The sequence below is a fragment of the Microbacterium sp. MYb62 genome, assembly GCF_002979475.1.
In the GTDB taxonomy this organism is placed as follows: domain Bacteria; phylum Actinomycetota; class Actinomycetes; order Actinomycetales; family Microbacteriaceae; genus Microbacterium.
In genome coordinates this window covers 1-83,950 of the sequence record NZ_PCOY01000016.1, presented here as the reverse complement: position 1 = coordinate 83,950, position 83,950 = coordinate 1, and the positions used below count along the sequence as shown (strand labels likewise).

The following is an 83,950-nucleotide window of genomic DNA, read 5'->3' as shown; positions in this document are numbered from 1 at the left end:
GAACGGGGATAATGGGCGGGTGAGCACACCTTCAGAAGGCACGGCACAGAGCATCCCCGGCTGGCGGCACATCTACTCGGGCAAGGTCCGCGACCTGTACGCCTCGGAGGATCCGGTGGACACGCGCATCCTCGTCGTGGCCTCCGACCGCGTGAGCGCCTTCGACACCGTGCTCTCCCCCGGCGTCACCGACAAGGGCGCCCTGCTGACGCGACTGAGCCGCTGGTGGTTCGCGCAGCTCTCCGACTTCCCGAACCACATCGCCGAGGGCGAGCTGCCGGAGGAGGTGGCCGATCACGCCATGCTCGCGCAGTCGCTCGAGATGCTGCCGATCGAATGCGTCGTGCGCGGATACATCACGGGTTCCGGCTGGGCGGAGTACCAGGAGAGCGGCACCGTGTGCGGCATCCCGCTGCCCGGAGGTCTGCACAACGGCGACCGGCTGCCCGAGCCGCTGTTCACCCCGGCCTACAAGGCGCCGATGGGCGAACACGACGAGAACATCACGTTCGAGCGCACCGTCGAGCTGGTCGGCGCCGAGCGCGCGGCCGAACTGCGCGACACCTCCCTCGCCATCTACGCGCGCGCTGCGGCGATCGCGGAGCAGAAGGGCCTGATCCTCGCCGACACCAAGTTCGAGTTCGGGACGGATGCCGACGGCACCCTGCGCCTGGCCGACGAGGTGCTCACGAGCGACTCCTCGCGCTACTGGGACGCGGAGGCCTGGCGCACCGGCACCACGCCGAGCGAGCGGATGGCGAGCTTCGACAAGCAGATCGTGCGCGACTGGATGGCGGCGAACTGGGACAAGCAGGGCGAGCCGCCGGCGCTCCCCGACGATGTGGTCGCGCGCACCGCCGACCGTTACCGCGAGCTGATCGACCGCCTCGGCGCCTGACACCCCATCTCGCGCCGGTCAGGCCCCGTCCGGCCGGTCGCCGACGGGATCGGCCTACTCCACCCGGCGCACGTCGGTGTGGATGAAGTCGTCGCCCTTGAAGAGCAACGGCTCGTCGCGACTGACCGCGAGCGCATAGGAGAAGCAGTCGCCGTAGTTCAGGCGGGCGCGACTCCCGGAGCCGCGGCCGTAGCGCAGATACGCGTCGCTGGCCACTCGCGCTTGACCCCCGTCGACGGGGATCACCCCAGCATCCACCTGAATGAGGATCGCTTCGAAGATGTCGCACATCCTCGAACCGCCCCGACTCTGCAGGACGATCCTGCTCTCCGCCACCGTTGCTGCCGACACGGCAACCGGGTGATCTTTCAACAGTTCGCGAAACCGCGCTGCTTCCGGTTCGTCGAGCAGAATCGCCAAGAACACCGACGAATCGACGATCACCGCGGCAGCCCCATCTCGTCGTACATGTCGGCCAGGATCTCTTCGGTCGTGGGACCGTTCAGTGGAAGCCGATGAGCCTCCGCGATCAACTCATCGATGCGCGAACGCCGCCGCTCCTCGAGCGACGCCTTCTCGCTTTCCAGCTCGGCCAGCCTCCGCCGCACCGCATCTTCGACCGCACTCGTCTGGCTCTGCCCGGTGAGCGCCGCGAGCCGTCGCACCAGCTCGTGCGTCGTCTCGTTCTTGATGTTGAGGCTCATCTCTACCATTCTACCCTCACTTCCACCATGGTAGAAGCGCTCAGGGAAAACTCAGGAATCGGTAGTGTTGCTCCGGCACTCCTGCCATCCCCCGAACCTTGAGGAGCCCGCATGGCCCTGTGGAAGCTGCACGGAAACGGCCGCACGGTCGAGCCCGGCGCCGTCGTCCGTCCCGACGAGCGCCTGAACTGGCCCGCCACGATCGCGATCGGACTCCAGCACGTCGTCGCGATGTTCGGCGCGACCTTCCTCGTGCCGATCATCACCGGATTCCCGGTCGCCACCACGCTGCTCTTCAGCGGCGTGGGCACGATCCTGTTCCTGCTGGTCACGCGCAACAAGCTGCCCAGCTACCTCGGTTCGTCGTTCGCGTTCATCGCCCCGGTCACCGCCGCGACCGCCTCCGCGAACATGGGCACGGCGCTGGCCGGCATCGTCGCGGTCGGCGTACTGCTGGCGATCATCGGCGTCGTGGTGCACACGGTCGGAGTGAAGTGGGTCGACCGCTTCCTGCCGCCGGTCCTCGCCGGAACGATCGTCGCGCTCATCGGATTCAACCTCGCCGGCGCGGCCCACAACAACTACGCCGCGGCTCCTGTGACCGCGACGTTCACCCTCGCCATCACGATCCTCTTCGCTGTCGTGTTCCGCGGCTTCCTCGGGCGCATCTCGATCTTCCTCGGCGTCATCGCGGGGTACATCTTCGCGGCGTTCCGCGGTGAGCTCGACTTCGCCGCCGTCGAGAAGGCCGATTGGGTGGGCCTGCCGACCTTCACCCTCCCGAACTTCACAGAGCCCGGCACCCTCACGGCACTCGCGATGTTCCTCCCGGTCGTCCTCGTGCTGATCGCCGAGAACGTCGGTCACGTGCGCGGCGTCGCGACCATGACCGGTGACGCGAGCGTGAACGAGCAGACGGGGAAGGCGCTGATCGCGGACGGCGTCTCGACGACCCTGGCCGGCTTCTTCGGCGGTTCGGGCACCACGACGTACGGTGAGAACATCGGCGTGATGGCATCCACGCGCGTCTATTCGACCGCCGCCTACTGGGTGGCCGGCGCAGCGGCGATCCTGCTCAGCCTCTCCCCCAAGTTCGGCGAGGTCATCAACTCGGTGCCCGCCGGCGTGCTCGGTGGCGTGACGACGGCACTGTACGGCCTGATCGGCGTCATCGGCATCAAGATCTGGGTCGACAACCGCGTCGACTTCTCACGCCCGGTCAACCAGTACACGGCGGCCGTCGCGCTGATCATGGCGGTCGGCGGATTCATGATCAAGGACGAGGCCTCCGGCTTCGAACTCGGCGGCATCGTCATCGCCACGGTCGCGGCGATCCTGATCTACCACCTGGGCAACCTCATCGCCCGCCTGCGCAAGACCGGCGCCGACGACCCGAAGCCGCTCGAGGCGGTCGGCCCGCTCGGCGGCGACCCCGAGTAGGTCGCGCCGCGCACAGACGAAGATCCCGGATGCCTCTCGCGAGGCATCCGGGATCTCTGCGTTCTCGCACGGTCGAGCGTCAGTCGATGACCGCGAGCACCCCGTCCGCCGCGATCATCGCTGACAACTCTGCACGCTGCGACAGTGCGCCGGCGCGGTGGGCGTTCACCGTGGTCTCCATCTTCATCGCGTCGAGGACCGCAACCGGGTCGCCCTCCGCGACGTCGGCACCGTCGTCGACGAGCCAGCGCACGAGAGTGCCGGGCATCGGCGAACGCAGCTCGGTCGGATCGGCCGTGGGCGCTGCCGGCGCAGCATCCACCGGTCGACCGAATCCCGCCAGCAGCGCCGCAGGCAGGCCGAGCGTGACCCGCCGTCCGTCGATCTCGACGGGGAAGCGCTGCAGAGCGGCATCCGGGACCGCCGCAGGCCGTGACTGCGTCTCGAGCTTCGGGAGCAGGGCGCTCTCGATCCACTGCGTGTGCACGGCGAACGTCGCCGTGGCGAAGGCCGCGTCGTCGAGCGCGCGCACGTGGAACGGGATGACCGTCGCCGGGCCCTCGACGGCGAGCTCGCGCAGCGCCCGACGCGCGCGCACGAGGGCCGCGTCGCGGGACCCGGCATGCACGATCAGCTTGGCGATCATAGAGTCGAAGGCCGGCTGTACGACGTCGCCCTCTTCGATCCCGCTGTCCCAGCGCACGCCGGGGCCGCCGGGGATCCTCAGCCGCTCGACACGACCCGGACAGGGCAGGAAACCACGACCCGGGTCTTCGGCGTTGATCCGGAACTCGAAGGCGTGGCCCTGGGGCGCAGGGGTCTCCACGATCGACGGACCCTCCCCGAACGCGATGCGGAACTGCTCGCGCACCAGGTCGATCCCGGTGACCGCCTCGGTGACCGGGTGCTCCACCTGGAGGCGGGTGTTCACCTCGAGGAACGAGATGGTGCCGTCCGCCGCGAGCAGGAACTCCACCGTGCCGGCCCCGCGATACCGCACCTCGGCGCAGATCGACCGCGCTGCATCATGGAACCGCGACCGCTGTTCGGCGGACAGTCCCGGCGCCGGCGCCTCTTCGATGAGCTTCTGGTTGCGACGCTGCATCGAGCAGTCGCGATCGCCGACCACCACGACACCGCCGAGCCCGTCCCCGAGCACCTGCACCTCGATGTGCCGGGGGCTCTCGAGGAAGCGCTCCACGAAGCACTCGCCCCGACCGAAGGCCGCGATCGCCTCACGGGTGGCCGCGTCGAAGGCCTCGGCGACCTCGGCCAGCTCGCGCACGACCTTCAGGCCGCGCCCGCCTCCGCCGAACGCGGCCTTGATCGCGATCGGGAGTCCGTGCTGCTCGGCGAACGCCACCGCCTCCTCCGGGCCGGCGAGCGGCTCATCGGTACCTGCGGCCAGCGGCGCCCCCACCTGCTGGGCGATCCGGCGTGCGGTCATCTTGTCGCCGAGTGCGTCGATGCTCTCGGGCGTCGGACCGATCCAGATCAGCCCGGCATCCTCCACGGCCCGCGCGAACGCGGCGCTCTCCGACAGGAAGCCGTAGCCGGGGTGCACCGCGGTCGAGCCCGACTGCCGCGCGGCGGCGAGCAACGCATCGACGGACAGGTACGTGTCGGCCGCCGTGGTGCCACCAAGGCCCACGGCCTCGTCGGCCAGGCGCACGTGCAGGGCGTCGGCATCCTGATCGGCGTAGACCGCGACCGACGTGTATCCGGCTTCGGCGCAGGCGCGGATGACGCGCACCGCGATCTCCCCGCGATTCGCGATCAGGACCCTCTGCGTGGTCGGCACGGTCGACACGGTGGTCATGAGGACTCCTTGACGGTGAAACGAAGGCGCACGCCCGAAGCCAGTTGACCCGCGAGGTCGAGGCTGCGGTCGGTGAGTGCACCGATGATGGGGTATCCGCCGGTGAGCGGGTGGTCGGGCAGGAACAGGACCGGCTGTCCGTCGGGCGGCACCTGGATCGCCCCGGTGACGGCGCCCTCGCTCGGCAGTTCGCCTCCGAGCGCGCGCTCCAGAGGCACCTCACCCTGAAGCCGGATGCCGACACGATCGGAGCGCGGCGTGACGGTCCACTCCTGGCCGGTGAGCGTCGCGAGGGCCGCAGCCGTGAACCAGTCTTCACGTGGGCCGAGGGTGATCTCGAGCTCGACGAGCTCTCCGGGTGCGGGAAGCTCGCGCGGCAGAGCCCCGGGTTGAACCGGGGACAGCGCGTCATCGCCGATGCGGATGACGGCTCCGGCCGCCAGCGGCTCGGGCCCGAGTCCGGCCAGGGTATCCCCCGCACGGCTGCCCAGTGCCGGCGCCGCGTCGAGTCCGCCGCGGACGGCGACGACGTAGCGGAGCCCCCGGTCCGGATGGGCGAGGGTCAGCTCGTCGCCGTCGACCGTGGCGAACGGCTCGCCGTGCAGGAGGGAACGGACGTCGCCGCGCACCTCGGTCAGGGTGAGCGTACCGACGGCGCCCGTGACCGCGGCGACGCCGGCTCCGCGGAATCGCAGCACCGCACCTCCGACACTCTCGAGCACAGCGGCCGTCGACTCATTGCCGACGGCACGGTTCGCCTCGCGCATGGCCCGACGGTCTGCGGCCCCGGATGCCGAGACCCCCAATGCCGCATAGCCCGGGCGCCCGGCATCCTGCACCAGCAGCTGCAGCGAGGGGCGGACGACCTCGACGGCGGCATCCGTTCGTCCGGTTCCGAAACGCAGACGATCAGCGTCGGCTGCGGCGGGTCGCTCCGCGACGCGCCGGGCGTGCGCCGGAACGTCTCCGTTTCGGTCCAGCCCCGCAGCGTCCAGCCGAGCCGCCTCGCGCACCTGCTCGAACCGCACCGTCGTGCCCGGGGAGAGCAGTGCCGGAGGATTCCGGTCGATGTCCCACATCACGGCGTCGGTGCGCCCGATGAGCTGCCAGCCACCAGGACTCTCGCGCGGGTACACCCCGGTGAACTGTCCGGCGAGCGCGACCGATCCGGCGGGCACGCGCGTGCGCGGTGAGGAGCGGCGGGGCACGTCGAACAGGGGGTCGCTGCTCACCACGTAGCCGAATCCGGGGGCGAACCCTGAGAACGCGACCCGCCAGTCCGCAGCGAGGTGCCGGTTCACGAGCTCCTCCGCCGACACACCCAGCAGGGATGCCGCCTCGTCGAGGTCTTCGCCGTCGTACCGCACGGGCACCGTGACCTCGCCGGTGCCCGGCAGGTGCGCGGTGTCGATCTCGGTCGCCGCGAGCGAGGCCGCGAGTTCGGCCGCGGAGATCCGGAGCGGATCGAAGCGCACGAGCACGGTACGAGCGCCGGGGATGCGCTCGACGATGCCGGACCGCCCTTCCCAGGCGAGGTTCAGGCGCATCGCCTCATCGAGGTCTGCCGCCTCGACGAGAAGGGCGTGATCGGAGGCCGTGAGGATGCGCATCAGAGAAGGAGCTCCGTTTTCGTCATCGCGAGCCCGCGAACGGCGCGATCGTGATGCCGGCGTCCTGCAGCATCCGCTTGGTCTCTGCGGCCATCGCGACCGAGCCGGGGCTGTCCCCGTGCACGCAGATCGACTGGGCGACCACGGGAACGTCGGTGCCGTCGATCGCACGGATCACGCCGTCGGCGGCGAGGCGCACCATGCGCTCCGCGACCGCGGCCGGATCGTGCAGCACGGCCCCTGCCTCGGTGCGCGACACGAGCTGCCCGTCCGGCTGATACGCGCGATCCGCGAACGCCTCGGCCGCGACCTCGAGGCCTGCGCGCTCGGCGACATCGAGCACGACGCCGCCGGAGAGCCCCAGCAGTACCAGGCTCGGATCGATCGCGCGGATCGCCGCCACGACGTCTTTCGACTGCCGTACATCGCGCGCGATCGTGTTGTACAGCGCCCCGTGCGGCTTGACGTACGAGACCCGTCCGCCGACCGCGGCGGCGAGCCCGATGAGCGCCCCGAGCTGGTACTCGACGTGGGCCTGCAGGGTGGCCGAGTCGATGTCGACCTTGGTCCGCCCGAAGTTCTCGTAGTCGCGGTAGCCGGGGTGCGCGCCGATCACGACGCCGCCCTGCACCGCGGCGGCGAGCGTCTCGCGGATGCCCTCGGGGCTGCCGGCATGGAAGCCGCACGACACGTTCGCACTGGTGACGAGCCGCAGCATGCTCGCGTCGTCGCTGACGATGCGGCCCGGGACGTTCTCGCCGAGGTCCGAGTTCAGGTCGATCGACGTCATGCGATCACGCTCCGATTCCGAGGAAGGCGAAGATGGGACCGACCGAGACGATCCCCATGTACCAGGTGAGCAGCGTCACGAGCGTACCGGCGATGAGCAACCACATCGGGTACTTCTTCGAGCCGAGCAGATCACGGCGGAACCAGCCGATGTACATGAACACCGTGAGCCCGATGGGCAGGATCAGGCCGTTGAACCCACCGACGAAGACGAGGATCGCGGCCGGCGCCGTGCCGATCGACAGGTACACCGCCAGCGACACGACGATGAAGGCGACGGTCGCGAGCTGCAGCGGCCAACCGCCCTTGAGCTTCTTGGTGAAGGTGGAGAGGAAGGTCGCCGAGGTGTACGCCGCGCCGATGACCGAGCTGATCGCGGCGGCCCAGAAGATCGCGCCGAAGATGCGGAGACCGGCGTCGCCGAGCACCGCGCCGAACGCCTGGCCGGCCGGGTTCGCGCCCTGGCCGGAGAGGTCGAGCGTGACGCCCGAGGCCACGACGCCGAGGATCGCGAGGAACAGCACGTAGCGCATGATGCCGGTGACGAGGATGCCGTTGGTCGCGGCGCGCATCACGGGGCCGGCGTGTTCGGGGCCGACGTGTCCGGAGTCGAGGTAGCGGTGGGCACCGGAGTAGGTGATGTACCCGCCGACCGTTCCGCCGACGATCGTCGTGATGGTGGCGAAGTTCAGTTCGTCGGGGACGAACGTCTGGCGCAGCGCCTCGCCGATCGGCGGCTGGGCGATGACGGCCACGATCACGGTCATCACGATCATGGCGACACCGAGCACGACCAGCACGATGTCCATCACCGGTCCCGCCTTCTTCACGAGGAAGATGATGATCGCGAGCGCCGCGGTCACGATGCCGCCGAGCTTGGGGTCGATGCCGAGCAGCGCGTTCAGTCCGAGCCCACCACCGGCGATGTTGCCGATGTTGAATGCCAGCCCGCCGATCACGACGAGCACGGCGATCAGGTGGCCGGAGAACGGGATGGCGCTGTTCGCGAGTTCCCCCGCGCGCTTGCCGGAGGACGTGATCATGCGCCAGACGTTCAGCTGCACCGCGATGTCGACGAGGATCGAGACGAGGATCGCGAACGCGAACGCCGCCCCCATCGTCGCGGTGAACGTGGCGGTCTGGGTGATGAATCCGGGGCCGATGGCGCTGGTGGCCATGAGGAAGATCGCGCCGATGACGGCGCTGCGGCCTGCGCGCTTCTTGGCGGAAGAGAGGCGAGCCTCGTCTTCCGGGGAGAGGGAGGCGGTGGACTGCTCGGACATGCGGGGATTCCCATCGTCGTTGGTGGGTGTCGATAGACACTCAGTGTAGAACGGATCGTTCTCGATTGTTCAACAATCATGTTTCCGTCGTGCTACAGCGACGTTGCCTTCGTGTGATTCCAGCGGGCCCTCCGCAGACGATCCACGCGCCCCGCCGCCTACGATGAAGGCATGAACCACCAGGGCGTGCTCGCCGACGTGCTCCGTCAGCGCATCATCGACGGCGACTTCGCCCCGGGGTCGCGTCTGTCGGAGTCGGCCCTCGCCGAGCAGTTCGACGTGTCTCGCAACACGCTGCGTGAAGCCTTCCGGGTGCTCGCCGAACAGGGCCTCGTCGAGCACATCCCGCACCGCGGTGTCTCGGTGGCCTCGCCGACCATCGCGGACGTGATCGACATCTATCGCGCGCGCCGGGTGATCGAGTGCGCAGCTCTGCGGCAGTCCGAGCCCGAGCATCCCGCCGTGCAGCTCATGCGCGAGGCTCTCGCGGAAGCCGAGGATCAGCTGCCCCACGAGGACTGGCGACGGATCGGCAGCGCGAACATGGCCTTCCACGACGCGATCGTCGCCCTCGCCGACAGCGCCCGACTCGCCCGCACCTATCGCGACGTCGCCGCAGAGCTCCGCCTCGTCTTCCTCGAGATCGACCAGCCGAAGTCGCTGCACGAGCCGTTCGTCCGCCGGAATCGCGCCGTGCTCACAGCGCTCCTCGAACGTGGCCCCGAGGCGGCCGCCGACGAACTCGAGCGCTACCTCACCGCATCCGAGCGCAGCGTGCTGGGGGCTTTCGCCCGCATGGGGCGCTCCTGACCCCTGACGTCTCGCGAGGGGACACGGGCACCTTCTTCCAGACCAGCGTTCGGTATTTCTGACCTGAGTGCAGAAATCTATGAGCGCGCCGGGAGAAGCCTTGCCGTCTCCGAAGCGTCGTGCTTACCGTGAGCGGACTTCGGCAGGATCGGCGGCGCAGAGTTGCCCGCCCCTCACGCCGGAGGCCGCGTGCCGAGGGGGCGCGCGGAATCGTTCAGATCGAAAAGGACCATTACCTTGCGACTCACGAGAAAACTGGCGTTCGCCGCTACCGCGGCTGCTGCGCTCTGCCTCGGCACGGTCATCCCCGCTGCCGCGAACTCCGTGCCCGACGCCGACGACATCCCCACCTTCCAGGAGTTCGAGGCGTCAACCTACCGAGACTTCGACGGCGCCTATGTCGTCAACGGCGACGAGGTGATCTCCGACCAGGAAGAGCTCCGGTCGTTCTACGAACAGCTCCTCGGTGCCGACCCCGTGACCAACGGCCTCGTCGTCAACACGGTGAACAGCGTCGACGACAAGTGGTCGGACGCACTAGTGAGCACCCTCACCTACTGTGTCAGCACGGCGTTCGGCGCACGTCATGCCGACGTCGTGGATGCGATGGCGGGCGGTGCCGCCCTCTGGGAAGCCGCGTCGTCGAAGATCGACTTCATCTACGACAGCAGCGCCGACGCGAACTGCACGACGCGCAACGAAGCCGTCCTGTTCTCGGTCGAGCCGGTGCAGACCACGCAGTACATCGCCCGGGCATTCTTCCCGAGCACGGCGCCGCGCCTGCAGAACGTCCTCATCGACGACTCGATCTGGACCCCCGGTTCGTCCTGGACTCCGACGAACGTCATCGGCCATGAGCTCGGCCACGTCCTCGGCTTCCGCCACGAACACACCCGCCCCGAAGCCGGGACCTGCTTCGAGGACACCAACTGGCGTCCGCTGACGCCCTACGACTCCTCGTCGATCATGCACTATCCCCAGTGCAACGGATCCTCCGACGACCTGTCGATGACGAGCGTCGACACCGCCGGCGTCGTCGCACTCTACGGAAACTGACGCAGTCCAGCGCTTCGAATCAGCGGGGCCCGGTCGTTCTCGACCGGGCCCCGCTCCTGTCCGGCTCGTCAGGAGGACGTGCCGGACAGTTGTTCAGCCTGGCTCAGGGCGCTCGTCGCCCGCGGACGCGGCTCCCCGTCGCGGAGCGGGGCGGGGGGAGCGATGGGCCCCTCCGGTTCCGGGAGACCGTATCGGCGGAACATCCAGCGCCGCGCCTCCTCGAGCGGATAGGTGTCGCCGAAGACGGCGGACTTCACGAAGACGCCCTCGATCGTGCTGCGGAGCATGACCTCCTCGAGGGCGGGATCCTCCGCGCCTCGCGCACGGAACAGGTCGCGCACCGCATCCTCCGCCGCCGTCGCCCCCGCCTCGTGTCGCGCCTCCGACTCGGCGAAGAGTCGATGCGTGGCCGGCTGCTGCTGCATCGCCAGGACGGCCCGCTGGAGCGGTATCGCGTAGGCGGTCGCGGTGAGTGCTCCGTCGATCACGGCGGCGAGCATCTCGTCGGGAGTGCCCTCGACGCGAGCGAAGCCGAGCACGGTCTCGAACCACCGGTCGATGACGGCGGCCACGAGCTGGTCCTTGCCGCCGAAGTGGTAGTTCACGAGCCCCTGGGCGACGCCGGCCCGCTTCGTGATCTCGGCGATGCTCGCGCCCGCGACACCTCGTTCACTGAACGCCTCGATGGCCGCCTGCAGGATGTTCTCCCTGGCGCGTTCTCGGGCCAGCCGGTTCTGCTCGTCGGAGCGTGCCACGTGGCATCCACCTCCTGAGTCCCGCCGGCCTGTCTTTCCGAATCGTCCCCCCGCCGTATAGATTACTCACTGAATGGTTGTTCAATCTATGAACAACCACGGATTCACCCCTCCCCAGGAGCATCAATGCACTCTTTCGCGAGCGTCGATTTCAACAGCGTGACCTCGATCTTCGATTGGCTGATCGGCCAATGGTGGGCCTGGGCGATCGTCGGCGCGGTGGTGCTGTTCTTCCTCGTGATCTGGATCCTCCCCGCCGCGAAGGTCAAGGCCTCGCCCGATCACCCCGCCACCGGTGTCGAGGCCGACGAGATCGCTCTCGGATTCCTGCAGATCGTGAACCTGCCCTCCGGCTACTGGAACGACCCGACCGCCTCGATCCTCGGCGACCGCGAGAAGAAGGTGCTCGTCGACCAGTGGGGCGTGCACACCCGGGAGGAGTGGCTGGCGAACATCGACCGCCTGGTCACGGTGCGCCGCCGCCGCGAGATGTGGATGCTGTACCTCGCGGTCCGCTCGGACCTCGCCGACCGTCTCGGCCGCACCCCGAAGGCCAAGGAATGGCTGGCTGCGATCGTGCAGGAGGGCGGGGACAAGCGCGACGCGCGCACCTTCGTCACCTCGATCGAGTACTCCGAGGCGCAGGTGCGCAAGCGCGTCGGAAAGGACATCGTCACTCCCGACGTCTTCGTGCGGGCGCTCGACGGCTACGCGCTCGGCCAGGCCGTCGCGATGACGACCTGGGGCGTCGCGCTGGGACACGGCGACGTCGCGGAGGCGCGGGAGATCATCCACCGCATCAATGAGGAAGGGCGTCCGGCGTTCACGTCGTGGATCGACTTCGGTCTGAGCTACATCGTGGGTCGCGTCATGCACTGGTCGGACGGCAACGTCGACGAGAAGTCGTTCGAGAAGTTCGGCGACGGCTGGTCCGACTTCCAGGCTGCGACGACCGCGAAGCGCAACGGCCCCTGGGCGACGCTGTCGTGGAGCCTGTAGCCGTCGACCTGGAACCGCTGCGACGAAGCGCGGGGCTCGGCGACATCCTCACCTACGAGCGCGTCTGCAGGACCCCGCCGCATCGCCGCTTCCTGGTCGTCCTCGTGGTCGTGCTGCTGTTCGCTGCGACGATGCTGACCGGCCTGTGGTTCCTCGGACGCGGCGACATCCTGGCGGTCGCGCCGATCCTCGGGGTGTTCGTGATCGGATACACCGCACTCGCCGCCGCGGGCTTCGTCTGGTGGGCCGTCGGACTGAGCCGCCGGGTGAAGATCGCCGCGTTCGCCTGGCAGAACGGGTGGGCGTACGCCGACGCGCTCGAGCGCACCCGCCGCCCCGGCGCCGCGTTCACCCGGGTCGCGCACGGACGCGAGCGTGCGGTCGTCGCCTGCGACGACGAGCGGATGCCGTTCGAGCTCGGCACACATCATTCGGTGTCACACGGACAGGAACGCGCGACGATCCAGCGGCCGTTCGCCTTCATCGAGCTGCCGCTGCCGGCATCCGTTCCACACATCGTGCTCGCCAACCGCACGCGCAGCATCGTCCCCACGCTGGGCCTCGGCCGGGGCGCCGCCCGGCTGGATCTGGAAGGCGAGTTCGCGAAGACGTTCCGCCTCATCGTGCCGGAGGGCTATCAGCAGGACGCTCTCTACATCTTCACGCCCGACCTGATGGCCCGAGTTCTCGATCTCGGCTCCGGCGCCGAGATCGAACTCGTCTCGGATCGCCTCTACGTCTACCTGCCGTCCCGCACGCGCTTCGACCGCGCCGAGACGATGGCCGCCGCCGTCACCCTCGCCGAGGAGTTCCACCGTCGCTTCGCCGCACGCACCGAGCTGTACCGCGACGACCATGCCGGCGGCATCGCCGCCAGAGCGGGGGTGGCGGTCGGACTGCGCGGTCAGCGACTCGGTGGCCGCGGCATCTCGGTCTTCGCAGTCGCCGGCACGGCCGCGGTGCTGCTGCTGTCGGCAGGGCTTACCGCCTTCTCCCTGTTCGGCGGTGATCTGCTCGCATCTCTCTTCGGCTGACCTGTTCAGCCGTGCACGGCCCCGGTCCGAGGCCGTGCGACACAGACGCACGGGTGCGTGCCTGGCCCGGAGGGGGCGCCAGGGGCGCATCCGTGTTCCTCCTCAGGTCGACGGGACCGCTCCGGAAGGCGGGGATCAGGCGGAGGCCCGGACCACGAGCTCCGTCGGCAGGATCGTCGTCGTCGGCGGTTCCTCGCCCGCGAGACGCGACAGCAGCACCCGCGCCATGGCCTCACCCTGCGCGTACATCGGCTGGCGCATCGTCGTCAGTGGCGGATCGGTCGTGACGGCGACCGAGGAGTCGTCGAAGCCGACCACGGCGATGTCCTCGGGCACCCGCACCCCCGCCGCGCGCAGCGCCGTCAGTGCGCCCCGTGCCATCAGGTCGCTCGCGACGAAGATCGCGTCCGGGCGTCCGCCATCGAGGAGCCGTCTGGCGGCTTCGGCTCCGCTCGCCTCGGTGTAGTCGCCCTCCTCCTCCGCGGAGGGGGTGAGTCCGGCATCCGTCAGAGCGGCACGGAATCCCTGCACGCGGTCCTGCGAGGCGACCATCGTCAGCGGACCCGAGATCGTCGCGATGCGCGTGCGGCCGATGTCGATGAGCCGACGGGTGGCGTTCCTCGCTCCCGCGACGTTGTCGACGTCGACGACGTAGTCGCCTTCGCGCCGACGAACCGGACGCCCGCCGTAGACGACCGGCACCGCATCCGCGATCCGGTCGATGAACGCATCGCTCGTGTGGTGCGACACGATCAGCGCGCCGTCGACGCCGCCGTTGCGCACGAAGCTGGTCATCTTGTCGCCGGGATCATCGCTCGCGATGAGAAGGTTGAGCAGGTAGTCGGAACCCCCGAGCGCCCCGGTGATGCCGGCGACGATGGCCGCGAAGAACGGATCACCGAAGAAGCGCGTGGTGTCCTCCGGCACGATCAGCGCGATGGCGTGGGTCTGGCGTGACGCCAGCGACCGCGCGGCCCGGTTGGGCACGTAGTTCAGCTCGTCGATCGCGGCGCGCACGGCGGCCAAGGCCTCCGGACTCACGGCCGTCGACCCGTTCACGACCCGCGACACGGTCGACCGGGAGACACCCGCAGTGGATGCCACTTCTTCGATGGTCGCTCGGGGCGACATCAGCGTACGCACTCTTCCATCGCCCTATTCTCACCGGTCTGCGGGTGCTGTGCCGACGCTCTCGCTCCGAGTCGCGCAAATGGTCGCATCTCGGCCCCGGATACGACCATTCACGCGATTCGAGGGGCGGGCGGGGTCTCCTCGACGTCGACGAGCCACCCGACCCGTTGGCGGCGGCGCTCCTCGGCATCCGCGGGCCGGGTGGGCGGCCGGTGATGCTCGACGGCCGCGACCGGGATTCCTCCGACGGACGACAGTCGGGTCGAGCCGGGCACCCGTTCGATGCTGGACCCTTGCCGCGACAACCTCGCCCCCGCGGACACACCATCCGGAAGCTGCAGCCTGCCGGACGGCCGGGCCCGTGCGAACGGGTCCACGAAGTACTCGAACCTGCGCTCAACCACTTCCCGACTGACCTCGTGCACCGCGACGACTCTGCCGCGAACCCGATCCGCGTACTCCTCTTCGTGGTGCGACTCCAGCGCATCGACGGTGCCGGTCAACTCCACCCCCAGTTCGTCGACCAGGACCTCCGGATCACGCGACCGGATGCCGAAGTCGACCTCGTCGCCGATCTCGAAAGGGTCTCCGCAGCACGCCCATTCCCACGGCGTGAGCCACACACGCGTCATGCGGCCAGACTATCCCCGACGCCCGGATCAGAGCGCGCGGGTACCGATGATGCGGGCGTACTCCCGACCCGAGTCCTTGAGCGTGCGCACCTGGGTGTCGTAGTCGACACGCACGATGCCGAAGCGCTTGTCGTAACCCCACGCCCACTCGAAGTTGTCGAACAGCGACCAGTAGAAGTATCCGCGGACGTCGACACCCGCTTCTGCGGCATCGAGCACCGCGCCCAGGTGCAGCCGAAGGAACTCGGTGCGGTCGGCGTCGTGCACCCGCGTCTCGCCCTCTTCGACCACGACGACGTCGTCGTACGCGGCGCCGTTCTCGGTCATGTAGAGCACGGTGCCGGCTGGTTCGGCGTATTCGGTCCAGACCCGCTGCAGCACGCGGGTGAGTCCCTCGGGCTGCACCTCCCAGTTCTGCGCGGTACGCGGCAGACCGCGCTCGACCGGGTGGATGCCGTCACTCGACGGATACGGGCTGCGCCCCACGCGCTCGGTCTCGGGTTCCGCGGAGACGGGACCCTCGACCGGGGCCGTGCCCGACACGAAGTCGCCGTGGTAGTAGTTCACGCCCTGGGTGTCGATGTGCTGCGAGATGATCTCGAGGTCGTCGTCGTGGACCGCAGCCTCGAACTGCGCGACCGCGTCGGCGTCGACCGCCCGGATGTCGTCGACGATGTCGGCCGGGTAGCTGCCCCGGTAGATCGGATCGAGGAACCAGCGGTTGAACTGCCCGTCCACGCGACGAGCGGCATCGACGTCGGCAGGGTTCTGCGGGTCGGCGGGATCGGCGACCGTGTGGTTCAGGGTGATGCCGAGGTTGAGCGAGGCATCGCGTCCGCGGAGCTCCTGCACGGTCTTGCCGTGCGCGAGCAGCAGATGGTGCGAGGCGAGCAGCCCCTCCGCGATGCTGGTGTGCCCCGGCGCGTGCTCCCCCGCTGTATAAGAGAGGAACGACGAACACCACGGCTCGTTCAGCGTGGTCCACACGTTCACCCGGTCGCCGAGCGCATCGTGCATGGTGCCCGCGTACTCGAGGAAGCGGTCGACCGTGTCGCGGTTCGTCCAGCCACCGGCATCCTGCAGCGCCTGGGGCATGTCCCAGTGATACAGCGTCAGCCAGGGCAGGATGTCGGCGGCGAGCAGTTCGTCGACCAGGCGTTCGTAGAAGTCGACGCCCGCCGCGTTGACGGCTCCGCCGTCGGGGCGCACCCGCGACCAGGAGGTCGAGAACCGATACGTCTGCAGGCCGAGCTGCTTCATGAGAGCGACGTCCTGCGGATACCGGTGGTAGTGGTCGCAGGCGACATCGCCGTTCTCGGCACCGATCACGGCACCGGGTACGCGGGCGAAAGCATCCCAGATCGATGCTGTGCGCCCGTCCTCGAACGCCGCACCCTCGATCTGGTAGGCGGCGGTCGCGGCGCCGAAGAGGAAGTTCTCGGGGAAGGAGCGGGTCATAGGGGTCATCCTTTCACCGCGCCCGCCATGATGCCACTGACCAGCTGGCGACCCGCGATCACGAAGAGCACGAGCAGCGGGAGGGTCGCGAGCACCGCGCCGGCGAGCACGATCGAGTAGTCGATGTAGTACCCCGACTGCAGCTGGCTGAGCGCCGTCTGCAGGGTCGGGTTCTGCGGGGAGAGCACGATGAGCGGCCAGAGGTAGTCGGTCCAGGCCGTCATGAAGGTGAAGAGTCCGAGGATCGCCATGGCGGGTCGTGCTGCGGGGATCCCGACCGTGAGGAAGGTGCGGAACTGGTTCGCGCCGTCCATGCGGGCGGCCTCGATCAGCTCGTCCGGGATCACGTCGACCAGATACTGCCGCATGAAGAAGACGCCGAACGCGGTGACGAGCGTCGGCACGATGACGGCTCCGATGGAGCCCGTCCACCCGAGCTCGCGCATCAGCATGAACAGCGGGATGATGCCCAGCTGCGTCGGAATCGCCATGGTCGCGATCACGAAGATCATCAGACCCTCTCGGCCCTTGAACCGGAGCTTCGCGAACGCGTAGCCGGCGAGCGTCGAGAACGTGACGACCGAGACGGTGATGATGCCCGAGATGAGGAAGGAGTTGCCCAGCGCCAACCAGAACGGGATCGCGTCGAACACCTGGGCCGCGTTGGTGAAGAAGTTGCCGCCGGGGATCAGGGGCAGCGTCTCACCGCGGGTGGCGTTCGTACCGCTCGCGACCACGACCGACCACCACAGCGGATACACGCTGCCGATGATGAATGCGGCCAGCAGCCCGTACGTGAGGAAGCCGGGACGGCTGCCGATGCCGGCGGTGCCGGACGATGTGCTCCGGCGACGGCGGATCTTCTCGGGGACGCTCAGCGCCTGGGTGGCGGTCATCGCGCGCTCTCCTCGGTCGTGATGGCGAGCGTCGTGGCCGCGGCGGCTGTGGTGGCGGCGGTGTGGGCGCGGCGCCGGGCCGCGCGGTTCTTCGGAGCGTCTCCGGTGGAGATGCGCCGGGAGATCAGGAAGTTGATCACGCCGATGGCGACGATCAGCAGGAACAGCAGGATGGCGACCGCCGAGGCCTCGCCGAGGTTCCGCCGGAAGAAAGCGAGCTCCCACAGGAACAGCACGGTCGTCTGGAACTGCCGGTCGCTGCCGCCGATGCCGCCGGCCGTCGACACGTCGAACAGGCGCGGCTCGGCGAAGATCTGCAGTCCGCCGATGGTCGCCGTGATGATGACGAAGATCAGGGTAGGACGGATCGTCGGGATCGTGATCGAGAAGAAGCGACGAGCGGCACCGGCCCCGTCGAGGGCAGCCGACTCGTACAGGTCGCGCGGCACGGCCTGCATCGCGGCGAGGAGGATGAGGGCGTTGTATCCGGTCCAGCGGAAGTTCACCATGACCGCGATCGCGATATGCGACAGGGCGGTGTTGTGCTTCCACTCCTGGTCGGCGATGCCGATGAGGTTGAGCAGGTTGTTGGCGAGGCCGTCGGCCTCGTTGAAGATGCTCGAGAAGATGATGGCGACCGCGACCGGGGTGACCACGAACGGGATGAGCACGCTCATGCGCCAGAAGGTCGGAGCCCGCAGTCCGCGGTCGAGGAGGTACGCGATCACCAGGGCCACAGCCAGCTGCGGGATCGCGGAGAGCAGGAAGATGCTCAGGGTGTTGCCGATCGAGTTCCAGAACATCGTATCGCCGAGGATCTCGACGAAGTTGCCGAGCCCGACGAAATCGCCCTCGCCCTTGAGCAGATCCCACTCGTGCACGGCCACCCAGACGGTGTAGAGCAGCGGGAACAGGCCGACCAGCCCGAACAGCAGGAAGAACGGCGAGATGTAGAGGTACGGCGAGGCATTCTGGTCGAATCGCGAGACGCGATGGCGCCAGGAGCGCTTCGGCGGAGCATCCGACGCCGCGGATACGGCGCGCTGCTGCTCCGCGGGCGGGGCGGTGAGTGTCATGGTGTGTCCTTGTCCCGGGGTTCCGAGGAGTTCCGGTCGCAGTTCCTGTCGCCCGCCGTGGGGTGGAGGCGACAGGAACTGCGACCGGAAGGGGATGTCAGCCGACGAGATCGTTCAGCAGACCGATGGCCTGGTCCCAGGCGCCCTGCGTGTCGGTCTCGCCACGGTCGAGGCTGCTCAGAGCCGGGCCGAAGACGTTCTCCTGGATGACCGAGTCATCCGCACCCTTGAACTGGGCGACGACGCCCTTGGCGCGCTCGGCGAGGATCGCACCGGTCGGAGCGTCGTTGAAGAACGGATTCGGCGTCGCCTCCTCGGCGAGCGTCTCCTGCGCCGTGATCGTCGACGGGAAGTTGCCGGCCGCGGCGGACTGCTTCACCTGCTGCTCGGGCTGCGTCAGCCAGTCGGCGAGCTCGGCGGCCGCCTTCTTGTGCTGCGAGGTCTCCGGAACCGAGAGGAATGCCCCGCCCCAGTTGGCCGCACCCCCGGGGAACACGTCGGCGAAGTCCCATCCGGTGGAAGCGTCGCCGCCGCCTGCCTCGACCTGACCCTGCACGACGCCCAGCATCCAGCCCGGGCAGACGAAGGTGGCGAAGGTACCGTCGACGAACGACTTGCCGCCGTTCCAGTCCCACGCCGTCTGCGCGGCGGACTGACCGCCTTCGGTCGCGGCACCCAGCAGTTCGAAGCGCTCCTTGAGCTCGGCGTTGTCCTCGACGTTCAGCTCGCCGTCTGTCGTGTAGTAGCCCTCGTCGAGCTGGTTGACCATGGCGTTCCAGACGAAGCCGGAGTGGTCGTACCAGGCCTTGCCCGTCTTCGCGGTGTAGTCGGCACCCACCTGGAAGTAGTTCTCCCAGTCGCCGTTCAGCAGCTCGGCGACGGACTCGCGGTCGCTCGGGAGACCGGCAGCCTCGAATGCGGCCCCGTTGTAGCAGATACCGCTCGGGCCGATGTCGGTGCCATAGCCGATGACGCGGCCTTCGGCATCGGTCGCCTGACCGTACTTCCAGTCGACCCAGTCGGCCTTGCGGTCCTCGATGCCGTAGTCGCGCAGGTCGACGAAGGTGTCGGAGACATCCATGATCGCGCCGAGCCACCCTTCCTCGATCGCGACGACGTCGCTGAGGCCGGAGCCGGCGGCGATCTTGGTGAAGGCATCGGTGCGGGCGTTGCCGCCGGTGTCGATGTTGGTCGCCTCGATCTTGACGTTCGGATGCGCCTTCTCATACTCCTTGTAGAGATCTTCGTAGCCGAAGGTGCCGAAGGTGGTGACGGTCAGCGTGACCTCCTCGTCGGCGCTTCCTTCGGGGGCATCGCCGGTGCTGCCGGAGCAGCCGGCGAGGGCGAGAGCGGAGACGGATGCCAGGGCGGCAGTCACGAGGATCCGCTGGCGGGCACGTGTGTTCACAGTTCACTCCTTTGTGGTGGTCGTGCGGTGTGTGGTGCTTCGGGAAGTCGTGGGAGCGCTCCCACGCACTGAGCAGTCACTCTATGGGAGCGCTCCCACGAAGTCAACCCAACGGCGCGGGGTACCCTTGGGCAGTGCCCGAAGCCACGCTCTCCCCCGCCCTCGTCCGCGCCGAAGCCCTGATCCGCAACGTTCCGGACTACCCGCAGCCGGGCATCATCTTCCGCGACATCACGCCGCTCCTCGCCGACGCCGAGGCCCTCCGCGTGACGACCGAGGCGATCATCGAGCCCTTCGCCGGTCAGTTCGACGTGATCGCCGGCATCGAGGCGCGCGGCTTCATCCTCGCCAGCGCGGCCGCCATCGCCGCGGGCGTGGGCCTCATCCCGATCCGCAAGGCGGGCAAGCTGCCTCGCCCGGCGGCATCCGTCGACTACGCCCTCGAGTACGGCACTGCCACGATCGAGATGCACGACGACCTGCCCGCCGGATCCCGCGTACTGCTGATCGATGACGTGCTCGCCACCGGTGGCACGCTCGCCGCGGGGCGCGAGCTGGTCGAGCGGCTCGGCAGCCACGTCGTCGGCATCTCGGTGCTGTTCGAGATCGACGGCCTCGGCGGACGCGACGCCGTCGGCGACCTCCACACGGTGTTCCACTCCGCCTAGCCGCGCCGCGCCGCGCCGCGCCGAGGTCGCCGAGTGCACGGGATCTCGCCGAGTGCACGGCATCCGCGCGCCCGCAAGCCGTGCACTCGTCAGCAAGCCGTGCACTCGGCGGCGGGAAGCGCCGGGGGCAGTAGACTGGATGCGCCCGTCCGCCCGCGACTCTTGGAGCCGTCATGCCCACCATCGTCGTCGACGTCATGCCCAAGCCCGAACTGCTCGACCCGCAGGGGAAGGCCGTCTCCGGCGCCTTCGCCCGCCTCGGCGTCGAGGGCTTCACCGACGTCCGCATCGGCAAGCGCTTCGAGCTCTCCGTCGAGGGCGAGGTCACCGACGAGGTTCTCGCCGAGGCACGACGCATCGCCGACGAGGTGCTCTCCAACTCCGTGATCGAAGACGTCGTCGGCATCGAGGTCGCCGAGTGACCGTCCGCATCGGCATCATCACCTTCCCCGGCTCGCTCGACGACCGCGACGCGCAGCGCGCCGTCCGCATCGCCGGCGCCGAACCCGTCGCCCTGTGGCACGGCTCGCACGACCTCGACGGCGTCGACGCGCTCGTCCTCCCCGGCGGTTTCAGCTACGGCGACTACCTGCGCGCGGGCGCGATCGCCGCGCTCTCGCCGATCATGAGCGAGGTCAAGGATGCCGCCGCCAAGGGCATGCCCGTGCTCGGCATCTGCAACGGCTTCCAGATGCTCGTCGAGGCGCACCTGCTCCCCGGCGGCCTGATCCGCAACAACCACCAGCACTTCGTGCGTCGCGACCAGCGGCTCACGGTCGAGAACTCCGACACCGCCTGGACCAATGCGTTCCGCACCGGCCAGGAGATCGTCATCCCGCTGAAGAACGCCGACGGCGGCTACATCGCCGACGAGCAGACGCTCGACCGCATCGAGGGTGAGGGTCTCGTGGCCTTCCGTTATGCGGGCGTGAACCCGAACGGATCGCTTCGCGACATCGCGGGCCTCACCAACGAGGCGGGCAACGTCGTCGGCCTGATGCCGCACCCCGAGCACGCCACCGAAGCCGGCTTCGGCCCCGACACCGCCGCCGCGATGCGCAGCGGTGTCGACGGACTCGACTTCTTCACGAGCGCCATCGCCGCGGTCGCCCGCGTCGCCGCGTAACCGGCTACCGCGCGTCCCATCCGGCCGGGAGCGTCAGCGGCGCGTCGAACCCGGCAGGGGGCGACCACTCCCGCCAGTCGCCGACGACGCCCAGCCAGACGTCGATGTCGGCGATGACCGCTTCGCCCGTCGCCCGCGCCGCCGCCAGATCAGCCTCCGGCAGATGACCGGCATCCACCGCGGCCTGCGCCTCGTCCGCGTCCTTCCAGGTGTGCGAGCCGTCGGCGGCGATCGCGAGGTCGAGATGCTGGTCGACGCTGTCGAAGCAGCTCCCGCGGCGCATCCGCGGCCGCTCGAGGTTGACGTACCACCCGGCGAACCGTCCTTCATCCCAGAAATGCAGCACCTGATACGCCGCTCCGGCGGGCATCACCCGCAGCACGCCGGATCCCTGCCAGGTGCGCCGCGCCGTGATCATCGGATGCCGGAACCTCTCGTCGAGCGGCAGTTCTCGCGGATCCCGGCCGTTCTGCAGCGCCCAATAGGAGATCTCGGTCCCCGGCGAAAGCCAGGCGACGGTCCGAGCGGCGTCGTCCTCGACGGCGCGCAAGGGGATCGCCGCCTGCACCCGCCCGTCGGGATAGCGATATCGGAGGAGGATCTCCTCACCGGACCGGGCATACGTCATGCGGGGCTCCCTCAACGTCGATCCGGCAGAAGGAACGGGTTCTTCCCCATCGCTGCGAGCAGGTACCAGGCGGTCGCACCCGTGTGCAGGCTCGCGTAGTAGAGGTCGCCGAACCCGGAATCCAGGCCGTCGTTCGAGGTCGCGACAATCCCCTTGCCGTCGCCGTTCGGGGCGTCGCGCTGCGCCAGGCGGATGCTGCTCAGCAGCGTCTCCGCGTGATCGGCATCGCCGGGTCCGTCACGCAGCGTGAGAGCGAGTGCGAGATGTCCACTGCCCTCGAACCACGCCTTCGACACGTCGACCTCACTGATCGATGGTCCCGTGTAGGGACCATCGGTCGCGATCAGGTTCGCGAGCGTCCAGTCCAACGCCGCGCCGTAGCGCGGGTCGCCGGTGGCGAGCGAGCTCCACGTCTGCGCATCCAGGGGGATCGGACGGGTGTTGATCGTCGAGCCGTCGAGGCCCGTTCCGGTGTTCACGTGACCGTCTGCACTCTGCATCGCGGCGACGAAGTTCACGGCGACCGCTGCCCTGTCGGCCCATACCGGATCGTCGGTCAGCTGGGCCAGCTGGGTGAAGAACCCGGCCACGTCGCTGTTGTGCTCGGTGGACTTCCAGGTCAGCGACGTCCCGCCCTCGAGCTGGCCGCCGGTATAGCCGTACGGAGCCCGGTCCGTGTCGGCCGTGTTGTCCTGGATCCACTGCCCGACGCGCAACGCGCCGTCGAGGTAACGCGAGTCGCCGGTCGCATGCGCGAGCCGCGCGAGAGCCAGTCCGACCCAGGCCTGGTTTCCCGTGAAGGTCCCGGGCCCGGTGATCTCCACCCGCCCCTGACGGATGCCGTGGGGTTCGTAAGACGCGCGGGTGCGGCCGTCGCCGATCGGATCGTTCTCCTGCACGAAGAGGAGCGTGTCTCCGATCGCCCGCGCACGACGGAGATCGTCGGGAAGACCGCGGGCGGTGTACGCGATCACCACCAGGGCGTCGTCGTAGACGAACGAGGGCGTGAAGTCCCAGCTGGGTGTCGTGAAGAACCCGCCCTGGTAGCTGCGTGGCAGGCAGTGGCCGGCGCCGTCGCAGAACTCATCGACGCGCGCATCCAGGAACTCGTAGGCCAGCGCGACGGACTGCGCGGGGTCCCACGTGTCCACGCCGGGAGCAGAGTCGTCGCCCGACGCGCCATCACCCGATGCGGCAGGTGCTGCGCCGGCGAAGACGGCCGCCGCGACGAGCGCGGCGACGACCACCCACGGCGCCGAGCGGCGCGAAGAACCGGACATGCGGACCCCTCGTCGAAACCGCGCGCCGTCAAGGGCATGCGGGCGACCGGAAGGTCACGAGAAGAGCCTGTCAGTGGAGCCGACGCCGCAGAAGCGGCGAAGGTCTACGGTTGGGCGTCCGATCGGCGAGCGATGATCCGAGTGCCGATCATCCCCGGGAAACGGTGGACGACACGGGGGCGGAGACGACCTAGCCCAGCGCCGGCGGCCAGACGCCGATGATCAACGCCATGATCAGGACCGTGACCAGTTCATGCGCGATGTTCAGCGTGGTCAGCCTGGTCGAGCGCCCCTCGAACGCATCATGCGTGATGAAGCGCGCGGCAGTGAACCCGGCCCACAGCGTGACCGCGGTGACGATGGCGCCCCAGAAGTACGATCCGCCGTAGAAGTGCCAGGCGATCGAGGCGGCTCCGGCGAGCACCCAGGCCGTGATGAAGCTCACGATGACCGTGGTGATGATGGGCCACACCGCTGTCGCCGCCGGACGGTCCATGTCGACGTTCGCGAGCTTCGACCACCGCGTGCCGAACACCTTCGGGGCGTACCAGACCGAGCCGACGAGCATGCTCGACGCGGTGGCCAGCAGGACCGCCCAGTAGTTGATCTCGGGAACCATGAGAGCCTCCACTCATCGGATGCCTCACCCTACTCCCGGGGTGCGCCGCTGCACTGGCGGCACGGCCGCACATCACGTCCCGTGCGCCGAAGAACGCTCGCCGAACCGATTCGATGCCCGATCTGGCATGAGTGTAAGCGTTTGCAGTAGCCTGTTCGCATGGCACAGCTTGAGCAGATCGCAGCCCCCGGTTCCGAGTGGTGGCGCAGCGCCGTCATCTACCAGATCTACCCCCGTTCGTTCGCGGACGCCTCGGGTGACGGCATCGGCGACCTGCCGGGCATCACCAGCCGCCTCGACTCTCTCCAGGAGCTCGGCGTCGACGCGATCTGGCTGAGTCCGTTCATGACCAGCCCGCAGCGCGACGCCGGCTACGACGTGGCCGACTACCGCGACGTCGACCCGCTGTTCGGCACGCTCGGCGACTTCGACGACATGCTCGAGGCCGCCCACGCCCGCGACATCCGCGTCGTGGTCGACCTGGTCCCGAACCACTCCTCCGACCAGCACGTCTGGTTCCAGCAGGCGCTGAAGGCCGCCCCCGGAAGCCCCGAGCGGGCGCGCTACATCTTCCGCGACGGCCAGGGCGAGAACGGCGAGCTCCCGCCGAACAACTGGGAGTCCGTGTTCGGCGGCGGCATGTGGGAGCGGGTCGTCGAGGCCGACGGCACCCCCGGCCAGTGGTACCTGCACATCTTCGACGCGACCCAGCCCGACTTCGACTGGACCAACGAAGAGGTGCGCGAAGAGTTCCGCTCCATCCTGCGCTTCTGGTTGGACCGCGGTGTCGACGGCTTCCGTGTCGACGTGGCGCACGGCATGATCAAGGCCGACGGCCTCCCCGACTACACGCCCCCGAGCGACGCCGACTCCATGGGCGGGGGCGAGTCGAACGTGCCGTACTGGGGCCAGGACGGCGTGCACGACATCTATCGCGACTGGCACCAGGTGCTCGCCGAGTACGACGGCGAGCGCGCCCTGTGCGGCGAGGCCTGGATGCCGACGCTCACGCAGACCGCCCTCTGGGTGCGTCCGGATGAGATGCACCAGACCTTCAACTTCCCGTACCTGATGACCCCGTGGGACGCGAAGGCCCTGGGCGACGTCATCCGCGAGTCGCTCGACGAGTTCGGCGGCGTCGGCGCCCCGAGCACCTGGGTGCTGTCCAACCACGACGTCGTGCGCCACGCCTCGCGCCTCGCACTCACCGCCGACAACCCGCAGGGCGAGGGCATCGGCCCGAACACCCCGAGCAAGCCCGACACCGCGATCGGTCTGGCCCGCGCCCGCGCCGCGACCACGCTCATGCTGGCGCTGCCCGGTTCGTCGTACCTGTACCAGGGCGAGGAGCTCGGACTGCCCGAGGCCATGGAGATCCCGGACGAGTTCCGTCAGGACCCGACCTGGTTCCGTACGAACGGCGAGCGCTACGGACGCGACGGATGCCGCGTGCCGCTGCCCTGGGAGGCGGAGGCCCCGGCCTTCGGCTTCAACGACACCGGTCTCTCGTGGCTCCCGCAGCCGGCCGACTGGGCGACCTACGCCCGCGACGTGGAAGAGGTCGACCCCGGGTCGACGCTCGCACTCTACAAGCGCCTGCTCGCCGCGCGTCGTGAGCACGGCTTCGGCACCGGATCGCTGGTCTGGGAGGACGCCGGCCCGGATGCGGTGGCCTTCCGTCGCGGCGACGTGCACGTGGTCGCGAACCTCGGCACCGCACCGATCGAGCTGCCGACCGACGCGTTCGTGATGCTGCAGAGCCAGCCGTTCGAAGGCGCGTCGATCCCGGTCGACACCGCCGTCTGGTACACCACCGCAGCTCAGGCCTGATCCGGCCCGACTCACCCCTCGCTCCGGTCGCGATTCCTGTCACTCACAGCCTCATGAGCCGACAGGAATCGCGACCGGAACGACACCGACAGAGGAACACATGGCCAGCATCGATGAGGTCGCCCGGCTCGCCGGGGTCTCCACCGCGACCGTCTCGCGTGCGCTGAGCGGACGTGGCCATGTGTCCGAGTCGGCCAAGGAGAGGGTGCAGGCCGCGGCGCAGTCGCTCGGCTACGTCGTCTCCTCGCGCGCATCGAGCCTGGCCTCCGGTCGCACCCGAAACGTGGGGGTCGTCGTCCCCTTCCTCGACCGGTGGTTCTTCAGCACGGTGCTCTCCGGCGTCTCGGCCGCCCTCATGCGCGCGGGTTACGACATCACGCTCTACAACATCACCGCCGACAAGGACGTGCGCCGGCACGTGTTCGACACGTTCCTGCGCCGACAGCGCGTGGATGCCGTGATCGCGGTGTCGATCGAGCTCGACGAGGACGAGACGCAGTACCTGCTCGATCTCGGGCTCCCCGTGATCGCGATCGGCGGGCCGAATCCGAAGCTCGACACCCTGACCGTCGACGACGTCGCGCTGGCGCAGCTGGCCACCGAGCACCTGATCAGCCTCGGCCACACCGACATCGCGCACATCGGGGCCAACCCCGAGTTCGACATCGACTTCCACATCCCGACCAACCGCCGACTCGGTTTCGAGAAGGCGCTCGCGAAGGCCGGGATCCCCCTGAACCACGCCTTCCTGGAACCGGCCGACTTCACGGTGGAGGGCGGCTACCGGGCGGCCAAGCAGTTGCTGGGGCGGCCGGGCCCGCGCCCGACCGCGGTGTTCGCCGCATCCGACGAGATGGCGATCGGTGCGCTCCTCGCGGCCCGCGACCTCGGCTTCAGCGTGCCGGAGGAGCTGTCGATCGTCGGCATCGACGGGCACGAGCTCGGCGAGTTCTTCCGCCTGACCACGGTCGACCAGTTCCCGCTCGGACAGGGAGAGCGCGCCGCGGATGCCGTGTTGGCGAAGCTCACCACCCCCGACGCCGTCCACATCCCGTCTGCCCTGCCGTACGAGCTGAACGTGCGCGGCACGACCGCCCGCCTGCTCTAGCCGCGCTGCGGTGTGCCGTCACGCCACGTGCGGTACCCGCCGTCGAGGTTGCGCACGTCGAGGCCGTGCTGCCGCAGCAGGCGGGTCGCGATGTGGCCGCGGAGTCCGACCTGGCAGTGCACGATGAGAGATCCCTCCGGTAGATCGTCGAGCCGGTCGCGCAACTCGTCGAGCGGCAGGTTCACGGCGCCGGGGATCGCCCCGGCCGCGAACTCCGACGGTGAGCGCACATCGATGAGCGTCGCCCCGGCCTGGCGGACGTGGTCGAGCTCGTGCCATTGGATCGTCGGAGTCGTGCCGGTGCGGGTGTTCTCCGCGACGTAGCCGAGGATGTTCACGGCATCCTTCGCAGAACCGAACTGCGGCGCATAGGCGAGCTCGAGGTGCGCCAGTTCGGCCGCGGGCATCCCCGCCTGCATCGCGGTCGCCACCACGTCGATGCGCTTGTCGACGCCGTCGCGCCCGATGATCTGCACCCCGAGGATGCGGTCGGATGCCGGATCCGCGAGCATCTTCATCGACAGCGTCTCGGCGCCGGGGTAGTAACCGGCATGGGAGCCGGGGTGCACATGCACGACGTAGAAGTCTCGGCCTGCGGCACGGAGCTGCCTCTCGCTCCACCCCGCCTTCGCTGCCGCGATGCCGAACACCTGCACGATGCCCGTGCCCAGGGCCGGACGCGCGGACTCGTCGCGGCCGGCGATGAGGTCGGCCACCAGGCGTCCGTGACGATTCGCGAGTCCCGCCATCGTGATCAGGGCCGCGTCCCCGCCCACGAGATCGATCTTCTCGACGCCATCCCCGACGGCGAACACCTCAGGGGCACTCGTGCGGCAGTACTCGTCGACCTGGATTCCCCCGGTCGCGCCGATCCGGATTCCGGCGGCTTCGGCCAGAGCGGTCTCCGGCACGACCCCCGAGGCGTCGATGACGAGCTCGGCGGCGACGGATGTGCCGTCACTCAGCGTGACGATTCCGTGACCCGAATCGGCGACCTCGACCCCGAGGCGCACGTCGACGCCGTGCGCACGGACCTCGGCGGCGATCGGGGCGGCCATCTCCTCGTCGAGGGGCGCGAGCACCTGCGTCGCACGCTGTACGAGAGTCACCGAGGCTCCGCGCGCGACGAGGTTCTCGACCGCCTCGAGGCCCGTGTACCCACCGCCGACCACGACGACGGGCACCCCGGGGCGCACGAGTGCGATGTCGATCGCGTCCGCATCCTCGACCGTCCGCAGGCTGCGCGTCGGGACATCCGAGCCCGGCTCGTCCCGCCGTGGACGTGCGCCGGTGGCGAGGATCAGCCTGTCGTAGGGCCGCGTGAAGCGGTGCCCGCTGTCGAGGTCGACGACCTCGACCGTCTTGCCGGCCGTGTCGACGCGGACCACATCGTGGCGCACCCGGACATCGAGCCGGAAGCGGCTGCGCAGCGACGCGGGCGTCTGCAGCAGCAGCGAATCCCGCTCGGCGATCACGCCTCCGACGTAGTAGGGCAGACCGCAGTTGGCGTACGAGACCTCGGGTCCGCGTTCGAACACGACGATGTCCGCGGTCTCGTCCAGGCGGCGCAGGCGCGCGGCAGCGGACATCCCCCCGGCGACCCCGCCGACGATGACGACGCGGAGCGGTGCGACGGCGGTCATCGCTGGAACAGTCGTGAGAAGAAGCCGCCCTGTCCCTGCTCCTTCGGGTGCCCGGAGCACCACTCGGAGGCCGGCACCGTGACCCGCACGGCATCGACGTGCTGACCGCAGCCCGCCCAGGTCGTCTTACCGCAGGTCTTGCATCGGACTGCTCTGCACATTGTTCTCGACTCCTCACCGATACCCCCGTGGGTATGCGTGCACCCACTATACCCCCGGGGGTATAGTGGGAACCCCAGCCGACACTCAGGGAGCGACCATGTCAACCGCAGACGCCGAGACCCAGCGCAGGATCGCCAACCGCCTCAAGCGCGCCCAGGGACAACTCGGAGCCGTGATCGCGGCGGTCGAGAGCGGAGGCGACTGCCGAGCGGTCGTGACACAGCTCGCCGCCGTCACCTCCGCGCTCGACAAAGCGGGCTTCCAGATCATCGCCTCCGCCATGAAGGACTGCCTGGCCGACCCCGAGGCGGAGACGGAAGCGGCCACCGACACCGATGGGGTGTCGATGGCCGAACTGGAGAAGCTCTTCCTCTCCCTCGCGTGAACCGCGGTGTCACCGGTCAGCCGGCGACGATGAGCCCCGTCGTCGCGGTGCGGGCAGCCTCGAACCGGCGCTGCACGTCGGGCCAGTTCACGAGGTTCCAGAACGCCTTGACGTAGTCGGCGCGCACGTTCAGGTAGTCGAGGTAGTAGGCGTGCTCCCACACGTCGAGCTGCAGCAGCGGGGTGACTCCGAGCGGCGCGTTGCCCTGCTGGTCGAACAGCTGGAAGATCACGGGGCGGGCGCCCACGCTGTCCCAGGCGAGCACGGCCCAGCCCGACCCCTGCACACCGAGCGCGGTCGCGGTGAAGTGCGCGCGGAAAGCGTCGATCGAACCGAACGCGTCGACCAGTGCGGCCTCGAGCTCGCCCTCGGGAGCACCGCCGCCCTCGGGAGACAGGTTCTGCCAGAACACCGAGTGGTTGATGTGGCCGCCGAGGTTGAACGCGAGGTCCTTCTCGAGCTTGTTGACGTTGGCGAGGTCACCGGCGCTGCGTGCCGTCGCGAGCTGCTCGAGCGCGGCGTTCGCACCCGTGACGTAGGCCTGGTGGTGCTTGGAGTGGTGCAGCTCCATGATCTTGCCGGAGATGTGCGGCTCGAGGGCCGAATAGTCGTAGGGCAGCTCGGGGAGCGTGTAGAGAGTGGACATGACGTCTTCCTTTCAGTGGTGAGTGTCGTGCGGAAGTGCGTGGAAGCGGCGGTCGAGATAGACGAGGGGTCGACCGGGGAGACCCGGCAGCACCTCGATGACCTCGGCGATGACCACGGTCGACGAGCCGACCGCCACGGTCTGGATCGGGCGGCAACGCAGCGCGACCCTGGCCTCCGGAAGGTGCGGTTCGCCGGTCGGGAGCGTCGCCCAGCCCTGCTCGGGGGTGAAGCGCTCGGATCCGCTGACCGCGAAGCTCTGCGCGAGCGCGGAGTGCTCGTCGTCGATCAGGTGCACGACGAAGGTGTCCGCGCCGAGGATCGCCCCGGCCGAGCCGGTGGCACGGGTCACCGAGAATACGATCGCTGCGGGGTCGACCGCGACCGAGGCGACGCTCGACGCGGTCAGACCGACCGGACCCTCCGCAGTGCTCGCCGTGATGATCGCGACGCCGGCCGGATGCGTGCGGAATGCGGCCTTGAGCCCCTCGCCGATCGGGGTGGGCACGGGTGCTGCGGTCATCGGCCGGTCTCCATCATCTGCTCCTGCTTCGCATGTGTCAGCATCTCATCGCGCTCGACGATCTTCGTCCGCTCGCGACCGCGCTCCGCTCCGGCACCGCGCTCCGCGGCATCGATGCGCAGCCAGCCGTCGAGGTCGACGGCGTGCGCGAGGTGGGCGATCGGGTCGTCGTCGCGCGCTTCGCGCCCGACCGCGGCGAGATCGTCGACGAGGTGGCGCACGGTCTGCGCGGCATCCGATTTCGTCGAGCCGATGAGCCCCACCGGCCCGCGCTTGATCCACCCGGTCGCGTACAACCGCGGGATCGGCGCGCCTTCCGCATCGATGACGCGACCCTCGACGTGCGGCACGACTCCGAGATCGGCATCGAACGGCACCCCCGGAACCGGGGTCGAGCGGTAGCCCACCGCGCGGTAGACCGCCCCGACGTCGTAGCGCAGCAGCTCGCCGGTGCCCACCATGCGGCCCAGTTCGTCGGAGGCGGTGCGCTCCATCTCGATGCCGGTCACGTGGTCGGTGCCGAGCAGGCGGACGGGGCGCTGCCGCAGGTGCAGGTGGATGCGGCGCGAAGCGATGCGGCTCGCCGGATCGAGGGCGGCCCACTCGGTCATGGTGCGCACGATGATGCGGCGCTGCGAGAACTGCGCCACCATCCGCTCGGCATGCTCGTCGAGGGCGAGGTCATCCGGGTCGACGATCACGTCGACGTCGTCCTGCTCGGCGAGCTCACGCAGCTCCATGGCAGAGAAGCGCACGTCGGCCGGACCGCGCCGGGCGAACAGGTGCACGTCGCGCAGGGGGCTGGCTCCGAGCTGCTCGAGCACGGCATCGGGCGTGTCGGTGTGCGTCAGCGCCGAGGCGTGCTTGGCGAGGATCCTCGTGACGTCGAGGGCGACGTTGCCCGCACCCAACACGGCGACGGCTTCGGCGGCGAGCGGCCAGGTGCGCGCGACATCGGGATGCCCGTCGTACCAGGCGACGAAGTCGGCGGCCCCGAAGGAGCCGGGCAGATCGATGCCGGGGATGTCGAGCGCGACGTCGAGATCGGCACCCGTCGCCACGATCACGCCGTCGTACGCGGCACGCAGCTCGTCGATCTCGACGTCGACGCCGATCTCGACGTTGCACCGCAGGCGGATGCGCGGGTTCACGAGCACCTCATGCAGGGCGTCGGTGATCTTGCGGATGCGCGGATGGTCGGGCGCGACCCCGTAACGGACCAGACCGTATGGTGCGGGGAGCTTCTCGAACAGATCGATCGACGCTTCCGGGGCGAGACCGAGGAGGATGTCGGCGGCGTAGATGCCGGCGGGGCCCGCTCCGACGATGGCGATGCGCGGTGCGGCGATGGTCATGCGTGTTCCCCCTGGGGTGCGAGCGCGGCGATGATCGGGTGGTCGAAGGCGAGCATCCCCGTCTTCGCGGCGCCGCCAGGCGAGCCGAGCTCGTCGAAGAACTCGACGTTGGCCTTGTAATAGTCCTGCCACTCGTCGGGCAGGTCGTCCTCGTAGAAGATGGCCTCGACCGGGCACACCGGCTCGCAGGCGCCGCAGTCCACGCACTCGTCCGGGTGGATGTAGAGCGACCGTTCACCTTCGTAGATGCAGTCGACGGGACACTCGTCGATGCAGGCCTTGTCCTTGACATCGACGCACGGCAGAGCGATCACATAGGTCATCGCGGGGTCTTCGTTCGGGTCACGCTGTCCTCGTTCGGGTCGGTCGGCCCACGACGGGGCCACATGACAACCGTAAAACCTCAAGTACACTTGAGGTCAAATCGAGGGAAAGTCACAGGAAGGAAAGGCAGCAGGTTGAGCCCGCACGCTCCCGACGAGCCACTGACGGTCGGCGAGATGACCCGACGCACCGGTGTCGCCGCCTCCGCCCTGCACTTCTACGAGACCCTCGGCCTCATCGCCTCCACCCGCACGCCAGGGAATCAGCGTCGCTACGCCCGGCACATGCTGCGCCGCGTCTCGCTCATCACGGTCGCCAAGCGCCTCGGCATCCCGCTCTCCGACGTGCAGACCGCGTTCGCAGACGTGCCACTGACCGAGACTCCCAGTCACGCCGACTGGCAGAAGGCTTCACGACGCTGGAAGCGCGAGCTCGAGAAGCGGCGCGAGGGCATCGAACGCCTGGAGCGCGAACTCACCGGATGCATCGGCTGCGGCTGTCTCTCGATGAAGGCGTGCGGCCTGCTCAACCCCGACGACGCCCTCGCGACGCAGGGCGTCGGCCCGCAGCGCCTGCAGGACTGACCCCTCCCCCTCCCCCTCCCCCTCACACACCGCGAGACCAACGCTCGCCGCCGAGACCCCTCGCCGGAGGCGTCGGCAGGAAGGGGTCTCGGCGAGGAGCGTGGGTCTCGGCGAAGGGCGGTGCGCCGCGCAGGTCAGGCGACCTCGAAGTCGGCGGAGAGCAGGACCTCGTCGTGCGAGCTCGGGCCCACCAGCAGCTCGAACGTTCCGGCCTCGACGATGCGGTTGCCCGCAGCATCGACGATCGTGCAGTCGGCCACGGGCAGCTCCACCCGCACCCGCACGGACTCACCGGGAGCGACGTCGACCTGGCGGAAGGTCTTGAGCTCCTTGTCGGTCCAGCTCACGCTCGTCACGGAGTCGCGCACGTAGACCTGCACGGTCTCGCGCACGGGCCGCTCCCCCGTGTTCGACACCGTGACGTGACCGACGATCGTGTCGGACTCCCCCAGCGAGGTCTCCTCCAGCACGAGGTCGGAGTACTCCACGGTCGTGTACGACAGGCCCTCGCCGAACCCCCAGGCAGGCGCCTGCGTGAGGTCGGCGTAGCGGTCGCCGTGCTGTCCGCGGATCTGGTTGTAGTACGTGGGCTGCTGGCCCACGTGGCGGGCGAACGAGATCGGCAGGCGCCCGGACGGCTCGGCAGCCCCGGAGATGATGTCGGAAAGTGCGCGGCCACCCTGCATGCCGGGGTTCGCCGCCCAGATCACGGCGGCGGCCTTCGACGCGGAGGCGGGGAGCACGAGCGGCTTCGAGGCGAGCAGCACGATCACGACAGGCTTCCCGGTCGCGATGAGCGCATCGATCAGGGCGTTCTGCCCGCCGATGAGCTCGAGCGTCGCGGTGGAGCGCCCTTCGCCGACGAGCTCGATCCGATCGCCCACGACCGCTACGACGACGTCGGAGTCGGATGCCGCGGCGACCGCTTCCGCGATCAGCGCGGCATCCGGCTCGCAGGCCTTCACGACCGGCGGACGCGGCTGATTGTCAGGGAAGAACGGCCCCTGCGGGTCTTCTTCGAGCGTGAGGATGTCGGCGCCGCGGGCGTGGGTGACGCTCCAGCCATCGATCGCCTGCAACCCGTCGAGCACGGTGGTGATCATCTCGCGCGGCTGACCGTCGAGCCAGCCCGCCTGCCCCGAGCCGCCGGCCCAGTCGCCGAGCTGCGTCTGCGCGTCGTCGGCGAGCGGACCGGTGACCGCGATCTTCAGCGGCGCCGTCGCGTCGAGCGGCAGCACGCCGTCGTTCTCGAGCAGCACCAGCGAGCGACGGGCGACCTCGAGGTTCAGCTCGGCGTGCGCCGCGCTGCCCACCACGGCGTCGAGTTCCGTGCCAGGAAGGCGCGGGTTCTCGAACAGGCCCAGCTCGAACTTCAGGGTCAGGATGCGGGCGGCCGCCGCGTCGAACGCGTCTTCGGCGAGCATGCCCCGGGCGACGGCATCGAGCGCTCCCTCGAAGAAGGCCGGCGTGGTCATGATCATGTCGTTGCCCGCTCGCACCGCCGCCGCGGCCGCGTGCGTGATGTCGGGCTGGATCCGCTGCTCCCACACCATGCGTCCGACGTTGTCCCAGTCGGTGATGAGCGTGCCGGTGTAGCCCCACTCGCCGCGCAGCACGTCGCTGAGCAGCCAGTCGTTGGTCGTGATCGGCACCCCGTCGGTGGTCTGGTATCCGAGCATGAACGTGCGGCATCCCTCGCGGGCGACCCGCTCGAACGGCGGCAGGAACCAGGAGATGAGCTTGCGCCGTGAGATGTCGGCCTCGCTCGCATCGCGCCCGCCCTGGGTCTCGGAGTACCCGGCGAAGTGCTTGGCGGTCGCGAGGATCGCGGTGGGGTCGTCGAGTCCGTCGCCCTGGTAGCCGCGCACCATCGCCGAGGCCAGCTCGCCGATCAGGAACGGGTCTTCGCCGAAGGTCTCGTCGATGCGGCCCCAGCGGAGGTCACGGGCGATGCAGAGAACGGGCGAGAAGGTCCAGTGGATGCCGGTCACCGCGACCTCTTCGGCGGTCGCACGGGCAACTCGTTCGACGAGGCCGGAATCCCACGATGCGGCCATGCCGAGCTGGGTGGGGTAGATCGTCGCGCCGGGCCAGAACGAGTGCCCGTGGATGCAGTCCTCGCCCACCAGCAGAGGGATGCGGAGTCGGGTCTGGGCGGTGAGCTCGTTCGCCCGCAGGATGCGCTCGGGCGAGGTGTGCAGGATCGATCCGGCGTGGCGGCGGGCGATGTGGTCGTCGATGTCGTCGCGGGCGTCGAGCTGGAGCATCTGCCCGACCTTCTCCTCCAGCGTCATGCGGCTGAGGAGGTCGGCCACGCGCTCGGGGATCGAGAGCGCGGGGTCCTGGTACGGGAGCTGCGTGGTCAGAGTCTGAGAGGTCATCACTTCGTGTTCTGGGTCGAGGTCTTCGAGGAGTCGGAGGTGTCGGGCGAGGTCGCCGACGTTACGGGATCGGGGGTCTTCTTCGGCAGGGGCACGCTGCGGACGGCCGTGACGGCGTCGTTCACGTTCAGCCCCTTCTTCTTCATCGCCCTGGCCCGCTCGCCTGCGGAGCGCAGGCGGGGATTGACGTACTCGTCGATGCCGAAGTTGATGAGCGAGAGGGCGACGCCGATGATCGCGATGCAGAGCCCTGCGGGCACGTACCACCACCACAGGCGCGGGAAGGCACCGTTCTGCTGTGCCCAGAACAGGATGGTGCCCCAGTTCAGGTTGCTCACCGGGATCACCCCGATGAACGCCAGCGTGGTGAGGCCGAGAATCGCCGCGGTCACGGTGCCGACGAAGCTCGAGGCGATGAGCGCCATCAGGTTCGGCAGCATCTCGACCGTGATGATACGGCGCAAGGGCTCGCCGTTCGCGCGCGCGGCCTGGATGAAGTCGCGGTTGCGCAGCGACATGGTCTGGGCTCGCAGCACGCGGGCGCCCCACGCCCAGCCTGTGATCCCGAGCACCGCGGCGATCACGATCAGCGGCGGGTTCTCGAACTGCGAGGCGATGATGATGATGAGCGGGATGCCCGGGATCACCAGGAACACGTTGGTCAGCGCCGAGAGCGACTCGCTCTTCCAGCCGCGCACGTAGCCGGCGATCACGCCGATCGTGATCGCGATGATGGTGGCGATGACGGCGGCGAGGAAACCGACGACGATGACGCCGCGCGTGCCGTAGATGATCTGGCTCAGCACGTCCTCCCCCATGTGGGTCGTCCCCAGCCAATGCTCCCAGGAGGGCGGTTGACGCAGCGCTGTGCGGTCCTTCTGGGTCGGCCTGTACGGGGCGATCCACGGCGCGAAGATCGCGATGAGCACGAACACCCCGAGGATGATGAGCCCGGCGACCGACTTGGGGTTGCGGAACATCGCGAACGCCTGGCCGAGCTGCGACCAGAAGGTCTTGCGCGGCGGCTCGCCGGTCGGCGGGGTGCGCAGGGTCGCGGTCTCCGGCATGCCGGAGACGACGGCCGATCCGTCGGGGGCGGTGCTCGCTGCGGTGGTGGGAACGGTCATGTCAGGACTCCATCTGGCGCGTGCGCGGGTCGAGGTAGGCGTAGACGACATCCGCGAGGATGTTGGCCACGAGCACCGACAGCGTGATCACGAGGAACACGCCCTGCATGAGGGCGAAGTCCTTGGCGTTGGTCGCATCGAGCAGGAGCTTGCCGACGCCCGGATAGCTGAACACCATCTCCATCACGATCGTGCCGCCGACGATGAAGCCGATCGACAGCGCGAAGCTCTGGATCTGCGGCAGCACCGCGTTGCGGGCGGCGTAGCCCCAGAGCACCCGCTTGTTGGGCATGCCCTTCGCCTGCGCGACCGTGATGTAGTCGTCGTCGAGCACCGTCAGCATCATGTTGCGCATGCCGAGCACCCAGCCGCCGAGCGAGGCCACCACGATCGTCAGGGCCGGCAGCGTGCCGTGCATGATCACCTGGCCGATGAAGTCGAAGCTCCATTCCGGCGATTGCCCCTTGTCGTAGGCGTGCGAGGAGGGGAACCACTTCAGGGTCGAGGAGAATATCGCGATCGCGATGAGCCCGAGCCAGAAGTACGGGATGGTGTTGAAGAACGTCGTCACCGGGATGATCGCGTCGAGCTTGCTGCCGCGCTTCCATCCGACGACCGCTCCGGCGATCGTGCCGATCGTGAAGGAGATGATCGTCGCGATGCCGACGAGCCCGAGGGTCCACGGCAGGGCCGCGGCAAGGACCTCCGCGACCGGGCGCAGACCGTGCAGGGTCGAGATGCCGAGGTCTCCGCGCAGCAGCATCCCCCAGTACTCGATGTACTGCTGCCAGATCGACTTGTCGGTGTCGATGCCGAGCAGGATGCGCAGAGCATCGGCGGCCTCGGGGCTGACGTTGCGGTTGCGCGCGAGATACGAGCTGACCGCGTCGCCCTTCATCAACCGCGGGAGGAAGAAGTTGATCGTGATGGCGGCCCACAGCGTGAACAGGTAGAAGCCGGCTCGGCCCGCGAAGAAGCGCCACGGGACCTTCCGGTGCGTGCGCTCCGCCGTCGTCGCGGTGGTGCCGACCTCGAGCGCGTCGCGGGCGACGAGGTCGTTGTCGTCGAGCTGGGGGAACGCGGTGCTCACAGGGTGCCTCCGTTCGATGCGGCCTGTGCGAAGAACTTGTCCGGGTCGGGGGAAGCGGATCGCAGTTCGCGTGTGTACGGGTCCTGCGGGTTCAGGATGACGTCGTCGGCGGCGCCGTACTCGACGACCCGACCTTGGTTCAGGACCATGATCTCGTCGCTGAAGTGGCGGGCCGTGGCGAGGTCGTGGGTGATGTAGAGCACGCCGAGCCCCTCTTCGCGCTGCAGATCGGCGAGCAGGTTCAGCACGCCGAGGCGGATGGACACGTCGAGCATCGACACGGGCTCATCGGCGACGAGCAGCGAGGGGCGCGAGGCCAGGGCGCGGGCGATGGCCACACGCTGCCGCTGGCCGCCGGACAGCTCGTGCGGACGACGGTCGATCACGGCATCCGCATCCAGGCGCACGCGGTCGAGGAGTCGGCGCACCTCGTTCTCGGTCTCCTTCTTCGGCACCACGTCGTCGAGGCGGATCGGGCGCTCCAGGTGGTACCGGATCGAGTGGTACGGGTTGAGCGAGGCGAACGGGTCCTGGAACACCATGCGCAGCTGCTGCCGGTACCTGCGCAGCCCCTTGCCCCGGCGCGGGATCGGCGTGCCGTCGAGCAGCACCTCGCCGCTGGTCGGGGTCTCGAGCTGCGTCAGGATCTTCGCGATCGTGGACTTGCCGCTTCCGGACTGGCCGACCAGGCCGATCGTCTGTCCGGAGGTGAGGGTGAAACTCACATCGTCGAGGGCCTTGATCTGGCCGGCGCCGCGGACGTTGTAGGCCTTCGTGACGTTTCGGAATTCGAGGGTGGTCATCGCACCAGCACCCCTCTCTCCCCGGTCAGCCGGGGGAACGACGACAGCAGCGTCTTCGTGTATTCGTGCTCGGGCTGCGTCCAGATGCGCTCGGCGGTCGCGAGCTCGATGATCTCGCCCTCGCGCATGATCGCGATCCGGTCGCTGATCTCCAAGAGGAGGGGAAGGTCGTGGGTGATGAAGATCACCGAGAAGCCGAACTCGTGCCGCAGCTGCGAGATCTGCTTGAGGATCTCCCGCTGCACCAGCACGTCGAGCGCGGTGGTCGGCTCATCCATCACCATCAGCTGCGGGCGCAGCGCGAGAGCCATGGCGATCATCACGCGCTGGCGCATGCCGCCCGAGAGCTCGTGCGGGAAGGAACGGATGCGCTGACGCCCGACCTTGACGATCTCGAGCAGTTCCTCGGCCTCGGCACGCCGCTGCTTGCGGTTCATGTCGGGGCGGTGGATCTCGAAGACGTCTTCGAGCTGCGAGCCGATCGTCGCGACCGGGTTGAGGGCGTTCATCGCCCCCTGGAACACCATCGACACCTTGTCCCAGCGGAACCGCTGCATCGCGTCGACGTCGAGCGCGTTGATGTCGATGTCGACACCGGTCACGTCGTGGAACGTCACGGATCCGCTGGTGATGACGGCCGGGGCGCGGAGCAGGCGCTGCACGCCGTAGGCGAGCGTCGTCTTGCCGCACCCGCTCTCGCCTGCGAGGCCGAGGATCTCGCCGCGCTGCAGTTCGAGTGTGACGTTCTTCACCGCCTCGACGGGCGGGTCGACGTCGTACACGACCGAGAAGTCGCGCACGCTGAGCAGGGGGTCTGGCATGAGGGTGTCTTTCGTGTGGGGCGTTCGTGTCGCTGCGCTCGGGCCCTTCGTCTCGTCGCTGCGCTCCTCGCTCAGGAACCGACCACGGGTGCCGGTTCCTGAGCGAGCGGAGCGAGACGAAGGACGTTACTCGGCGGGCTTCAGCTTCGTGAGGATCTGCACGATGTTCTGCTGAGTCGGGTCAGCAGAGGCGTACGGGTCCTCGTCCGACGGCCATCCGACGTAGTTGCGGGTGTTGAACTCGCCCAGCAGCGGGTGCGCGCCCAGCGGGATGGCCGGCACCTGCTCGGAGAAGATCGTCTGCAGCGTGTCGAGGGCCGCGGTGCGCTCCTCGTCGGACGAGGCGTTCGCGTAGGAGTTCAGCGCGGCGGTCGCCGTCGGGTCGTCGAAGCGACCGAAGTTGAAGCCGGCCTTGCCCTCGGGCGAGATCCAGCGCGGGTCCATGGTCGAGGTGTACAGACCGTAGGCCGTGCCGCTGTCCTCGAGCCAGTGGATGATCGCGGAGAACGTGCCGTTGTCGCGGGGGTCGGCCCAGCCGCCCCAGTCCGGCATGTCGATCTTGACCTCGGCGCCGATGGCCTCGGCCACGTCTTCGGCGATCAGCTCCTGCGCCGTGTTCCAGTCGCTCCAGCCGGAGGGAACGGAGAGCGTGAACGACACCGGTGCACCGTCGGGATCGATCAGCGCGTCGTCCTTCCACGTGTACCCGGCGGTGGTGAGCAGGTCGCGGGCCTTCGCGGAGTCGACCGAGTACTCCTTGTCCGTGAACTCGGGCTGGATCTCGTCGTCGAGGATCGACGACAATCCGGTCACCGACCACACGGCCTCACTGGCGCCTTCACGCGCGATGTCGACGTAGGCGTCGCGGTCGATCACCCAGGCGAGTGCCTGGCGGAAGGCCGGATCGTCGAACGGCTTCTGCTGCAGGTTCATGAACAGCGTCGCGGAGCCGGTGGTCGGCGCGGCCCAGAACTTGTTGTGCTCCGGGTCGGCCGAGAGGAACTGCTCCTCGATCTGCGGGATGAACGCCTGGGCCCAGTCGGCGTCGCCGTTGGCGAGGGCCGTGGTGAGCGCCGTGTTGTCGCCGTAGGAGACGTAGTGCAGCTCGGGCACCGAGAGGTCGCCGCCCCAGTAGTCGTCGCGGGCGTCGAGGGTGACCGACTCGGTCGACCAGTTCGACAGGACGTAGGGGCCGGTGCCGACCAGGTCGTCGCCCTTGACGGGGTTCGTGGCCGGATCGTCGAGGTTCTCCCAGATGTGCTTCGGGACGATCGGCACGTGCAGCACGCGGGCCTGGTTGACGTACTTCGACTCGGCGAACGTCAGCACGACCGCGTCGCCCTCGACCACGGCGCTCTCGAACTGGAGGCCGGCCGTGTCGAGAGCGGGAGTGGAGACGAGCTCGTAGGAGTAGACGATGTCATCGGCGGTGAAGGGCTCGCCGTCGCTCCAGGTGACGTCCTTGCGCGGGACCACCGTGAGCACGGTGTAGTCGTCGTTCCACTCGATGCTCTCGGCGAGCCACGGGGTCACGCCACGGTCACCCGTCTGGTTCACAAGACCGAGCGTCTCGAAGATGACCTTGCCGTAGCCGTACTTCGAGGCGGACGAGTCACCGACGTATGGGTTGTTGGATTCGGTGGTGATCGCACCGTCGGGCTTCGCGATCGTCAGGGATGCGGAACCGGCGCCATCGTCGGATCCCCCACCTGCCGAGCATCCGGCGAGGGCCGAGATGCCGAGGGCGGTGATCGCAGTCGCGGCGATCAGAGACTTTCTGAGCTTCATTGCTTCTCCTAGGGCACGGTCGTTGTGCTGTGTCGCCGGTGGATGGGGGTCCCTCGGCCGTGGGGATTTGCTTACTGTCGAGAAAGTAAGCTTCCGTGAGGTTACCGAGTAGTAAGTTGGATCGCAAGCACAGCTCAGCGATGGAGAGGAGGCCGCGGTGGCAGACAGCGACCAGACAGTGCGCGTGCGCCCGGCGACTCTCGCGAAACGCGAGCAGATCCTCAAGGCGGCCGTCGAGATCTTCGGCAACAAGGGGTCGACGAACGGCACCCTGGCGGATGTCGCAGAGCAGGTCGGCATCACGCACGCGGGTGTGCTCCACCACTTCGGCTCGAAGCAGAAGCTGCTGCTCGAGGTGCTCGCCTACCGCGACCAGACCGACGTCGCCGAACTCGCCGAGAAGCACATCCCCGACGGCCCCGAGCTCTTCCTGCACCTGGTGCGCACGGCCTTCGCGAACGAGAAGCGTCCGGGCATCGTGCAGGCCTACACCGTGCTGTCGGCCGAGTCCGTGACCGACGACCACCCCGCCCGCCACTTCTTCGAGGACCGCTACACGACGCTCCGCCGCGAGGTCACGGCCGCGTTCCACGAGCTGTGCGCCCAGGAGGGCGTGCGCGATCCCGACACGATCGCCGCGGCTGCCGCGGCCATCCTGGCGGTGATGGACGGGCTGCAGCTGCAGTGGCTCCTGCACCCCGAGATCGTCGAGCTCGGGGAGACGAGCGAGTTCGCGATCCAGGCGATCGTCAACGCCGTGCTGCGCCCCGGCCCCGAGCTGCCGACCTACGTGCACCCCGCCTGATCGCGCGCGGCTCCCGGGTTCAGGCGCTCCGGCGACACCGCCCGGCTAGGCTCGGGCCATGACGATCGACCTCGAAGCGCTCTACATCGACCTGCACCAGCATCCTGAACTCTCGTTCCAGGAGACGCGCACCGCCGGCATCGCCGCCCAGCACCTGCGCGACCTGGGTCTCGAGGTCGAAGAGGGCGTCGGCGTCACCGGTGTCGTCGGGGTGCTGCGCAACGGCGAAGGACCCGTCGTGTGGGTGCGAGCCGACATGGATGCACTCCCCGTCGAGGAGCAGACCGGCCTGGCGTACGCGAGCACCGCGAAGGGCGTCGACCCCGCCGGTACGACCGTTCCCGTCATGCACGCGTGCGGCCACGACATGCACGTCACCGCCATGGTCGGCGCGGTCGAGAAGCTCGTCGCCGAGCGATCCGACTGGTCGGGCACCCTCGTCGTGCTGATCCAGCCCGCCGAGGAGTACGGCGCCGGGGCGCGCGCGATGTTGGACGACGGCATCCTCGACCGCTACCCGAAGCCTGATGTGGTGCTCGGCCAGCACGTGACCCCGCTGCCCGCCGGGGTGATCGGCGTGCGCAGCGGCACGCAGATGGCCGCTTCGGACGGACTCACCGTCACCCTGCACGGTCGCGGCGGACACGGCTCACGCCCGCATGCCACGATCGACCCGGTCGTGATGGCCGCGGCGACCGTGATGCGCCTGCAGACCATCACCTCGCGCGAGATCGACCCGCAGGGCGTCGCGGTCGTGACGGTCGGCTCGATCCACGCGGGACTGAAGAACAACATCATCCCCGCCGAGGCGAAGCTCGAGCTCAGCCTGCGCTATCCGAACGAGGAGACGCGCGAGAAGGTGCTCGCGAGCGTCGAGCGCATCGTGCGCGCGGAGGCCACGGCCTCGGGTGCCGAACGGGAGCCTGAGATCCGCACCGACCACACGCTGCCCGCCACGATCAACGACGAGGATGCCACGGCACGCGTCACCGTGGCTCTGCAGCGCGCACTGGGCGAGGCGGCCGTCATCGATCCCGGCATGTTCACCGGCAGCGAGGATGTCTCATGGTTCGCCCGCGATGCCGGCGCGCCCCTCGTGTTCTGGTTCTGGGGCGGCATCGACCCCACGCGGTTCGCCGAGGCGGTCGCCGCGGGCCGCCTGGGCGAGGACATCCCCACCAATCACTCGCCGTTCTTCGCGCCGGAGATCCACCCGACGATCGAGGTCGGCGTCACCGCTCTGTCGGCTGCGGCACGGGAGTTCCTCAGCTGAACTTCGAGCTGAACCGGGCTTCGTCATCGAGTGGGCGCGAGTGCAGGACATGCCCGGCGGCATAGAGCAACCGCGGAGTCGTCGAGCTGGTCACGCCGGTAGTGCTTGCGGGCTGATCTGTGCAGGTCAGGCAACGTGCGCCCATTCGCGCACGGCGGCGCGAATCGCTTCAGACCGCGTGGCGATACCCTCAGCCTCAGCGCGCGCTGTCAGTGCGGCGATCGTGGACGCATCGAGCCGCACGGGGATGACCACCCCTGGACCATCACCTACGGTCGGTCGACCGCGACGCGGCTTGGGGAGCGTCGACGGGTCATAGCCGGCCTCGGCCTCATCTGCCCACGCCTGAATCTGCTCGTCAGTGACGGGCTTGCCGTGCAACAGGTGCTCGCTCATTTCTTTAGTGTATACGAAAATATGGCAATTGTGTATACGAAAAGAATCCCCGCCGCTTCACAATGCAACGCTCACACGGTTGCGTCTGGCTTGCGCAGGAAGACATGCAGGCCAGGCGCCTTTCGATCGGTCGACTGCTCCACGAGGAGATGACGGTGCAGGAGGTTCGCCATCCCCGGGGGAATCGGATCGATCGCGTTGGTCTTCTTGACGTCTTGGGAGCCGAAACCGGCCAAGAGCGTCACAGACCTGGTGCCTGTGCCCCTCACCTCGACCCGGGCGTAGTCCGTGTCGACGCGGATCAGCACGCGAGCGACGGAATCCCAAGGGAGCAGTCGCTCCACCCCGGCACCGATGATCCGGATACCCTCATCGTCCCATTCGATGAGGTATCGCTTCCTTCGCCAGGCGAAGACCCACAGCAAGGCGAGCACGATGACGATCGCCAGGCCACCGGCGACCAGCACGACACCGGATCTGCCGAGCATGATCTCGGTCTCCAGGGAGAAAGCGATCAACGCTCCCGTGGCGGCAGCTCCCCCTACGATGATGCACCCGACGATGATCGCGACCAGCTGGAGCATGGAGACTCGTGTCGCCCGGATCGTCAACCGGTATCCGTCGCTATCCCGCCCGATCGGCTCCCACATCCCCGTTCATACCCCCCTGTGCTTTGGGTCCGTGGCTCGCACAGGCCGGCCCGCATTCGCAGCGAAGGTCACCGCGGTCGAGCATCGGCAGATCGTCGAGCCCCTCGCGGATCCGCGAGTCGGGGACGGCAGTGGTCGTGGCATCGAGAACGACCGTATCGCGGATCAGCCTCCGACGACCCGAGGCACAGGAGCACGGCCCCGCTCAGCCGCCGATCGCGTTCATCCCGCGTGCCGGCTGCAGGAAGGAGGGGTCGTCGATCGCGTGCCCCGGCAGCTTCCCGTGCACGCACGAACGCAGCAGGGCGGCGATCTCGTCGGCGCGCTCTCCCGGTGCGGATGCCGACTCCCCGCGGAGCAACCCGGTCAGGTCGTACTCGGCGAGCGAGAACAGGCAGTTGCGCAGCTGGCCGTCGGCGGTCAGGCGCAGGCGATCGCAGGCCCCGCAGAACGGGGCGGTGACCGAGGCGATCACACCGACCTCGTGCGGTCCGCCGTCGATCCGCCACTTCTCGGCCGGCGCTCCCCCTCGACCCTCCACCGGATCGAGACGCCAGCGCTCACCCAGCGACGCGAGGATCTCCTCGCGCGTGACCATCGACGCGCGGTCCCAGGTGTGTCCGGAGTCGAGCGGCATCTGCTCGATGAACCGCAGCTGCGCCCCCACGCTCATCGCGAACTCCACGAGGTCGACCAGCTCGTCGTCGTTGACGCCGCGCATCGCGACCGCGTTCAGCTTGAGGGGACGGAGCTCGGATGCCGCGGCGGCGGCGATGCCCTCGAACACGTCGTCCAGACGGTCGCGGCGGGTGAGATCCGCGAAGCGCTGACGGTCTACCGTGTCGATGCTGATGTTGAGACGAGTGAGCCCGGCATCGATCAGGGCCGGCAGCTTCTGGGCGAGGCTGATGCCGTTGGTGGTCATGGCGACCTCGACGGGGCCGTCCTCCCCCTCGATGCGGGAGATGCGCCTCACGACCTCGATGATGTCGGCCCGCAGGAGCGGCTCGCCACCCGTGAGACGGAAGGTGCGGATGCCGAGCGCCGCGGCCACCTCGGCGACCTCGACGATCTCGTCGGTGGAGAGGATGCTCGTACGGGCGAGCCACTCGTTCCCCTGCTCGGGCATGCAGTACGTGCAGCGCAGCGAGCAGCGGTCGGTGAGCGAGATGCGCAGATCGCGATGCACGCGGCCGTGCGTGTCGACGAGACCTCCGCCGAGACCCGCAGCGGGGCCGGCGGTGCGCGGTCCGGAATCGACGTGCGGCGCGCGCACGCCGATCACGACCGGTACGGCCGTCATGGTGCCCCCTCGCTCCCCATCATCGTTCGAGACTAACCCGCCCGGTCCCGGTCCGGGCCGGCTCGGCGCCGACGAGCGGGAGATTGCCAGCGTCGCGAGGCACGAGCGGGTGTTCGCTGGTGTCGCGAGGCACGAGCCCGCTCAGCGCACGGACACGAACCGCACGCGCTCAGGATCGATCCGCAGATGGACCGTGTCGCCCGGTGCGAGCCCGGCCGCCACCGCCAGGGAGACATCGATCGCGCACGACGCGGTCTGCACGCGGACCCCCGCGAGAGTGGGCTCGAGTCGCGTGACCTCGGTGCGCCAGGCATCCGCCTCCCCGTCATCGACCACCTGCACGTGCTCGGGACGGAACACCGCGGCGAGAGGCACGCCCCCGACCGCGGCGAGCGCGAGCGAGCCGGCATCCGCGCTCGTGAGATGCCGTCCGCCGCTCTCCCATCCCCCGTCCGCGGCGACGCCCACCAGACGGTTGACGCCCGCGATCGAGGCGACGAAACCCGTGGCCGGGGCCGACAGCACCGCACGGACCGGTCCGCTCTGCGTGACTCGGCCCGCCTCGATGACCACGAGGCGATCGGCCAGGGCGACCGCATCCGCGGCATCGTGCGTGACCGCGATCGTGGTGATCCCGGTCAGCTGATCACGCAGCATCTGGCGGATGTCGCCCGCGGTCGATGGATCGAGCGCCACCAGCGGTTCGTCGAGCAGCACCGCGCGCGGCGACGCGGCGAGCGCTCTGGCCACCGCGACGCGCTGCCCTTCCCCGCCCGAGAGTTCGCGCGGCATCCGATCGCCCGCCCCGGGGAGACCGACACGTGCGAGCCATTCATCGGCCGTGCCACGGGCGGCACGGGCGTCGCTCCCGGCGGCCCGAGGGCCGAAGGCGACGTTCTCGCGCACCGACAGGTGCGGGAACAGCCGCGCATCCTGCCCCAGCAGCACGATGCCGCGGTTCATGGGCGCCGTCTGCACCCGTGGCGTGGCGACGCGGTCGACCACGCGCCCCGCGACCTCGATCTCCCCTGCCGTCAGTGGCTGGAGTCCGGCGAGCGCCTGCAGCAGCGTCGATTTGCCCGCCCCGCTCGGACCCATCACGGCGAGGGTCTCGCCGACCGCGACCTGCACCGCGACGTCGACGGCGAAGTGCTCGCGCTCGACCACGATCTCCGCGCGCAACCCCCACCCCGCGGCCGGGAGTCCTTCCGCGACGGTCATCGCGCCGCCCCCGGCCGCCAGCCGCGCACGAGAAGCAGCACGACGATCGCGGTGGCGAGCAGCAGCAGTGCGAGGGCGACCGCGGTGCCCTGCGACACTCCCGCGCCGTTGAACGCGGTGTAGATCGCGAGCGGCATCGTCTGGGTGACTCCTGGCCGGTTGCCGGCGAACAGTGCCGTCGCACCGAACTCGCCGATGGCCCTGGCGAAGCACAGCACGACTCCGGCGACGATGCCCGGGGCCGCGAGCGGCAGGGTGATGCGGCGCAGGATCGTCCATCGCCCGGCTCCGAGCGCGGCGGCCGTGCGCTCGTAGTCCACGCCCGAGGTGCGCACCGCCCCCTCGACGGCGAGCACCAGGAAGGGAAGTGCGACGAAGGTCTGCGCCAGCACGACGGCCGGGGTGCTGAACGACAGGCCGAGTCCGCCGAGCCATCCCGCACGCCCGAACAGATAGAGCAAGGCGACGCCGCCCACCATCGGCGGCAGCACCAGCGGCACCGTGACGACGGCGCGGAGCACAGCGGCGAACCGAGGTCCTGAGCGGGCGATGTACAGCGCGAGCGGGACCCCCACGACGATGCACAGCACAGTGGCCACGAGACCGGTGCCGAGCGAGAGCAGGAGGGCCGAGAGCGCGGCATCCGACGTCACATCGGCGAGGAACGTGGACCACTGCACCCGCGCGACGAGCGCCGTGAGCGGCAGGATCAGGAAGGCGAGACCGACGATGGCCGGGACGGCGAGTGCGCGCGGAGCGTACCCGCGCGCACCGGCGGCACTCATGGTGCCCCGAAGCCGAAGTCCGCCAGGATCTTCTGACCCGCCTCCGACAGCACGAACGCCACGAACGCGTCGGCCGCATCGGCGTTCGGAGCGTCGGAGAGCGCGGCGATCGGGTAGTGGTTCACGACCTCATCGGCGCCGTCGGGCACGATCGCCTCGACATCGTCCCGACCGATCACGTCGGTGGCGTAGACGAGTCCGGCGTCGGCTTCCGACGCGGCGACCTTCGTGAGCACGGCCGTCACGTTCTGCTCGAGACTCGCGGCGTCCACTGTCACCCCCGCCGCCGCGAGCAGCTTCGCGGACGCCGCTCCGCAGGGCACCTCCGGCGCGCACAGCACCGTGGTCGCCGTGGCCAGATCGTCGAGCGTCTCGACCCCGCCCGGGTTGCCGGCGGGTACCGCGATCACGAGGGTGTTGGAAGCGAAGAGCGTGGGGTCGACCGCGACGTCGGTCGCCTTCTCCATGTTCGCCTCGTCGGCGGACGCGAACACGTCGGCCGGGGCGCCTTCGAGGATCTGCGTGACCAGGGTCGACGAGCCGTCGTAGACGGGACTGAACGTCACATCCGGGTTCTCGGCGATGAACGCCTCACCGATCGCGTCGAAGGCACCGGAGAGGGACGCCGCGGCGTATACCGTGAGGTCGCCGCTCAGCCCGCTCGTCTCGGCACTCGTCGATGGGGCGGGCGTGCTCTCCGCCGCACTCGCACAGCCGGTGAGGACGAGAGCGGCGGCGGCGAGGACGGCGGCGGCGGAACGACGCAGCGAGTGGTTCATGTCAACCTTTCGGTACTTCGACGACGACCTGAGTCGCCTTGACGGATGCGGTGGCGAGCGAGCCGACCTCGAGCTGCAGTTCGCGCGCCGCTTCGGACGACATGAGTGAGACCACCCGATGCGGTCCGGACTGGATGTCGACCTGGGCCATCAGCCCGTCGATCTGCACGCGCGTGACGATGCCGACGAAGCGGTTGCGGGCGCTGGAGAGCACGTCTCCGGCCTTCTTCGCCTCCTCCGCGAGCGCGACGGCCCGCGCCGCGACGGCATCGCCGGGGATCTCGGCAGGCACCGCGTCCGTGACCGGGAGGAGCCCCTGCTCGATCCAGCGGCGGACGGTGTCGTCACTCACTCCGAGCAACTGCGCGGCGCGAGCGATCCGGTAGGTGTGCATGGGACGAATCTACCGCAGATGCGGAGAAAATCATCAGGAGATTCCGATCCTGCGTCAATTGAGCAAGAACGGGCTCTTCCTTATCTACCAGCGGGATACGAGGCGTCGCACTGTCCCCCGAACGGCCGATACCGCCCGGCGGCGGATGTCCGCCATGATGACTCTCGATGACCGCACCGAATCACCCCACCGACGGGCTGTCCGACTTCGCGGACCTGATGACCCACGAGCAGGAGTTCGCTCACGATCGTGATCGAATCCCTCCGGAGGTACGTCGCGCCCGCCGACGCCGCGGGCTCATCATCACGGCCGTCTGCGTCTTCCTGCTGCTGGCGGCGGCCGGTGGGTACATCGGGTGGGCTCTCACCGCTCCCGTGAATCCGCCGGCGGTGAGCACACAGACGCCGCAGGCCCCGACCGTCGACGCCGCATCCATCGCCGTGCCGCCGGTGGCCGCATCGGCGATCAGCATCTCGGGTGCGGACGCGTATCTGGGCGAGGGGGCGCCGGGGATCTGGTCGTCGAGCGGAACCGGCGAGCCGCTCCCCATCGCGAGCATCACCAAACTGGTCACCGCCCTGGTCATCCTCGATGCGGTCCCGCTCGCCTCCGCCGAAGATCCGGGCCCCACGATCACCTTCAGCAAGGCCGACCACGACCTCTACGACAGGTACTACGTGCTCGGCGCGACCATCGCCCCCATGCCTACCGGCACCGCGATGTCGCTGCACGACGCCCTCGCCGCCATGCTGATCCCCTCGGCGAGCAACTACGCCGAGGCGCTGTCATCCCGGATCTTCGGATCGCAGAGCGCGTTCCTCGGCGCGACGCGCGCCTGGCTCTCCGCCCAAGGGCTGACGGGCACGACGATCACCGAACCCACCGGCATCAGCCCACGCAACACCAGCACGCCTGCCGATCTCGTGGCGATCGGGAAGCTCGCCGCCGCGAATCCGACGATCGCGCAGATCGTCGCGACCGCGTCGATCACCCTCCCCGGCGCCGGCCAGCTCTACAACACCAACGGCCTGATCGGAACCAGCGGGATCACGGGACTGAAGACCGGCACCCTCGGCGAGGGCACCTACAGCCTGCTGTACACCGCGACTCTCGACGTCGGTGCGACCGATCCGCTCGCGGTCACCGGCGTGATCCTCGGGGGTTCTTCACGCGAGTCGGTGAACGCCACCGTGGTCGCCACCCTGGACAGCATCCGCGCCGGGTTCCACGAGGTGCCCCTCGCGACATCCGGGCAGGAGGTCGGCACGATCTCCACGCCCTGGGGCTCCACCGCCCAGCTGGTCATCGGGGAAGACGCGTCGATCCTCACCTGGTCGGATACTCCGATCACCGTCACGATGGAGATCAAGACCCCGCCGACCTATCGAGACGGTTCGGTCGTGGGGAACGTGACCTGGACCGCCGGCCCGAACACCGTCACCGCGCCGGTCGAGATCACGAGCAGCATCGACCCGCCGTCCGAGTGGTGGCGACTCACCCACCCGTCCGAGCTCGGCTCGATGACGGATGCCGCCCGCTGACGCTGCCCTCTGCACCTGCACCCGGAAATCTCAGCTTCTCCCCCATCCCCGGCAGGGGAGCTCGTCCGCAAGGCGCTGAAGACGATCGAAGCATCGAAGGAGGATTGACGATGGACATCACCGCCACCGCGCGCAAGTGGGAACACGGCTGGGAACTCTGGCTCGACGGAGAAGCCGCCACACAGATCGCCACACTCGACAAGGCTGAACAGCAGGTCCGGGACTACCTCGACACCGAGGAACCCGATGTCGACCACAGCGCTTGGAACATCACCGTGGTGCCCGATATCGGCCCTCTCGGCGATGAGGTCGCTGCCGCGCACATCGCGACGGAGAATGCGATCGCGGCCTCGGCCGCCGCCGCCGCGGAGTCGCGTCGCGTCGTTCGACACCTTCGAGAAGCCGGATTCTCCGTCACCGACTCCGCGGCGATTCTCGGCGTCTCACGCGGGCGGGTGTCTCAGCTCGTGAGCAGCTGAGACACCATGCAACTGCCGGGCATACGCTGAACGCATGCAGCCCCTCGTCGCCCCCGCCGCCGCGCTGGACCCGGAAGAACTCGTGCGCACCGCGCGGCACGCCGTGCTCGGCGGTATCGGCGAAGAAGGGCAGCGCCGCCTGAACGCCGCCCATGTCGCGGTCGTCGGTGCGGGAGGCCTCGGCTCACCGGTGCTGCTCGCACTGGCTGCGGCGGGGATCGGCTCGATAGCCGTGATCGATGATGACGTCGTTGAGCTGACCAACCTGCAGCGTCAGCTTGCACACCGGGTGGAAGACATCGGGACCAGGAAGACCGCCTCAGCCGCGCGCGCGATCACCGCGCTCGCCCCACAGACAGTCGTGACCCAGGTGCACGAACGTCTCGATGCCGCCAATGCCGAGCGACTGTTGGCGCGCGCCGACGTGGTGGTCGACACGAGCGACTCCTTCGCCACCCGCCGCGACGTGGCCGCTGCGACCGAGACGCTCGGGCTGCCGCTCGTGTGGGGGGCCGTGCAGGAGTGGCACGCGCAGGCCACCGTGTTCTGGTCGCGACCGACCGAAGGAGACCCCGTGGTGCTCACCGACCTCTTCCCGCTCGACACCGAGGGCGAGCCGCCCAGCTGCGCCCAGGTCGGCGTGCTCGGCGCCCTGTGCGTGCAGGTCGGCGGGATGCTGGCCGGCGAGGCGATCAAGCTCGTCACCGGAGCGGGCGAACCGCTGCTCGGACGCCTGGCCATGATCGACGCACTCACCGGTCGACAGCACGAGATCGCGATCCGGTCGGCTGCAACAGCGTCGGCATCGGCGTCGGCATCGGCGGTGTCGGCATGAACGGCCGTCGGACGGTCGAAGAGCAGCTCGACCGCGTGCTCGAGGCCGTCCAGGTGCTCGCGGCCGATACGCGTCCGGTGCGGGATGCTGCGGGGCGCACCCTCGCCGATCCGGCGACCGCCGCCCACGACATCCCGCTCTTCGACAACTCGGCGATGGACGGCTTCGCCGTGCGCGAAGCCGATGTCGCCGGCGCATCAGAGGAGCATCCGGTCACCCTGCGAGTGGTCGCCGACCTCCCCGCCGGCGTCGCGACCGACCCTCCACTCGGCCGAGGCGAGGCTGCCCGCATCATGACCGGGTCGCCGACCCCGACGGATGCCGACGTGATCGTGCCCTTCGAGGACACCACCGGCGGGCTCGCCGATTCCCTCGGCGAGGTACGGGTGCTGCGGGCGCCGGCCAAGCCCGGTGTCTTCGTGCGGCGCCGGGGCGCGGATCTGCATGCAGGCGACGAGGTCGTGCTCGCCGGCGAGCGCCTCGGGCCCTTCCAGGTCGCGGCCGCCGTCGCCGCCGGCATCGCCGAGGTCACGGTGACGCGTGCGCCTCGGGTGGCCGTGGTGTCGACGGGCAGCGAGCTGCTCGCACCGGGGGAAGCCCCCGCCCGCGGCCGCATCCCCGACTCGAACGGCCCGCTGCTGGAGCAGCTGGTGGCGGATGCCGATGCCGAGGTGGTGCTGGTCGCGCGCGTTCCGGACGAGGCCGACGCCGTCCGAGCGGTGACGGCCGAAGCCGTCGCCCTCGCTGCCGACGTGATCGTCTTCACGGGCGGTGTCAGCGCCGGTGCCTACGAGCCCGTGCGCGGAGCCTTCGACGGCGGTGGACAGGTCGAGTTCAGCGCGGTCGCGATGCAGCCGGGCAAGCCGCAGGCCTTCGGAGTGCTCGAGACCGGATGCCTGGTGTTCGGCCTCCCGGGAAACCCCGTCAGCGTGGCGGTGTCGTTCGAGGTGTTCGTGCGACCCGCCCTCCTCGCGATGCAGGGACGGACGCAGATCCACCGCCCCCGCGCGCCGCTCACCGCCGACGCCTCGTGGACGCCTCCGCCCGGCCGCCGCCAGTACCTTCCCGCCGTCGTCGACCTCGCCGCGCGCACCGTGCGTCCGGCGACCGCGGGCGGGTCGGGGTCGCACCTCGCCGGCGGTCTCGCCCGTGCGCACGCGTTCGCGATCGTGCCGGCCGAGATCGAGGCGGTCGCCGTGGGCGATGTGATCGATGTCATGCTGGTCGGATGAGCTTCCCTCACCTTGACGCCGCCGGCCGTGCGCACATGGTCGACGTGACCGCGAAGCAGCCGACCGTCCGCACCGCGACCGCGCGAGGCTTCGTGCGTTGCAGCACCGACGTGATCACCGCCCTCCGCGACGGCACCGTACCGAAGGGCGATGTCCTCGCCGTGGCGCGCATCGCCGGCATCCAGGCGGCGAAGTCCACCCCGTCGCTGCTCCCGCTCGCGCACGTGATCGGCGTGCATCGGGCGAGCGTGGACCTCGAGATCGTCGATGACGGCGTGCACGTCGAGGCCACGGTGGGCACCGCCGACCGCACGGGCGTCGAGATGGAAGCACTGACGGCGGTCTCGGTCACCGCCCTCGCGATCGTCGACATGATCAAAGGCGTCGACCGCGCCGTCGTGATCGAAGACGTGCGCATCGTGGCGAAGTCCGGCGGGCGCTCCGGCGACTGGGTCCGCCCCGGAGAAGCCGCACCCTTCGTCGCGTCCGGAGACGCGGGGGACGCCCGATGACTCGGGTGCGCTACTTCGCCGCCGCCGCCGAGGCCGCAGGCACCGACAGCGAAGAACGCGGCGAGAACTCGCTCCTCGCCCTGCGCGCCGCCGTCGTCGCCGAGCATCCGGCGCTCGCCGACATCCTGGCGCGCTGCGCGGTGCTCGTCGACGGGGTGCGCGCCGACGGCGACACCGCCCTCGACGACGCCGAGCTCATCGACGTGCTCCCGCCCTTCGCCGGCGGATGACGGGGACGGCTCAGCCGCCGATGCCCTTCCACGACGAGGTTCCGTCGACCTCGAGCTGACGCTTCCACACGGGGAGGTCGCTCTTGATGGCCTCGATGACCGCCCGGCACACCTCGAACGCCTCGGCACGATGCTCGGAGGCGACCGCGATCACCACGGCCGCATCGCCGACGTCGAGGTGGCCGATGCGATGGCTCACCGCCACCACCGCGGGGGCTTCCGCCCCGGCGCCGGCCTGCTCGGCGATCCGCCGCAACGTCGCCTCGGCGTCGGGGTGTGCACTGTACTCCAGGCCGACCACGGGGGTCTCGGCGTCCGGGTCGTTGTCGCGCACCCGGCCGACGAAGGTCGTCACCGCCCCGAGTCGAGGGTCTTCGACCGCGGCGAGATGCGCATCGAGATCGAGACGCTGTTCCGACACGGCTGCGATTCTCACGTCGTTCATGAGTGGTCTCCGCCCTTCACCTGATCCAGGATGTGCGCGGCGACGCCGAGCACCACGGGGACGCCGGAAGCGACGGCGCGCGGGGAACCGGGGAGGTTCACGACGAGCATGCCGTCGGGGTCGACGATGCCGGCGAGTCCGCGTGACAGCACGGAGAGCGGGGTGTCGGCGAGTCCGCTGCGACGCAGCTCCTCGGCGATCCCGGGGATCTCTCGGGTGATCACACGCTGCGTCCCCTCGGGGGTCAGATCACGAGGACCGACACCGGTCCCCCCGGTCGTCACGACCAGTCGGATGCCGCGGGCGACCGCCCGGCGCAGGGCATCCGCCACCGAATCCGCACCATCGGCGACGATCTCGGCGTCGGGACAGTGCCACCCGGCATCCCGCAGCAGCCCCACGGCGACCGGTCCTCCACGATCCTCACGCTCCCCGGCGAACGATCGATCCGAGACGGTGATCACGAGTGCGGGGAGTGGGCCCATGGCTCCCACCCTAGGCCCGCGTGCCCGACCGCGCACCGGACTCAGGTGACCCGGATGAGCGAACGCTGCCATCCCGACGAGCCATCGGGGGCGATCGGTGCGCGCTCCTCGATCTGCAGGTCGCCGTTCTTGTTCACGGCCCGCACCGCGACGTAGTGCGTGCCCGGCGTCGCGTCCCACTCCATGAACCACTGCACCCAGGTGTCGTCGTTGATCGGCGCCGACAACGTCGCCGGAACCCAGTCCCCGTCGTCGATGCTCACCTCCACGCGGTCGATGCCGACCGACTGCGCCCAGGCCACTCCGGCGATCGGGATCTTCCCCGCCTCCACGGCCGCGCCGAGCTTCGGGGTGTCGACGCGCGAGGCGAACTTGATCGGCGCCTCGGCGCTGTACCCCCGGGGCGTCCAGTACGCCTCGTCCTGAGCGAAGGTCGTGACCTTGAGCTCGGTGAGCCACTTGGTCGCCGACACGTAGCCGTAGAGTCCCGGCACGACCATCCGCACCGGGAAGCCGTGCTCGAGGGGCAGCGGTTCGCCGTTCATCCCGACGGCGAGGATCGCATCGAGGTCGTCATCGGTGAGCGCCGCGAGCGGTGTGCTCGCGGTGTAGCCGTCGACGCTGCGCGAGAGCACCATGTCGGCGCCGGACTTCACCCCCGCCTTCTTGAGCACGTCTCGCAACGGCACCCCGAGCCACTTCGCGTTGCCGACCAGCTCACCGCCGACCTCGTTCGAGACGCACGTGAGCGTGATCGCGTACTCGTCGAGGCCCATGTCGAGGATGTCCTGGAAGCTCATCTCGACACGCTGGTCGACCATGCCGTCGATCACCAGACGCCAGGTGTCCGGATCGATCGACGGAACCGTGAGCGCGGTGTCGACGCGGTAGAAGTCCTTGTTCGGGGTGAACAGCTTGCTGAGCCCGGGGATGTCGAGCTCGGCACCCTGCGGCACCGTGACCGTGGTCTTCGGGGAGGGCAGCTTCAGCGCGCTCCGGATGGCCTCGACCGAGGAGACCGCCATGCTCACCGTGCGGGCGGTGATGCCCACGACCAGCGCGGACGCTCCGGCGAGCGCGGCGAGGACGAAGAAGCGACGCCGGTCGAAACCCGGACGCGCGCTCTGCGCGTCGGTGATGTCGGCGCCGGGGGCTTCGGGATCCGCGGCCTCCGTGGCGCTCTCCACTTCACCCCCGCTCCCGACGACGGATTCCCGCCACCCGCGCAGACGGCGGCAGAGGAGCACGAGGACGAACGATCCGGCGACCGTCCCGAGGACCGGAGGCAGGAAGGCGAGCGGAGCCACGGCCGCACGCGTCACGATCGCCGCGGTCGAGAGCACTCCCGCGATCACCAGCGCGATCACGCCGAGGGGCGGACGCACGAACTGCAGGATGCCGGCGATCGCCGAGGCGATGAGCACGGCGAGACCGAGGCCGGCCAGCAGCGCGATCTTGTCGTATTCGCCGAAGGTGGCGATCGCGAACTCCTTGAAGGGCTGCGGCACGATGTCGATCACGAACCCTCCCACCGCGAGGATCGGACTGGCCGCGCGTGCGAAGAGCAGCGCGAACAGCTCGGCCGTCGCGAGGAAGACGCCCCCGCCGATCATGCCCGCGAGGGCCGCCCAGACGAGGAATCTCTTGCCACTGCGGCGCTGCACCATGGTCGTCTCCCGTTCCACCGTCTCCGCACACCGTCGCCGGTGTGATCTCCCGTTGTTCGGAGCCGAGGCGCGATCGGATGTGAGGATCAGCGGAGACGCCGTCCGTCGGTCAGAGACGACGCGCGGTGATGGCCTCGCGACCCTGGAACTGTCGCAGCGTGCGCAGGCATCGCGAGCACAGGATCTCGACCCGACGCGGGTGGCCTTCGCCGCATACGCAGTCGACCGTCACGCGCCATCTGGCCTTGCGTCCGCAGGGCTGGTAGCCCTCGTCGTCACCGTGATCGCACTCGCACCGCTGCCGCCCACGGTCGAGCCCGCCGAGTTCGTCGACATCGTGATCGGACTCGACGTCCACGGCTTCCTGCGTTCTCACCACCAGCCGATGCTCCCAGGACCGCGGCTCCGCGCGCAACACGGTCGACGCCCGGCGGCGCCGTCAGCGCGGCCGGGGAGTGCAGCGGGGAGCGCGGCGGACCCGGTGTCTCTCGGCTAGACCCCGACGACCCGAGGGTCGGCAGGGGTGTGCGGTGCCGCGGGCGGCGCGGGAGGGGGTGGCGGGGCGAGCTGCCGCTGCGGCACGCCGTGCGCCTCCCGGTGCAGCCGCTCCATCCTGTTGTCGAGCTCGGCGGCGGCATCCGCAGCATCCGACAGGCTGTCGACGAGGTGCGAGGGCACCTGGTTCGAGAACTTGTAGTAGATCTTGTGCTCGAGGCTCGCCCAGAAATCCATCGCGATGGTGCGGAACTGCACTTCGACCGGCACCAACAGCGCGCCGGTCGACAGGAACACGGGCACCTCGATGATCGCGTGCAGGCTCTTGTACCCGTTGTCCTTCGGGTGCGCGATGTAGTCCTTGACCGTGCGCACGGTGATGTCGTCCTGCGCGGTGAGCAGGTCGAACAGGCGGTACACGTCGGCGACGAAGCTGCACGTCACGCGCACACCGGCGATGTCGGTGATCTCGGCGCGGATGCGGTCGAAGTCGGGCTCGTCGATCCCCTTCCGGGCGATCTTCTCGACGATGCTGTCGGGCGACTTCAGCCGACTCTTCACGTGCTCGATCGGGTTGTACGCGTGGTCGTGCGTGAACTCGTCGCGCAGGATCGAGATCTTCGTCTCGACCTCGCGCATCCCGAACTCGTACTCACGCAGGAACCGCTGCAGCTCGTCGCGCAGCTCGCGGGCCTGGTTGATCGTGTCCTCGGTGACGTGAACGGTCGTCATGCCGACGACGTTACGGCTTCGTGATCGGAAACCGCTGTGGATACCCGATGTCCTCACGATTCCCGAACACCGTCACCCAGGTGCTTCGGCGCGGCCCGTGGGCACTCCGGTCGCAATTCCTGCCGCTTCCGCGCGGCGAGAACGACAGCAAGTGCGACCGGAAACGGAGAGACAGCGCGGCGGGCGGGGGACGGCGGGGAAAGGTCACCCGGGGTCGGGAGGCGGGTCGACGACGTCGCGACCGAGGCCCGCCTCGCGGGCGCGCACGATGAGTGCGCTGCGATCGGGGACGGCGAGCTTCGCGAGGATACCGGACAGATAGTTGCGCACGGTCTTCGACGACAGTACGAGCCGCCGGGCGACGGCCTGGTTGTCGAGCCCGCGGGCGATCAGATCGAGCACCTCGCGCTCCCGGTGCGTGAGTTCGGGGAACACCACGGGTCCCGTCGTCCGCGCCCCGGAGAGCAGATCGATCGCCCGCCGCCCGATCTCTGCCGTGAGCAGGACGTCGCCGGCGGCCACCGCCCGCAGCCCGCGCTCGATCTCATCGGGCAGCGCGCTCTTGAGCAGGTAGCCACGGGCCCCGGCCCGCAACGCGGCGAACACCGAGTCGTCGTCGCCGAGCATCGTCACGATGAGCACCCCGATCCCGGGGGCTGCCCGGACGATACGGCGCGTCGCCTCGATGCCCGACCCCGACCCGAGATCCACGTCCATGAGCACGACGTCGGGCTGGGCGGCCAGCACCCCTTCCACGGCCTCATCCTCGGTGCCCGCCCGACCTACGACCTCGAACCCGTCGATCGATTCGAGGAAGCTCGACATCCCGTATGCGAAGACCGGGTGATCATCGACGACGAAGATGCGCACGGCACCGTCGGGCGTCGCATCCACGGCGATCGGCTGCTCTGGCATGCCGCTCACGCTAGCGCCCTCCTCCCCGTCGCGCACCACTCCTCCCGCCTCGCCCGAAGGCCGTCGGCGGGTGTCCTCGGTGGGAGCAGCCCCATCTGCTCCCACCGGGTTCCCGTTGTCGCCCCACCGGCCGGAAGCCGTCGGGAGCCACCCGGATCGGCGTTCCCACGACGCCGACGGATGCCGAGCATGTCGGCCCCGCTTGTTGCCGGTCGCCCGCTCGACCGCGCATGGTCCCTCCTCCTGCCGACGGATGTCGTCGACCATCGTCGACGGTAGGCGTCCCGATGTCCCGGTCGAGAGGGCGCCGCGTCCCGATCTCACGGGCGATACGACCCGGGACGCGTCGAATGCTGGCCTCGACGCCCGGGCTTCGGGCACACTGAGGCGCGGAGAGGATCGCCCGTGTCCATGACGGTCGCACGAGCCCGCACGACCCCGGCGCCGCAGCGGCGCGGCACCCGCACGCTGCCCGCGGCCCTCATCCTGGTGCTCTCGTGGGCCCCCGCCCTGGTCGGCATGCTGCTGTGTCTGAGCGCGGCATCCGGCATCGAAGCCGTCGGCACCCTCAGCGCGGCCCTCGCGTTCGGCGCCGCAGCAGCCCTTCTGCCGGTGCGCGGCGGGCACGGCGGCCGCGGCGGCCCGCTACTCCCGCTCGCGCTCGCGGTGACGGCGGTGGGTGCCGGCGCATCCACGCTCGCCTCGGGACTCCGCGCCGCAGGGATCGACGGCGGCCTCGGGCTCGACCTGCTGGGAGTGGCCTGGATGCCCGGGGGTCTCACGGTCGCGGGCGTGCTGGGGGCCGCGGTGATGTTCCGCTGGCGCTCCCTCCTCGCGGCCGGGGTCGTGCTCTCCACAGCCATCGCCGTCACGAGCGCGGCGGAGCTGCATCAGGGGCACGCACTCCCGGTCGCCCCCGCCCTGTGGATCGTCTGGCTCGCCCTCGCGCTCGGATCCGGCCTGATGATCCTCTGGGCAGCTGCCCGACGCGCCTCGCCCGATCATGAGGCCGCCCTGTGGCTGGCCCTGTCACATTTCGCGCTCCTGCTCTCCGGCGTCGGGGGATACATCATCGGCGAGGAGGGCGGGTCGTCGTTCATCGGGACCGCGTTCGCCGCGGCATTCCTCCCGGCAGGTGTGCTGTTCGCCGCGGCATCCTTCATGCTCACCGCGATCGCCCGCGCCCCGGATGCCGTCGACCCGCCGCTGGCGCGCTTCGCCGTCGGCGTGCTGCTGGTGTCCGCCCTGCTCGTCGCCTACGGCGCGGTCGCAGCGACGGCGGCCCAGCTGGCTCCGCTCACCCCCACGAGCGGGGGGATGATCGCCGTCGTGCTCCTGGCCATCGGCGCGGAGCCGGCCAGACGCGGCATCCAACGTGCGGTCGACCAGCTGCTCTACGGCAGATCGGCCGATCCCCGCGCTCTCCTGCGAACCGTGAGCGAGGGGATCGCCGGAGGGGAGGGCGGCTCGCTCGACGCCCTGGCCGCGGCCCTGCGGCAGTCGTTGCGGCTCGGAGGCGTGGCGATCATCTCGTCGACCGGCGAGGGGATGCGTGCCCAGGCCGGGACCATCGACCCGACGACCGCGCAGATCATCACGCTGTTCGCGGCGGACGGTCCCTGCGGGACTGTGGAGGCCTGCGGAGCCGCCGGCCGACGCCCGGAGCCCCGAACGATCGACGCGCTGCGCCGGATCGGCGGAGTGCTGAGCGTCGCCGTGCTCCTCGCCGAGATCAACGAGGGCCTGCGGGAGGCCAGGGACCGCGCCAGGCAGATCGCCGCGAGCGAGCGACGGTTCGCCCGCGCCGAGATCGAAGCCGGGATCGAACCCGCTCTCGCACGCATCCGCCGGGATCTCGAGGAACTCCCGGATGCGACGGACCCGGGAGCACTGCTCGGACGGGCCGCCGCGTCGCTGCAGTCCGCGACGACCGACGTGCGGGACCTGGCGCGCACGCTGCTGCCCGGATCGCTCGACGCGGGCGATCTCCCCGCCGCTCTCGCCGAGCTGTCCGCGCGCTTCGAGAGCCCGGATCTCCGCGCCGATGTGCGACAGGCGCCCGAGCATCCCGAAGCCGTCTACCACCTCGTCGCGGAGGCGGTGCTGCGTGCGAGACGACGCGGAGGCGTCGATCGCATCGAGGTGGCCGTGCACACCGCCGACCGGTGGGAGCTGCGACTGAGCGGCGAGCGCACGCGCACCGAACCGATCCTCCGTGCCCTGCGCGCTCGCGCGGAAGAGGCCGGATACCGCGCCGACGAGGACCGCCCGTCCGGCACGCTCACCGTGGCGGGGCGAGCGTGAACCGCCCGTCTCCGTGGCGGACGGTCGCCGCCCTCGCCGTGCTGGTCCCCGCGTGGGGGCTGGCGTGCGCGTCGATCGCCCTGGCCTGGATCTTCCAACTCCCCGCCGCCCCCGTCGCGGGGACGTTCCTCTCTCCGGCGCCTCCTCAGGCGCAAGCTCGCTTCGACGACATCGGCGTCGCGGTCGCCTTCGTCTACGCACCGCTCGCGGCCGTGCTGCTGCTGCGTCGACCGCAGCCGGTCGCCGTCCTGCTGGGTGCGCACGCGGTCGGCTCCGGGCTCGCGGCGTTCGGCGTGCAGTACGGACTGCTCGCGCTCGAGGATCCGACACTCCCCGGGGCGGGGCTGCTCGCGTACGCGGGCGGATGGGCGTTCGTCCCCGGCACCTTCCTGACGGCGATCGTCCCGCTGCTCCTCCTCCCGGGCGGGCGGGGCGCGCTGCGCCGCATGCTGCTGCGCGTGGTCGCGACCGCGACCGTCGTGGCGACGGCCGCATCGATGACGCAGCGGGGAGACGGCCCCCTCGACAATCCGCTCGCGCCCGCCTGGCCGGGCTATCAGAGCGTGCTCCCCGGGGCCTATGCCGTCGCCGCGGCGGTGACGCTGTGCTGCTCGCTGGTGGTCGCCGGAATCCTGGCGCGTCACGCTCTGCGGGCGGGGCGCGAGGAGCGGTCGCCCTTGCTGTGGCTGCTCGTCGGCCATATCTTCCTCACGGCCTCGTATGTCGTCACAGTGCTCCCGGCGTCTCTGCAGCTCGCCGATCCGATCTGGGTCTTCGGCACGATCGCCCCCATCGTCGGCCAGATCTTCTACCCGTCGGCCATCCTCGTGATGGGTCTCCAGCACCGGCTCCGCGGCATCGACGTGGCGGTGAGTGCCGTGCTGACCACCAGCATCCTCGCCGTGCTGGCCGCGGCCGCCTACCTGCTCACCGTGACCGCTCTCGAGACCCTCGGTCCCCCGACGCCGGTCGCGGTGTTCACGACAGCCGCCGCGATCGCCGTCGGCCTGCTCCCCGCCCGTCGTGTCATCCATCACCGTGTCGACCGACTCGTCTACGGCGAGGCCGGTGCCCCGGAGCGCCTCGTGAACACGCTCGGGGCCGAGGTCGGCGAGATCGCGACCGGATCCGACGGACTGCGAGCACTGGCCTCGGCACTGCGTCGCACGCTGCGGCTCGGTTCGGTGCGCATCAGCACCGCGACCGATCGCGGGACGGATGAGCGCGGATCCCGCACCGCGACGACCGCTTCCGACGCCGTGGGGGTGCGGGTCGGCACGCCGCAGGGCACGCCCGTGCTGTTCACGCTGGATGCCGGCGGCGGCGAGGCCGACCGGCCCGCGGTGCTCGCTGTCACCGGCTCCGACCCCGACCTGCAGGTAGGGCGTCGCGCCCGCGAGACCATCGCCGACCTCGCACCGGTGATCGGCGTCGTCGTGCGGCTCGCCGCAGCATCCACCGCGCTGGACGCCGCACGCCGGAGCGCAGCCGATGCCAGGCATGCCGAACGACGAGCGCTGCGCCGCGAGCTGCATGACGGACTCGGACCCGCTCTCTCCGGCGCCGGGTTCTCGCTGGCCGCCGCGGCCAACCTCCTCGCACGCGGTGATCGCGCCGCGGCGGAGGCGACAGCCGTGCGGGTGGGCGAGCTTCTGGAGGCGCAGACGCTCACGCTGACCGGGCTCGCGCGAGGAGGCACGGCAGCGGTCACCGACCTCGTCGGCGGCCTGGACGCCCTCGTCGCGTCGTTCGCCGGTGCCGCCAGCGCGGTGCGTCTGGTCGTCGCGGATGCGGTGGCACTCGACCCTCGGCGTTCGGGCATCCTGCTGCGGATCGCGGCCGAAGCCGTGCTGAATGCCGTGCGGCATGCCGGCGCCGGAGCGGTCGTGGTGACTCTCGGCGGCGCGGACGACGTCGTCCTGCGCGTGCACGACGACGGACGCGGCCTCGGCGAGCACCGCAGCGCCGGCGTCGGTCTCGCGTCGATGCGCGAATGGGCGCAGGAGGCGGACTTCCAGGTGGAGTGGGTCCAGCCGGCGGACGGCGGCACGCTCGTGCGGGTGCGCGCCGCCGACCGCCGCGGCTGACGGCGGCGCGGCTAGCCCGCCGGCTGGAGGACGATCACGATCGAGCCCTCCCCGGGCTGCACCTGGAAGCCGAGTTCAGAGCCCCCGGCTCATCGGCTCGGCTCCGCATCGGATACCGCGGCGGAGCCGGCGACCGTGCGCACCCCGGTCCGCTCCCCGACCGCGACTCCTCGGCGGCCCACCAGCAGCCACAGCGAGGCGAAGGCGAGCCCGAGTCCGCCGACGGGCCCTGCGAGTCCGGGCACGCCGGTGACGATGTAGCCCGCCGCCACGAGGAGCACGAGCCCCGCGAGCAGGGTGCCGAGGATGCGGGAGACCGAGCGCTCGACCCAGGCCATCGCGGCGAGCGCACCCAGCGAGACGAGAACGCCGAACCACGGGATGAACGCCCCGAAATCGGTCAGCGCGTAGAAGACGAGCAGCCCCTCGTTGCCGAAGCTTCCGAACTCGGGACCGCCATGGCCGTAGAGGGCCAGCGTCCCCTTCCAGGCGTATCCGAAGGTGAGGCCGGCGGCCGAGGTCACGAGTCCCGCGGAGAAGACCCGCGATGCGACGGAGTGCTCGGCGCGTTCCGTGCGCACGCGCCACGCTCCGTGCAGCACCAGCAGGCAGGCGACCGCGGCGAAGCCGAACAGGAAGCCGAGTCGGTTTCCCGTGGGATCGAGGTTCGGCATGTCCTCGGCGGCGGCGATGAGCACACCGCCCCGCTCGTAGTCCGCCTCCGTCCACGGCCGCACGTCGAAGAGGATGGTCGCCGTGAAGCCGAGGAGTCCTGCGGCGACTCCCCACAGCAGCCAGAGTCGTCCTCCGCGTGAGGCGGAGGGGCGTGAACCGCGCTCGCGCGCGGCGGTGATCTGAGACATCGGTCTCTCCTGTCTGTCGATGCGCCCCCAGCGGACGCTCGCTCACTCTGCGCGTCCGGGTGTCCCGGGCGTCAGGGGCCTCGGTCACGAGTCGGCGGGCGCTGCATCGGGCGGCGGAGGGGCGCCACGGCGGGTTCTCCTCCGAGACCGGGACATCGGCCCCTGACGCCCGGGACTCCGGGACGGCGAGTGTCGAGGGGCGCCGACTCCGGTGCCCGCGCCCGAGAGGCGCGTGCTCACAGACAGGAACTCCCAAATGACCGCATCCGTCGTCTCCACGCCTTCCGCTCTCGCGCTGAGACCTCGCCCACGCCTCTGGGCGGTGTCGGGGCTCTTCGCTGCGATCGGTTCGATCGCGAGCGTCTTCCTCTCGATGTCGCTGTCCCCGGAGTACATCCGCGGCAGCGTGATCACCTCCGAGGCCATCAATGCCGGGCTCATGGACAGGCGACCGCTGCTGATCGCCTTCCACGTCGCGACCCTCGCCTCGGCGCTGCTGATCGTGGTGTTCGCGGCCGGGCTGCACCGCCGACTGCACGCGTCGACCGGTGCGCAGTCGACGGCACCGCTGATCGCCTTCGCCGGCCTGCTGCTGGTCGCCGCCGCCCAGGTGCTGGGGAGCGGCCTGGACACCGAGTTCCTGTTCGGCATCGACGACACCGCGATCAACCTGCCCGGCGACATCGGGATGTACTCGCATTGGATCGCGACCATCCCGTGGCTGTGGGCGGGCGGAGGACTCGCGGCCCTCGCCGTCGGCGTCGCGTCGCGGGCAGGGGCGGCGCCGCGATGGATCGGGATCACGGGCTTCGCGTTCGGAGGGATCACCGTGCTGCTCGCGCTCTCGCCGCTGCAGTACATGGCCGCTGTTCCCGGATCGCTGTGGCTCCTCGTGACAGCACTCGGCTTCGCCGTCGGCGACCGTCACGCCTCCCGCCACCGCTGACCTGCGCCCGCGGGCCCGCGCGCCCGCTCGAAGGGCGACCGGAACCGCGGCACGGACGACGCGTAAGGATTCCGTGAGGACAGCGCATCCGTCCGTAGGGATTCCGTGAGGATCGCGTGAGGATGCCGTCGGGAGGCGTAGTGTCGCCGGACGTGTCAGACGAAAACAGGGAGGGCGCGGACGCACCGCCGCGCGCCAAGCGCATCCTCATCGGAGAACCGCTGACGAGCCAGCAGGTCGACGACCAGCTCCTCCCGAAGCGGATGGCGTTGCCGATCTTCGCGTCGGACGCGCTGAGCTCTGTGGCCTACGCCCCGCAGGAGCTGGTGATGATCCTGCTGATCGGCGGGCTCACGTTCCTGTCGTTCACGCCGCTCGTCGCGATCGCGGTCGTGGTGCTGCTGATCGTCGTCGTGCTCAGCTACCGCCAGCTCATCAAGGCCTACCCGTCGGGCGGTGGCGACTACGAAGTCGCATCCAAGAACCTCGGCGAGATCCCCGGCGTGATCGTCGCCGCGGCGCTCCTGGTCGACTACGTGCTGACCGTGGCCGTGTCGGTCGCATCGGGTGTCGACAACATCATCTCGGCGGTGCCCGGTCTCGACCCGTTCCGCGTCGAGCTGGCGGTCGGCTTCGTCATCCTCATCATCGTCGTGAACCTCCGAGGGGTGCGCGAGGCGTCTCTGGTCTTCGCGATCCCGACCTACGTGTTCATCGGCTCGGTCGGGATCATGATCGTCACGGGCCTGATCCGCACGTTCCTCGGCGACGCCCCCGTCGCCTCGAGCGCCGAATTCTCGGTGCAGGCGGAGAGCCTCGGCCAGGCAGCCGTGATCCTGCTGATCCTGCGCGCGTTCTCGAGCGGATGCTCCGCGCTCACCGGCGTCGAGGCCGTGTCGAACGGCGTTCCCGCGTTCCGTGCCCCGAAGGTGCGCAACGCGCAGTCGACGCTCGTGCTGATGGGCTCGATCGCGATCTGCCTGTTCGCAGGTCTCACCGCCCTCGCCCTCATCACCGGCGTGCACTACGCCGAGAACCCCTGCGACCTCGTCGGGTTCGACTGCACGAACCCGCAGCCCAGCCTGATGGCGCAGATCGCCGCGGCGACCTTCGGCGGCGGCAGCATCGCGTTCTTCATCGTGCAGGCTGCGACCGCGTGCGTGCTGCTGCTCGCCGCGAACACCGCGTTCAACGGCTTCCCGCTGCTGGGCGCCGTGCTCGCCCGCGACGGCTACGCCCCGAAGTCACTCAACACCCGCGGCGACCGTCTCGTGTTCTCGAACGGCATGATCCTGCTCGGCATCGCGGCGATCGCGGTGCTCGTGGTGTTCCAGGCGAAGCTGACCACCCTGATCCAGCTGTACATCATCGGCGTGTTCGTCTCGTTCTCGCTCGGACAGATCGGCATGGTGCGGCACTGGCGGAGAGTGCTGCGCGGCCCTGCGGAAGACACGGCCGGTTCCGGGATCGACGGAGCATCGGCATCCGATCGCCGCTCGGCGAAGATCGGGCTCATGATCAACTCGGCCGGTGCGGTGATGACCGTGCTCGTCCTGGTGATCGTGACGATCACCAAGTTCACGCACGGCGCGTATCTGGTGTTCTTCGCGATCCCGATCCTCGCGTTCCTGATGCTGGGGGTGAAACGGTACTACCGCGACGTCGAGCATGAGATCGCGATCGACGACACCACCAGGTTCGGCGCGACCGGCGACCTCGCCATCGTGCTCGTGAACAGGCTGCAGAAGCCGGTAGTGAAGGCGATCGACTACGCGATCGCGGCGAAGCACGGCAAGACGCTCGCGGTGCATGTGGCCGTGGCCTCCGACGATGCTGCCGCGCTGCAGAAGGACTGGGCCGATCACCTCGTGCCGATCCCGCTCGTGATCGTCGAGTCGCCGTATCGCTCGTTCGCGCAGCCGGTGTCGCAGTTCATCAAGCAGTATCGCGAGAAGCACGGCTCGTCGGTGGTGACCGTGTACCTCCCGCAGTACATCGTGGGGCACTGGTGGGAGTCGTTCCTGCACAACCGTCGCGCCCGTCGCCTGGCCAATCAGCTGATGCTCGTGCACGGGGTGTCGATCACGCTCGTGCCGTGGCTGCTCGACTCGTCGGAGCTCATCTACGGCCGTCGCTCCCGTCCGCTGCCCGGCCAGGAGCGCGCCGGCCGCCCGGTGGTCGTGAACGGTCGCCGTGCGCACCGCCCCGCCGGCCCGCCGCAGGACGGCGCACCCGAGGCCTGAGACTGCTTCGACCCGGCCCATCGTCCTTCCGGTCGCACCCTCTCAGACCTCGTCGAGCACGGCGCCCAGGATGCCGGCGGCCTCGGCGAACCGCGCGGGATCGGCGTTCGCGTAGTTGAGCCGCACGTAGGAGCCGGAGGGCTCGGCCGGGAACCACTCGGACCCCGGGGAGATGATCAGGCCGTGCGCCTCGCAGCCACGCACGACCTGCACGACATCCATCCCCTCGGGCAGCCGCACCCAGAGGTTCAGGCCGCCCACCGGGACACCCTCCACCTGCACGGTGGGGGCGTGCGCGGCCAGGCTCGAGATCAACAGGTCGCGGCGTGCACGCAGGTGCTCACGGAATCCGCGCAGGTGCGTGCGCCAGGCCGGCTGGGTGACCACGTCGAGTGCGGCGGCCTGCAGGGCTCCGCTCACGTACATGGACTCGGCCGCGCGGTCAGCGAGAATCCGCTCCCTGGCGGGGCCACGCGCGATCACGGCCGCGACGCGCAGGGCGGGCGAGGCGCTCTTGGTGAGCGAGCGCAGGTAGACCACGTGGCCGTCGGCGTCGGATGCGGCGATCGGACGCGGCTCGGCATCGATCCCCAGGTCATGCGCCCAGTCGTCCTCGATCAGGAAGGCCCCGTGACGGCGGACCGTCTCAAGCACGGCCTCCCCCGTCGCGACCGGCCACTGCGCCCCTGTCGGGTTGGCGAACGTCGGCTGCGCGTAGAACGCCCGGGCCCCGGTCTGCGCGAACGCCCGCTCGACGTCGTCCGGATCGGGACCGTGCGGACCGGACGGGATCGGCACCAGGACCACACCCGCCTGCGCGGCGGCGAGCATCGCGCCCCAGTACGTCGGCGACTCGATCAGCAGGGGTCGTCCGACGCCCACGACCGCCCGGAAGATCGAGCTCAGCCCGCTCTGGCTGCCCGAGATGATGAGCGCGTCCCGCGCCGACGCGGGTGTGACGCCTGCGGGAGCGGCGGATGCGAGCTCGCCGGCGAACCAGGCCTGCAGTTCGGGGAGACCTGCCGCGGGCGAACGGGTCAGCGCCGCGTCCGACCGGGCGGCCCGCACGAGCGCCTGTCGCACGAGCCGTTGCGGCAGCAGGTCGACCGCGGGGTAGCCCGAGTGCAGTCCGATCGCATCGGGGGCGACCGTGCGCTGCGTCGACGACAGGCCGATGAGCGCCGTGGGCGCCGTACCGAGGGCTGCCGTCTGCCAGCCGTAGTCGACCGCGCGGGCAGCCGGCGCAGCGCGCACGAACGTCCCCGCACCGGGACGCGACTCGACCAGCCCGAGTCGGACGAGCTGCTGCATCGCCTTCTGCACCGTCACCGGGCTCGCCCCGTACTCCGCCATGAGCGCCCGGTTCGACGGGACGCGTGCGCCCGGGGATGCGGAGGCGATCCACGCACGCACTCCGGCGACGATCCGGTCACTGCTATCCTGACTCATGAAAGTAGACAGTAGCGTTATCGCACCACGATCGACAGTGCTATCGACGCGTGCGGGCCTGTGGTGGGGGCTTCTCGGCGTCACCGCCTTCTCCTTCACCCTCCCGTTCACGCGCATCGCGATCGGCGGGCTCTCGCCGCTCTTCATCGGATCCGGCCGCGCGGTCGTCGCCGCCCTCCTCGCCGGGATCGCCCTGGCCGTGACGCGCCAGCGGCCGCCGACCAGGGCCCAATGGGCGCGCCTCGCAATCGTCGCCGGCGGCGTGGTGGCCGGCTTCCCCCTGCTGACCTCGTTCGCGATGACCACGACCCCCGCCAGCCACGGCGCGGTCGTGATCGGCCTGCTTCCCGCGGCGACCGCTGTCGCGGTGGTGCTCCGCACACGCGAGCGGCCCGCCCGCTCCTTCTGGACCTTCGCGGTCCTCGGCGCGGTCGCCGCCGTCGTGTTCGCCGCGCTGCAGAACGGCGGACTCGGCTCTCTCACCGGCGCCGACCTGCTGCTGTTCGGGGCCGTCATCGCCGCAGCGATCGGCTACGCGGAGGGCGGTCTGCTCGCCCGCGAGCTCGGCTCCTGGCAGACCGTCTCGTGGGCGCTGATCGTCGCCGCGCCGTTGATGGCCGTGCTGACGGTGGTATCGGCGCTCCATCAGCCGCCCGCCGCGACACCCGTGCAGTGGCTCGCGTTCACCTACCTCGCCGCGGTGAGCATGTTCGTCGGCTTCTTCGCCTGGTACCGCGGGCTCGCGATCGGTCCGATGGCGCAAGTCAGCCAGATCCAGCTCGTCCAGCCCGTGATGAGCATCGCGTGGGCCGCCCTCCTGCTGCACGAGCCGATCGGCTGGGCCACCGCGGTCGGTGGACTCGCCGTGATCGCCTGCGCCGCACTCGCAGTGCGCACCCGGCTGATCGACCGCCGGAACCGACCGGCTTAGGGTGAGGGGATGACCGACACGCGAACCGCGACACCGTGGCCGGCACGGACACCTCGGCTGCAGATCCGCCCCTGCACACCCGCCGACATCGACGTGATGTGGGAGTGGCGTCGGCTCGCCGAGGTGAACCGGTGGCTGGGGGTCGCCCCCGACACACTGGACGCGTTCCGTGAGTGGTATCTCGGCCCCGATCGACTCTCCTCCCTGTACATCGTCGAGCTGCTACCCGAAGACGAGACCGCGGCTCCGACCCCGATCGGCGACATCATGGTGCGGATCGGGGACGGATGGGCGCAGGTCGAAGTCGCCGCCGATGCGAAGGGAGTCCAAGCCGAGCTGGGTTGGGTGCTCGACCCGGCGCACACCGGGAACGGCTACGCGACCGAAGCGATCCGCGCCGTGATCGACGTGTGCTTCGGCCCGCTGGGCCTGCGCCGGGTGCATGCCGGCTGCTACGCCGACAATGAGCCGTCCTGGCGCCTCATGGAGCGTCTCGGGATGCGCCGTGAGGAGTTCAGCCGCAAGACGGCCCTGCATCGCTCGGGTGAGTGGCTCGACGGCATGAACTACGGGCTGCTCGCCGAGGAATGGTCGATGCCCTCCGAGGGGTGACGGGCGGCCGCATGCGAGCAGCTCATCCACGCGGGTCCGCCGCCGGAGCAGCACGGTCCGCGTACCCTGTACCGATGACCCCGCAGCATCCTCCACTCCACATGAATGGCACGGCGCCATGCCCGCCGACCCCGTAGAGCCGGCAGGCCCGGACCTCCCGGGACACCCGCCCACGGCGCCGGCCGGCACCGTCCGTCGCCGTGCGGAGTACCGATGGCTGTGGCCTCTCGTCGCCGTCAATGTGATCGCCCTGGTTCTTGCCGTGATCGGCGCCACCACGGGCGCCGGGCCTCTTCCGTACCTCTTCCCGCAGGTCTGGGGATTCACCACCGGCTTCGGCACCGCGCTCGGTGTCATCACCGTGTTCGTCATTCTCCTCGTCGGGTACGTGAGAACGTTAGACGGCCTCGACCGCAAGGACCGTCTCTACAGATTCTTCGGCGGCGTCACGATCGCTTCCACGATCATGTTCGCCACCTACATCGTCGCGGCGACGGGAGTGCTCATGCTCGTCAGCTCCGCCTTTCATTGACGCGAGTCCTGAGTCTCGATCCCGCTGACCCGCCGGCCCGCTGGCGTTCCGGTCGAGCGACGTCCGGCTCAGAGCCGAGGATCGACGGGTTCGGACTCCATCGCGAGCACGCCGAAGACGGCCTGGTGCACTCGCCACAGCGGCTCCTCGGCGACGAATCTCTCGACCGCCTCGACACCGAGTGCGTACTCCCGGAGCGCCATCGAGCGTTTGTGCCCCACGTCCCGGTCCCGGAGTCGCTCGAGGTTGCCCGGGTCGAGGTAGTCGGGCCCGTAGATGATCCGCAGGTACTCGGCCCCGCGCACCTTGATGCCGGGCTGGGCGAGCGATCGCGTTCCGCGGGTGAGGCCGGCGACGGGCTTCACCACCATCCCTTCTCCGCCGGCGCGGGTGAGCTCCTCCCACCAGACGGTGGCAGCGGCCTCCGACTCGGGCGACGACAGGTCGACCTCGATGCGTCGGGTACGACGGATCAGTCCCTCGTCGGCGTCCGCGAGCCTGTCGGCCACGGCGAGGTGCCACGCGTGATCCTGCCCGAGATGGCTGGCACCGGCGGAGGCGAGCAGCTGGAAGGGCGCGAGCTGCACCCCGTCGAGCCCGGAGACGGGCTGGCTGTAGCGCCGGTACGAGTCGCGGTAGGCGTCGGCATTCGCCGCCCGTCGATTCGTGCGCGCGAGCAGGTCGGCGACGTCGACGCCCCGCTCGGCGGCCGTCTGCAGCGCACGCGACGCGGCGGGAAGGGCTGATGTCGCGGCTGCGGCGACGCTCGCATACTGCTCGCGGATCATCGCGCCGGCCTTGAGCGACCACGGCAGCAGCTCCGCATCGAACAGGAGCCACGACGTGTCGAGCTCGGACCACAGGTCGGCCTGCTCCGCCGCCCGGTCGAGGCGGGACAGGAACTCGTCGGTCGTCGCCTCGTCGAAGAACGGTCGGCCGGTGCGCGTGTGGACGGCTCCTCGCCATCCTTCCGGTGCACCGAACCTCGACGGCTCACGGGTGAGGAGGACGACCGCGCGGGACCCCATGTGCTTCTCCTCGCAGAGCAGGCGGTCGAGTCCGTCCTTGCGGTACGCGGCGAACGCCTCGGCCGGGTGCTCCAGGACTCCGTCCCGGTGCGAGACCTGGGGCGGGCTCATGGTCGGAGGCAGATACACCAGGCGCCGGGGGTCGGTCGCGAAGCGGCTCATCACCTCGAGCGCTCCCGCCGCGTTGTCCTCGCGGACGCCGACCTTGCCGAACACGCGCGTCTCGATGATCTGCTTGCCGAGGACATCGTCGATCCGGAGCAGTGCGGGATCGCGGGTGCCGGGCCCCGCCGGTCCCCCCAGCGGCACGACCGGCTCGTACCAGACCTTCTCGGCGGGGACGTCGACGACCTCCTTCTCGGGATACCGGAGGGCACTGAGCTTCCCCCCGAACACGCAACCGGTGTCGAGGCACATCGTGCCGTTGATCCACTCCGCCTCGAGGGTCGGGACGTGCCCGTAGAGGACCATCGCCTTCCCGCGGTAGTCCTCGGCCCAGGGAAGTCGGACCGGCAGGCCGTACTCGTCGGTCTCACCCGTCGTGTCGCCGAACAGCGAGAACGCGCGCACCCGTCCCGAGGCACGTCCGTGGTACTTCTCGATCAACCCGGCGTGCGCCACGACCAGCCGTCCGCCGTCGAGCACGAGGTGCGACACCAGGTCCCGGCAGAACTGCAGCACCTGCCGGCGGAACTCCTCGGTCTCGTCCGCCAGCTGTGCGAGCGTCTCCGCCAGGCCGTGGCTCGCCTGCACCTTCTTGCCCTCGAGCGCGCGCACGAGCTTGGCCTCGTGGTTGCCGGGCACGGCCAGAGCGTGCCCGGCGGCGACCATCCCCATCACGAGGCGCAGCACGCCGGGAGAGTCGGGACCGCGGTCGACGAGGTCGCCCAGGAAGATCGCCCGGCGTCCCTCCGGGTGGGACGCATCGATCGGTCGCCCCCGGTCATCGCGGGTCACCCGGTAGCCGAGCTCGCCGAGCAGGGACTCCAACTCGGATCTGCAGCCGTGGATGTCGCCGATGGCGTCGAAGGGACCGGTCTCTTCCCGGCGATCGTTGAGCAGCGGTTCCCGCACGAACTCGGCGGCCGCGATCTCATCCAGACCGGACAGGACGTGGACGCGCCGGAAGCCCTCCTTGCCCAGGTGCTTCAGCGAGCGGCGCAGCTGATCGTGCTGACGCTTCACGACGGACGCGCCGAAGTCGCGGTCCTTCCGGGCCGCGTTGCGTTCGATGCACACGCTCTGGGGCACGTCGAGCACGACGGCGACAGGCAGCACATCGTGCTCGCGAGCGAGCGCGATGAGAGAGCGACGGGCGTCGGCCTGCACGTTCGTGGCGTCGATGACCGTCAGGAGCCCGGCGTCGAGCCGTCTGCCCGCCACGAATCGGAGTGCCTCGAAAGCCGCGGGAGTCGCGGCCTGATCGTTCTCGTCGTTGGACACCAGTCCTCGGAAGAAGTCGCTCGAGAGCGTCTCGAAGGGCCGGAAGTGGGTGGCCGCGAACGTCGACTTGCCGGAGCCCGACGCTCCGATGAGTACCACGAGCGACATGTCGGGGAGGGCGAGGCGTGTCATCGGTCCGTGGCCTTTCGGAACAGGGCGAGCTGGGTCGGCGAGCCGAGATCGACGTCGACGTCACCCACCGTCCGATACTCGACCACGTAGCCGTGGCGCTCTGCGACGCCGTCGGCCCACGCGGCGAACTCGGCGCGCGTCCACTCGAACCGGTGGTCCGTGTGACGGAAGGTTCCGGCGGGCAGGGCGGCGAACAGGGCGTTGTACTCGCCGTTCGGGGTCGTCACGATCACCGCACTGGGCGCAGCCGCACCGAACACGGAGGCCTCGAGGGCCGGGAGCCGCTCCTCGTCGACGTGCTCGATCACCTCCATGAGGACGATCGCATCCAGGCCGGCGAGACGGTCGTCCTGGTACGTGACGGACGACTGCAGGAGCTGCATCCGCTCGCGCTGGTGATCGCCCGCCTCGCGCAGGTTGAGCGCTCGCTCGGCCTTGGCGAGGACACTCGCCGAGACGTCGGTCCCGATGATCTTCGCGAATGCGGGATCGGCGAGCATCCGCCGCAGCAGAGCGCCTTCTCCGCATCCGACATCGGCGACGGAGCGTGCGCCGACATCGCGAAGCGCGGCCAGCACCGCCTCGGCCCGCTGGGGCGCCAGACTCGCGGGGCGCGGGCGGTCGGCCGGTTCTCCCGCGTCGTCGGCGGGGATGTCGTCGAGCCCACCCAGCCGGGCGCTCGGGTCGAGCAGCTCGTTCGCGGCATCCACCATCGACCGCTGATGCGCCAGGTATCGCCGCGCGATGAGATCCCGCTCCGGGTGGTCGGGCAGCCAGCCCTCGCCCGCGCGAACGAGCTTGCCGACCTCATCGTCCGAGACCCAGTAGTGCTTCGAATCGTCGAGCACAGGCAGGAGGACGTACAGCTGCCGCAGCGCGTCGCCGAGCCGCACCTTCCCGCGAAGCGCGAGGTCGACGTACACGGAGTCGCCCCACTCGGGGAACTCCGGATCGAGGGGGATCGGCGACTCGTCGACCGCCCACCCCAGCGGCTCGAAGAGACGTGCGACGAGGCCGGCCGTGTCGCGGCCCCGAGCGGGCACGGCCGCCACGGTGATCTCGAGCGGCAGCGCGGATGCCGCCAACTCGGGGAACGTCTCGCTCGTCCCGTTCATCGCCGTGCGGAAGACCTGCCCCAGCGCGACGGCGACCATCGACGAGGACGCGTAGGGCCGGTCGTTCACATAGCGTGCCAGCGTGCCCGCGTCGCTCCCCCGGAAGCGCTTGTCGCGCACCAGGCCGATGGGATCGACCTCGAGGAGCAGAGCCACGGTGCAGCGGTCGTCCGATGCCTCGGGGTAGAAGACGTGCGCTGTGCCGACGCTCAGCGAGAACGCCTGCGCGCGGTCCGGATGCTTGCGGAGCAGGTGACTCATGTTCGACGCGGCGGGCGCGGTCGAGGTGATGGTGACGAGCACGAGGACCCTTCGAATCGGACGAGCGCTGGCCGGTCAGTCTACTGGCGGTGCGCTGCAGGCCGTTCACGAAGGAGAATCGCGGCCCGACGGGACCGATCAGCCCGATGCGGTCCCTCCGTCGACCACGCGCGTGGCCTCGATGATCAGGTTCTGCGTCGACGGCGTACCCGACGGCAGCTGCAGGCACGTGATGATGACGAGACGATCGGGCGTCGGCGCCCAGACGTCGGTGCGGGTCGGGAGGTCGGTCTTCGACACGACAGAGCTCGTGGAGACGGCGTACACGACTCCCGCGACATCGATCTCCTCGCCCGCGGCGATCGATGCGCGGCCGTTGGCCACATCCGTCACGAAGTCGCCCGGCGCGATTCCCTCACCGGCAAGCGAGTGCATCACCACGTAGGTCGTGCCCTCGTCTGCCCGATCCGGGGGAACCCCGAGGTTGCGAACCAGGTAGGCGGATGAGAACCCGGGCGGGGTGAGGACTCCGTCGACCTCGTTGACCTGGCCGAGGGGGACGTCGAGCCCTCGGGATCCGATCACGAGCCGCTCGCCGATGTCGGCTTCGGCGTCCATCGCCTCCGACAGCTCCGGCGTCACCGTCGCATCCGGGTCGAGGACGACGGAGTTCCCCTTCAGGTCCTGCTCCGCCGACGCGCTCGGCGTCGACATCCCGACCGCGACTGTCACGCACAGCACTGCGGCGATGGCGAAGGCGAATCCGGCGAGCGAGTACGCCCACGCCGCACGTCGCCGCGGCCGTCGGGCAGCGTGCCCGGCACGAAGATACGTCATCCCTGCGAGTCCATTCTGCGAAGATGCGGCGGGGGCCTCGCCGTCACACGACGAGGCACCCGCCACGGAGGATCAGTCGGCCTGGTGGCTGCTGCGGAAGCGTCGGAATCCCACCGCCCCGGCTCCGACGCCGGCGAGGGCGAGAAGAGCGGCACCGGCGATGAGCCATCCAGAAGGCGAGCCGTCCTGGAGGGACCCACCCGTGTGGACCGAAGGCCCGACGACAGCGGTTCCCGTGTTGTCGGCGGGGTCGGTCGGGGTGATCGGCTCGGCGCCCGAGTCGACGCCCGCACCGGCGCCGTCGCTGACCTGACGATCGGCGAATCCCGCCGCGTACAGCACCCCTTCCGTTGCTGCGTCGGACGTGGCGAGGACCGTCTGGAACTGTGCCTGCTGCGCATCGGTGATCGAGGTCACCACGCGGTATTCGCGCATGACGCCGCTGGGAACCGCAGCCGCGTTGGTGAGCGAGACCACCTGCGTCGCCGACTCCAACCCCGAAGACACCGCACCGCAGGTCGCGGTGATGGCAGGCGCCGCGGCACCGAACGCCGCCTCGCTCGGATACGGGTCGCCCTCGTTCCACACCGCGTCACGGTACGTGACCTGCAGTGCCGCGCAGTCGACGCTGGTCGCCCCATCCATGAAGGCGAAGTCCAGCTCGTACGTCGGCGCCGCGACACGGTAGGTCCAGGTCAGCGTCGTTCCGGAGATGACACCGTCGACCACACCGAACGCGTCGAACCCGTTGTCGGTGACCCGGTAGCCGGTGAGCGAGGAGTCGAAGGTCGCGTCATCCGTCGTGAACGCCAAAGGGACCGTCGACGGAGTGGCCGTCAGGCTCGGCGAGTCGAATCGCGCATCGAAATCCACCGATCCGGTGATGCCGGTGTGGGTCGTGATGTAGTCCGAGAGGGTCACCACGACGGCGTCCCCATTCGGGGCGACGGTACCGATCGAGGCCCCGTCTTCCGCGACGATGTCGAATGCCGACAGATCGGCGACGGACAGCTCCGACGGCAGCGTGAGCGTCGCCGTGTCTCCGGCGATGGCATCGGAGGGAACCGTGAAGGCGAAGCCGACATCCACCAGAGAACCCGCGGGGACGGCATCCGGGTTCCCCGTCTGCTGCCACGGGGTCTGCAGACTCGGAGACACGGTCACCGCGTCGAAGAAGTCCGCCGTGGGCGCCGCCATCGCGGCAGAGGCCCCGCCGAAGCCCACCATCGCCACGGCAACGGCCGCGGTTTGTGCGGCCAGCGCCAACGGCCGACCTTTCACCCTGTTCTTCATCTGTTCTCCTTGGCCGGGGCACGCGCCGTCGACCGGGTAGAGGGCTCTCTTCGGCGGCGGAACGCGAGATGCCGCACGGCATGCGCGCGACGCAGGAAGCGTTCGAGTCGCCGGGAAGAGAGGGGGCATGCTCGCGATGCCCGGGTCTCAGTGTGTCCGCGACGCAGGCCCGGAAGCCCACCCGATCGGCGGGTGCCGTGTCGGTGATCCGCGAGTGCCGTACCCGGAAGCGGGGAGGTGAGGTGGCGCAGGTACCCGGCCGGACGTAGTCTCCGACCTCCGTCTGCGCGAGCCCGAATCCGGGCTTCGGTCGCCCAGGCCCCACCGCGCCGTGGACCATGGGGAGCGGCCCACGGCGCTTGACGCTCACCCCGCTGGGGACGGGGATGAACGCCTCCGGGGAGCCGAGGACCGGCGCGGGGGAGCGCCGCTCGGCTCGTCGGATGCGCGCCCACCCGAAACGGGCGCGCAGAACCAGCATGACCGGACGGCAGCGCGCGAGCGGGGCGCGGGACCCCCGTGCGGAGCCGCGCGATCATCGGTGCCGTAACGAACTCCGGGCGCGTGAGTGCGCGAGGAGCCGACTCTCCGTAGTCCTCGGCGGTGTTCGCGTCACCCGTCAGACGGGGGGAACGACCCTCGTCAGGTACGCGTGAAGTTCACGACGACTACGAGTGGCCGTCTTGCGCATGATCCGGTGGACGTGGCTCTCCACGGTGCGCACGCTCAGAACCAGCTCGGCGGCGATCTGCTGGTTGGTCCGGCCATCCGCCACGAGCTGAGCCAACTGCATCTCCCGCTCGGTGAGCACGATGTCGGCGCTCCGGAAGCGCAGGGAGTCGTAGGTCCCGGGAATCAGACCGGCCGTGTACTCGGCGGCCTCACGGGCCGCCGTCGCCGCCATGTCGGGTCGCTGCTCCTGCTCGAACATCCGGATCGCGTGTTCATAGGCGTTGATGGCGATACCGACCCGACCCGTGGCTGCCAGACGGGGTGCGACCGCCGTCAGGCCCTCGGGATCGCCGTCGATGAGCATCTCCACATACGCACGCAGCGCACCCACGAACTCGCCGTCCACGGCATCCAGCCGATCGCTGAGCTCGTCGAGTCGCTCCCGATCAGGGGCCAGCTCGAGCTCGATGAGGTTCTCCAGCACGGCCGACCACCGCGCGCCCCGGCCCCACAGGGCATCCGCGCCCTCTCGCATCGTCCGCAGAGCCTCCTGGCGGTGCCCGGTGCTCAGGAGCATCTGCCCCCGAGGCCAGCTCGTCGACATCGTCGGCAGATGGGCTTCTCCGCCCATCCGCTCCCCCTGATCGATTCTGACGTGTGCCAGCTGCGCGTCGCCGAGTCGACCGGCGACGATGCTCGCCATGCAGACGAGCCCGAGGAGGGGCGTGCTCTGCCTCGCCGAGGTCGACGCGACCGCCAGCGCCGTCTCCGCGAGGGTGAGGACTTCACGGTTGTTCCCCTGAAGGAACTGGCAGAACGCTGCGAGATAGGCGCCGTTGCAGATCGCCGCGGCATCCAGCTGCGAGCGCGCCCGGTCGAGCACCTCGTAGGCCAGAGCGAGCGCGGACGAATGGCGTCCCAAACCGATGAGCGTCAGGCAGCGGACGCTGTCCCGCTCCGCCCACGTCGTGATGAGGCCGCTCTCGCGGTCCAGGCCGTCGAGTTCGGCGGCCGCGGACTCGAACCGCCCCAGCGTGAGCATGCCGTAGGCGCGCACATAGTGAAGCTCCGCACGGACCTTCGCATCGAGGTCTGCATCGACGCCGGGAGCGAGTTCCTCAGGCGCCGATCCGACCCCCTCGATACGCAGCCGCAGTCGCGCGGCGTCGACCAGCGCAGCGAATGCCGGCAACCGCGATTCCAGCGTCGCGAGCTCGGCGAGGGCGGCGTCGACGCCGATGTTTCGAGCGGTCCACCCTGCCTGCCAGATGCCCAACTGTGCCTGGGAGAGCTCGTCGCCGGACGATTCGGATGCCGTGGCACCGACGACGGCCGGTGTGAGCCTCGCGCCACTGGTCGTGCGGTCCCGCGCGTCGAGGTACTCCACCGCGGTGGTGGCACTCTGCTGCTGCACCCAGGCCGTGCGCGCGACGAGCATCCGCGAACGCGAACGCTCGTGCACGGCACGGACGAAGAGCGCATTGGGAGCAGGTGCCGCGTGGACGGCGGCATCGGCAGGATCATCGATCCACGGCATGGCGATGGACGACAGCTGCCGCGAGTGGTGCGCGCGGAGCGGCGTGTGCCGGAAATGCTCTGCCACGAGCGGCGGGGTCACGACGGACAGCAGCCGTCCGCTCGACAGCTCGAAACGCACGAGGCCCTTCTCTTCGAGACGATCGAGGATCTTCGATCCCACCCGGTCGATCGTCGCGTCGAGATCGAGCGAACCCGCATGGCTCAACATCTCGAGCGCGTCGCGCTCACGTCGTTTCGTCCCCGCCAGCTGCCGGTCGATGAGGCGTCCGAGAGCGGGGCTCCACAGGTCGTCACGCGCCACGAAGGCGCCGCCCTCCAGCGTTATCGTCTTCTCCTGGCAACCGATATCCCACAGGCCGACCGCCAATCCGGGGAGTCCGAAGGACTTTCCGAAGATGCGACTCACGGTTCCGGGGTCCACCGGGGCACCACCCCGGTTCGACAGGATCTGCTCGATCTCCTCCCGGTTCAAAGGCGGCAGATCGACCTCGTAGGAGCGCCGCCGGTGCGAAAGAGGAGCCTCGCCTCGGGAGTGCAGTTCGCAGGACACGATTCCGAAAGGGTGAGTCGCTTGCGCGGACAGGATCGCGCCCCACGACATCTCATCGAGGCAGTCTGCGTCATCGATCAGCACGCGCAGGTTGCCGCTCTCCGCCTTGGCGACGAACCAGTCGACTGCGACCTTCAGCGCGGGCAGCCCGGGTTGGAGCCCGTTCTCGCCCGACACCAGCGCATACAGCACACCCAGTGGGCTGGCCGAGAGCGCGGCGACACCGACCACCCGGACGACCCGGTAGCCCGCGTTCTCGAGCTCATTCCCCAGACCGTGGAGGAACGTGGTGCGGCCGCTGCCCGGTCGGCCGACGACGGTGACGTCGACTCCGGCCGCGAGATAAGCGAGGGCATCATCCGTGGAGACTCGGCGTTCGACCATGCGGCTTCCTTCTCACTGCGTTGCTCGATCCCATCCCGACGACGACCGCGACGGATCGGCGTCGTCTGCATCGAGCATCCTCCCCGACGGCGCGATGCGCCACCTGCTCGTCGACCCCTAGATGCAGGCCCAGCAGTAGAGGCGGTGACCGGATGCCGTGGCCCGGCGCGCGAGTGCGGCGAGGTCGCGCGCGAACGCCGCCAGCTGGGCCGGATCCGCTCCTTCGAGCTCCTCGGTCTGCGACCACGGCTCCGCCACCTCCGCCAGACGGACCTCGTCGGCGGCGGCGAGCGCTGCGACGAGCGCATCGGTCACGGTGATGACGATCCGGTCGTAGTCGTCGCTCATCGCCAGGTTGTGGCCGGCGCGCGAATCGTCGGTCACCTCGTCATAGGGAGTGTCCGTGAGCAGCGCCTCGAGGGTGCCGAGCTGCACGACCGGGTCGATGCCGCCCAGCGTCCCGGCGTCGAATCCCGCGTCCGCCGCCGTCGGGCCGCCGTCCACGTCGAGGACCTTCACGGCCTCCTGGTCGGATGCTGCGGAGAAGTAGTCGTAGATCACACTCATGCACGACATCCTCTCAGTCCCTCCGCTCGTCGCGCCCGGAGTGTGAGCAACGCGCATGCATCCGCGTCGGGGGCGTAGGGGAAGCGTGAGGATGGCGTCGGCGGGAGCCGTGCGGGAGTTGTATCGGATCCGTGCTCGACATCATCTACATCGCGCTGATTCTCGCGCTGTTCGCTCTCGTCTCCCTGGTGGCCAAGGGGGTGGAGCGGACGGGCCCACGCGCCCGAGGCTCCGCCCAGCGCGAAACGATGGACGGAGAGGCGCGGGGATGATCGTCTTCGAGATCCTCGCCGCCGCCCTCGCGGTCGCCGCCGTCGTCTACCTCGTGGTCGCGCTCGTCGCACCGGAGAGGTTCTGATGGACGCGTCTGTCTGGTTCGGCATCCTGCAGCTCACGGCCGTCGTGGTCGTGCTCGTGCTCCTCTACCGCCCCCTCGGCGACTACATCGCCCACGTCTTCACCTCGGCACGCGACCTGCGCGTCGAGCGTGGCGTCTACCGGCTCATCGGGGTCGACTCGTCCTCCGAGCAGACCTGGCGCGCCTATGCGCGCAGCGTGCTGGCGTTCTCGGTCGTCGGTGTGCTTCTCGTCTACGGCCTGCAGCGGCTGCAGGCATTCCTTCCCCAGTCGCTCGGCCTCCCGGCCGTGCCCGAGGGCCTCTCTTTCAACACCGCCGCCTCGTTCGTGGCGAACACCAACTGGCAGTCGTACTCCCCCGAGCAGACCATGGGCTACACCGTGCAGCTCGCGGGCCTCACGGTGCAGAACTTCGTCTCGGCGGCCGTCGGCCTCACGATCGCGATCGCCCTGATCCGCGGTCTCGCCCGTCGCAGCTCCACCACGATCGGCAACTTCTGGGTCGACCTGATCCGCGGTCTCGGCCGCATCCTGCTCCCTATCGCGCTGATCGGCGCGGTGGCGCTGCTCGCCGGCGGCGTGATCCAGAACTTCGCGGGCTTCACCGACGTCACCACGGTGTCGGGCGGTACACAGACGATCCCGGGCGGCCCGGTCGCCTCGCAGGAAGCGATCAAGCTCCTCGGCACGAACGGCGGCGGCTTCTTCAACGCCAACTCCGCGCACCCGTTCGAGAACCCGACCGGCTTCACGAACCTGCTGCAGGTGCTGCTGATCCTCGTGATCCCGTTCTCCCTCCCCCGCACGTTCGGACGGATGGTCGGCGACCACCGCCAGGGCTACGCGATCGCCGCCGTGATGGGCACGATCTTCCTCGTCTCGACCTTCGCCCTCTCGGCGCTCGAACTGGCGGGTCGCGGCACCGCGCCCGAGCTCGCCGGAGCCGCGATGGAGGGCAAGGAGGTGCGCTTCGGCATCCTCGGCTCCACGCTGTTCGGCAGCGCGAGCACCCTCACCTCGACCGGTGCCGTCAACTCGATGCACGACTCGTACACGGCGCTCGGCGGCATGATGCCGATGCTGAACATGATGCTCGGCGAGGTCGCTCCCGGTGGCGTCGGCTCGGGCCTGTACGGCATGCTCGTGCTCGCGATCATCGCGGTGTTCGTCGGCGGACTGCTCGTCGGACGCACCCCGGAGTACCTCGGCAAGCGGATCGGCCCGCGGGAGATCAAGCTGGCGAGCCTGTACATCCTGGTGGTCCCGGCATTGGTCCTGGGCGGGACGGCGATGAGCTTCGCGATCCCCGGCATCCGTGAGGACGTGGAGTCCACCAGCATCCTGAACCCGGGCGTGCACGGCATGAGCGAGGTGCTCTACGCGTTCACCTCGGCCGCGAACAACAACGGCTCCGCCTTCGCCGGGCTCACCGCGAACACCCCGTGGTTCAACACCGCGCTCGGTATCGCGATGCTGCTCGGTCGGTTCCTGCCGATCGTGCTCGTGCTGGCGCTGGCCGGCTCGTTCGCCGCACAGCAGCATGTGCCCGCTACCTCCGGCACGCTGCCCACACACCGGCCGCAGTTCGTCGGCCTCCTCCTCGCCGTGACCGTCATCGTCACCGCGCTCACCTACTTCCCCGTGCTCGCACTGGGACCCCTCGCTGAAGGACTCGCCTGACCATGACCCTCATCACCACCCCCTCCGAACAGCAGGATGCTCCGGCATCCACCCCCGCAGAACCCCCGCGCTCCTTCGGCTGGTCACAGCTCGTGCAGGCCCTCCCCGGGGCCCTGCGCAAGCTGAATCCGGCAGCGCTCGTGCGCAACCCCGTCATGCTCCTGGTCTGGGTCGGTGCCGCGTTCACCACCGTGCTCGCGATCGCCGAGCCGTTCCTGGGCGGCCCGGCCGACTCCGGTGGCACTCCGGTCCCCGCACCGTTCACCTGGGGCATCGCGATCTGGCTGTGGTTGACCGTGCTGTTCGCGAACGTCGCGGAGTCGGTCGCCGAGGGCCGCGGCAAGGCGCAGGCCGCGAGCCTGCGCAAGACCCGCACCAGCACCATGGCCCGCCGCGTGGTCGGCTACGAGCCGTCGACGGATGCTGCCGCGGAGCACGCCGCGACCGCCCAGGTCTCCTCCGCAGAGCTGCAGCGCGACGACATCGTGATCGTCACCGCGGGCGAGTTGATTCCCGGCGACGGCGACATCATCGCCGGCATCGCCACCGTCGACGAGTCGGCCATCACGGGCGAGAGCGCCCCGGTGATCCGCGAGTCCGGCGGCGATCGCAGCGCCGTCACCGGTGGCACCCGCGTGCTGTCCGACCGGATCGTGGTGCGCATCACGTCGAAACCGGGCGAGACCTTCGTCGACCGAATGATCGCCCTCGTCGAGGGCGCCAGCCGCCAGCGCACCCCCAACGAGATCGCGCTGAACATCCTGCTCGCGAGCCTGTCGATCATCTTCGTGGTCGTGGTGCTCGCCCTCAACCCGATCGCCTCCTACGCCGCATCGCCCGTCAGCATCCCGGTGCTCATCGCCCTGCTCGTCTGCCTGATCCCGACCACGATCGGGGCGCTGCTCTCGGCCATCGGCATCGCGGGCATGGACCGGCTCGTGCAGCGCAACGTGCTCGCGATGTCGGGGCGTGCGGTCGAGGCCGCAGGAGATGTCACCACGCTGCTGCTCGACAAGACGGGCACCATCACCTACGGCAACCGCCGTGCGCACGAGGTGCTCCCGCTTCCCGGCGTCAACGGCGAAGAGCTGCTGCATGTCGCCGCACTGTCTTCGCTCGCCGACCCCACCCCGGAGGGCGCCTCGATCGTCGAGCTGGCCGCGGCACACGGCATCCACGTGACCGCGCCGGATGACGCGGTGGTCGTGCCGTTCAGCGCGCAGACCCGCATGTCGGGCCTCGATCTGGCCGACGGCACGCAGATCCGCAAGGGCGCAGGCTCCGCGGTGCGGGCCTGGCTCGGACTCGACAGCGACGACACCGAGCTCACGAGCCGTACGGATGCGGTGGCCTCGAGCGGTGGGACACCCCTCGTCGTCGCCGTGAAGGCACCGCCCGCCCCCGACCACCTGTCGGGAGAAAGCACGGATGGCGGAGGAATCGCCGCGGAACGCGCCGACGCCCGTACAGACTCCCGACAGGTGACGGCCGGCCGCATCCTCGGTGTCGTGCACCTCAAGGACATCGTCAAGGACGGTCTGCGCGAGCGCTTCGACGAGCTGCGGGCCATGGGCATCCGCACGGTGATGATCACGGGCGACAACCCGCTCACCGCCAAGGCGATCGCCGCTGAGGCCGGCGTCGATGACTTCCTCGCGGAGGCGACCCCGGAGGACAAGCTCGAGCTCATCCGGCGCGAGCAGGAAGGAGGCCGTCTGGTCGCGATGACCGGCGACGGCACCAACGACGCCCCGGCCCTCGCTCAGGCCGACGTCGGCGTCGCGATGAACACCGGCACGTCGGCCGCGAAAGAGGCCGGCAACATGGTCGACCTCGACTCGGATCCCACCAAGTTGATCGACATCGTGCGCATCGGCAAACAGCTGCTCATCACCCGCGGAGCGCTCACCACGTTCTCGCTGGCGAACGACATCGCGAAGTATTTCGCGATCATCCCTGCCATGTTCATGGGAGTCTTCCCCGGACTCGCGGCGCTCAACATCATGCAGCTGCACTCGTCGGCATCCGCGGTCACCAGCGCGATCATCTTCAACGCGATCGTGATCGTGTTCCTGATCCCACTGGCACTGCGAGGGGTGAAGTACCGCCCGGCGAGCGCCTCGCAGATCCTGCAGCGCAACCTGCTGGTCTACGGCCTCGGCGGCGTGATCGCCCCGTTCATCGGCATCAAACTCATCGACCTCGTCATCAGCCTCATCCCCGGCTTCTGAGTCCCGTCCCCTCCCCGCCCCCGGCACCCATC

The 83,950-nt window shown here is 69.6% G+C and carries 80 protein-coding genes; 32 read left to right on the top strand and 48 right to left on the bottom strand.

What is annotated here, in order from left to right:
• Window positions 1–19 precede the first annotated feature (19 nt).
• Window positions 20–898 (top strand): phosphoribosylaminoimidazolesuccinocarboxamide synthase, encoded by an 879-nt coding sequence (locus CQ042_RS14870; protein WP_105671234.1) that lies wholly within the window; start codon window positions 20–22, stop codon window positions 896–898.
• A 54-nt stretch (window positions 899–952) separates the two neighbouring features.
• Here CQ042_RS14870 and CQ042_RS14865 read toward each other — a convergent pair whose 3' ends face one another.
• Window positions 953–1,342 (bottom strand): type II toxin-antitoxin system VapC family toxin, encoded by a 390-nt coding sequence (locus tag CQ042_RS14865; RefSeq protein ID WP_105671233.1) that lies wholly within the window; start codon window positions 1,340–1,342, stop codon window positions 953–955.
• Complete coding sequence (locus CQ042_RS14860) at window positions 1,339–1,602, bottom strand: type II toxin-antitoxin system VapB family antitoxin (RefSeq protein WP_181157585.1); 264 nt, start codon at window positions 1,600–1,602, stop codon at window positions 1,339–1,341. Before CQ042_RS14860 ends, CQ042_RS14865 begins: the two co-directional genes overlap by 4 nt.
• Before the next feature lie 111 nt (window positions 1,603–1,713).
• Between CQ042_RS14860 and CQ042_RS14855 the strand changes: the two genes are divergently transcribed.
• Window positions 1,714–3,042, top strand: coding sequence for a uracil-xanthine permease family protein (locus tag CQ042_RS14855; RefSeq protein WP_105671231.1), 1,329 nt, complete (start codon window positions 1,714–1,716; stop codon window positions 3,040–3,042).
• Between the two features lie 79 nt (window positions 3,043–3,121).
• On the opposite strand, the gene CQ042_RS14850 is transcribed toward CQ042_RS14855, so the two are convergent.
• Genes CQ042_RS14850 through CQ042_RS14835 form a run of 4 tightly spaced genes read right to left on the bottom strand, consistent with a single transcriptional unit; the run spans window position 3,122 to window position 8,543 of the window.
• Window positions 3,122–4,861 (bottom strand): biotin carboxylase N-terminal domain-containing protein, encoded by a 1,740-nt coding sequence (locus CQ042_RS14850; RefSeq protein ID WP_105671230.1) that lies wholly within the window; start codon window positions 4,859–4,861, stop codon window positions 3,122–3,124.
• Complete coding sequence (locus CQ042_RS14845) at window positions 4,858–6,471, bottom strand: urea amidolyase family protein (RefSeq protein WP_105671229.1); 1,614 nt, start codon at window positions 6,469–6,471, stop codon at window positions 4,858–4,860. Before CQ042_RS14845 ends, CQ042_RS14850 begins: the two co-directional genes overlap by 4 nt.
• Before the next feature lie 22 nt (window positions 6,472–6,493).
• The gene (locus tag CQ042_RS14840) at window positions 6,494–7,261 is read right to left on the bottom strand and encodes a LamB/YcsF family protein (RefSeq protein ID WP_105671228.1); all 768 of its coding nucleotides are present in this window, start codon (window positions 7,259–7,261) and stop codon (window positions 6,494–6,496) included.
• A 4-nt stretch (window positions 7,262–7,265) separates the two neighbouring features.
• Complete coding sequence (locus CQ042_RS14835) at window positions 7,266–8,543, bottom strand: NRAMP family divalent metal transporter (RefSeq protein ID WP_105671227.1); 1,278 nt, start codon at window positions 8,541–8,543, stop codon at window positions 7,266–7,268.
• Between the two features lie 171 nt (window positions 8,544–8,714).
• On the opposite strand from CQ042_RS14835, the gene CQ042_RS14830 reads away from it, so the two are divergent.
• Together CQ042_RS14830 and CQ042_RS14825 are read left to right on the top strand one after the other, a co-directional pair.
• The gene (locus CQ042_RS14830; RefSeq protein ID WP_105671226.1) at window positions 8,715–9,353 is read left to right on the top strand and encodes a GntR family transcriptional regulator; all 639 of its coding nucleotides are present in this window, start codon (window positions 8,715–8,717) and stop codon (window positions 9,351–9,353) included.
• 237 nt (window positions 9,354–9,590) lie between these two features.
• On the top strand, window positions 9,591–10,409 hold the full coding sequence (locus CQ042_RS14825; RefSeq protein ID WP_105671225.1) for a M57 family metalloprotease: 819 nt from the start codon (window positions 9,591–9,593) through the stop codon (window positions 10,407–10,409).
• Between the two features lie 68 nt (window positions 10,410–10,477).
• Here CQ042_RS14825 and CQ042_RS14820 read toward each other — a convergent pair whose 3' ends face one another.
• Complete coding sequence (locus CQ042_RS14820) at window positions 10,478–11,164, bottom strand: TetR/AcrR family transcriptional regulator (protein ID WP_258132266.1); 687 nt, start codon at window positions 11,162–11,164, stop codon at window positions 10,478–10,480.
• Window positions 11,165–11,290: 126 nt separating this feature from the next.
• On the opposite strand from CQ042_RS14820, the gene CQ042_RS14815 reads away from it, so the two are divergent.
• Both CQ042_RS14815 and CQ042_RS14810 read left to right on the top strand, forming a co-directional pair.
• Window positions 11,291–12,163, top strand: a complete 873-nt coding sequence (locus CQ042_RS14815) for a DUF1266 domain-containing protein (protein WP_105671224.1) — start codon at window positions 11,291–11,293, stop codon at window positions 12,161–12,163.
• A complete protein-coding gene (locus CQ042_RS14810) occupies window positions 12,151–13,197 on the top strand; it encodes a hypothetical protein (RefSeq protein WP_105671223.1) in 1,047 nt (348 codons plus the stop codon). Before CQ042_RS14815 ends, CQ042_RS14810 begins: the two co-directional genes overlap by 13 nt.
• A gap of 135 nt (window positions 13,198–13,332) precedes the next feature.
• Here CQ042_RS14810 and CQ042_RS14805 read toward each other — a convergent pair whose 3' ends face one another.
• From CQ042_RS14805 to CQ042_RS14780, 6 genes are all read right to left on the bottom strand, one after another.
• The gene (locus CQ042_RS14805; protein WP_105671222.1) at window positions 13,333–14,328 is read right to left on the bottom strand and encodes a LacI family DNA-binding transcriptional regulator; all 996 of its coding nucleotides are present in this window, start codon (window positions 14,326–14,328) and stop codon (window positions 13,333–13,335) included.
• 110 nt (window positions 14,329–14,438) lie between these two features.
• Window positions 14,439–14,960, bottom strand: a complete 522-nt coding sequence (locus tag CQ042_RS14800; protein ID WP_105671221.1) for a DUF6578 domain-containing protein — start codon at window positions 14,958–14,960, stop codon at window positions 14,439–14,441.
• A gap of 27 nt (window positions 14,961–14,987) precedes the next feature.
• Window positions 14,988–16,418 (bottom strand): GH1 family beta-glucosidase, encoded by a 1,431-nt coding sequence (locus CQ042_RS14795; RefSeq protein ID WP_181157584.1) that lies wholly within the window; start codon window positions 16,416–16,418, stop codon window positions 14,988–14,990.
• A gap of 5 nt (window positions 16,419–16,423) precedes the next feature.
• Entirely contained in the window at window positions 16,424–17,314 is an 891-nt protein-coding gene (locus CQ042_RS14790) for a carbohydrate ABC transporter permease (protein ID WP_105671219.1), read from the bottom strand.
• On the bottom strand, window positions 17,311–18,390 hold the full coding sequence (locus CQ042_RS14785) for a carbohydrate ABC transporter permease (protein ID WP_105671218.1): 1,080 nt from the start codon (window positions 18,388–18,390) through the stop codon (window positions 17,311–17,313). Before CQ042_RS14785 ends, CQ042_RS14790 begins: the two co-directional genes overlap by 4 nt.
• 97 nt (window positions 18,391–18,487) lie before the next feature.
• Entirely contained in the window at window positions 18,488–19,798 is a 1,311-nt protein-coding gene (locus CQ042_RS14780) for an ABC transporter substrate-binding protein (RefSeq protein ID WP_105671217.1), read from the bottom strand.
• Between the two features lie 134 nt (window positions 19,799–19,932).
• On the opposite strand from CQ042_RS14780, the gene CQ042_RS14775 reads away from it, so the two are divergent.
• From CQ042_RS14775 to purQ, 3 genes are all read left to right on the top strand, one after another.
• Entirely contained in the window at window positions 19,933–20,466 is a 534-nt protein-coding gene (locus CQ042_RS14775; protein ID WP_105671216.1) for an adenine phosphoribosyltransferase, read from the top strand.
• A gap of 173 nt (window positions 20,467–20,639) precedes the next feature.
• Complete coding sequence (gene purS, locus CQ042_RS14770) at window positions 20,640–20,888, top strand: phosphoribosylformylglycinamidine synthase subunit PurS (RefSeq protein WP_105671215.1); 249 nt, start codon at window positions 20,640–20,642, stop codon at window positions 20,886–20,888.
• Complete coding sequence (gene purQ / locus CQ042_RS14765) at window positions 20,885–21,592, top strand: phosphoribosylformylglycinamidine synthase subunit PurQ (protein WP_105671214.1); 708 nt, start codon at window positions 20,885–20,887, stop codon at window positions 21,590–21,592. The genes purS and purQ overlap by 4 nt, the downstream gene beginning before the upstream one ends.
• A 4-nt stretch (window positions 21,593–21,596) precedes the next feature.
• Here purQ and CQ042_RS14760 read toward each other — a convergent pair whose 3' ends face one another.
• The 3 genes from CQ042_RS14760 to CQ042_RS14750 form a co-directional block, all read right to left on the bottom strand.
• Entirely contained in the window at window positions 21,597–22,220 is a 624-nt protein-coding gene (locus tag CQ042_RS14760; protein ID WP_105671213.1) for a DUF402 domain-containing protein, read from the bottom strand.
• A gap of 11 nt (window positions 22,221–22,231) precedes the next feature.
• Window positions 22,232–23,500 carry a hypothetical protein gene (locus CQ042_RS14755; protein WP_105671212.1) on the bottom strand — a complete coding sequence of 423 codons (1,269 nt, stop codon included), beginning with the start codon at window positions 23,498–23,500 and terminating at the stop codon, window positions 22,232–22,234.
• Between the two features lie 190 nt (window positions 23,501–23,690).
• Window positions 23,691–24,119 (bottom strand): DUF1761 domain-containing protein, encoded by a 429-nt coding sequence (locus CQ042_RS14750; RefSeq protein WP_105671211.1) that lies wholly within the window; start codon window positions 24,117–24,119, stop codon window positions 23,691–23,693.
• 159 nt (window positions 24,120–24,278) lie between these two features.
• On the opposite strand from CQ042_RS14750, the gene CQ042_RS14745 reads away from it, so the two are divergent.
• Together CQ042_RS14745 and CQ042_RS14740 are read left to right on the top strand one after the other, a co-directional pair.
• Window positions 24,279–25,949, top strand: coding sequence for a glycoside hydrolase family 13 protein (locus CQ042_RS14745; RefSeq protein WP_105671210.1), 1,671 nt, complete (start codon window positions 24,279–24,281; stop codon window positions 25,947–25,949).
• A gap of 100 nt (window positions 25,950–26,049) precedes the next feature.
• On the top strand, window positions 26,050–27,057 hold the full coding sequence (locus CQ042_RS14740) for a LacI family DNA-binding transcriptional regulator (protein WP_105671209.1): 1,008 nt from the start codon (window positions 26,050–26,052) through the stop codon (window positions 27,055–27,057).
• On the opposite strand, the gene CQ042_RS14735 is transcribed toward CQ042_RS14740, so the two are convergent.
• Window positions 27,054–28,700, bottom strand: coding sequence for an FAD-dependent oxidoreductase (locus CQ042_RS14735; protein ID WP_105671208.1), 1,647 nt, complete (start codon window positions 28,698–28,700; stop codon window positions 27,054–27,056). The two genes, CQ042_RS14740 and CQ042_RS14735, sit on opposite strands and share 4 nt — an antisense overlap.
• 259 nt (window positions 28,701–28,959) lie before the next feature.
• On the opposite strand from CQ042_RS14735, the gene CQ042_RS14730 reads away from it, so the two are divergent.
• A complete protein-coding gene (locus CQ042_RS14730) occupies window positions 28,960–29,247 on the top strand; it encodes a metal-sensitive transcriptional regulator (protein ID WP_105671207.1) in 288 nt (95 codons plus the stop codon).
• A gap of 16 nt (window positions 29,248–29,263) precedes the next feature.
• Here CQ042_RS14730 and CQ042_RS14725 read toward each other — a convergent pair whose 3' ends face one another.
• From CQ042_RS14725 to fdxA, 4 genes are read right to left on the bottom strand one after another with little or no spacing between them, the layout of a single operon-like run.
• Window positions 29,264–29,893: a superoxide dismutase gene (locus tag CQ042_RS14725; RefSeq protein WP_105671206.1), complete on the bottom strand. Its 630-nt coding sequence runs from the start codon at window positions 29,891–29,893 to the stop codon at window positions 29,264–29,266.
• A gap of 12 nt (window positions 29,894–29,905) precedes the next feature.
• On the bottom strand, window positions 29,906–30,415 hold the full coding sequence (locus CQ042_RS14720; RefSeq protein ID WP_105671205.1) for a flavin reductase family protein: 510 nt from the start codon (window positions 30,413–30,415) through the stop codon (window positions 29,906–29,908).
• On the bottom strand, window positions 30,412–31,770 hold the full coding sequence (locus tag CQ042_RS14715) for an FAD-dependent oxidoreductase (protein WP_105671204.1): 1,359 nt from the start codon (window positions 31,768–31,770) through the stop codon (window positions 30,412–30,414). The genes CQ042_RS14720 and CQ042_RS14715 overlap by 4 nt, the downstream gene beginning before the upstream one ends.
• Window positions 31,767–32,093 carry a ferredoxin gene (gene fdxA, locus CQ042_RS14710; protein WP_021199249.1) on the bottom strand — a complete coding sequence of 109 codons (327 nt, stop codon included), beginning with the start codon at window positions 32,091–32,093 and terminating at the stop codon, window positions 31,767–31,769. Before fdxA ends, CQ042_RS14715 begins: the two co-directional genes overlap by 4 nt.
• Before the next feature lie 135 nt (window positions 32,094–32,228).
• Between fdxA and soxR the strand changes: the two genes are divergently transcribed.
• A complete protein-coding gene (gene soxR / locus CQ042_RS14705) occupies window positions 32,229–32,678 on the top strand; it encodes a redox-sensitive transcriptional activator SoxR (RefSeq protein WP_219844867.1) in 450 nt (149 codons plus the stop codon).
• Window positions 32,679–32,812: 134 nt separating this feature from the next.
• Here the strand turns inward: soxR and CQ042_RS14700 are convergent, their stop codons facing one another.
• The 6 genes from CQ042_RS14700 to CQ042_RS14675 all read right to left on the bottom strand — a co-directional run bounded on the left by CQ042_RS14700 (window position 32,813) and on the right by CQ042_RS14675 (window position 40,688).
• Window positions 32,813–35,059: a glycoside hydrolase family 3 N-terminal domain-containing protein gene (locus CQ042_RS14700; protein ID WP_105671203.1), complete on the bottom strand. Its 2,247-nt coding sequence runs from the start codon at window positions 35,057–35,059 to the stop codon at window positions 32,813–32,815.
• Window positions 35,059–36,186: an ABC transporter permease gene (locus CQ042_RS14695; protein ID WP_105671202.1), complete on the bottom strand. Its 1,128-nt coding sequence runs from the start codon at window positions 36,184–36,186 to the stop codon at window positions 35,059–35,061. The genes CQ042_RS14700 and CQ042_RS14695 overlap by 1 nt, the downstream gene beginning before the upstream one ends.
• Window position 36,187: 1 nt before the next feature.
• Window positions 36,188–37,276 carry an ABC transporter permease gene (locus tag CQ042_RS14690; RefSeq protein WP_105671201.1) on the bottom strand — a complete coding sequence of 363 codons (1,089 nt, stop codon included), beginning with the start codon at window positions 37,274–37,276 and terminating at the stop codon, window positions 36,188–36,190.
• Complete coding sequence (locus CQ042_RS14685; protein WP_105671200.1) at window positions 37,273–38,079, bottom strand: ABC transporter ATP-binding protein; 807 nt, start codon at window positions 38,077–38,079, stop codon at window positions 37,273–37,275. The genes CQ042_RS14690 and CQ042_RS14685 overlap by 4 nt, the downstream gene beginning before the upstream one ends.
• Window positions 38,076–38,900: an ABC transporter ATP-binding protein gene (locus tag CQ042_RS14680; protein WP_105671199.1), complete on the bottom strand. Its 825-nt coding sequence runs from the start codon at window positions 38,898–38,900 to the stop codon at window positions 38,076–38,078. Before CQ042_RS14680 ends, CQ042_RS14685 begins: the two co-directional genes overlap by 4 nt.
• A 126-nt stretch (window positions 38,901–39,026) precedes the next feature.
• A complete protein-coding gene (locus tag CQ042_RS14675; RefSeq protein ID WP_105671198.1) occupies window positions 39,027–40,688 on the bottom strand; it encodes an ABC transporter substrate-binding protein in 1,662 nt (553 codons plus the stop codon).
• A gap of 157 nt (window positions 40,689–40,845) precedes the next feature.
• Between CQ042_RS14675 and CQ042_RS14670 the strand changes: the two genes are divergently transcribed.
• Window positions 40,846–41,493 (top strand): TetR/AcrR family transcriptional regulator, encoded by a 648-nt coding sequence (locus tag CQ042_RS14670; RefSeq protein WP_105671197.1) that lies wholly within the window; start codon window positions 40,846–40,848, stop codon window positions 41,491–41,493.
• A 58-nt stretch (window positions 41,494–41,551) separates the two neighbouring features.
• A complete protein-coding gene (locus CQ042_RS14665) occupies window positions 41,552–42,766 on the top strand; it encodes an amidohydrolase (RefSeq protein WP_105671196.1) in 1,215 nt (404 codons plus the stop codon).
• A 126-nt stretch (window positions 42,767–42,892) separates the two neighbouring features.
• Here the strand turns inward: CQ042_RS14665 and CQ042_RS14655 are convergent, their stop codons facing one another.
• The 7 genes from CQ042_RS14655 to CQ042_RS14625 form a co-directional block, all read right to left on the bottom strand.
• Window positions 42,893–43,162, bottom strand: coding sequence for a ribbon-helix-helix protein, CopG family (locus CQ042_RS14655; protein ID WP_105671195.1), 270 nt, complete (start codon window positions 43,160–43,162; stop codon window positions 42,893–42,895).
• Window positions 43,163–43,233: 71 nt separating this feature from the next.
• Window positions 43,234–43,746, bottom strand: a complete 513-nt coding sequence (locus CQ042_RS14650; RefSeq protein ID WP_105671194.1) for a hypothetical protein — start codon at window positions 43,744–43,746, stop codon at window positions 43,234–43,236.
• A 271-nt stretch (window positions 43,747–44,017) separates the two neighbouring features.
• Window positions 44,018–45,115, bottom strand: coding sequence for a GTP 3',8-cyclase MoaA (moaA, locus tag CQ042_RS14645; protein ID WP_105671193.1), 1,098 nt, complete (start codon window positions 45,113–45,115; stop codon window positions 44,018–44,020).
• A 141-nt stretch (window positions 45,116–45,256) separates the two neighbouring features.
• Window positions 45,257–46,336 (bottom strand): sulfate/molybdate ABC transporter ATP-binding protein, encoded by a 1,080-nt coding sequence (locus tag CQ042_RS14640; RefSeq protein ID WP_105671192.1) that lies wholly within the window; start codon window positions 46,334–46,336, stop codon window positions 45,257–45,259.
• Window positions 46,333–47,121 (bottom strand): molybdate ABC transporter permease subunit, encoded by a 789-nt coding sequence (modB, locus tag CQ042_RS14635; RefSeq protein ID WP_105671191.1) that lies wholly within the window; start codon window positions 47,119–47,121, stop codon window positions 46,333–46,335. Before modB ends, CQ042_RS14640 begins: the two co-directional genes overlap by 4 nt.
• Window positions 47,118–47,900, bottom strand: coding sequence for a molybdate ABC transporter substrate-binding protein (gene modA, locus CQ042_RS14630; RefSeq protein WP_105671190.1), 783 nt, complete (start codon window positions 47,898–47,900; stop codon window positions 47,118–47,120). The genes modB and modA overlap by 4 nt, the downstream gene beginning before the upstream one ends.
• Before the next feature lies 1 nt (window position 47,901).
• A complete protein-coding gene (locus tag CQ042_RS14625; protein WP_105671189.1) occupies window positions 47,902–48,294 on the bottom strand; it encodes a molybdopterin-binding protein in 393 nt (130 codons plus the stop codon).
• A 167-nt stretch (window positions 48,295–48,461) separates the two neighbouring features.
• On the opposite strand from CQ042_RS14625, the gene CQ042_RS14620 reads away from it, so the two are divergent.
• From CQ042_RS14620 to CQ042_RS14595, 6 genes are all read left to right on the top strand, one after another.
• Window positions 48,462–49,835 carry a D-alanyl-D-alanine carboxypeptidase family protein gene (locus tag CQ042_RS14620; protein WP_105671188.1) on the top strand — a complete coding sequence of 458 codons (1,374 nt, stop codon included), beginning with the start codon at window positions 48,462–48,464 and terminating at the stop codon, window positions 49,833–49,835.
• A gap of 110 nt (window positions 49,836–49,945) precedes the next feature.
• Window positions 49,946–50,314: an antitoxin HicB gene (locus CQ042_RS14615; protein ID WP_105671187.1), complete on the top strand. Its 369-nt coding sequence runs from the start codon at window positions 49,946–49,948 to the stop codon at window positions 50,312–50,314.
• Between the two features lie 34 nt (window positions 50,315–50,348).
• Complete coding sequence (locus tag CQ042_RS14610; RefSeq protein ID WP_105671186.1) at window positions 50,349–51,149, top strand: HesA/MoeB/ThiF family protein; 801 nt, start codon at window positions 50,349–50,351, stop codon at window positions 51,147–51,149.
• Window positions 51,146–52,381, top strand: a complete 1,236-nt coding sequence (glp, locus tag CQ042_RS14605; protein ID WP_105671185.1) for a gephyrin-like molybdotransferase Glp — start codon at window positions 51,146–51,148, stop codon at window positions 52,379–52,381. The genes CQ042_RS14610 and glp overlap by 4 nt, the downstream gene beginning before the upstream one ends.
• On the top strand, window positions 52,378–52,893 hold the full coding sequence (moaC, locus tag CQ042_RS14600; protein WP_105671184.1) for a cyclic pyranopterin monophosphate synthase MoaC: 516 nt from the start codon (window positions 52,378–52,380) through the stop codon (window positions 52,891–52,893). The genes glp and moaC overlap by 4 nt, the downstream gene beginning before the upstream one ends.
• On the top strand, window positions 52,890–53,123 hold the full coding sequence (locus CQ042_RS14595; protein WP_105671183.1) for a MoaD/ThiS family protein: 234 nt from the start codon (window positions 52,890–52,892) through the stop codon (window positions 53,121–53,123). Before moaC ends, CQ042_RS14595 begins: the two co-directional genes overlap by 4 nt.
• A gap of 10 nt (window positions 53,124–53,133) precedes the next feature.
• Here the strand turns inward: CQ042_RS14595 and CQ042_RS14590 are convergent, their stop codons facing one another.
• The 6 genes from CQ042_RS14590 to CQ042_RS14565 all read right to left on the bottom strand — a co-directional run bounded on the left by CQ042_RS14590 (window position 53,134) and on the right by CQ042_RS14565 (window position 57,862).
• Entirely contained in the window at window positions 53,134–53,568 is a 435-nt protein-coding gene (locus CQ042_RS14590; protein ID WP_105671182.1) for a molybdenum cofactor biosynthesis protein MoaE, read from the bottom strand.
• Window positions 53,565–54,053 carry a molybdenum cofactor biosynthesis protein B gene (locus CQ042_RS14585; protein ID WP_105671181.1) on the bottom strand — a complete coding sequence of 163 codons (489 nt, stop codon included), beginning with the start codon at window positions 54,051–54,053 and terminating at the stop codon, window positions 53,565–53,567. The genes CQ042_RS14590 and CQ042_RS14585 overlap by 4 nt, the downstream gene beginning before the upstream one ends.
• 41 nt (window positions 54,054–54,094) lie before the next feature.
• Window positions 54,095–55,720, bottom strand: a complete 1,626-nt coding sequence (locus CQ042_RS14580) for a molybdopterin-dependent oxidoreductase (protein ID WP_105671180.1) — start codon at window positions 55,718–55,720, stop codon at window positions 54,095–54,097.
• Between the two features lie 109 nt (window positions 55,721–55,829).
• Window positions 55,830–56,099, bottom strand: coding sequence for a hypothetical protein (locus CQ042_RS20320; protein ID WP_146115410.1), 270 nt, complete (start codon window positions 56,097–56,099; stop codon window positions 55,830–55,832).
• A gap of 113 nt (window positions 56,100–56,212) precedes the next feature.
• Window positions 56,213–56,947 carry a GTP pyrophosphokinase family protein gene (locus tag CQ042_RS14570; protein ID WP_105671178.1) on the bottom strand — a complete coding sequence of 245 codons (735 nt, stop codon included), beginning with the start codon at window positions 56,945–56,947 and terminating at the stop codon, window positions 56,213–56,215.
• A gap of 204 nt (window positions 56,948–57,151) precedes the next feature.
• A complete protein-coding gene (locus CQ042_RS14565) occupies window positions 57,152–57,862 on the bottom strand; it encodes a response regulator transcription factor (RefSeq protein WP_105671177.1) in 711 nt (236 codons plus the stop codon).
• A 411-nt stretch (window positions 57,863–58,273) separates the two neighbouring features.
• Here CQ042_RS14565 and CQ042_RS14560 point away from each other — a divergent pair, with 411 nt between their 5' ends.
• Both CQ042_RS14560 and CQ042_RS14555 read left to right on the top strand, forming a co-directional pair.
• Complete coding sequence (locus tag CQ042_RS14560; RefSeq protein WP_105671176.1) at window positions 58,274–60,166, top strand: hypothetical protein; 1,893 nt, start codon at window positions 58,274–58,276, stop codon at window positions 60,164–60,166.
• Window positions 60,163–62,253: a sensor histidine kinase gene (locus CQ042_RS14555; protein ID WP_105671175.1), complete on the top strand. Its 2,091-nt coding sequence runs from the start codon at window positions 60,163–60,165 to the stop codon at window positions 62,251–62,253. Before CQ042_RS14560 ends, CQ042_RS14555 begins: the two co-directional genes overlap by 4 nt.
• A gap of 89 nt (window positions 62,254–62,342) precedes the next feature.
• Here the strand turns inward: CQ042_RS14555 and CQ042_RS14550 are convergent, their stop codons facing one another.
• Window positions 62,343–63,116: a hypothetical protein gene (locus tag CQ042_RS14550; RefSeq protein WP_105671174.1), complete on the bottom strand. Its 774-nt coding sequence runs from the start codon at window positions 63,114–63,116 to the stop codon at window positions 62,343–62,345.
• A gap of 256 nt (window positions 63,117–63,372) precedes the next feature.
• Between CQ042_RS14550 and CQ042_RS14545 the strand changes: the two genes are divergently transcribed.
• Together CQ042_RS14545 and CQ042_RS14540 are read left to right on the top strand one after the other, a co-directional pair.
• Window positions 63,373–64,062: a hypothetical protein gene (locus CQ042_RS14545; protein WP_105671173.1), complete on the top strand. Its 690-nt coding sequence runs from the start codon at window positions 63,373–63,375 to the stop codon at window positions 64,060–64,062.
• Between the two features lie 122 nt (window positions 64,063–64,184).
• On the top strand, window positions 64,185–66,305 hold the full coding sequence (locus CQ042_RS14540; protein ID WP_258132265.1) for an APC family permease: 2,121 nt from the start codon (window positions 64,185–64,187) through the stop codon (window positions 66,303–66,305).
• A 42-nt stretch (window positions 66,306–66,347) separates the two neighbouring features.
• On the opposite strand, the gene CQ042_RS14535 is transcribed toward CQ042_RS14540, so the two are convergent.
• Window positions 66,348–67,754, bottom strand: coding sequence for a PLP-dependent aminotransferase family protein (locus tag CQ042_RS14535; RefSeq protein ID WP_105671171.1), 1,407 nt, complete (start codon window positions 67,752–67,754; stop codon window positions 66,348–66,350).
• On the opposite strand from CQ042_RS14535, the gene CQ042_RS14530 reads away from it, so the two are divergent.
• The 3 genes from CQ042_RS14530 (at window position 67,753) to CQ042_RS14520 (ending at window position 69,829) form a co-directional block, all read left to right on the top strand.
• A complete protein-coding gene (locus CQ042_RS14530; RefSeq protein ID WP_105671170.1) occupies window positions 67,753–68,685 on the top strand; it encodes a DMT family transporter in 933 nt (310 codons plus the stop codon). The genes CQ042_RS14535 and CQ042_RS14530 overlap by 2 nt on opposite strands.
• A 9-nt stretch (window positions 68,686–68,694) precedes the next feature.
• Window positions 68,695–69,297 carry a GNAT family N-acetyltransferase gene (locus CQ042_RS14525; protein WP_105671169.1) on the top strand — a complete coding sequence of 201 codons (603 nt, stop codon included), beginning with the start codon at window positions 68,695–68,697 and terminating at the stop codon, window positions 69,295–69,297.
• Between the two features lie 118 nt (window positions 69,298–69,415).
• Window positions 69,416–69,829 (top strand): hypothetical protein, encoded by a 414-nt coding sequence (locus CQ042_RS14520; RefSeq protein WP_105671168.1) that lies wholly within the window; start codon window positions 69,416–69,418, stop codon window positions 69,827–69,829.
• Between the two features lie 68 nt (window positions 69,830–69,897).
• Here the strand turns inward: CQ042_RS14520 and CQ042_RS14515 are convergent, their stop codons facing one another.
• From CQ042_RS14515 to CQ042_RS14490, 6 genes are all read right to left on the bottom strand, one after another.
• A complete protein-coding gene (locus tag CQ042_RS14515; protein WP_105671167.1) occupies window positions 69,898–72,432 on the bottom strand; it encodes a polynucleotide kinase-phosphatase in 2,535 nt (844 codons plus the stop codon).
• Window positions 72,429–73,850 carry a 3' terminal RNA ribose 2'-O-methyltransferase Hen1 gene (locus CQ042_RS14510; protein WP_105671166.1) on the bottom strand — a complete coding sequence of 474 codons (1,422 nt, stop codon included), beginning with the start codon at window positions 73,848–73,850 and terminating at the stop codon, window positions 72,429–72,431. Before CQ042_RS14510 ends, CQ042_RS14515 begins: the two co-directional genes overlap by 4 nt.
• A 96-nt stretch (window positions 73,851–73,946) precedes the next feature.
• Window positions 73,947–74,645 (bottom strand): hypothetical protein, encoded by a 699-nt coding sequence (locus tag CQ042_RS14505; RefSeq protein ID WP_105671165.1) that lies wholly within the window; start codon window positions 74,643–74,645, stop codon window positions 73,947–73,949.
• Window positions 74,646–74,717: 72 nt separating this feature from the next.
• The gene (locus CQ042_RS14500) at window positions 74,718–75,938 is read right to left on the bottom strand and encodes an Ig-like domain-containing protein (protein ID WP_105671164.1); all 1,221 of its coding nucleotides are present in this window, start codon (window positions 75,936–75,938) and stop codon (window positions 74,718–74,720) included.
• Between the two features lie 619 nt (window positions 75,939–76,557).
• Window positions 76,558–79,083, bottom strand: a complete 2,526-nt coding sequence (locus CQ042_RS14495; protein ID WP_105671163.1) for a LuxR family transcriptional regulator — start codon at window positions 79,081–79,083, stop codon at window positions 76,558–76,560.
• Window positions 79,084–79,200: 117 nt separating this feature from the next.
• The gene (locus tag CQ042_RS14490; protein ID WP_105671162.1) at window positions 79,201–79,650 is read right to left on the bottom strand and encodes a hypothetical protein; all 450 of its coding nucleotides are present in this window, start codon (window positions 79,648–79,650) and stop codon (window positions 79,201–79,203) included.
• A gap of 131 nt (window positions 79,651–79,781) precedes the next feature.
• Between CQ042_RS14490 and CQ042_RS20515 the strand changes: the two genes are divergently transcribed.
• From CQ042_RS20515 to kdpB, 4 genes are read left to right on the top strand one after another with little or no spacing between them, the layout of a single operon-like run.
• Entirely contained in the window at window positions 79,782–79,922 is a 141-nt protein-coding gene (locus CQ042_RS20515) for a hypothetical protein (protein WP_181157583.1), read from the top strand.
• Window positions 79,919–80,008, top strand: coding sequence for a potassium-transporting ATPase subunit F (locus tag CQ042_RS14485; protein WP_017201862.1), 90 nt, complete (start codon window positions 79,919–79,921; stop codon window positions 80,006–80,008). Before CQ042_RS20515 ends, CQ042_RS14485 begins: the two co-directional genes overlap by 4 nt.
• Window positions 80,008–81,687 carry a potassium-transporting ATPase subunit KdpA gene (gene kdpA, locus CQ042_RS14480; protein ID WP_105671161.1) on the top strand — a complete coding sequence of 560 codons (1,680 nt, stop codon included), beginning with the start codon at window positions 80,008–80,010 and terminating at the stop codon, window positions 81,685–81,687. Before CQ042_RS14485 ends, kdpA begins: the two co-directional genes overlap by 1 nt.
• A gap of 2 nt (window positions 81,688–81,689) precedes the next feature.
• Window positions 81,690–83,918: a potassium-transporting ATPase subunit KdpB gene (gene kdpB, locus CQ042_RS14475; RefSeq protein WP_105671160.1), complete on the top strand. Its 2,229-nt coding sequence runs from the start codon at window positions 81,690–81,692 to the stop codon at window positions 83,916–83,918.
• The last annotated feature ends 32 nt before the right edge of the window (window positions 83,919–83,950 follow it).

Excerpts from the sequence above, each read along its gene's own strand:
- CQ042_RS14860 (WP_181157585.1), bottom strand. The coding sequence starts at position 1,602 with ATGAGCCTCAACATCAAGAACGAGACGACGCACGAGCTGGTGCGACGG.
- CQ042_RS14855 (WP_105671231.1), top strand. The coding sequence starts at position 1,714 with ATGGCCCTGTGGAAGCTGCACGGAAACGGCCGCACGGTCGAGCCCGGC.
- CQ042_RS14850 (WP_105671230.1), bottom strand. The coding sequence starts at position 4,861 with ATGACCACCGTGTCGACCGTGCCGACCACGCAGAGGGTCCTGATCGCG.
- CQ042_RS14845 (WP_105671229.1), bottom strand. The coding sequence starts at position 6,471 with ATGCGCATCCTCACGGCCTCCGATCACGCCCTTCTCGTCGAGGCGGCA.
- CQ042_RS14840 (WP_105671228.1), bottom strand. The coding sequence starts at position 7,261 with ATGACGTCGATCGACCTGAACTCGGACCTCGGCGAGAACGTCCCGGGC.
- CQ042_RS14835 (WP_105671227.1), bottom strand. The coding sequence starts at position 8,543 with ATGTCCGAGCAGTCCACCGCCTCCCTCTCCCCGGAAGACGAGGCTCGC.
- CQ042_RS14830 (WP_105671226.1), top strand. The coding sequence starts at position 8,715 with ATGAACCACCAGGGCGTGCTCGCCGACGTGCTCCGTCAGCGCATCATC.
- CQ042_RS14815 (WP_105671224.1), top strand. The coding sequence starts at position 11,291 with ATGCACTCTTTCGCGAGCGTCGATTTCAACAGCGTGACCTCGATCTTC.
- CQ042_RS14805 (WP_105671222.1), bottom strand. The coding sequence starts at position 14,328 with ATGTCGCCCCGAGCGACCATCGAAGAAGTGGCATCCACTGCGGGTGTC.
- CQ042_RS14800 (WP_105671221.1), bottom strand. The coding sequence starts at position 14,960 with ATGACGCGTGTGTGGCTCACGCCGTGGGAATGGGCGTGCTGCGGAGAC.
- CQ042_RS14795 (WP_181157584.1), bottom strand. The coding sequence starts at position 16,418 with ATGACCCGCTCCTTCCCCGAGAACTTCCTCTTCGGCGCCGCGACCGCC.
- CQ042_RS14790 (WP_105671219.1), bottom strand. The coding sequence starts at position 17,314 with ATGACCGCCACCCAGGCGCTGAGCGTCCCCGAGAAGATCCGCCGTCGC.
- CQ042_RS14785 (WP_105671218.1), bottom strand. The coding sequence starts at position 18,390 with ATGACACTCACCGCCCCGCCCGCGGAGCAGCAGCGCGCCGTATCCGCG.
- purS (WP_105671215.1), top strand. The coding sequence starts at position 20,640 with ATGCCCACCATCGTCGTCGACGTCATGCCCAAGCCCGAACTGCTCGAC.
- CQ042_RS14760 (WP_105671213.1), bottom strand. The coding sequence starts at position 22,220 with ATGACGTATGCCCGGTCCGGTGAGGAGATCCTCCTCCGATATCGCTAT.
- CQ042_RS14755 (WP_105671212.1), bottom strand. The coding sequence starts at position 23,500 with ATGTCCGGTTCTTCGCGCCGCTCGGCGCCGTGGGTGGTCGTCGCCGCG.
- CQ042_RS14750 (WP_105671211.1), bottom strand. The coding sequence starts at position 24,119 with ATGGTTCCCGAGATCAACTACTGGGCGGTCCTGCTGGCCACCGCGTCG.
- CQ042_RS14745 (WP_105671210.1), top strand. The coding sequence starts at position 24,279 with ATGGCACAGCTTGAGCAGATCGCAGCCCCCGGTTCCGAGTGGTGGCGC.
- CQ042_RS14740 (WP_105671209.1), top strand. The coding sequence starts at position 26,050 with ATGGCCAGCATCGATGAGGTCGCCCGGCTCGCCGGGGTCTCCACCGCG.
- CQ042_RS14735 (WP_105671208.1), bottom strand. The coding sequence starts at position 28,700 with ATGACCGCCGTCGCACCGCTCCGCGTCGTCATCGTCGGCGGGGTCGCC.
- CQ042_RS14730 (WP_105671207.1), top strand. The coding sequence starts at position 28,960 with ATGTCAACCGCAGACGCCGAGACCCAGCGCAGGATCGCCAACCGCCTC.
- CQ042_RS14725 (WP_105671206.1), bottom strand. The coding sequence starts at position 29,893 with ATGTCCACTCTCTACACGCTCCCCGAGCTGCCCTACGACTATTCGGCC.
- CQ042_RS14720 (WP_105671205.1), bottom strand. The coding sequence starts at position 30,415 with ATGACCGCAGCACCCGTGCCCACCCCGATCGGCGAGGGGCTCAAGGCC.
- CQ042_RS14715 (WP_105671204.1), bottom strand. The coding sequence starts at position 31,770 with ATGACCATCGCCGCACCGCGCATCGCCATCGTCGGAGCGGGCCCCGCC.
- fdxA (WP_021199249.1), bottom strand. The coding sequence starts at position 32,093 with ATGACCTATGTGATCGCTCTGCCGTGCGTCGATGTCAAGGACAAGGCC.
- CQ042_RS14700 (WP_105671203.1), bottom strand. The coding sequence starts at position 35,059 with ATGACCTCTCAGACTCTGACCACGCAGCTCCCGTACCAGGACCCCGCG.
- CQ042_RS14695 (WP_105671202.1), bottom strand. The coding sequence starts at position 36,186 with ATGACCGTTCCCACCACCGCAGCGAGCACCGCCCCCGACGGATCGGCC.
- CQ042_RS14685 (WP_105671200.1), bottom strand. The coding sequence starts at position 38,079 with ATGACCACCCTCGAATTCCGAAACGTCACGAAGGCCTACAACGTCCGC.
- CQ042_RS14680 (WP_105671199.1), bottom strand. The coding sequence starts at position 38,900 with ATGCCAGACCCCCTGCTCAGCGTGCGCGACTTCTCGGTCGTGTACGAC.
- CQ042_RS14675 (WP_105671198.1), bottom strand. The coding sequence starts at position 40,688 with ATGAAGCTCAGAAAGTCTCTGATCGCCGCGACTGCGATCACCGCCCTC.
- CQ042_RS14665 (WP_105671196.1), top strand. The coding sequence starts at position 41,552 with ATGACGATCGACCTCGAAGCGCTCTACATCGACCTGCACCAGCATCCT.
- CQ042_RS14655 (WP_105671195.1), bottom strand. The coding sequence starts at position 43,162 with ATGAGCGAGCACCTGTTGCACGGCAAGCCCGTCACTGACGAGCAGATT.
- CQ042_RS14650 (WP_105671194.1), bottom strand. The coding sequence starts at position 43,746 with ATGCTCCAGCTGGTCGCGATCATCGTCGGGTGCATCATCGTAGGGGGA.
- moaA (WP_105671193.1), bottom strand. The coding sequence starts at position 45,115 with ATGACGGCCGTACCGGTCGTGATCGGCGTGCGCGCGCCGCACGTCGAT.
- CQ042_RS14640 (WP_105671192.1), bottom strand. The coding sequence starts at position 46,336 with ATGACCGTCGCGGAAGGACTCCCGGCCGCGGGGTGGGGGTTGCGCGCG.
- modB (WP_105671191.1), bottom strand. The coding sequence starts at position 47,121 with ATGAGTGCCGCCGGTGCGCGCGGGTACGCTCCGCGCGCACTCGCCGTC.
- modA (WP_105671190.1), bottom strand. The coding sequence starts at position 47,900 with ATGAACCACTCGCTGCGTCGTTCCGCCGCCGCCGTCCTCGCCGCCGCC.
- CQ042_RS14625 (WP_105671189.1), bottom strand. The coding sequence starts at position 48,294 with ATGCACACCTACCGGATCGCTCGCGCCGCGCAGTTGCTCGGAGTGAGT.
- CQ042_RS14620 (WP_105671188.1), top strand. The coding sequence starts at position 48,462 with ATGACCGCACCGAATCACCCCACCGACGGGCTGTCCGACTTCGCGGAC.
- CQ042_RS14615 (WP_105671187.1), top strand. The coding sequence starts at position 49,946 with ATGGACATCACCGCCACCGCGCGCAAGTGGGAACACGGCTGGGAACTC.
- CQ042_RS14610 (WP_105671186.1), top strand. The coding sequence starts at position 50,349 with ATGCAGCCCCTCGTCGCCCCCGCCGCCGCGCTGGACCCGGAAGAACTC.
- glp (WP_105671185.1), top strand. The coding sequence starts at position 51,146 with ATGAACGGCCGTCGGACGGTCGAAGAGCAGCTCGACCGCGTGCTCGAG.
- moaC (WP_105671184.1), top strand. The coding sequence starts at position 52,378 with ATGAGCTTCCCTCACCTTGACGCCGCCGGCCGTGCGCACATGGTCGAC.
- CQ042_RS14595 (WP_105671183.1), top strand. The coding sequence starts at position 52,890 with ATGACTCGGGTGCGCTACTTCGCCGCCGCCGCCGAGGCCGCAGGCACC.
- CQ042_RS14590 (WP_105671182.1), bottom strand. The coding sequence starts at position 53,568 with ATGAACGACGTGAGAATCGCAGCCGTGTCGGAACAGCGTCTCGATCTC.
- CQ042_RS14585 (WP_105671181.1), bottom strand. The coding sequence starts at position 54,053 with ATGGGCCCACTCCCCGCACTCGTGATCACCGTCTCGGATCGATCGTTC.
- CQ042_RS14580 (WP_105671180.1), bottom strand. The coding sequence starts at position 55,720 with ATGGTGCAGCGCCGCAGTGGCAAGAGATTCCTCGTCTGGGCGGCCCTC.
- CQ042_RS14570 (WP_105671178.1), bottom strand. The coding sequence starts at position 56,947 with ATGACGACCGTTCACGTCACCGAGGACACGATCAACCAGGCCCGCGAG.
- CQ042_RS14565 (WP_105671177.1), bottom strand. The coding sequence starts at position 57,862 with ATGCCAGAGCAGCCGATCGCCGTGGATGCGACGCCCGACGGTGCCGTG.
- CQ042_RS14560 (WP_105671176.1), top strand. The coding sequence starts at position 58,274 with ATGACGGTCGCACGAGCCCGCACGACCCCGGCGCCGCAGCGGCGCGGC.
- CQ042_RS14550 (WP_105671174.1), bottom strand. The coding sequence starts at position 63,116 with ATGTCTCAGATCACCGCCGCGCGCGAGCGCGGTTCACGCCCCTCCGCC.
- CQ042_RS14545 (WP_105671173.1), top strand. The coding sequence starts at position 63,373 with ATGACCGCATCCGTCGTCTCCACGCCTTCCGCTCTCGCGCTGAGACCT.
- CQ042_RS14540 (WP_258132265.1), top strand. The coding sequence starts at position 64,185 with ATGCCGTCGGGAGGCGTAGTGTCGCCGGACGTGTCAGACGAAAACAGG.
- CQ042_RS14530 (WP_105671170.1), top strand. The coding sequence starts at position 67,753 with ATGAAAGTAGACAGTAGCGTTATCGCACCACGATCGACAGTGCTATCG.
- CQ042_RS14535 (WP_105671171.1), bottom strand. The coding sequence starts at position 67,754 with ATGAGTCAGGATAGCAGTGACCGGATCGTCGCCGGAGTGCGTGCGTGG.
- CQ042_RS14525 (WP_105671169.1), top strand. The coding sequence starts at position 68,695 with ATGACCGACACGCGAACCGCGACACCGTGGCCGGCACGGACACCTCGG.
- CQ042_RS14520 (WP_105671168.1), top strand. The coding sequence starts at position 69,416 with ATGCCCGCCGACCCCGTAGAGCCGGCAGGCCCGGACCTCCCGGGACAC.
- CQ042_RS14515 (WP_105671167.1), bottom strand. The coding sequence starts at position 72,432 with ATGACACGCCTCGCCCTCCCCGACATGTCGCTCGTGGTACTCATCGGA.
- CQ042_RS14505 (WP_105671165.1), bottom strand. The coding sequence starts at position 74,645 with ATGACGTATCTTCGTGCCGGGCACGCTGCCCGACGGCCGCGGCGACGT.
- CQ042_RS14500 (WP_105671164.1), bottom strand. The coding sequence starts at position 75,938 with ATGAAGAACAGGGTGAAAGGTCGGCCGTTGGCGCTGGCCGCACAAACC.
- CQ042_RS14495 (WP_105671163.1), bottom strand. The coding sequence starts at position 79,083 with ATGGTCGAACGCCGAGTCTCCACGGATGATGCCCTCGCTTATCTCGCG.
- CQ042_RS14490 (WP_105671162.1), bottom strand. The coding sequence starts at position 79,650 with ATGAGTGTGATCTACGACTACTTCTCCGCAGCATCCGACCAGGAGGCC.
- CQ042_RS14485 (WP_017201862.1), top strand. The coding sequence starts at position 79,919 with ATGATCGTCTTCGAGATCCTCGCCGCCGCCCTCGCGGTCGCCGCCGTC.
- kdpA (WP_105671161.1), top strand. The coding sequence starts at position 80,008 with ATGGACGCGTCTGTCTGGTTCGGCATCCTGCAGCTCACGGCCGTCGTG.
- kdpB (WP_105671160.1), top strand. The coding sequence starts at position 81,690 with ATGACCCTCATCACCACCCCCTCCGAACAGCAGGATGCTCCGGCATCC.